At 66.9% G+C, this 111,085-nt stretch carries 105 protein-coding genes and 1 pseudogene (2 of these 106 cut by a window edge); 62 read left to right on the forward strand and 44 right to left on the reverse strand.

What is annotated here, in order from left to right; all coding sequences use genetic code 11:
* From E5P3_RS06405 to E5P3_RS06430, 6 genes are all read left to right on the forward strand, one after another.
* Nucleotides 1-23, forward strand: partial view of an ATP-dependent Clp protease ATP-binding subunit gene (locus tag E5P3_RS06405; RefSeq protein WP_162585214.1) — the final stretch only. Its footprint begins 2,809 nt before the window's first position; only the last 23 of its 2,832 coding nucleotides appear in the window; its start codon lies off the left edge, out of view; it ends in the stop codon at nucleotides 21-23.
* An 84-nt stretch (nucleotides 24-107) separates the two neighbouring features.
* Nucleotides 108-1,781, forward strand: a complete 1,674-nt coding sequence (locus tag E5P3_RS06410) for a sensor histidine kinase (protein WP_162585215.1) — start codon at nucleotides 108-110, stop codon at nucleotides 1,779-1,781.
* A gap of 250 nt (nucleotides 1,782-2,031) precedes the next feature.
* The gene (locus E5P3_RS06415) at nucleotides 2,032-2,694 is read left to right on the forward strand and encodes a GntR family transcriptional regulator (protein ID WP_162573891.1); all 663 of its coding nucleotides are present in this window, start codon (nucleotides 2,032-2,034) and stop codon (nucleotides 2,692-2,694) included.
* A gap of 33 nt (nucleotides 2,695-2,727) precedes the next feature.
* Entirely contained in the window at nucleotides 2,728-4,173 is a 1,446-nt protein-coding gene (locus E5P3_RS06420) for an FAD-dependent oxidoreductase (protein ID WP_162585216.1), read from the forward strand.
* Nucleotides 4,174-4,209: 36 nt separating this feature from the next.
* Nucleotides 4,210-5,184: a tripartite tricarboxylate transporter substrate binding protein gene (locus E5P3_RS06425; RefSeq protein WP_162585217.1), complete on the forward strand. Its 975-nt coding sequence runs from the start codon at nucleotides 4,210-4,212 to the stop codon at nucleotides 5,182-5,184.
* 11 nt (nucleotides 5,185-5,195) lie between these two features.
* Complete coding sequence (locus E5P3_RS06430; protein ID WP_162585218.1) at nucleotides 5,196-6,725, forward strand: UxaA family hydrolase; 1,530 nt, start codon at nucleotides 5,196-5,198, stop codon at nucleotides 6,723-6,725.
* A 51-nt stretch (nucleotides 6,726-6,776) separates the two neighbouring features.
* On the opposite strand, the gene E5P3_RS06435 is transcribed toward E5P3_RS06430, so the two are convergent.
* Genes E5P3_RS06435 through E5P3_RS06460 form a run of 6 tightly spaced genes read right to left on the reverse strand, consistent with a single transcriptional unit; the run spans nucleotide 6,777 to nucleotide 12,734 of the window.
* Nucleotides 6,777-8,054 carry a TRAP transporter large permease gene (locus tag E5P3_RS06435; RefSeq protein ID WP_162585219.1) on the reverse strand — a complete coding sequence of 426 codons (1,278 nt, stop codon included), beginning with the start codon at nucleotides 8,052-8,054 and terminating at the stop codon, nucleotides 6,777-6,779.
* Between the two features lie 19 nt (nucleotides 8,055-8,073).
* On the reverse strand, nucleotides 8,074-8,577 hold the full coding sequence (locus E5P3_RS06440; RefSeq protein ID WP_162585220.1) for a TRAP transporter small permease: 504 nt from the start codon (nucleotides 8,575-8,577) through the stop codon (nucleotides 8,074-8,076).
* Between the two features lie 37 nt (nucleotides 8,578-8,614).
* A complete protein-coding gene (locus E5P3_RS06445) occupies nucleotides 8,615-9,541 on the reverse strand; it encodes an amidohydrolase family protein (RefSeq protein WP_162585221.1) in 927 nt (308 codons plus the stop codon).
* A 7-nt stretch (nucleotides 9,542-9,548) separates the two neighbouring features.
* Nucleotides 9,549-10,550 carry a TRAP transporter substrate-binding protein gene (locus E5P3_RS06450; protein ID WP_174263040.1) on the reverse strand — a complete coding sequence of 334 codons (1,002 nt, stop codon included), beginning with the start codon at nucleotides 10,548-10,550 and terminating at the stop codon, nucleotides 9,549-9,551.
* A 44-nt stretch (nucleotides 10,551-10,594) separates the two neighbouring features.
* Entirely contained in the window at nucleotides 10,595-11,560 is a 966-nt protein-coding gene (locus E5P3_RS06455; protein WP_162585222.1) for a Bug family tripartite tricarboxylate transporter substrate binding protein, read from the reverse strand.
* A 37-nt stretch (nucleotides 11,561-11,597) separates the two neighbouring features.
* Entirely contained in the window at nucleotides 11,598-12,734 is a 1,137-nt protein-coding gene (locus E5P3_RS06460; protein ID WP_162585223.1) for an iron-containing alcohol dehydrogenase, read from the reverse strand.
* 209 nt (nucleotides 12,735-12,943) lie between these two features.
* Here E5P3_RS06460 and E5P3_RS06465 point away from each other — a divergent pair, with 209 nt between their 5' ends.
* From E5P3_RS06465 to E5P3_RS06480, 4 genes are read left to right on the forward strand one after another with little or no spacing between them, the layout of a single operon-like run.
* Entirely contained in the window at nucleotides 12,944-13,723 is a 780-nt protein-coding gene (locus tag E5P3_RS06465; RefSeq protein ID WP_162585224.1) for an enoyl-CoA hydratase-related protein, read from the forward strand.
* A 35-nt stretch (nucleotides 13,724-13,758) separates the two neighbouring features.
* Nucleotides 13,759-14,967 (forward strand): CaiB/BaiF CoA transferase family protein, encoded by a 1,209-nt coding sequence (locus E5P3_RS06470; protein ID WP_162585225.1) that lies wholly within the window; start codon nucleotides 13,759-13,761, stop codon nucleotides 14,965-14,967.
* 27 nt (nucleotides 14,968-14,994) lie between these two features.
* Entirely contained in the window at nucleotides 14,995-15,993 is a 999-nt protein-coding gene (locus tag E5P3_RS06475) for a tripartite tricarboxylate transporter substrate binding protein (protein WP_162585226.1), read from the forward strand.
* Between the two features lie 18 nt (nucleotides 15,994-16,011).
* Nucleotides 16,012-16,929, forward strand: coding sequence for an amidohydrolase family protein (locus E5P3_RS06480; RefSeq protein ID WP_162585227.1), 918 nt, complete (start codon nucleotides 16,012-16,014; stop codon nucleotides 16,927-16,929).
* Here E5P3_RS06480 and E5P3_RS06485 read toward each other — a convergent pair.
* A complete protein-coding gene (locus E5P3_RS06485) occupies nucleotides 16,908-17,837 on the reverse strand; it encodes a transcriptional regulator GcvA (RefSeq protein WP_162585228.1) in 930 nt (309 codons plus the stop codon). The two genes, E5P3_RS06480 and E5P3_RS06485, sit on opposite strands and share 22 nt — an antisense overlap.
* A gap of 174 nt (nucleotides 17,838-18,011) precedes the next feature.
* Here E5P3_RS06485 and E5P3_RS06490 point away from each other — a divergent pair, with 174 nt between their 5' ends.
* Nucleotides 18,012-18,524: a PPC domain-containing DNA-binding protein gene (locus tag E5P3_RS06490; protein ID WP_162585229.1), complete on the forward strand. Its 513-nt coding sequence runs from the start codon at nucleotides 18,012-18,014 to the stop codon at nucleotides 18,522-18,524.
* Between the two features lie 16 nt (nucleotides 18,525-18,540).
* Here the strand turns inward: E5P3_RS06490 and dkgB are convergent, their stop codons facing one another.
* On the reverse strand, nucleotides 18,541-19,353 hold the full coding sequence (dkgB, locus tag E5P3_RS06495) for a 2,5-didehydrogluconate reductase DkgB (protein WP_162585230.1): 813 nt from the start codon (nucleotides 19,351-19,353) through the stop codon (nucleotides 18,541-18,543).
* Nucleotides 19,354-19,379: 26 nt separating this feature from the next.
* Nucleotides 19,380-20,582 (reverse strand): MFS transporter, encoded by a 1,203-nt coding sequence (locus tag E5P3_RS06500; protein ID WP_162585231.1) that lies wholly within the window; start codon nucleotides 20,580-20,582, stop codon nucleotides 19,380-19,382.
* A 101-nt stretch (nucleotides 20,583-20,683) separates the two neighbouring features.
* Here E5P3_RS06500 and E5P3_RS06505 point away from each other — a divergent pair, with 101 nt between their 5' ends.
* Both E5P3_RS06505 and E5P3_RS06510 read left to right on the forward strand, forming a co-directional pair.
* Entirely contained in the window at nucleotides 20,684-21,565 is an 882-nt protein-coding gene (locus E5P3_RS06505) for a LysR substrate-binding domain-containing protein (RefSeq protein WP_162585232.1), read from the forward strand.
* A gap of 210 nt (nucleotides 21,566-21,775) precedes the next feature.
* Entirely contained in the window at nucleotides 21,776-23,935 is a 2,160-nt protein-coding gene (locus tag E5P3_RS06510; RefSeq protein WP_162585233.1) for an adenylate/guanylate cyclase domain-containing protein, read from the forward strand.
* A 19-nt stretch (nucleotides 23,936-23,954) separates the two neighbouring features.
* Here E5P3_RS06510 and E5P3_RS06515 read toward each other — a convergent pair whose 3' ends face one another.
* Nucleotides 23,955-24,629, reverse strand: coding sequence for a glutathione S-transferase family protein (locus tag E5P3_RS06515; protein ID WP_162585234.1), 675 nt, complete (start codon nucleotides 24,627-24,629; stop codon nucleotides 23,955-23,957).
* 78 nt (nucleotides 24,630-24,707) lie between these two features.
* On the reverse strand, nucleotides 24,708-25,820 hold the full coding sequence (locus E5P3_RS06520) for a substrate-binding protein (RefSeq protein ID WP_162585235.1): 1,113 nt from the start codon (nucleotides 25,818-25,820) through the stop codon (nucleotides 24,708-24,710).
* A gap of 163 nt (nucleotides 25,821-25,983) precedes the next feature.
* Here E5P3_RS06520 and E5P3_RS06525 point away from each other — a divergent pair, with 163 nt between their 5' ends.
* Both E5P3_RS06525 and E5P3_RS06530 read left to right on the forward strand, forming a co-directional pair.
* Nucleotides 25,984-27,801 (forward strand): winged helix-turn-helix domain-containing tetratricopeptide repeat protein, encoded by a 1,818-nt coding sequence (locus E5P3_RS06525; protein ID WP_162585236.1) that lies wholly within the window; start codon nucleotides 25,984-25,986, stop codon nucleotides 27,799-27,801.
* A gap of 189 nt (nucleotides 27,802-27,990) precedes the next feature.
* Nucleotides 27,991-28,425 carry a VOC family protein gene (locus E5P3_RS06530; RefSeq protein WP_162585237.1) on the forward strand — a complete coding sequence of 145 codons (435 nt, stop codon included), beginning with the start codon at nucleotides 27,991-27,993 and terminating at the stop codon, nucleotides 28,423-28,425.
* Here E5P3_RS06530 and E5P3_RS06535 read toward each other — a convergent pair.
* Nucleotides 28,394-29,038, reverse strand: coding sequence for a TetR/AcrR family transcriptional regulator (locus tag E5P3_RS06535; protein ID WP_162585238.1), 645 nt, complete (start codon nucleotides 29,036-29,038; stop codon nucleotides 28,394-28,396). The two genes, E5P3_RS06530 and E5P3_RS06535, sit on opposite strands and share 32 nt — an antisense overlap.
* Before the next feature lie 116 nt (nucleotides 29,039-29,154).
* Between E5P3_RS06535 and E5P3_RS06540 the strand changes: the two genes are divergently transcribed.
* Nucleotides 29,155-30,078, forward strand: a complete 924-nt coding sequence (locus E5P3_RS06540) for a ketopantoate reductase family protein (protein WP_162585239.1) — start codon at nucleotides 29,155-29,157, stop codon at nucleotides 30,076-30,078.
* Nucleotides 30,075-31,163: an enolase C-terminal domain-like protein gene (locus E5P3_RS06545; RefSeq protein WP_162585240.1), complete on the forward strand. Its 1,089-nt coding sequence runs from the start codon at nucleotides 30,075-30,077 to the stop codon at nucleotides 31,161-31,163. The genes E5P3_RS06540 and E5P3_RS06545 overlap by 4 nt, the downstream gene beginning before the upstream one ends.
* 195 nt (nucleotides 31,164-31,358) lie before the next feature.
* On the opposite strand, the gene E5P3_RS06550 is transcribed toward E5P3_RS06545, so the two are convergent.
* Nucleotides 31,359-32,114 (reverse strand): DUF2182 domain-containing protein, encoded by a 756-nt coding sequence (locus E5P3_RS06550; RefSeq protein WP_232073003.1) that lies wholly within the window; start codon nucleotides 32,112-32,114, stop codon nucleotides 31,359-31,361.
* Between the two features lie 259 nt (nucleotides 32,115-32,373).
* On the opposite strand from E5P3_RS06550, the gene E5P3_RS06555 reads away from it, so the two are divergent.
* Complete coding sequence (locus E5P3_RS06555) at nucleotides 32,374-32,988, forward strand: DUF1326 domain-containing protein (protein WP_162585241.1); 615 nt, start codon at nucleotides 32,374-32,376, stop codon at nucleotides 32,986-32,988.
* Nucleotides 32,989-33,060: 72 nt separating this feature from the next.
* On the opposite strand, the gene E5P3_RS35725 is transcribed toward E5P3_RS06555, so the two are convergent.
* Nucleotides 33,061-33,294 carry a TyrR/PhhR family helix-turn-helix DNA-binding protein gene (locus tag E5P3_RS35725; protein ID WP_232073004.1) on the reverse strand — a complete coding sequence of 78 codons (234 nt, stop codon included), beginning with the start codon at nucleotides 33,292-33,294 and terminating at the stop codon, nucleotides 33,061-33,063.
* A 10-nt stretch (nucleotides 33,295-33,304) separates the two neighbouring features.
* Nucleotides 33,305-33,631: pseudogene (locus E5P3_RS35730) on the reverse strand (sigma 54-interacting transcriptional regulator); the annotation flags it as partial.
* A 346-nt stretch (nucleotides 33,632-33,977) separates the two neighbouring features.
* Here E5P3_RS35730 and E5P3_RS06565 point away from each other — a divergent pair.
* Nucleotides 33,978-34,880, forward strand: coding sequence for a DMT family transporter (locus E5P3_RS06565; protein ID WP_162585242.1), 903 nt, complete (start codon nucleotides 33,978-33,980; stop codon nucleotides 34,878-34,880).
* Nucleotides 34,881-34,906: 26 nt separating this feature from the next.
* Here the strand turns inward: E5P3_RS06565 and E5P3_RS06570 are convergent, their stop codons facing one another.
* A complete protein-coding gene (locus tag E5P3_RS06570) occupies nucleotides 34,907-36,226 on the reverse strand; it encodes a DUF2254 domain-containing protein (RefSeq protein WP_162589559.1) in 1,320 nt (439 codons plus the stop codon).
* Between the two features lie 389 nt (nucleotides 36,227-36,615).
* Between E5P3_RS06570 and treF the strand changes: the two genes are divergently transcribed.
* From treF to E5P3_RS06585, 3 genes are all read left to right on the forward strand, one after another.
* Nucleotides 36,616-38,298, forward strand: a complete 1,683-nt coding sequence (treF, locus tag E5P3_RS06575; protein WP_162585243.1) for an alpha,alpha-trehalase TreF — start codon at nucleotides 36,616-36,618, stop codon at nucleotides 38,296-38,298.
* A gap of 428 nt (nucleotides 38,299-38,726) precedes the next feature.
* A complete protein-coding gene (locus E5P3_RS06580; protein ID WP_232073005.1) occupies nucleotides 38,727-40,130 on the forward strand; it encodes a trypsin-like peptidase domain-containing protein in 1,404 nt (467 codons plus the stop codon).
* Between the two features lie 26 nt (nucleotides 40,131-40,156).
* A complete protein-coding gene (locus E5P3_RS06585) occupies nucleotides 40,157-40,744 on the forward strand; it encodes an ATP-dependent DNA ligase (protein ID WP_162585245.1) in 588 nt (195 codons plus the stop codon).
* Here E5P3_RS06585 and E5P3_RS06590 read toward each other — a convergent pair.
* Nucleotides 40,735-41,775 carry an NADP-dependent oxidoreductase gene (locus tag E5P3_RS06590; RefSeq protein WP_162585246.1) on the reverse strand — a complete coding sequence of 347 codons (1,041 nt, stop codon included), beginning with the start codon at nucleotides 41,773-41,775 and terminating at the stop codon, nucleotides 40,735-40,737. The genes E5P3_RS06585 and E5P3_RS06590 overlap by 10 nt on opposite strands.
* Nucleotides 41,776-41,908: 133 nt before the next feature.
* Between E5P3_RS06590 and E5P3_RS06595 the strand changes: the two genes are divergently transcribed.
* A complete protein-coding gene (locus E5P3_RS06595) occupies nucleotides 41,909-42,835 on the forward strand; it encodes an AraC family transcriptional regulator (protein ID WP_232073006.1) in 927 nt (308 codons plus the stop codon).
* Nucleotides 42,836-42,892: 57 nt separating this feature from the next.
* On the opposite strand, the gene E5P3_RS06600 is transcribed toward E5P3_RS06595, so the two are convergent.
* Nucleotides 42,893-44,275 carry an MFS transporter gene (locus E5P3_RS06600; RefSeq protein ID WP_162585248.1) on the reverse strand — a complete coding sequence of 461 codons (1,383 nt, stop codon included), beginning with the start codon at nucleotides 44,273-44,275 and terminating at the stop codon, nucleotides 42,893-42,895.
* 101 nt (nucleotides 44,276-44,376) lie between these two features.
* Here E5P3_RS06600 and E5P3_RS06605 point away from each other — a divergent pair, with 101 nt between their 5' ends.
* On the forward strand, nucleotides 44,377-45,303 hold the full coding sequence (locus E5P3_RS06605) for a LysR family transcriptional regulator (protein WP_162585249.1): 927 nt from the start codon (nucleotides 44,377-44,379) through the stop codon (nucleotides 45,301-45,303).
* 33 nt (nucleotides 45,304-45,336) lie between these two features.
* On the opposite strand, the gene E5P3_RS06610 is transcribed toward E5P3_RS06605, so the two are convergent.
* Genes E5P3_RS06610 through E5P3_RS06620 form a run of 3 tightly spaced genes read right to left on the reverse strand, consistent with a single transcriptional unit; the run spans nucleotide 45,337 to nucleotide 46,827 of the window.
* Nucleotides 45,337-46,137: a YoaK family protein gene (locus tag E5P3_RS06610; RefSeq protein WP_162585250.1), complete on the reverse strand. Its 801-nt coding sequence runs from the start codon at nucleotides 46,135-46,137 to the stop codon at nucleotides 45,337-45,339.
* A 56-nt stretch (nucleotides 46,138-46,193) separates the two neighbouring features.
* The gene (locus tag E5P3_RS06615; RefSeq protein ID WP_162585251.1) at nucleotides 46,194-46,349 is read right to left on the reverse strand and encodes a hypothetical protein; all 156 of its coding nucleotides are present in this window, start codon (nucleotides 46,347-46,349) and stop codon (nucleotides 46,194-46,196) included.
* 34 nt (nucleotides 46,350-46,383) lie between these two features.
* Nucleotides 46,384-46,827 (reverse strand): universal stress protein, encoded by a 444-nt coding sequence (locus tag E5P3_RS06620; protein WP_162585252.1) that lies wholly within the window; start codon nucleotides 46,825-46,827, stop codon nucleotides 46,384-46,386.
* Between the two features lie 112 nt (nucleotides 46,828-46,939).
* Here E5P3_RS06620 and E5P3_RS06625 point away from each other — a divergent pair, with 112 nt between their 5' ends.
* The 9 genes from E5P3_RS06625 (at nucleotide 46,940) to E5P3_RS06665 (ending at nucleotide 54,619) form a co-directional block, all read left to right on the forward strand.
* Nucleotides 46,940-49,270, forward strand: coding sequence for a heavy metal translocating P-type ATPase (locus E5P3_RS06625; RefSeq protein ID WP_162585253.1), 2,331 nt, complete (start codon nucleotides 46,940-46,942; stop codon nucleotides 49,268-49,270).
* A complete protein-coding gene (gene ccoS, locus E5P3_RS06630; protein ID WP_162585254.1) occupies nucleotides 49,270-49,407 on the forward strand; it encodes a cbb3-type cytochrome oxidase assembly protein CcoS in 138 nt (45 codons plus the stop codon). The genes E5P3_RS06625 and ccoS overlap by 1 nt, the downstream gene beginning before the upstream one ends.
* 65 nt (nucleotides 49,408-49,472) lie before the next feature.
* Nucleotides 49,473-50,912, forward strand: a complete 1,440-nt coding sequence (gene ccoN, locus E5P3_RS06635) for a cytochrome-c oxidase, cbb3-type subunit I (protein ID WP_162585255.1) — start codon at nucleotides 49,473-49,475, stop codon at nucleotides 50,910-50,912.
* An 11-nt stretch (nucleotides 50,913-50,923) separates the two neighbouring features.
* Nucleotides 50,924-51,550: a cytochrome-c oxidase, cbb3-type subunit II gene (gene ccoO / locus E5P3_RS06640; protein WP_162585256.1), complete on the forward strand. Its 627-nt coding sequence runs from the start codon at nucleotides 50,924-50,926 to the stop codon at nucleotides 51,548-51,550.
* A gap of 10 nt (nucleotides 51,551-51,560) precedes the next feature.
* Nucleotides 51,561-51,698 (forward strand): cbb3-type cytochrome oxidase subunit 3, encoded by a 138-nt coding sequence (locus tag E5P3_RS06645; RefSeq protein ID WP_162585257.1) that lies wholly within the window; start codon nucleotides 51,561-51,563, stop codon nucleotides 51,696-51,698.
* A gap of 9 nt (nucleotides 51,699-51,707) precedes the next feature.
* Nucleotides 51,708-52,622 carry a cytochrome-c oxidase, cbb3-type subunit III gene (gene ccoP / locus E5P3_RS06650; RefSeq protein WP_162585258.1) on the forward strand — a complete coding sequence of 305 codons (915 nt, stop codon included), beginning with the start codon at nucleotides 51,708-51,710 and terminating at the stop codon, nucleotides 52,620-52,622.
* 7 nt (nucleotides 52,623-52,629) lie between these two features.
* A complete protein-coding gene (ccoG, locus tag E5P3_RS06655) occupies nucleotides 52,630-54,075 on the forward strand; it encodes a cytochrome c oxidase accessory protein CcoG (protein ID WP_162585259.1) in 1,446 nt (481 codons plus the stop codon).
* 32 nt (nucleotides 54,076-54,107) lie between these two features.
* Nucleotides 54,108-54,368 carry a FixH family protein gene (locus E5P3_RS06660; RefSeq protein WP_162585260.1) on the forward strand — a complete coding sequence of 87 codons (261 nt, stop codon included), beginning with the start codon at nucleotides 54,108-54,110 and terminating at the stop codon, nucleotides 54,366-54,368.
* 5 nt (nucleotides 54,369-54,373) lie between these two features.
* Complete coding sequence (locus tag E5P3_RS06665) at nucleotides 54,374-54,619, forward strand: hypothetical protein (protein ID WP_162585261.1); 246 nt, start codon at nucleotides 54,374-54,376, stop codon at nucleotides 54,617-54,619.
* Here the strand turns inward: E5P3_RS06665 and fnr are convergent.
* Nucleotides 54,600-55,316: a fumarate/nitrate reduction transcriptional regulator Fnr gene (gene fnr / locus E5P3_RS06670; protein ID WP_162585262.1), complete on the reverse strand. Its 717-nt coding sequence runs from the start codon at nucleotides 55,314-55,316 to the stop codon at nucleotides 54,600-54,602. The two genes, E5P3_RS06665 and fnr, sit on opposite strands and share 20 nt — an antisense overlap.
* A gap of 120 nt (nucleotides 55,317-55,436) precedes the next feature.
* Between fnr and hemN the strand changes: the two genes are divergently transcribed.
* Both hemN and E5P3_RS06680 read left to right on the forward strand, forming a co-directional pair.
* On the forward strand, nucleotides 55,437-56,855 hold the full coding sequence (hemN, locus tag E5P3_RS06675; protein WP_162585263.1) for an oxygen-independent coproporphyrinogen III oxidase: 1,419 nt from the start codon (nucleotides 55,437-55,439) through the stop codon (nucleotides 56,853-56,855).
* 2 nt (nucleotides 56,856-56,857) lie between these two features.
* Nucleotides 56,858-57,571 carry a sulfite exporter TauE/SafE family protein gene (locus E5P3_RS06680; protein WP_162585264.1) on the forward strand — a complete coding sequence of 238 codons (714 nt, stop codon included), beginning with the start codon at nucleotides 56,858-56,860 and terminating at the stop codon, nucleotides 57,569-57,571.
* 29 nt (nucleotides 57,572-57,600) lie between these two features.
* Here E5P3_RS06680 and E5P3_RS06685 read toward each other — a convergent pair whose 3' ends face one another.
* Nucleotides 57,601-60,309, reverse strand: a complete 2,709-nt coding sequence (locus tag E5P3_RS06685; RefSeq protein WP_162585265.1) for a bifunctional acetate--CoA ligase family protein/GNAT family N-acetyltransferase — start codon at nucleotides 60,307-60,309, stop codon at nucleotides 57,601-57,603.
* Between the two features lie 112 nt (nucleotides 60,310-60,421).
* Between E5P3_RS06685 and E5P3_RS06690 the strand changes: the two genes are divergently transcribed.
* Both E5P3_RS06690 and E5P3_RS06695 read left to right on the forward strand, forming a co-directional pair.
* Nucleotides 60,422-61,774 carry an MBL fold metallo-hydrolase RNA specificity domain-containing protein gene (locus E5P3_RS06690; protein ID WP_162585266.1) on the forward strand — a complete coding sequence of 451 codons (1,353 nt, stop codon included), beginning with the start codon at nucleotides 60,422-60,424 and terminating at the stop codon, nucleotides 61,772-61,774.
* Between the two features lie 15 nt (nucleotides 61,775-61,789).
* Nucleotides 61,790-63,295, forward strand: a complete 1,506-nt coding sequence (locus E5P3_RS06695; protein WP_162585267.1) for a thymidine phosphorylase family protein — start codon at nucleotides 61,790-61,792, stop codon at nucleotides 63,293-63,295.
* Nucleotides 63,296-63,347: 52 nt separating this feature from the next.
* Here the strand turns inward: E5P3_RS06695 and E5P3_RS06700 are convergent, their stop codons facing one another.
* Complete coding sequence (locus E5P3_RS06700; RefSeq protein WP_232073007.1) at nucleotides 63,348-64,088, reverse strand: hypothetical protein; 741 nt, start codon at nucleotides 64,086-64,088, stop codon at nucleotides 63,348-63,350.
* Between the two features lie 34 nt (nucleotides 64,089-64,122).
* Between E5P3_RS06700 and E5P3_RS06705 the strand changes: the two genes are divergently transcribed.
* Entirely contained in the window at nucleotides 64,123-65,004 is an 882-nt protein-coding gene (locus tag E5P3_RS06705; RefSeq protein ID WP_232073008.1) for a Crp/Fnr family transcriptional regulator, read from the forward strand.
* On the opposite strand, the gene E5P3_RS06710 is transcribed toward E5P3_RS06705, so the two are convergent.
* The 3 genes from E5P3_RS06710 to E5P3_RS06720 form a co-directional block, all read right to left on the reverse strand.
* Entirely contained in the window at nucleotides 64,998-67,046 is a 2,049-nt protein-coding gene (locus tag E5P3_RS06710) for a PAS domain S-box protein (RefSeq protein ID WP_162585269.1), read from the reverse strand. The two genes, E5P3_RS06705 and E5P3_RS06710, sit on opposite strands and share 7 nt — an antisense overlap.
* Nucleotides 67,043-67,774 carry a winged helix-turn-helix domain-containing protein gene (locus tag E5P3_RS06715; protein ID WP_162585270.1) on the reverse strand — a complete coding sequence of 244 codons (732 nt, stop codon included), beginning with the start codon at nucleotides 67,772-67,774 and terminating at the stop codon, nucleotides 67,043-67,045. The genes E5P3_RS06710 and E5P3_RS06715 overlap by 4 nt, the downstream gene beginning before the upstream one ends.
* A gap of 143 nt (nucleotides 67,775-67,917) precedes the next feature.
* On the reverse strand, nucleotides 67,918-68,292 hold the full coding sequence (locus E5P3_RS06720) for a TraR/DksA family transcriptional regulator (RefSeq protein WP_162585271.1): 375 nt from the start codon (nucleotides 68,290-68,292) through the stop codon (nucleotides 67,918-67,920).
* Between the two features lie 151 nt (nucleotides 68,293-68,443).
* On the opposite strand from E5P3_RS06720, the gene E5P3_RS06725 reads away from it, so the two are divergent.
* Entirely contained in the window at nucleotides 68,444-68,986 is a 543-nt protein-coding gene (locus E5P3_RS06725; RefSeq protein WP_162589561.1) for a YcbK family protein, read from the forward strand.
* Between the two features lie 4 nt (nucleotides 68,987-68,990).
* On the opposite strand, the gene E5P3_RS06730 is transcribed toward E5P3_RS06725, so the two are convergent.
* Both E5P3_RS06730 and E5P3_RS06735 read right to left on the reverse strand, forming a co-directional pair.
* Nucleotides 68,991-70,592: a L,D-transpeptidase family protein gene (locus E5P3_RS06730; RefSeq protein ID WP_162585272.1), complete on the reverse strand. Its 1,602-nt coding sequence runs from the start codon at nucleotides 70,590-70,592 to the stop codon at nucleotides 68,991-68,993.
* A 67-nt stretch (nucleotides 70,593-70,659) separates the two neighbouring features.
* The gene (locus tag E5P3_RS06735) at nucleotides 70,660-70,884 is read right to left on the reverse strand and encodes a DUF883 family protein (RefSeq protein ID WP_162585273.1); all 225 of its coding nucleotides are present in this window, start codon (nucleotides 70,882-70,884) and stop codon (nucleotides 70,660-70,662) included.
* 281 nt (nucleotides 70,885-71,165) lie between these two features.
* Here E5P3_RS06735 and E5P3_RS06740 point away from each other — a divergent pair, with 281 nt between their 5' ends.
* Genes E5P3_RS06740 through E5P3_RS06750 form a run of 3 tightly spaced genes read left to right on the forward strand, consistent with a single transcriptional unit; the run spans nucleotide 71,166 to nucleotide 75,502 of the window.
* Nucleotides 71,166-71,882 carry an ABC transporter ATP-binding protein gene (locus tag E5P3_RS06740; protein ID WP_162585274.1) on the forward strand — a complete coding sequence of 239 codons (717 nt, stop codon included), beginning with the start codon at nucleotides 71,166-71,168 and terminating at the stop codon, nucleotides 71,880-71,882.
* Between the two features lie 7 nt (nucleotides 71,883-71,889).
* Nucleotides 71,890-74,280 (forward strand): ABC transporter permease, encoded by a 2,391-nt coding sequence (locus E5P3_RS06745; protein WP_162585275.1) that lies wholly within the window; start codon nucleotides 71,890-71,892, stop codon nucleotides 74,278-74,280.
* A 7-nt stretch (nucleotides 74,281-74,287) separates the two neighbouring features.
* On the forward strand, nucleotides 74,288-75,502 hold the full coding sequence (locus E5P3_RS06750) for an efflux RND transporter periplasmic adaptor subunit (protein WP_162585276.1): 1,215 nt from the start codon (nucleotides 74,288-74,290) through the stop codon (nucleotides 75,500-75,502).
* A gap of 44 nt (nucleotides 75,503-75,546) precedes the next feature.
* Here the strand turns inward: E5P3_RS06750 and E5P3_RS06755 are convergent, their stop codons facing one another.
* The 5 genes from E5P3_RS06755 to E5P3_RS06775 form a co-directional block, all read right to left on the reverse strand.
* Nucleotides 75,547-76,536, reverse strand: coding sequence for a zinc-dependent alcohol dehydrogenase family protein (locus tag E5P3_RS06755; protein WP_162589562.1), 990 nt, complete (start codon nucleotides 76,534-76,536; stop codon nucleotides 75,547-75,549).
* Nucleotides 76,537-76,570: 34 nt separating this feature from the next.
* The gene (gene phbB, locus E5P3_RS06760) at nucleotides 76,571-77,290 is read right to left on the reverse strand and encodes an acetoacetyl-CoA reductase (protein ID WP_162585277.1); all 720 of its coding nucleotides are present in this window, start codon (nucleotides 77,288-77,290) and stop codon (nucleotides 76,571-76,573) included.
* Between the two features lie 2 nt (nucleotides 77,291-77,292).
* Complete coding sequence (locus E5P3_RS06765; RefSeq protein WP_162585278.1) at nucleotides 77,293-77,946, reverse strand: BON domain-containing protein; 654 nt, start codon at nucleotides 77,944-77,946, stop codon at nucleotides 77,293-77,295.
* 96 nt (nucleotides 77,947-78,042) lie between these two features.
* Nucleotides 78,043-79,764, reverse strand: coding sequence for a PHA/PHB synthase family protein (locus E5P3_RS06770; RefSeq protein WP_162585279.1), 1,722 nt, complete (start codon nucleotides 79,762-79,764; stop codon nucleotides 78,043-78,045).
* 115 nt (nucleotides 79,765-79,879) lie between these two features.
* Complete coding sequence (locus E5P3_RS06775) at nucleotides 79,880-80,578, reverse strand: TetR family transcriptional regulator C-terminal domain-containing protein (RefSeq protein WP_162585280.1); 699 nt, start codon at nucleotides 80,576-80,578, stop codon at nucleotides 79,880-79,882.
* Nucleotides 80,579-80,868: 290 nt separating this feature from the next.
* Between E5P3_RS06775 and E5P3_RS06780 the strand changes: the two genes are divergently transcribed.
* Together E5P3_RS06780 and E5P3_RS06785 are read left to right on the forward strand one after the other, a co-directional pair.
* The gene (locus E5P3_RS06780; RefSeq protein ID WP_162589563.1) at nucleotides 80,869-83,514 is read left to right on the forward strand and encodes a cation-translocating P-type ATPase; all 2,646 of its coding nucleotides are present in this window, start codon (nucleotides 80,869-80,871) and stop codon (nucleotides 83,512-83,514) included.
* Nucleotides 83,515-83,608: 94 nt separating this feature from the next.
* On the forward strand, nucleotides 83,609-85,168 hold the full coding sequence (locus tag E5P3_RS06785; RefSeq protein WP_174263041.1) for a bifunctional aminoglycoside phosphotransferase/ATP-binding protein: 1,560 nt from the start codon (nucleotides 83,609-83,611) through the stop codon (nucleotides 85,166-85,168).
* Between the two features lie 51 nt (nucleotides 85,169-85,219).
* Here E5P3_RS06785 and E5P3_RS06790 read toward each other — a convergent pair whose 3' ends face one another.
* Nucleotides 85,220-85,741, reverse strand: a complete 522-nt coding sequence (locus E5P3_RS06790) for a universal stress protein (protein WP_162585281.1) — start codon at nucleotides 85,739-85,741, stop codon at nucleotides 85,220-85,222.
* Nucleotides 85,742-85,877: 136 nt separating this feature from the next.
* Here E5P3_RS06790 and E5P3_RS06795 point away from each other — a divergent pair, with 136 nt between their 5' ends.
* On the forward strand, nucleotides 85,878-86,300 hold the full coding sequence (locus tag E5P3_RS06795) for a universal stress protein (RefSeq protein ID WP_162585282.1): 423 nt from the start codon (nucleotides 85,878-85,880) through the stop codon (nucleotides 86,298-86,300).
* Nucleotides 86,301-86,323: 23 nt separating this feature from the next.
* Here E5P3_RS06795 and E5P3_RS06800 read toward each other — a convergent pair whose 3' ends face one another.
* The gene (locus E5P3_RS06800) at nucleotides 86,324-86,803 is read right to left on the reverse strand and encodes an NUDIX domain-containing protein (RefSeq protein ID WP_332107372.1); all 480 of its coding nucleotides are present in this window, start codon (nucleotides 86,801-86,803) and stop codon (nucleotides 86,324-86,326) included.
* Between the two features lie 103 nt (nucleotides 86,804-86,906).
* Between E5P3_RS06800 and E5P3_RS06805 the strand changes: the two genes are divergently transcribed.
* Nucleotides 86,907-87,491, forward strand: coding sequence for a hemerythrin domain-containing protein (locus tag E5P3_RS06805; protein WP_162585284.1), 585 nt, complete (start codon nucleotides 86,907-86,909; stop codon nucleotides 87,489-87,491).
* 90 nt (nucleotides 87,492-87,581) lie between these two features.
* Nucleotides 87,582-89,954: a phosphoketolase family protein gene (locus E5P3_RS06810; RefSeq protein WP_162585285.1), complete on the forward strand. Its 2,373-nt coding sequence runs from the start codon at nucleotides 87,582-87,584 to the stop codon at nucleotides 89,952-89,954.
* 21 nt (nucleotides 89,955-89,975) lie between these two features.
* Here E5P3_RS06810 and E5P3_RS06815 read toward each other — a convergent pair whose 3' ends face one another.
* Complete coding sequence (locus tag E5P3_RS06815; protein WP_162585286.1) at nucleotides 89,976-90,689, reverse strand: TetR/AcrR family transcriptional regulator; 714 nt, start codon at nucleotides 90,687-90,689, stop codon at nucleotides 89,976-89,978.
* A gap of 166 nt (nucleotides 90,690-90,855) precedes the next feature.
* On the opposite strand from E5P3_RS06815, the gene E5P3_RS06820 reads away from it, so the two are divergent.
* From E5P3_RS06820 to E5P3_RS06865, 10 genes are all read left to right on the forward strand, one after another.
* Nucleotides 90,856-91,614, forward strand: coding sequence for an enoyl-CoA hydratase/isomerase family protein (locus E5P3_RS06820; RefSeq protein ID WP_162585287.1), 759 nt, complete (start codon nucleotides 90,856-90,858; stop codon nucleotides 91,612-91,614).
* A gap of 2 nt (nucleotides 91,615-91,616) precedes the next feature.
* Entirely contained in the window at nucleotides 91,617-92,846 is a 1,230-nt protein-coding gene (locus E5P3_RS06825; protein ID WP_162585288.1) for a CaiB/BaiF CoA transferase family protein, read from the forward strand.
* Nucleotides 92,847-92,866: 20 nt separating this feature from the next.
* Nucleotides 92,867-94,210 carry a fumarylacetoacetase gene (gene fahA / locus E5P3_RS06830; RefSeq protein WP_162585289.1) on the forward strand — a complete coding sequence of 448 codons (1,344 nt, stop codon included), beginning with the start codon at nucleotides 92,867-92,869 and terminating at the stop codon, nucleotides 94,208-94,210.
* Nucleotides 94,211-94,271: 61 nt separating this feature from the next.
* Nucleotides 94,272-95,270: a tripartite tricarboxylate transporter substrate binding protein gene (locus E5P3_RS06835; protein ID WP_162585290.1), complete on the forward strand. Its 999-nt coding sequence runs from the start codon at nucleotides 94,272-94,274 to the stop codon at nucleotides 95,268-95,270.
* 11 nt (nucleotides 95,271-95,281) lie between these two features.
* Nucleotides 95,282-95,803, forward strand: a complete 522-nt coding sequence (locus tag E5P3_RS06840; protein WP_162585291.1) for a DUF302 domain-containing protein — start codon at nucleotides 95,282-95,284, stop codon at nucleotides 95,801-95,803.
* Nucleotides 95,800-96,783 (forward strand): Bug family tripartite tricarboxylate transporter substrate binding protein, encoded by a 984-nt coding sequence (locus E5P3_RS06845; RefSeq protein ID WP_162585292.1) that lies wholly within the window; start codon nucleotides 95,800-95,802, stop codon nucleotides 96,781-96,783. The genes E5P3_RS06840 and E5P3_RS06845 overlap by 4 nt, the downstream gene beginning before the upstream one ends.
* An 11-nt stretch (nucleotides 96,784-96,794) precedes the next feature.
* Entirely contained in the window at nucleotides 96,795-96,965 is a 171-nt protein-coding gene (locus tag E5P3_RS06850; RefSeq protein ID WP_162585293.1) for a hypothetical protein, read from the forward strand.
* A 190-nt stretch (nucleotides 96,966-97,155) separates the two neighbouring features.
* Entirely contained in the window at nucleotides 97,156-97,491 is a 336-nt protein-coding gene (locus tag E5P3_RS06855) for a YbaN family protein (RefSeq protein WP_232073019.1), read from the forward strand.
* 142 nt (nucleotides 97,492-97,633) lie between these two features.
* Nucleotides 97,634-98,785, forward strand: coding sequence for a hypothetical protein (locus E5P3_RS06860; RefSeq protein WP_162585295.1), 1,152 nt, complete (start codon nucleotides 97,634-97,636; stop codon nucleotides 98,783-98,785).
* Nucleotides 98,786-99,016: 231 nt separating this feature from the next.
* Nucleotides 99,017-99,937, forward strand: coding sequence for a DMT family transporter (locus E5P3_RS06865; RefSeq protein WP_162585296.1), 921 nt, complete (start codon nucleotides 99,017-99,019; stop codon nucleotides 99,935-99,937).
* A 6-nt stretch (nucleotides 99,938-99,943) separates the two neighbouring features.
* Here E5P3_RS06865 and E5P3_RS06870 read toward each other — a convergent pair whose 3' ends face one another.
* The 5 genes from E5P3_RS06870 to E5P3_RS06890 all read right to left on the reverse strand — a co-directional run bounded on the left by E5P3_RS06870 (nucleotide 99,944) and on the right by E5P3_RS06890 (nucleotide 105,500).
* On the reverse strand, nucleotides 99,944-100,846 hold the full coding sequence (locus E5P3_RS06870; protein WP_162585297.1) for a tryptophan 2,3-dioxygenase: 903 nt from the start codon (nucleotides 100,844-100,846) through the stop codon (nucleotides 99,944-99,946).
* 38 nt (nucleotides 100,847-100,884) lie between these two features.
* Nucleotides 100,885-101,928 (reverse strand): glutathione S-transferase family protein, encoded by a 1,044-nt coding sequence (locus E5P3_RS06875; protein WP_232073020.1) that lies wholly within the window; start codon nucleotides 101,926-101,928, stop codon nucleotides 100,885-100,887.
* Entirely contained in the window at nucleotides 101,928-103,361 is a 1,434-nt protein-coding gene (locus E5P3_RS06880; protein WP_232073022.1) for an amidase, read from the reverse strand. Before E5P3_RS06880 ends, E5P3_RS06875 begins: the two co-directional genes overlap by 1 nt.
* Entirely contained in the window at nucleotides 103,358-104,470 is a 1,113-nt protein-coding gene (locus tag E5P3_RS06885) for an iron-containing alcohol dehydrogenase (RefSeq protein WP_162585298.1), read from the reverse strand. The genes E5P3_RS06880 and E5P3_RS06885 overlap by 4 nt, the downstream gene beginning before the upstream one ends.
* Before the next feature lie 118 nt (nucleotides 104,471-104,588).
* Entirely contained in the window at nucleotides 104,589-105,500 is a 912-nt protein-coding gene (locus E5P3_RS06890; protein ID WP_162585299.1) for a LysR substrate-binding domain-containing protein, read from the reverse strand.
* 192 nt (nucleotides 105,501-105,692) lie between these two features.
* On the opposite strand from E5P3_RS06890, the gene E5P3_RS06895 reads away from it, so the two are divergent.
* From E5P3_RS06895 to wrbA, 3 genes are read left to right on the forward strand one after another with little or no spacing between them, the layout of a single operon-like run.
* Nucleotides 105,693-106,370 (forward strand): nitroreductase, encoded by a 678-nt coding sequence (locus E5P3_RS06895; protein WP_162585300.1) that lies wholly within the window; start codon nucleotides 105,693-105,695, stop codon nucleotides 106,368-106,370.
* 48 nt (nucleotides 106,371-106,418) lie between these two features.
* Nucleotides 106,419-107,369 (forward strand): ring-cleaving dioxygenase, encoded by a 951-nt coding sequence (locus E5P3_RS06900; protein WP_162585301.1) that lies wholly within the window; start codon nucleotides 106,419-106,421, stop codon nucleotides 107,367-107,369.
* A gap of 5 nt (nucleotides 107,370-107,374) precedes the next feature.
* On the forward strand, nucleotides 107,375-108,004 hold the full coding sequence (gene wrbA / locus E5P3_RS06905; protein WP_162589567.1) for an NAD(P)H:quinone oxidoreductase: 630 nt from the start codon (nucleotides 107,375-107,377) through the stop codon (nucleotides 108,002-108,004).
* Between the two features lie 70 nt (nucleotides 108,005-108,074).
* Here wrbA and E5P3_RS06910 read toward each other — a convergent pair whose 3' ends face one another.
* Nucleotides 108,075-108,680, reverse strand: coding sequence for a glutathione S-transferase family protein (locus E5P3_RS06910; protein ID WP_162585302.1), 606 nt, complete (start codon nucleotides 108,678-108,680; stop codon nucleotides 108,075-108,077).
* A 117-nt stretch (nucleotides 108,681-108,797) separates the two neighbouring features.
* Nucleotides 108,798-109,724, reverse strand: coding sequence for a LysR family transcriptional regulator (locus E5P3_RS06915; protein ID WP_162585303.1), 927 nt, complete (start codon nucleotides 109,722-109,724; stop codon nucleotides 108,798-108,800).
* A gap of 128 nt (nucleotides 109,725-109,852) precedes the next feature.
* Here E5P3_RS06915 and E5P3_RS06920 point away from each other — a divergent pair, with 128 nt between their 5' ends.
* Nucleotides 109,853-110,842, forward strand: coding sequence for a Bug family tripartite tricarboxylate transporter substrate binding protein (locus tag E5P3_RS06920; RefSeq protein WP_174263043.1), 990 nt, complete (start codon nucleotides 109,853-109,855; stop codon nucleotides 110,840-110,842).
* 11 nt (nucleotides 110,843-110,853) lie between these two features.
* A protein-coding gene (locus E5P3_RS06925; RefSeq protein ID WP_162585304.1) for an amidase family protein crosses the window boundary here: on the forward strand, nucleotides 110,854-111,085 show its 5' portion. 1,304 nt of this gene lie beyond the right edge of the window; the window shows 232 of its 1,536 coding nt (coding positions 1-232); it begins with the start codon at nucleotides 110,854-110,856; its stop codon lies beyond the right edge, outside the window.

Below are 111,085 nucleotides of genomic sequence, written 5' to 3' on the forward strand. Positions count from 1 at the left end.
AGGCCGCCACGGTGACGGCCTGAACGCCGCGCGACGGCGGCCATTCGAACGCGTGTTCCAGCGCATGCTGCTCAGGACTATGCTCCAGCATGAACAGGCTGTTCCGAATGCTGAGGCCCCGCCTGGCGGCACGCCTGGACCGCGAGGCGACGGAGCGCGAGCAGGCGCTGCGGGACTCCACCAACGAGGCCGCGGGCTTGCGGCGCCTGCACGAGTTCTCGACACGGCTGCTCACCCTCAGGGGCTTGCAGCCGCTGCTCGAGGATGTGCTCGAAGCGATGATCGGGCTGCACGGGGCCGACTTCGGCCTCGTGCATCTGGTCGAACGCGAGAGAGGCGACCTGGTGGCGCAGCGCGGGCTGTCCGAGGAGTTTGTCGCCTATTTTGCCCGGACCCACGACGACGGCATGGCCTGCAGCCGGGCGTTGCACAGTGGTAAGCGGGCCGTCATCGAGGACGTGATGACCGATCCGGGCTACGCGCCGCACCGCGCGATCGTCGCGGCCAGCGGCTTTCGGGCAGTGCAGTCCACTCCGCTCATCAGCCACACGGGCGAGCTGCTCGGGATCATCTCCACGTACTTCCGAAAGCCCCACACGTTCTCGCAAGGCGTGCTGCGATTCACCGACCTGTACGCGCGCTATGCGGCCGACGTCATCGAGCGCACCCGGGCCGAGGAGGCGCTGCGCGCCAGCGAAGAGCGCTTTCGCCGCTATTTCGACCTGGGCCTGATCGGCATGGCGCTCACCGCGCCGGATGCGGGCTGTATCGAAGTCAACGACGAGCTGTGCCGCATCGTCGGCTATTCGCGCGACGAACTCATGCGCATCCGCTGGCCCGACATCACGCATCCAGACGACCTGACCGCCGACCAGGTGCAGTTCGAGCAGGTGGTGGCCGGCGAGCAGGACGGCTATGTGCTCGACAAGCGCTTCATCCACAAGGACGGTCGCGCGATCTACTGCACGATGGCCGTCAAATGCCTGCGCGCGAGCGACGGCTCGGTGGATTGCTTCGTCGCGCTGGTGCAGGACATCAGCGAGCGCCACGAGGCGGGCGACGCGCTGCGGCGTACCCGCGACGAGCTCGCGCATGTGGCGCGCGTGGTGGGCATGGGCGAATTGGCGGCATCGATCGCGCACGCAATGAACCAGCCGCTGGCGGCGATGGCGACCAACGGCCATGCCGCCGTCCGCTGGCTGGCAATGCGACCGCCGAACCTCGAGGAGGCGGTTGCCGCCATCGAACGCATCGTCGCCGAGGCGCGCCGCGCCGGCCAGGCCATCGCCAGCATCCGCGACTTCGTGCGGCGAGGCGAGACCCAGCGCTCGCTGGTCGATCTCCACGGGTTACTGCGCGAGGTGGCTGACATGGTGGAGAGCGAAGCGCGCGCGCGCGGCGTCAAGCTGGACCTCGAGCCCCAGGAGCGGGTGCTGGGGCCGGTGATCGGCGACCGGGTTCAGCTGCAGCAGGTGATGCTCAACCTGGTGATGAACGGCATCGAGGCAATGGCGACGACCCCCGCGTCGCTGCGCTGCCTGAGCATGCAGGTCAGCCAGGACGGGCCCCAGATGCAGCGCGTGCGCGTGCGGGATGCAGGCGTCGGGCTGAACCCGCAGGAGCGCGATCGCATCTTCGACGCCTTCTACAGCAGCAAACCGACCGGGATGGGCATGGGGCTTGCCATCAGCCGCTCGATCGTCGAGGCCCATGAAGGCCGGCTATGGTGCTCGCCCAACGAAGAGGGCGGCGAGACCTTCAGTTTCACGCTGCCCGTCTGACCGGCCTGCACTGTTGGCTGCTCGGGTCCGGTGCAATCCCGGCCCGTGATCAGCTGCAAAGGGACGCGTCAGCTGCAATCCGGGCCCATACAACGCGTGCCGCGCGCGTGCCGCCCGCCTGCCTGGGGGCGTCGACCGGTCTCATGCGCCACCAGGGGTATTTACCTAGTTGAAAGCACTGGCGCGCTGCCGCGTGCAGCCTCTATGATGCGTACACCGTGTATACACAGAGTCCACACCGAGTCGACACATGCTGAATCTCAAGAACGAAGACTTAGCGACCCATGCCTACCAAAAGGTGCGCGAGGCGATCCTCCAAGGAGAGTTCGCACCGGGGGCCCCTCTGTTCGAGGTGCATCTGGCATCCCGGATGGGCATGAGCCGCACACCGGTGCGCGAGGCGCTGAAAGTGCTGGCGCGGGATGGCTTCGTGCAGCCAGTGCCTGCGCGCGGTTACATCGTTCCCCACCGCTCGATGGATGATCTTCGCGACCTGTTCGATCTGCGCGAGTCCCTGGAAGGCACTGCGGCGCGCTGCGCTGCGCAGCGCGCAACCGAGGCGGAGCTCGCCGAACTCGAGTCCTTGTGCGTGCGCTATGAAAACGAGCAGGACTGGCATCGTTGGGTGCAGATCGGAACGGACTTTCACAATCTCCTGGTTGCCGCCGCCCGCAACCAGCGCCTGGCCAACATCCTCGATTCGCTCAACGGGCAAATCGTCCACTCCCGCCGCTCGGTCCTGCGCGCCGACGCGCAACGGCGCGACGCCGCGATTCGGGAACACCGCGCCATCCTCGACGCCGTGAAGGCGCGCAACGCCGCTGACGCCGAAGCGCGCGCTCGCGAACACGTGCGGCTTTCTTACGAGGCCACCCTTTTTTCATACCAGAGCCGAACTGCAGCCATCGGCTGAGCGAGTCCGGACCAACCCAGGAGCAAACTACCCATGCAAGCCACTTCCATCAACTCCCAGGAGCACTTCCTGGTCGAGCCGCCCCGCAACACGCCAATCGTCCGCGAGGTCGATGTGTTGGTGTGCGGCGGCGGCGTCTCCGGCATCGGTGCGGCGCTCGGCGCCGCCCGCGCCGGCGCCAAGACCATGGTGATCGAGAAGAACGCGTTCCTGGGCGGGGCCGCCACCGCGGTCCTCATGAACACCTGGAACGTGCCGGTTTCGCGGATGACCGGCGTGGCCCGCGAAATCGCGCTGACGCTGGCCGAGCGCGGCGAAGGCAACATCACGGGGCCGACCTTTCCCTTCGACCCCGAGGGCTTCAAGCAGGCGGCTGTCGACCTGCTGCAGCAGGCCAACGTCGAAGTGCTGAACTACACCTGGATCGAGGACGCGATCATGGAAGGCTCACGCATCAAGGGCGTGATCATCCAGAACAAGTCCGGGCGCCAGGCGATTCTGGCGAAAGCCGTTGTCGACGCCACGGGTGATGCCGACGTCGCCGCAGCAGCCGGCGCCGAGTACGTCAAGGGGCGCGAGACGGACAACAAGATGCGCCCGATGAGCGTGCTTTTCAGGCTCGGAGGTGTCGACCTGGGCAAAGTGATCGACTACTGCCGCAGTCAACCGAAAGAGTACTTCACAGCCGACCCCAACTTTCACATCATCCAGCCCGAAAAAGGGCTCGTTCGGCTGTCCGGCTTCTTCCATATCGCCGACAAGGCCCGCGCTGCTGGCGAACTCCCGGAAGAGATCCACTACCTTCGGTTCGAGGGCATCGACGTCGCGCACGGCATCGTTACCGTGAACAACTCGCGCGTCTACGGCGTCGACGGCACCAACGCCTGGGACATCTCGCGCGCCGACACCCAGGCCCGGCTCCAGAACCGCCAGCTGAAGACCGTCATCCGCAAATACATCCCCGGGTTCGAGAATGCCTACGTCATCGACTCCTCGCCAACGGTCGGCGTGCGCGAAACACGCCGGGTGCGCGGCCCCTACGTGCTGCCGCAGGAAGATCTGGTCGCACAACGCACATTCGACGACAGCGTGATCCGCGTCTGGCGACACATGGCAGCAGGGCGCGACTGGCACAAGGCCGAGGGGGGCGAGGGCGCACCGAATGACGCCGTCTACCGCACCGTGACCACCGACCTGACGTGGTTCGAGATCCCTTGGCGCGTGTTCACGCCGAACAAGGTCGACGGCATGACCGTGAGCGGCCGTGTGCTGTCCGTCACGCACGAAGCGGACATGTGGACCCGTGGCCAGTACTGCTGCCTGGTGACCGGCCAGATTGCCGGGGTCGGCGCAGCGCTGGCGGCCGAGCAGGGCCTCACGCCCGCGGCGCTCGACGTGCGCCAGTTGCAGAGCGTCCTGGGGCAGCAAGGCATCGACGTGGGCTCGGCCGCCGAGAAGCTCGTGCCACAGGCTGCCTAGGCCTCCGGTCAAAACCCTCTACTCAAGGACTCCAACATGAAAGCTCTTTCATTCTTGGCCGCCGCAGCAGCAACACTGTGGCTGGGCGCCAGCGCCCCGGCGCTTGCAGAGCCGGCTTATCCTGCCAAGCCGGTCACCATCATCGCCGCGTTCCCGCCGGGCGGCACCGCCGACTTGCTCTCTCGCGTGCTGGCCGTGAAGCTCGGCGAAGCCTGGAAGCAGACCGTCGTCGTCGAGAACCGGGCGGGCGCGAGCGGCATCATCGGATCGCAGTACGTCGCCCGGCAACCGGCGGATGGCTACACGCTGATGGTGGTCCCCATCACGCACGTCACCAACTCGAGCCTGTTCGCCAAGGTGCCGTTCGACCCGATCGAAGACTTCACGCCGATCTCCATGCTCGCTTCGTCGCCCCTGATGATCGTCAGCAACAACAGCTTTCCGGCTAAGAAGATCAGCGACCTGGTGGCGCTGGCGAAAGCCAAGCCCGGCTCCCTGAACTGCGGCTCGGCGGGCAGCGGCACCTCCCAGCACCTGGCCTGCGAATTGTTCAAGAGCACGGCCAAGGTGGACATCAAGCATGTTCCCTACAAGGGCAATGCAATGGCCATGACCGACGTGATGGGCGGCCAGATCGAGCTGTTGTTCGACCAGATGGCTACCGCTGTGCCGCATGTGAAGGCGGGCCGGGTCCGCGCCTTGGCAGTCACCAGTGCCAAGCGTTCGCCCGCCATGCCCGACGTGCCTACGGTCTCCGAATCAGGTCTCCCGGGCTTCGAAACCAACGCATGGTTCGGGATCGTCGGGCCGCGTGACATGCCCAAGGACGTGGTCGATAGCATCAACGCGTCGTTGCGCAACGTGCTGGCGCGCGCGGAGGTGAAGAAACAGCTCGGCGACCAGGGACTCGAACTGACGCCCAGCTCGCCCGAGGAATTCCGCAGCACGTTGAAGTCCGAGATGGCCAAGTGGGCTTCCGTGATCAAGGAAGCCGGCGTCAAGCTCGAGTGAGGGATTCTTTCATGGTCACTGGTGAATCCCTGGCTCTCAGGCTGGATCCGAACGACAACGTGGCGATCGCCCGGCACGCGCTTTCGCGCGGCAGTGTCCTGTCGGAGTATGCAGGCGTAGTCGTCGGTGCCGACATACCGGCGGCACACAAGGTAGCGATAGCTGATATCGAGCAGTCCGAAGCGGTCCGGCGATATGGGCAGATCATCGGCTTTGCCACCCGACCGATTCGACGGGGCGAACACGTGCACACGCACAACCTGGCAATGGGCGCGTTCCAACGCGACCACGCCTACGGGGCCGACGCCCGGAAACCCGAGGGCGCCGCGGAGGCCGCAACGTTCCTGGGCTTCCTGCGGCCGGACGGCCGGGTAGGGACGCGCAACTACATCGGCGTGGTGAGCACTGTCAATTGCTCGTCTTCCGTCACCAAGCTCGTCGTTGAGCATTTTTCCAAGGCAGGCATGCTCGATGCCTATCCCAACGTGGACGGGGTCGTGCCCGTCACGCACAGCTTCGGTTGCTGCATCGACCATAACGGGGACGGTGTGAATCAGTTGCGCCGAACGCTGGGCGGCTACGTGAAACATGCGAATTTTGCAGGCGTCGTGGTCATCGGGTTGGGCTGCGAAGCCAATCAGATGGGAGCCATGTTCGTGGCGCAAGATATCGAACCCGGCCGCACGACCGTCCCGTTGGTCATACAGGACCTGGGCGGCACACGCAAGACTGCTGACGCGGCGATTGCAGCCATAGAAAAGATGCTTCCCGAGGCCAACCAATGCAGCAGGGTGCCAGTGTCCGCCGCGCACCTGACGGTCGCGCTGCAGTGCGGTGGATCCGACGGCTACTCCGGCATCACTGCGAATCCCGCGCTCGGCGTTGCGGTCGATCTGCTGGTCGCCCAGGGTGGCACGGCGATCCTGAGCGAGACCCCGGAGATCTATGGCGCTGAGCACTTGCTTACGCGTCGCGCGGTCTCGCCCGAGGTCGGACAAGGCATCGTCGACCTGATCAAGTGGTGGGAAGATTACGCCGACCGAGAGAAGGGCAGCATCGACAACAACCCGACGCCCGGCAACAAGGCGGGCGGACTGACGACCATCCTCGAGAAGTCGCTGGGCGCCGTCGCAAAGAGCGGCTCGTCGGCCCTGATGGCGGTCTATCGGTACGCGGAACCGATCACCGCCCGCGGGCTGGTGTTCATGGATGCGCCCGGCTATGACCCGATGGGCGCTACTGGCCAGATCGCCAGTGGAGCGAACCTGGTTGCTTTCACGACCGGCCGCGGTTCCTGCTTTGGTTCGAAGCCCGCGCCCTCCATCAAGCTCGCCACCAATTCAACGATGTATGCCCGCATGCGCGACGACATGGACATCAACTGCGGCGACATCATGGACGGTGACGCCACTCTCGAGCAAAAGGGAAGGGAAATCTTCGAGAAGATGCTGGCCGTCGCGTCCGGCGAAAAGTCGAAGAGCGAGCAGCTGGGCGTGGGCAACGAGGAAACCGTTCCCTGGATGATCGGCGCTCAGATGTGAACATCATGGCGGACAGCACACCGTGTGCTTGGGGGGTCGGGTTGCCGGTTCTCAGCGCAGCCAGCCGGCAGGCACCATGATCAGCTGCGGAAACAGCACAAACAGGAACATCAGTGCCGTGAGCGACAGCAGGAAGGGCCAGACGCCCTGGATCACGCTGTCGAGGCTGACGCGCGCCGTGCCGGCCACGACGTTGAGCACAGTGCCCACCGGCGGCGTGAGCAGGCCGATGGCGTTGTTCATGATGAACATCACGCCGAAGTACACCGGGTCGATGCCGGCCTTGGTGATGACCGGCATCAGGATGGGCGTCATGATCAGGACCGTGGGCATCAGGTCGAGCGCGGTGCCGACGATGATCACCAGGATCATGATCACGAACATCAGGAGAATCCTGTTGTCAATGAAAGGCTCCAGCAACGCGGCCACCTGCGCGGGGATGTTGGCAATGGTGATGAGCCAGGCCGACACCAGCGCGCAGGCCACCAGGAACAGTACCGTGCTCGAGGTCTTGGTGGCGCTCAGCACCAGCTCGGGCAGGCGGCTGAAGCTGAGCTCGCCGTAGACGAAGCGGCCGACCACGAAGGCGTAGACAACGGCCACCACCGCAGCCTCCGTTGGCGTGAAAACTCCGAACTTCATGCCGCCGATGATCGCGAAGGGCAGCACCAGCGCCCAGACGCCATCGAGCAGGCAGCGGCCCAGTTCGCCCAGGTCGAAGCTTCGTACTTCGACCTTCTTTTCCTTCTTCGCGCACAGCCACCAGGTGGCCGTGAGCGTCAGCGCCATCATGATCCCGGGGAACAGGCCGGCCAGGAACAGCTTGGTGATCGACACCTGCGCGACCACGCCGAACACCACGATCGCGATCGATGGGGGGATCACCGGCGCGATGATGCCGCCCGCGGCGATCAGCCCGGCCGCGCGCGGCACGTTGTAGCCCGCATTGCGCATCATCGGGATCAGCAGCGCCGCGACCGCCGCGGTGTCGGCCACGGCAGAGCCCGAGATGCTCGCGACCACGGTGGCCGCGATGATGGCCACGTAGCCCAGCCCGCCGCGCACGTGCCCGACCATCGCATCGGCCACCTTCACGATGCGCGAGGAGAGGCCGCCCGCATTCATCAGCTCGCCGGCGAGCATGAAGAAGGGCACCGCCATCAGGGGATAGTTGTTGACGCCTTCGAGCATGTTCTGCGCGAGGATCTGGGTGTCGAAGCTGCCCAGGTGCATCATGAGGGCGACACCGCAGACCAGGAGTGCGAAGGCGATGGGCATGCCGAAGGCCATGGCCCCCAGCAGCGAGGTGATGAAGACGAAGATGGTCATGCGGGGCTTTCGGTTGCCGTCATTCGCCGGCGCTGCCGGTGTCGTTCACGAGTTCTTCGCGCGGCATGCGTCCGCTCAGCAGGCGCCACAGCGAGTTCAGGAGGATCAGCGCCATGCCGGCGCTGCTCACCAGCAGGCAGGCGTACACCGCGCCCAGCGGCACGCCGGTGACGGGGGCGCGATCGTCCATGCCGATCACCACCAGTTTCCAGGCGCCGTGGGTCAGCAGCAGGCAGCAGGCGAGGGCGCCGAGGTCGGCGATGCCGCGGCAGATGCGCTGGCCGGTCTCGCCGAGCCGCGCGACGATGGTGGACATGCCCAGGTGCGCGTTGTCCTTCATCACGAGCAGCGCGCCGACGAGCGTGAGCCACATGAAGACGAAGCGCGAAGCTTCCTCCGAAAAGACGATGCCGGAGTTGAAGGCGTAGCGCAGCACCACGTTGCCGAACACGAGCGCGACCATGGCGGCCATCATCGCGATCATCAGCACATTGGCGCCGCGCTCGAAGAGGCGGGAAAACATGTCTGTCTCCAGTTGTTGTGGGCCTGCCCGGCGCCGCTCAGCGGCCGGTGGCGTCGATGCGGTAGAAGCTCAGCGCATTGCCGCGCCAGATGGCGTCGCGGGCCTCGGCGTCCAGGCCGGCCAGCGCCTCGCTCACCGTGCGCGCCAGTTCGGACATCGGCGCGCGCAGGCCCGACACCGGCAGGTTGCTCGCGAACATGCAGCGTTGCCAGCCGAAGATCGCGACCGTCTCGCGGATCACGCGCACGGTGCTCGATGCATCCCAGGCCGCATCGGGCAGGCCGAACTCCGACAGCTTGACGTGCACGTTCGGCAGCGCGGCCAGTGCCGTCATGCCGCGGCGCCAGTGCGCGAGGCCCGTTTCGCTGCGGTCCCAGGGCAGGCCGGCATGCTCGAGCACCACGCGCAGCGCGGGAACGCGGGCGATAGCGTCGGCCGCTTCCTCCAGGTGCCAGAACGGCACGCGCAGGTCCCACGCCAGGTCGTGCGCGGCGAGCAGCGCGAGCCCGGCATGCCAGCGCGCGTCCTGCAGTGCACCGGGCTGCCCGCGCACGCTGCCGGTCGCGCTCGGCGACGTGAGCGGCTTGCAACGCACGCCGCGCACCAGCGGCCACTCGAGGTGCTGGCGGAGCTGCGCGTCGGCATCAGGCGCCAACAGGTCGACGTGCACCACGAGCGCGTTCGGGAAGCCGTGCTTCGCATGCATCGCGTGCAGCCAGCGCGTCTCTGCCACCGATTCGGCGCGGTGGCGCTCGGCCTCCACGTGAACCGTGGCGACAATGTCGAGGCCTCCGGTGCGCGCGCGGTAGGCCTCGGCGCCGAAGTCTGCCTGCAGTGCGCTGTAGTCGCCGAGGAAGAAGGCCCCGGCGTCGTAGCCTTCCTGCAGCCAGGGGTAGCGGCCCTCGGCCAGCTGCCAGAGATGGTGGTGCGCGTCGACGATGGCCGACGGAAGCGTGCCGTCCATGCGCGCCTCAGGGTTGCGCGTCCATAGCTTTCAATACCGCATCGCCGTTCTTCTCGACGTACAGCTTGCGGGTCTCGTCGCGCACCAGCTTGCGGATGCTGGCGGTGTCCGGATTCTCGTTGATCTGCATGCCCTTCGCGCGCAACTGGGCGATGGCGTCCTTCTCGCCGTCGGCGTTGAGCTTGCGCTGGAAGCTGGCGGCCGTGGCGGCTTCTTCCATGACCACCTTCTGGAACTCGGGCTTGAGCGATTCGAACCGTGCCTTGTTCATGATCACGACCAGCGGCGTGTAGGCATGTCGCGTGAGCGAGAGGTACTTCTGCACCTCGTACATCTTGGAAGACAGCATGAGCGTCGGCGGGTTCTCCTGGCCGTCGACCGCCCCCGATTCGAGCGCGCCGAAGACTTCGGCGAAGGGCATCGGCTGCGGATTCGCGCCCAGCAGCTGGAAGGCCTTGAGGTGCGAGGGGTTCGGCGTGGTGCGGATCTTCAGGCCCTTGATGTCGTCGGCGGCGTTGATCGGACGCTTGTTGTTGCCCAGGCTGCGAAAGCCGATCTCCCAGAAGGCCAGGCCCTTGAGCTGGTGCGTGGAGAGCTCGTCGAGCAGCGACCGGCCCACGGCGCCATCGAGCGCGCGGTAGGCCTGCTGCGCATCGGCGAACTGGTAGGGCAGGTCGAGGGCATTGAGCTTGGGCGCGAGGCCGGTAACGAAGGGATTGCCGGTGGCGCCGATGTCGATCGTGCCACTGCGCACCCCGGTCACGAGCGTCACGTCGTTGCCGAGCTGGCTGTTGGCGAAGACCTGGATCTCCACGCCGCCCTGGGTCCGCTCCTTCACGCGCCTGGCGAACTCCAGCGCGGCCTTGTGCTGCGAGTCGCTCTCCGGCACGGTGTGGCTGAAGCGCAGCTTGGCGGGTGCCTGCGCCGCGGCCGTGCCGGCGCCGAAGGCGAGCAATGCAGCGAGCATGCTGCCCGCCATGCGCTTGAGTGAGGGATTGAACTTCTGCATGGTGTGTCTCCTGTTGCATGTATCGATGGATGCGCGCGTTGCGCTCAGACGGTGACCTTGGCTTCCTTGACCACCCTGGCCCACTTCTCTTTCTCGACGCCGATGAACTCGACGAACTTCGCCGCCGATCCGCCGCCGTCTTCCGCGCCGTAGCTCGCGAGCTTCTCGACGACGTCGGGCATCGCGAGCACCTTGTTGAAGTCTTCGTTCATGCGCTGCACCGTGGCCGGCGGCATGCGCGCGGGGCCGACCAGCCCGTACCAGGTGCTGGCGTCGAACCCGGGGTAGCCGAGCTCGGCAACGGTCGGCACCTGCGGATGCGCCTTCGACCGTTGCGGCCGGGTCTGTGCGATCGCGACCAGCTTGCCGCTCGCCACGTGCGGCGTGGCCGAAGTCATGGTTTCGAAGCTGTAGTTGATCTGGCCGCCGATCAGGTCGGTCAGCATCGGCGCCGAGCCGCGGTAGGGCACGTGCAACGCATCGACGCCGGCGCGCAGCTTGAAGAGTTCGATCGCGAGGTGCTGGGACGCACCGGCACCCGAGGAGCCGAAGGTCACGGTGCCTGGTTTCGTCCGGCACAGCGCCACGATGTCCTTGACGCTGCGCGCCGGCTGCTCCGGGTTGCAGATCAGCAGGTTGGGCGTGACGCCCACCAGCATGATCGGTGTGAAGTCGCGCTCCACCACGTAGCTCAGGGTGGGGTAGAGCGCCGGTGCAATGGCATGGTTGCTGATGTTGGTCATGAGCAGCGAAGTGCCGTCGGCCGGCTGCCTGGCCACGTACTCCGCGGCGATCACGCCGCCGGCGCCTGCCTTGTTCTCGACCGTCACCGGTGTGCTCCACATGGCCGACAGCCTCTGCGCCATCACGCGCGCCATTACGTCGGTGCCGCCGCCGGGCGGAAAGCCCACGACGATACGCACGGGTCCGCTCGGAAGGGGAGACTGGGCGCCCACGAGCGGCGCGCCGGTGGCGGCGAGGGCCGAGGCGATGAAGTGGCGTCTTTGCATGTCGTCTTGTCTCCGATGGTGTTGTGGGAAGGCCGCGCTACATGGACGCGGTCAACATGGCCTCGTAGTCGGCCGGGCTCGCCTCGCGCGGGTTGGTCTTGTGGCAGTGGTCCTTGAGCGCGCCATCGATAACGCGCGGGAAGATCTCCGGCGACACCTCGATCGCGGCCAACCCGGCCGGCAGCCCGAGCCGCCGGTTCATCTCGGTGACGGCGGGCGCAACCTCGTCGGCGTGCGCCAGGCCCATGGCCTGCGCCATGCGCGCCAGGCGCTCGTCCTTCTGCATCGACGGCGCCGCGGCGTTGAAGCGGATCACGGCCGGCAGCAGGATCGCGTTGAGCGTGCCGTGGTGCAGGCGCGGGCTCAGGCCGCCCAGCGAATGGCTCAGGCTGTGCACGCAGCCCAGGCCCTTCTGGAAGGCGAGTGCGCCCTGCATCGACGCGCTCATCATGTTGAGCCGCGCCTCGCGGTCGCCGGGCGATGCGGTTGCGGTCTCGATGTGCTTCCAGGCGCGGCGCAGGCCGTCGAGCGCGATGCCGTCGGCCGGCGGGTTGAAGGCCGGTGCCATGAAGGTTTCCATGCAGTGGGCGATGGCGTCCATGCCGGTGGCGGCCGTCAGGAAAGGCGGCAGGCCGAGCGTGAGCTCGGGGTCGCAGAGGGCGACGCGCGGTACCAGAAAGGGCGAGAGCACGCCGACCTTGCGGCCGTCGTCCAGGATCAGCACCGCGCCGCGGCCGACCTCGCTGCCGGTGCCGGCCGTCGTGGGCACGGCGATCACCGGCGCCGTGGCCGCCGTGATGCGCGCCACGCCGCCTTCGATGGCGGCGAAGGACTTGAGCGGCCCTTCGTGCGTCGCGCAGACGGCCACGCCCTTGGCCAGGTCGATCGGCGAGCCGCCGCCGACGGCGATGATGCCGTCGCATCTGCTCTCGGTGTAGAGCGCGACGGCCTCGCGCATCGCACGCTCGGTCGGGTTCGAGGGCGTGCCGTCGAACACGACGAAGCGGGTGGCGCCCAGGTGGGCGGTCACCCGGTCGAGCACGCCCGCGGCGCGCACGCCGGCATCGGTGACGACCAGCGGGCGGCGAATGCCGATGCGTTCGCATTCCTGCGCGAGCAGCTGGACCGCGCCGAAGTCGATCTGGATCTGGGTGATGTAGTTGACGAGGGCCATGTGTCTCCGAGGTCCTGTTTGCTGTGTGGGCCGCGAGTCTAAGAACGGTAGCCGGGCGCCACAACGTTGATTTACTTGAAGCCCGGCCGAGAAAATTTCACAGGCGCAGCCACGACTTTTTCTTGAAGAAGAGCCCAGTTTTTTTCGTTTGGCCCAGGCCGAGCCGCTGCCTAGACTGCGGCCCTCACACCAAAGAGACGACCCACACCATGACCTCGCACATCCTCGTCGAGCGCGAAGCACGCATCGCAACAATCACCCTCGACAACCCCGACCGCATGAACGCGATGGACCTCGGCATGTGGCAGGGCCTTTCCGACGCATTCGCCGCGCTGTCGACCGACGACGAACTGCGCTGCATCGTGCTGCGCGGCGCCGGCGGCAAGGCGTTCTCGGCTGGCGCCGACATCGAAGAATTCACAAGACTGCGCGCCGGCTCGAAGCAGGCGGGCGCGTACGCCAAGGTCACGCACGGCGCGATGCAGGCCATCGCGAACAGCAGGCACCCGACGTTGGCCGTGATCGAGGGCGCGTGCGTGGGCGGCGGGCTGGAGATCGCATCGGTCTGCGACATGCGCATCTGCGGCACCTCGAGCCGCTTCGGCGTGCCGGTCAACAAGCTGGGCCTCGTGATGTCCTATGGCGAGCTCGGCGGCCTGGTCGATCTGGTCGGCAGCGCCACCGCGCTGGAGATCGTTCTCGAAGGCCGCGTCTTCGATGCGAAGGAGGCCCTCGCCAAGCGCCTGGTGAACCGCGTGGTCGACGACGCCGAGGTACTTGCCGAGGGCGACGCGACCGCGCGCCGCATCGCCAACGGCGCGCCGCTGGTGGCGCGCTGGCACAAGAAGTTCGTGCGGCGGCTGGCGCAGCCGGCACCGCTCACGCCCGAGGAAGCCGACGAGGCCTATGCCTGCTTCGACACCGAGGACTACCGCATCGGCTTCCAGGCCTTCCTCGCCAAGACCAGGCCGGTCTTCACGGGCCGCTGAGCCAAACCGAACCCAGAACACCACGGAGCTCCCGCGTGACCCTTCCTCTTTCCCGCATCAAGGTCCTCGACGTCAGCCAGATCATGGCCGGCCCCTTCTGCTGCATGTTGCTCGGTGACATGGGGGCGGACGTCATCAAGGTCGAGACGCCCGGCGTCGGCGACCAGACCCGCAAGTCCATGGGCTTCCGTCTCAAGGGCGCCGACAGCGGCGGCTTCCTGGCCCTCAACCGCAACAAGCGCAGTGTCGAGATCGACCTCAAGAACCCGGCCGGGCTCGAAGCCTTCTACGCATTGGTGAAGGACGCCGACGTGCTGGTCGAGAACAACCGCCCTGGCGTCGCCGCGCGGCTGAAGATCGACTACGCCTCGCTGCGCGAGATCAACCCGCGCCTGGTCTACGCCAGCATCTCGGGCTTCGGCCAGACCGGTCCCTGGGCCAAGCGGCCGGGCCTCGACCTGATCGCGCAGGCCATGACCGGCGTGATGAGCGTGATGGGCCATCCGGGCCAGGAGCCGGTCAAGTCCAGCGTGCCGCTGGCCGACCTCGGGGCCGGGCTCTTCGCGGCCTACGGCATCCTGAGCGCGGTGATCGGCCGCGGGCTCACCGGCGAGGGTCAGTTCGTCGACGCCTCGCTGTTCGAGACCGCGCTGGGCCTGTCGGTCTGGGAGTCGGCCGAGTACTGGGGCACGGGCGAGCTGCCGGTGCCGATCGGCAGCGCCAACCGCATGAGCGCGCCCTACCAGGCGGTGCGCGCTTCGGACCGCCATTTCGTCATCGGCGCGGCCAACCCCAAGCTGTGGACGGCGCTGTGCGGCGTGATCGACCGCGGGGACCTCGTGCAGGACCCACGCTTCACCGACAACGTGCTGCGCATCCGCAATCGCGAAGTGCTGATCGCCGAGCTCGAGCGCGAGTTCGCGCGCCGCACAGCCGGCGAGTGGGTCGATGCGCTGCTCGCCGCCGGCGTGCCCGCCGCCCCGATCTACAACTACGCCGAAGCGCTGGAGAGCGAGCAGGCGGTAGCGCGCAACATGGTGCTGAAGATCCAGCACCCGGTGGAAGGCGAGACCCGCGCGCTCGGCTTTCCTGTCAAGCTCAGCGGCACACCGCAGCAGGTGCGGCATCCGGCGCCGCTGCTGGGCCAGCACACCGACGAGATCCTGGGCGAGATCGGGATGACGGCCTCGCGCATCGACGCGCTGCGCCGGTCCGGCGCCTTCGGAGCGGCCCGCAACGCATAACGACATCACAGACGGAGACACAAAGACATGACCCTCCCATCGATCGACACCGCGCGCCGCCAGTGGCTGCGCACCTGGCCCGCCGCCATGCTGCTCGGCAGCACCTTCGCCGTGACCGCCTCGGCGCAGGGCGGCGCCTATCCCGCCAAGCCCATCGAGCTGGTCGTTCCCTGGCAGGCCGGCGGCGGGGCCGACGTGGTCGGCCGCGCCTTCGGCGCTGCCGTCGCCAGGCACCTGCCGCAACCCATCGTCGTGATCAACCGGCCCGGCGCCAGCGGCGTGCTGGGCCTGGGCGAAGTGGTGAACGCGAAGCCGGACGGTTACCGGATCGTGCTGTCGTCGACCGAGCTGACCTTCCTGAACCACCTGGGCCTTGCCAAGTTCTCGTACAAGGATCTGCGGCCGATCGCGCGGCTCAACGCCGATCCCGCCGCGGTGGTGGTGCGCGCCGACGCGCCGTATGCCACGCTCGAGCAGTTTCTCGATGCTGCGCGCAAGCCTGACGCGAACGTCCGCGTCGGCAACGCCGGCCACGGCTCGACCTGGCACATGGCGGCCGCCGCGCTGGCGGAGAAGACCGGTGCCCAGTTCAACCACATTCCCTATGCCGGCGGTGCGCCGGCCGTTCTGGCGCTCTTGGGCGGCCACATCGATGCGGTGACCGTGAGCACGGCCGAAGTCTCGACCTACATCGCCGCCGGCAAGCTCAAGGCGCTGGCCGTGATGGCGGACCAGCGCGTGGCGGACGGCTTCGAGAACGTGCCCACGCTGAAGGAGCGCAAGATCGACCTGTCGATCGGCATCTGGCGCGGGCTCTCCGCGCCGCGCAACACGCCCGACGACGTGATGGCGGTGCTGAAGGCCGCGACCGCCAAGGCGGTGAAGGAGCCGGTGTGGCTCGACGCGCTGCAGAAGCTGCATTTCAGCACCGACACCTATGCCGACGATGCGACGCTCGAAGCGGTGATGACGCGCGAGAGTGCGTTCTTCAAGAACCTCGCCGGCAAGCTCAAGCTCTCGAACTGAGCGCGCGAGAATTACGCCATGGATCCCGATCTGGTCGAACCCTTTGTCGACGCGCACCAGCACTTCTGGGACCTCGACGCAAACCCCTACCCCTGGTTGCAGGGCGAGACGGTGGCGGCCTTTCGCTACGGGGACTATTCCGCACTGCGGCGCAACTACCTGCTCGAGGACCTGGCGCGCGACACACGCGGCCGTGCGCCTGCGGCCACGGTGCACGTTGAGGCCGAATGGGATCGCGCCGATCCGGTGGCCGAGACGCGCTGGCTCACGCAGCTTGCGCAGGCGTACGGGCGGCCTTCGGCGGTCGTCGCGCATGCGGCGCTCGACCACGGCGACGTGGCTGGGGTGCTCGCCGCGCAGGCCGCGTTCCCGCTGGTGCGCGGCATCCGGCACAAGCCCGTCACCGCCGCATCGCCGGCCGAGGCGAAGCGGGGTCTGGCCGGTTCGATGGACGACGCGCGCTGGCGCGGCGGGTATGCGCTGCTGGCGACCCACGGCCTCTCGTTCGACCTGCAGGCACCGTGGTGGAACCTGGACCAGGCGGCCGAGCTCGCGCGCGATTTCCCGCACACGATGCTGATCCTCAACCACACCGGCCTGCCCGCGGACCGCAGCGAGGCCGGCATGCGCGGCTGGCGCGCGGCGCTGGAAGCGCTGGCCGCGCAGCCGAACACCGCGATCAAGATCTCGGGCCTCGGGCGCCGCGAAGTGCCGTGGACGCAGGCCGACAACGTGCCGGTGATGCGCGAAGCCATTGCGATCTTCGGGCCGTCGCGCTGCATGTTCGCCAGCAACTTTCCGGTCGACAGCCTGGTGGCGGACTACGCCACGATCCTGGCGGGGTTCGAGGCCGCCATCGCGCCGCGCCCTGCGGCCGTGCGCCGCGCGCTATGGCACGACAACGCGGTGCGCTATTACCGGCTCGACGGCGCTTGACGGTCGCGCGCGAGTTCCTCGCGCACCCAGCCGAGAAATGCGCGGATGCGCGGATCGTTGACCCGGTCTTCCGGAAAGACAATGTAGTAGGCGAACTCGACCTGCATGCTGCCTTCGAAGGGGCGCACAAGCCGGCCGTAGGCCAGATCGTCGGCCACCCAATGCTTCTTCGCAAGCGCCACGCCGAGGCCGTCGATCGCCGCGCCGATCACCAGGTGGCTGGGCCAGAACGAAGGACCGCGGGTTGCATCGACGTCCGCCACGCCGGCCTGCTCGAGCCACATCGACCAGTTGGGGTTGCTGACGTCGTCGTAGGTGCTTTCGTCGTGCAGCAACGTGTGGAAGCGCAGGTCGGAGGGCGTCTTCAGCGGGTGCGCCTCGTCCAGCACGAGCGCAGGGCTGCATACAGGAAACACCTCCACAGGCAGGCACAGCTCGGAGTAGAGGCCCGGGTAGGTGCCGCGGCCATAGCGCACGGCCATGTCGAAGTCCTGACGCGTGAAGTCGACCATGTCCTTTTCGGTGGAGATCTTGAGGTCGATGTCCGGGTGCGCCTGCATGAAGCGGCGCATGCGCGGCGTGAGCCACTTCACTGCGAAGGTCGGCGGCAGGTTGATCTTCAGCGAGGGCACGCCCAGCGTCTTGTGGAGCTGGTGCGTGGCGAAGACGAGTTGCTTGAACGCTTCCTGCACGCCGGGCAGGTAGGCCTTGCCCGCGGCTGTGAGCGACAGCGATTTCGAATCGCGCATGAAGAGCGCGACGCCGAGGTTCTCTTCCAGCGTCTTGACCTGGTGGCTGACGGCGGAGGGGGTGACGAACAGCTCGTCGGCCGCGCGCGTAAAGCTCAAGTGCCGCGCGGCGACTTCGAAGGCACGCAGCGCATTCAGTGGCGGGATGGGTCGTGACACGTAGGGCTCCTTGTACGCGTCGAGTGTGCGTGCAAACGCTTCAACTTTTTCTCCGCATTCGCCCTTAAAAAACTCGTTTGCCGGAGCTGGGTCGCGTTCCTAGACTGGCCCCCGCCGATGCAGGTCCGCATCGTGCGCCGTGTGATCTTTCAGAACCAGGAATCGAGACAACGCATGTTCAAGAAACGCCTTCTATTGCTGCCGGCCCTGCTGGCGACCCTTGCCTTCGGCGCGTCGGCGCAGGACCTCACGGGCAAGTACACGCGCACGCCCACGGGCTACCTGATGGTGCTGCGCAATGGCGACGACGTCATCGCCCATCTCGAGCGGCTCGCGGCGGTCGAGCAGATCCCGAGCGCGAGCATCGTCGGCATCGGCTTCATGCGGGAAGCCAAGTTCGGCTTCTACGACTTCTCGAGGAAGGTCTTCGATCCCAAGACTTTCAAGGACGTGGAGCTGGCCAACCTGACGGGCAGCATCGCTTGGAAGGAGGGCAAACCTTCGATCCATGCGCACGGCATCGTGACCGACGGCACCTTCATCGGCGCCGGTGGCCACCTGCTGGGGCTCACGGTGGGCACGGGTTCCTGCGAGATCACGGTGATGCTGCATCCACACCGGCTGGAGCGCTTCGTCGATCCGGCCATCGGTGCCAACGTGCTGGGCCTGCACCCCGGCGCGAAGTAGGGGCCGGTAGGCTTTCTCAGTCCCAGGCCGGTGCCAGGCCTTCGGGGCTGGTGAGCCGCTCGCCGCGGTCCAGCGCGGCGATGCGCGCCATGTCCGAACCGTCGAGCACCAGCCGATGCGCCTCGAGATTGCTCGCAAGATTGGCACGCTTCGTCGACGAAGGGATGACCGCGTAGCCCAGCTGCATCGCCCAGGCCAGAACCACCTGCGCCGGCGTCGCCTTGCGCGCGGCCGCGATCTCCTCGATCACCGGATCGGCCAGCACCTTGCCGTAGGCCAGCGTCATGTAGGACGTGATGGCGATGCCTTGGCTTCTTGCGAAATCAGCCACCTTGCGGTTCTGCAGATACGGATGCAGCTCGACCTGGTTGGTCGCGATCGCCTCTGCGCCGACGGCGGCGATGGTCTCCTTCATCAGCGCGACGGTGAAGTTCGACACGCCGATCTGCCGGGCCAGGCCTTGCGCCTTCGCTTCGGCGAGCGCGCCCATGAACTCGTCCACGGGCACCGCGTTGCCGGGCGGGGGCCAATGGATCAACGCGAGATCGACGCGGTCGGTGCGCAGCTTTCGCAGGCTCTCCTTCAGGCTGGCGACGAGCTTGTCGCGTGCGCAGTTCTCGGTCCAGATCTTGGTGGTGATGAAAATCGCATCGCGCGGCGTGATGCTTTCGGCGATGGCCTGGCCGACCTCGGCCTCGTTGCCGTAGATCTGGGCGGTGTCGACGAGCCGGTAGCCCAGCTCGAGGGCGGTCTTGACGGAGTCGATGACGGTCTGCCCCTGGAGGCGGAAGGTGCCGAGGCCGAAGCGTGGAATGGCGTGTGTGTTCATTGGGAAGTTCTCTGCGGGTGAGTTGTTCAGTGGCCGACGGGAGCCGGGCCGCCGGAGCGCACGGCGATGCCGCTGCGGCGGTCGAGAACACCGCTCCAGTGCGTGAGCGCCAGCGAGACCAGCACCACGAGCGCGCCGATCCACGGCGTGTGCATCAGGCCCAGGTGGGTGACGATCAGGCCGCCGGCCCAGGCGGCGCCGGCGATGCCGAGGTTGAAGGCGGCGATGTTCAGGCCCGAGGCCACATCCACCGCCTGTGGCGTGAAGCGCTCGGCCTGCTTCACCACATAGACCTGCAGGCCCGGTACGTTGCCGAAGGCAACGGCGCCCCACGCGAGCACGGTAGCGAGCGCGAACCACCTGTGCGGCGCCGCGAAATTGAAGACCAGCAGCACGGCGGCCAGCAGGGCGAAGATGATGCGCAGCGCCGGGATCGGGCCCCGGCGGTCGGCCAGCTTGCCGCCCCAGATGTTGCCGGCCGCGACGGAGAGGCCGTAGACCAGCATGACCCAGCCCACAGCGCCGGCGCTGAAGCCGGACACCTCGGTGAGGATCGGCGCGAGGAAGGTGAACGGGATGAAAGAGCCGCCGTAGCCGATCGCCGTCTTGGCGTAGACCAGCAGCAGCCGCGGCTCGGCAAGGACCTTCGCCTGCTGCGCAAGCGAGGCGGGCGGCGTGTGGCGGATACCGGCGGGCACGAAGAGCCAGCTGCCGACGAAGGCGACCACGCCCAGCGCCGACACGGCGAGGAAAGTTTCGCGCCAGCCGAAGTGCTGGCCGATGAAAGTGCCGAGCGGCACGCCCGTCACCAGCGCGACCGTGAGGCCGGTGAACATGACGGCGATGGCACTCGCTGCCTTCTCCTTCGGCACCAGGCCGGTGGCGATGGTCGAGCCGATCGAGAAGAACACGCCATGCGCGAGCCCGGTGAGCACACGCGCGGCGACCAGCGTTTCATAGCTGGGCGCCTGCCAGGCCAGCAGGTTGCCGGCGGTGAAGAGCGCCATGAGGCCGAGCAGCAGCGCCTTGCGCGGCACCTTGCCGGTGAGGGCGGTGAGCACCGGCGCGCCGACGGCGACGCCGAGCGCGTAGAGGCTGACCAGCAGGCCGGCGGAAGGCAGGCCGATGCCGAGGTCGGCCGCGACCGTGGGGAGCAGGCCGACGATCACGAATTCGGTCGTGCCGATAGCAAAGGCGCTGAGCGTCAGCGCGAGGAGGGCAATGGGCATGAGAGCTTTCCTGTTGAGGTCGGGGTCGAGTGTGGGTCAGACCTCCTTGCAGAAAAAGCGCCTATTCATCACTACACTATTGACTCGAAATCAAGAATCCGATGAAGACCACGCTCGAGGAATTGCAGGCTTTTGCCGCGGTCGTCCATGCCGGCTCCATCACGGCCGCGGCCGAGCAGCTGGAGCAGACGGTATCGGGCGTGAGCCGTGCGCTCGGCCGGCTCGAGACGAAGCTTGAAACGACGCTGCTGCGCCGCACGACACGCCGCATCGAGCTCACGGAAGAGGGCGCCGCATTCCTTGCACATGCCCAAGCGATCCTGGCGTCGATCGACAGCGCCGAGGAGCAGATGGCCGCGCGGCGCCAGCATCCCGCGGGTCAGTTGCGGGTGAACGCCGCGACACCGTTCATGCTGCACGTGATCGTTCCGCTGGTGCCCGAGTTTCACCGCTCCTATCCGCACATCGCGCTGGAGCTGGACACGGACGAGCTCAATATCGACCTGCTGGAGCGCCGCACCGACATCGCGATCCGCATCGGCGAGCTGCGCGACTCCAGCCTCCACGCGCGGCCGCTCGCCACCAGCCGCATTCGCGTGCTGGCAAGCCCCGCCTATCTCGCGACGCAGGGCCGCCCGAAGAACGTGGCGGCGCTGGCGAAGCACACGCTGCTGGGCTTTACGCAGCCGGATTCGCTCAACCGTTGGCCGCTGCGCGGCACGCACGGCGACGAATGGCAGATCACGCCGAGCATCAGAGCGTCCAGCGGCGAGACGCTCAGGCAATTGGCACTCGAAGGCGCAGGCATTGTTTGCCTCTCCGACTTCATGACCGCCGGCGACCGAAAGCGCGGTGACCTGGTGCAATTGCTCGTGAACGACACCGCCGACGTGCGCCAGGGGATCAATGCGGTGTACTACCGGAATACGAAGCTGGCGGCGCGAATCGCGTGCTTTCTAGACTTTCTGGCTGCGCGGGTATGACAGACCCGCGCCATTTCGGATCGCGGCGGTTGACAGCAAGGTTGTTGCTGCGCTCCAGCCCTGCCGGATGCACGCTCGACGCTTGGTGTTCCCCAGATCCGGACGTCGAATCGCTCGCAACGGCCATGCGCCGCTGAACTGGCAGGCTCCTGTGCGAAGATGTGGCCTGACGCGGCTACCGCGCGGTGGTCTCGATCGAGGGACCCTTGCATGCCAACTCCCGCACCCGGCCCATCCTCCCCCGCGATCCGCGCGCTGCTGTTGTGCGACCTGGTCGCCAGCACGTACCTCGTCGAGCGCCTGGGCGACGCCGCCGCGGCCGAGTTGATGGCACGCCACGACCGCATCGCGCGCGACCTGCTCGCTGTGCACGGCGGCCGCGAGATCGACAAGAGCGACGGGTTCCTGCTGCTGTTCGAGCGGCCGGTCGAGGCGGTGCGCTTCGCGCTTGCCTACCAGGCGCAACTGCTCGAACTCGGCGCCCAGTCGAAGGCTTCCCTCGCCTCGCGCGTGGGCATTCATCTCGGCGAGGTGGTGCTGCGCGAGAACGCGGCCGCCGACATCGCGCGAGGCGCCAAGGCATTGGAGGTCGAGGGCCTGGCCAAGGCCATCGCCGCGCGCGTCATGTCGCTTGCCGGCCAGGGGCGCATCCTGATGACACGCACGGCCTACGACTTCGCGCGCCGGGGTGCGGTGGGCCATGCCGACGAGGCTGCACTGCGCTGGGTCGTGCATGGGCCGTACCGGATGGCCGGCGTTGACGATCCGGTGGAGGTCTGCGAAGTGGCCGTCGCCGGCGCTGGCGCGCTGACGCCGCCTCCAAGCGCGGAAAAGGCACAGCGCGTGGCCCAGGCCGCCGCATCGTCGACCTCCGCCGCGCCGGCCGCCGGACCGCTGCTCGCCGTGCTGGCATTCGACAACCTGTCCAACGACCCCGAGATGCAGTTCTTCTCCGACGGCGTCAGCGAGGAAATCATTCAGCGCGTATCGCGTGGCAGCCAGCTCAAGGTGATCGGACGCACCTCGAGCTTCCAGTTCCGCGGCGATCGCAAGGCGGAGGCGGCGAACGCCTTGCATTGCACCCACGTGCTCGACGGATCGATCCGCCGCGCAGCGGCCCGCGTGCGGGTCAGTGCCCATCTGATGGAGGCCGCCTCGCAGACCACGCTGTGGTCGGAACGCTTCGAGCGCGGGGTGGAGGACATCTTCGCCGTGCAGGACGAGATCTCCGAGAACATCGCCCGCGCGCTCGATCAGGCCTTCGCCAGCGCGCCGGCCCCCACGGTGGAGCCGGCGGTGTATGACCTCTACCTCCGATCGAGGCCCAAGGGATACGCGCCCGACGAACTGCGCACCCACGTTGGCGTGCTGGAACTGGTGACCTCGCGCGCACCGCAGTTCGCCGCGGCATGGGGGCGGCTGGCCTATCTGCGTGCCTTCTTGCGCTTCTACCAGCCGTTCGCCGAACGCGCAGCCAGCGCGGCTCAGGTGGACCGCGAAGCCGAGCGTGCGCTATCGCTCGATGCACAGAACCTCGACGCGATGGCAGGGCAGTACTTCGTGATCGCGCCGTTCGGGCGCTTCGTCGAGGCCGATGCCGCGCTCGTTCGTCTGCGCCGCGCACCCGGCACCGGCGACGGGCAGCGCTACATCGGCTGGGGCCTGCGCCACTTCGGCTGGATGCGCGAGGCGCTGACGGCCACCGAGCAGGCCTACCAGCTCGATGTGCTGGACCCGATGTCGGCCAACCTCCTCGCCCTCGCGCGCATGGCGGCAGGCCATATAGCCGACGCCATTCCCTTGTTCGAGGAACTGGTGGAGCGCATGCCCACGATGAGCTTTCCTGTGTCCAGCCTGCTGCGTGCCCATGCATTCCAGCAGGACTGGGCCGCGGTGGATCGCCTGCTCGCGCTGGCCGAGCAACGCCAGTTGCGCGAGTTCCAGGACGGGCTTCCCTTCATCCGCGCCAAGCGCGACCCCTCGCCCACGCACATCGGCGCGTGGCGCGACGAGCTCGAAGCGCATGTTCGCAGGACGGGCTGGGTCGACGTGTCACGCCTCGTGTACGCGGCCCACCTGGGCCTGGTGGACGAGGCTTACGCCGCCGCCGACGCCGCACGCCTGGGGCCGGCCGGCCATGCCGACGACATCATGGGACCCGACGGCTACCGCACCGCGCTGCTGTTCCAGGCCAGCATGCCCGAGCTGCGCAACGACCGGCGTTTCGCGCCTTTGTGCGCGCGGCTCGGACTCGTCGAATTCTGGCTGGCCAGCGGGAAGTGGCCCGACTGCGCGAGCGAAGTGCCCTACGACTTCCAGCGCGCATGCGAGCAGGCACGGGCCGTGCCGAAAGAAGACTTCGGCGTCTGAGCGTCCGCCCCCCGGCGCTTCACACGGTCACGAACGACTCGCCCTTGTGCGCGGCGGTGACCCCGTCGAGCGTGGCGTTCACCGACTTCCAGCTCTTCAGCGCCTTGATTCGCGCCAGCCAGCCCTGCACGTACGGATAAGCCGCGAAATCGCAACCGATCACTTCGCCCAAGGTGAGCAGTCCGGCGCCGAAATGGTCCGCGATGCTGATCGCATCCCCGCACACGTAGTTGTGCCCGGGGCCGAGGATGTGGTCGTTGAGGACTTGCAGCCACACCTTCGAGCGTTCCTGGCCCCACTGCACGGTGCCGGCCTGCGCCTCGTCGCTGCGCCGCTTGTGGTGCGGCAGCAGCTGGGCGAACACCAGGCCGAAGCAGTAGTCTCGGCTCAGTTGGGTGTTGAACCAGTCCATGCGCTCGTTGACGCGCGCCCGCTGCTGCAGGCCCTTGGGGTACAGCGGCGAGTCGATCTTGTCGGCCAGGTATTTCAGGATAGCCGAGCTCTCGGTGAGGCGGAAATCGCCGTCCTCCAGCATCGGCACCAGCGCATTCGGGTTGAGCGCACGATAGGCCGGCTGCATGTGCTCGCCCTTGAAGATGTCGACCAGCTTCAGGTCGAGCTCGATACCGCTCTCCGCAGCGAAGAGCAGCACGGGCCTGCTCGCGGTGGAAGCGGGGTGGTAGTACAGCTTCATCTCAGGTCTCCTGGCTAAATCGGCAACCTCCGTGCTGCGCACTGCGGTGCGAGCCCCTTCGGAGCGGCCGGGCGTGGCTCATTGCACGCTCTGCACGCGCTCGTTGGGATCGATCACGCCGAGGTTCTCGATGACCTTCATCTGCCCTGCCTGCACCTGGCCGACGTACATGGTAAGCCGCAGGTGGTGCTGGCCAGGCACCATTTCGGCGGGCCCACCCGGTCCTTCGGCGATGCGCGCGTGGTCGAGCGCGCGGATCACCGCCGCCTGATCAAGCGTGCCGGCCTCCCGCACGGCCGCCTCCCAGAGCTTCAGCCCGCGATACAGCCCCGTGCTGGCGCTGCCGGCTGTGAACTTGGCGCTGCCCGGAAATCGTTCGTCGTAGCGGCGCAGCAGCGCCGTGCTGAACGGGTCGCTGACGGCCTGGTAGTAGTCGAGGCAGCTGTAGAGGCCCTCGACATGCTCGGCCGGCAGCAGGCTCGCAAAGTTTTCCTCGAAGTAGGGGCAGACGATGCGGCCGCCGCGCTTCGTGAAGCCGGCCTCATACAGCTGGCGCAGGAACGGCGCCACGCCGGGCGGCACCGTGGTGTTGAAGACTACCTGCGCGCCGCTGGACATGATCTTGTCGACCGTGCCGCGGTAGTCCGCGTGATCAATGGGGAAATACTCCTCGCCGACGATCGAGCCGCCGTTCGCGGTGACCGCGGCACGCACGCGCTTGTTCATTACGTGCGGCCAGATGTAGTCGGCCGACGGGAGGTAGAACTCGCGAGCATCGGTGTGCTTCATCAGCCAGGGGATCAGCGAATCGACCTGTTGCGCCGGCACGGGGCCGGTGCAGAAGATGAGCGGGTCGCTCTCCTCACCCTCGTACTGCTCCGGGTAGATGTAGAGTTTCTTGCCCTGCACGACGGCCGGGCCCTTGATCGCCTGCCGGGTGGAGCTGTAGATGCCGCCGAAGATCACGTCCACGCGATCGCCCTGAACCAGCTTGGCGGCCTTGGCCGCGGCCACCTTGTCGTCGGTGGCGCTGTCTTCGGTGATCAGCTCGATGCGCCGCCCGAGCAGGCCGCCGCCGGCGTTGATCTCGTCGACCACCAGGCGGGCGAGGTTGGCGTTGGCAATGCCGAGGAAGGACAGTGGGCCGGTCTGGTCGGTGACGAGGCCGATCTTGATGGATGCTTGGCTCACGATGGGATCTCCTTGCGAATGGTGGATAAGTGCGGCCCTTTCGCGGGGTGCAGGCACTGTGCGCGCCGGGGGACGCCCACGTCTTTAAGCGATGTGAAACGTTGCTAAAGCCCGCCCCGTGGCCCGACAATCGGGGCCGACAAGCAACAGAGGCGCCCAGGTCTTGGTCTTCAAAGCGAAGGGGTTCGAAGTGCGGCCGGCGGAGCGCCGCTTGCTGGTCCACGGCCAGCCGGTCTCGCTCGGCGGACGCGCGTTCGACTTGCTGCTGGCGCTGATCGAGTTGCGCGAGCGCGTGGTCGCCAAGGACGAACTGCTGGCGCGGGTCTGGCCTGGCACGGTGGTCGAGGAGAACAATCTCACCGTGCAGATCTCGTCGCTGCGCAAGGTTCTCGGGCCGGACGCCATCGCCACCGTGGCGGGGCGCGGCTACCAATTCACGCTGTCCTTGCTGGACGACGACGCTCCCGTCTCACCGGCCGAGTCGTCGTTTCCGCGCGACCGTCCCGTGATCGCCGTGCTCGCCTTCGACAACCTGTCGAACGAGCCCGAGATGCAGTTCTTCTCCGACGGCGTCAGCGAGGAGATCATCCAGCGCCTCGCGCGTGGCACCCAGCTGCGGGTGATCAGTCGGACCACGAGCTTCCAGTTCCGTGGCGAACGAAAGGCCGAGGCGGCGCAACGCCTGAACTGCGCCTACGTGCTCGACGGCTCGATCCGCCGCGCGGCTGGCCAGGTTCGCATCAGCGCCCACCTGACGGAGGCCGCGTCCGGCACGACGCTGTGGTCCGACCACTATGACCGTGCGCTGGAAGGCATCTTCGAGGTCCAGGACGACATCGCCGAAAGCATCGCGCGCGCGCTCGACCACGGTTTCTTCGGTGTTGCGACGCGCGCAGTCGATCCTGCGGTCTATGACTTGTACCTGCGATCCAGCCCCAAGTCCTATGCCCCGGAAGAGCTGCGCACCAGCGTCGGCGTGCTCGAGGTGGTGACGCAGCGCGCACCGCATTTCGCCGAGGCCTGGGGGAGGCTCGCCTACGTGCGCAGCTTCCTTCACATGTACCTGCCATTTGCCGAGCGTGCAGCCAGCGCCGGGCACGTGGTTCGCGAAGCCTCGCACGCGCTGGCGCTCGACGCGCAGAACAACGACGCCCTCGTCGCGCGATGCTTCGTGATGCCGCCCTTCGGCCGGTTCGTCGAAGCCGAGGACTTCCTCGAGCGTCTGCGCCAGGCGCCCGGCTCGGGCGCCGGCCGGCGCTACATCAGCTGGCTGCTGCGCCTGACCGGCCGCCTGCGTGCGAGCCTCGGCGAAGCCGAACGCATCTACCGCCTGGACATGCTCGATCCGATGTCGGCCAACCTGGTGGCGTTGGCCCGCATGGCCACGGGACAGGTCGCCGAGGCGGTGCCCGTGTACGAGGACCTCGTGGCGCGCATCCCCGACATGAGCTTTCCGATCTCGAGCTTGCTGCGGGCCCATGCCTTCCTGCAGGATTGGACGGCGGTCGATCGCCTGCTCACGCTCGCGGCCACGCGCCCGCTGCGCGAGTTCCAGGACACCATCCCTTTCGTCCGCGCCAAGCGCGACCCGACGCCTGAGCACATCGGCGCCTGGCGCAGCGAGTTCGAGGCGCACGTGATGATCACCGGCGGTGTGGACGTGGCCCGCCTGGTCTATGCCGCGCACCTGGGCCTGGTCGACGAGGCCTTCCGTGCTGCCGATGGTGCCCGCCTGGGGCCTGCAGGGGCCAGCACCGACATCATGGGCCCCGACGGCTACCGCACCGCGCTGCTGTTCCAGGCCAGCATGCCCGAGCTGCGCAACGACCCACGCTTCCCGCGGCTGTGCGCGCGGCTGGGGCTGGTGGAGTTTTGGCTCGCCAGCGGCCAGTGGCCCGATTGCGCGGACGAGGTGCCCTACGATTTCCGGCAAGAGTGTGAATCGGCCAAGGGTGTGCCCAGGGAGATCTTCGGGTTTTGAAGGCGCAACATGGTTCAAGTACCCGCGTCATTTCATGCGGGTGGTCGAGTCGGGCATCCTCAGAATCCGGGCCAACAGCAGCCAGTCGACAAGGGCACCGGTACGCTGGTTGCTCGGTAAGAGCATCCGCCCGGCTGGAGGCCAATTCCCCCCGAATATGCGACATCGTTGAAAGAGGGACCGAAGGACATGACAGTCAAGCGAATGGACAACGTCCTGATAGTTGTCGACGATCTCGAAGCAGTGAAAGCGTTCTTCATCGAGTTGGGCCTCGAGCTTGAGGGCCAAACCACGGTTGAAGGGCCTTCTGTCGGGAGCCTCATAGGGCTTGGAGACGTCCGAGCCACCCTCGCGATGCTGCGGACTCCCGATGGGCAGGGAATTGAACTGGACAAGTTCCACACGCCAGATGCAGTCAGGTTTGGACCCGTGAAAGCGCCGGTGAACGCTTTGGGTCTTCGTCGCATCATGTTTGCCGTCGATGACATCGACGCTGTCGTTGCGCGGATGCAGGCCCATGGCGCAGAACTCATTGGCCAGATGCAGTACGAGAAAGCGTACCGGCTCGCCTACATGCGTGGGCCTGAGGGCATCATCGTCGGGCTTGCCGAGCAGCTCGGCTAGGGGTGGGCGGCTCGCTCGCTCCGGCACTCGGACTATCCAGCGCCCCGATGGCCACGCGGACCGCCGTTTCGAGAGTCTTCCGGCCGGGCCGCGTCTTGGCCAGGACATTGAGCCCTTGCACGGTGCAGACGAGAAAGGCCGCGGCCTCTTGGGACGGAACGCCCGGCGGCAGCTCGCCCTCGCGCCGGGCGCGCTCGATCGCGCCCGCGAAAGCTGCTTCGAGCCGAGCCAGGTGCAGCCGGAAGGCCTGCGCGATCTCGGCGTCCGTCATGGCGAACTCGACGACCGAGTTGGTGACGAGGCAGCCCCACTTGCGCTTGCCCTCGACCATCGCGCCGACGAGGCTCTTGAAGTAGTCGAGGATGCCTGCAAGACCCGACGGGTTGCCGTTCAAACGCTCGATCGCCTGCTGCGACACCTCGCCCATATAGCGTTGCAGGGCCTGGACGAAGAGTCCGCGCTTGTCACCGAAGGCCGCGTACAGGCTGCCGGAGTTCAGCCCCGTGACGCGGCAGATCTCCTGCATGCCGACGGCGTCGTAGCCTCGCTCCCAGAACACGTCGACGGCCTTGTCCAGTACCTCGCCGGTGTCGAAACTTCTTGTACGTCCCATTGCAAAATTGTAGATTAATCAATCAAAAAAAAGTGGATCGTTGTTCTCGCCCGGCATGAACACGCCTTCTTAGTGTGACTAGAATTGTAGAACGATCATTCAACAAAAGGACCGACATGAAAGTTGCGATCATGGGAACCGGCGGCGTCGGCGGCTACTTCGGCAGCAAGCTGGCCCTGGGCGGCTGCGATGTCAGCTTCATTGCGCGCGGGGCCCATCTGGCGGCCATCAAGGCTGGCGGCCTGCGGGTCAGGAGCGCGCTCGGCGATCTGCAGGTGCCGTCCCCCAAGGCGACTGATTCCCCGGCCGAAGTCGGCCCTGTCGATGTCGTCCTGTTCGGTGTCAAGCTGTGGGACACCCAGTCTGTCGCCGAGGCCATCCGCCCGCTGGTCGGCCCGCAGACCGTGGTCATCTCGCTCCAGAACGGTGTCGTCAAGGACGAACTGCTCTGCGCCGCGCTCGGGCAGCACGCGGTCGCCGGCGGCGTTTGCTACATCGCCGCCACCATCATCGAGCCGGGCGTGATCGGCCATGCCGGGACCATGCAGAAGCTCGTGTTCGGCGCGTACGAGGAGCGGCAGACCGAATGCATCCGGCGCTTTCACGAAGCCTGCGTGCGCGCCGGCATCGACGCCGAGGTCAGCGAAGACATCGCCCGCGTCATCTGGGAGAAGTTCGTCTTCCTGGTTGGCCTGTCGGCGACCACGGCCGCGACCCGCAGCCCCATCGGCAAGGTGCGCGCGCATCCTGCATCGCGCCGATTGCTGGAGGCGGTCATGCAGGAGGCGGTGGATGTCGGCCGTGCCCAGGGCGTGGCGCTGGCAGCGGATTTCGCGCAGGATCGCCTGCGCTTCTGCGACCAGCTGCCGGCGGACATGACAGCATCCATGTTGCGCGACCTCGAGCGCGGCAATCGGCTGGAGGTCGAGTGGCTGAGCGGCGACGTCAGCCGTCGAGGCCTCGAGCTCGGCCTGCCCACGCCGTTCAACACGGCGGTGTTCGACATCCTCGCGTTGCACGCCGAGGGGGCTTCCCGATGAGCCTCACCCTGCGCTCGCTCACTGCCACCGCCGTCGTTGTCCCCATGGCCCGGCCGCTGTGGACCAGCGTGCAGGCCATGCGAGAGGCGCCGCTGCTGCTGGTCGATCTGCACACCGAGGAAGGTGTCGTCGGCCATGCCTACCTGTTCTGCTACCTGCGTGCTGCGGCGGGCGCCATCGCCGCTTTCGTCGAGGACCTGGGCACGCGGCTGCGCGGCCGGCCGGTGGTGCCTGCCTCGCTGCGCAAGGCCGTCGCCGACTATTCGCGCCTGATCGGCCAGCGCGGCGTGGTCTCCATGGCCGGCGCAGCGCTCGACATGGCGGCATGGGATGCGCTCGCCAAAGCGGCCGATCTGCCGCTGGTGCGCCTCCTCGGCGCCGAGCCCCGGCCGCTGCGTGCCTACAACAGCAACGGCCTGGGGCTGGTGGAGCCGCAGGCGGCGGCCGACGAGGCGCAAGAATTGCTGGCCGGCGGCTTCGAGGGCGTCAAGATGCGCCTCGGCCGACCGAGCGCCGAGGCAGACCTCGCCGCTGTGCGTGCGGTGCGCAAGGCGTTGCCGGACGAGGTGGCGCTGATGGTGGACTTCAACCAGGCCCTCTCGCCCCGCGAGGCGCAGAGCCGCGGCGCGATGCTGGACGGCGAAGGCGTCTTCTGGATCGAGGAACCCCTGCGCCATGACGATTACGTCGGGTACGCGCGTCTGCGGCAAACGGTGTCGACGCCACTGCAATTCGGTGAGAACTTCGCCGGACCCAAGGCCATGGCCGCAGCCTTGGCTGCCGGTTGCGTGGACTACGTGATGCCCGATGCCGAGCGTATCGGCGGGGTCTCCGGCTGGATGGATGCCGCCGCGCTGGCCGCTGCGCACGAGATCGAGATGTCCTCGCACCTCTTCCCCGAGGTGACGGCCCACCTGCTGGCCGCCACCCCCACCGCGCACTGGCTCGAGTACGTCGACTGGGCGGAGCCGCTGCTCCAGGCGCCGCTGCGGATCCGAGATGGCCTCGCGGTGCCCAGCGAGGCCGCGGGCTCGGGCCTGGCATGGGACAGCGACGCCGTGGAGCGTTTTCGAATCGACGCCTGAAGGCGGAGCGCCGCTGCCGGGTTCCTGTTGGCGCCCTGGCTGTTCCAGCGCCACATCCCGCAGTTGGTCGTGCAGCAACAACGACCGCCAGGTCAGCCGCAGCGAGGTCATCTCCAACTACAAGAGGAGCGCTGGGCACGGGACGCCCCTGAGGAGTGCCTGCCTCCAACGCGACGAGATTCCGTGGCGGGCCGATCAGCTCACCAGCGAGTACAGGCGCAGCACGCCGGCAGCGATCAGTCCCAAGCCCAGAAGCGCCGCCAGACGCTGCCCCTGCGGCATCAGCTTCTCGATCGCCACCGCGATCGACAGCGCAGCTACCCAGGCAAGGTTCATGACCCCGCCAACGAACAGCAGCGCCATCAATGCCCAGCAGCAACCCAGGCAGAACAGACCGTGGCGCAGCCCCATCACGAAGGCGCCGGATGCACCGTCACGCCATTCCCCAATCAGGAAGCCCATTGGCGTGCGGCAATTTGCAAGGCAGATGCGTTTGAGCGGCGAGAACTGGTAGGCGCCGGCCACGAGCAGCAGCACGCCCGTGAGCGCGGCCGACGTGCTGACGATCATCGAGTCGACCCAGCCCGCGGCCTGCAGCAACCATTGCAGCCCTGTGGCCACCATGCTGAAAGCGAACCACACCAGCAGATAGGCGCTCACAAAACTACGCGAGCGCTCAATGTCGCTGTTGCGGCGGCACAGCGCGACGAAGGCCTGCACCATCGGCAGCGCCGACGGCAGCATCATCGCCGCCATCATCACGGCCCACATGCACCAGACGGCAAGCAGGTTGTCCCAGTGCCAGGCCGATGACATCGGCATCGTCAACCGTGCCACCGGGTGACCCATGTCGAAGGCGATCCAGGCCAGAAAGCCCCAGCCAACGAGGCTGAGCATCAGCAACCATGCCGCCGTTCTCGACGACATTGGTGTCGGTGCCTTCTGCGCCAATCGATCTGGCGATCTTGCGGTCATTGATGAAGGCTCGTTGTCGCATCTGTAATCCGTTCCACGATCTGCTGCTCGGCGCTTCCTGTCAACCGGGATCGCCAGAGCTGCAAGCGGACATGCATGCGCTGCGAGGTGCCTGGGCTTGCGCTTGACGCGCAACGGGGGTACGGTGGAGCGACGCAGGCGCCATGAGGGGGCGTCATTCTGCCCACCCTGACCGATGCGCGACCCGCACACCGGTCACCACCAAGGAGCGGCAATGGCAAGCTGGAAAATCAGTGGCGAGTACATGGAAACCTGCAATTGCACTTTCCTGTGCCCATGCATAACCGCCAACCTCGCGGCGAAGCCGACCGAAGGCGACTGCCAAGCGGCGATCACGATGCGCATCGACCAAGGCGCGAAGGACGGCGTCCAGCTCGATGGCGTGTCGTTCATCGTCATGTTGCATTCCCCGGGCGTGATGGGTGCAGGCAACATAACGGTGGGGCTGATCATCGACGACAGTGCATCGGATGCGCAGGTCGAAGCCATCAGCGCCATCGCCACTGGGGCGGCCGGTGGGCCGATGGCAGCGCTGGCGCCGCTGGTGGGGAAGGTCGCCGGGGTCGAGCGTCGTCAGATCCAGTTCGACATCGATGGCATGAAGCGCGTCGTGCGCGCTGGTGACCTCGTCGACCAGGCCTGCGAAGGCGTGCCCAGCGTATCGGTACCGGGGCAGGCCCTCGGCGTGGACAACACGGCGCACCCCGTGAACAGCCGGCTCAACCTGGCCAAGGCGACGCGCAGCGTGTTCAACGTCTTCGGCATGAAGTGGAATGATTCCAGTGGTACCCGCAACGGCCACTTTGCCCCGTTTGCGTGGGCCGGCTAGTGGTCGGGTCTTTGGCCTGCGGTGTCGGCGCCTTGGGTCCGGCGGGGTCTGCGGGTCGAACCGGGCGTTGCTTCAGACAGTGCTGCGCGGCACCCTGAGCTTGCGCACCACGCTCGACTGGCTGATGCCCAGCGCCTTCGCCACGCCGCGGGTGCTGCCATGCGCGCGCATCGCCTCCTCGAGCAGGCCGGATTCGAAACGTTCGACCCGCTCCCGCAGCGATCCGCGGCTGGACAAGGTTCCAGCGTCGGCGGGCAGCACGCCTTCCAGATCCGGCAGCCCGATCAGCGGCTGCGGGCTTGTCACGATCAGGCGCCTGCAGCACGGTGAGCAACTTGACCTGAAGGTCCGGCGCCATCTCGCCGATCTCGTCGAGGAACAGCGTTCCGGCCGCGGCCAGCTCGATCAGCCCGTGCTTGCCCTGGCGCTGCGCCCCGGTGAACGCGCCCGGCTCGTAGCCGAACCGCTCCGTCTCCAGCAGCTCGCGCGGCAACGCCCCGCAATTGATCTTGATGAACGGGCCTTCCGAGCGCGGGCTTTCGCTGTGGATCAGGCGCGTCACGACCTCCTTGCCGACGCCGGATTCTCCCGTCAGCAGCACCGTGGAATTCACCTTGGCCACCCGCACGGCCAGCTCCGCCGCCGTACACCCGGCTGCGCGATGCCGTCATTGCGCACCTGACGATGGCGGTAGGGCTCGGCCCGCTGCTGTCCAACGTGGCTGCTTCGGCCACATAGCAGGCGCAGGTGCAGCCGCGCGGGCTGCTTCGGCATGCCTCGCGTGTCAATCGCAGTTCGAGAGGGCCCCCCTCGGCCGTCAATGAATGCGGCCATCCCGCGTCGTGCTGTCGTGTGATCTGCGCCGCAGGAGAGGCGGGCCGCCGAATGCGACGCCTCGCGGGTCCAGGCGGTTATCCTCGCGTCTACCGCCCTGCGCAGACACCGTCAGCTCTGCAACGGCGCACCAGCCGGAAGCGAAGGTCTGAGCAATGAGCAGTAAAAATGCAAAAGTTCGCGGCACGGTCGAGATGACCGCTGCGATGTTGATCTCCGGGACCATCGGCTGGTTCGTCGTGCGCTCTGGGCAGCCTGTCATCGATCTGCTGTTCTGGCGCTGCGTTTTCGGGGCCGCGACGCTGGTGGTGGTCTGTGCCTTCACTGGGGCGTTGGCCCTCAGGCCCACCCTCAAGAGCCTCGGCTGGGCAGCCCTGGGCGGTGCTGCAATCATCCTCAACTGGCTGCTGATCTTCGAGGCCTTCTCACGGGCGTCGATCTCGGTGGCGATTGCCGTCTACAACACACAGCCGTTCATGCTGGTCGCCCTGGGAGCGGTCTTCTTCTCCGAGCGCATCACTGCAACCAAGCTCCTGTGGCTCGGCATCGCTTTCGCCGGCGTCCTGCTCATCGTGCAGGCGAGGCCGTCGACTGCGGTCTATGCAGGTTCCGACGCCGACTACATTTCCGGGGTCCTTATGGCGCTCGGCGCTGCGTTCCTCTACGCCCTCTCGGCGATCGTGACGAAGAAGCTCGGCAATATGCCGCCGCACCTCATTGCATTGATCCATGTGTGTGTTGGCATGGTCATGATCGCGCCCTTCGCGAACCTGGCGAACCTTCCGACCGCCCCCCCTGCATGGGCCGATTTCGTGGTGATGGGCGTGGTGTACACCGGCTTGGTCTTCGTCCTTCTGTATGGCGCAATCCAGAAGCTACCGACGCACTCGGTGGGCGCCCTGTCCTTTCTTTATCCCATCTTCGCCATGGCGGTGGATTTCCTGGCTTTCGATCACAAGCTCAAGCCGCTGCAATTCGTTGGCTCGGCAGCGATCCTGGTCGCCGCGGCTGGCATGAACCTTGGATGGAGCTTTCCCAAGAGGTCGGTCACCGGCTGAGCGCCTTATGCCCCGATGCGCAGGCACTAGGTGTCACGTGCCCCGATGGCATCCAGCACGCCGTGGGCCATCGTGCGTCGAAACCTTGCATGACGACGGCCGATGTCGGCCAGATCCGATTCGTTGCCGATGCTTCGCCGCGCGTCTGCCCAGACAAGATCAGCGTGGCGCAACAAGACCTCGCGGCGCTCTACGTTGGTCTCGCAAGCGACCACGGCGGTGAGCACATCGAGCAAGCGGATCAGCACTGCGGGGCTGCCAGCGGCATTCTGGCGGATCATGTGGAACATGACGTTGACAAGCGCGCTGTAGGTCAGGGTGGGCACTACGAGCGCGACCGCATCTTCACGGATGATCACGCCGCTCGGCAACCGTGATCCCACAAGTTCGCAGAGCGCTGCACCGAGCCGATCGAGCACGCTCATCGCGGTGTGCGGATCGTTGATGCTGGCAGACAGCGCCCGCACCGCCACTTCCACCAACTGGCGCACTGCATACTCGGCGTCGCCCGCACTGCCGCGCGACGTGCCCAGAGCGGTGGCGTTGCGCACCGCCTCCTCGGCCTTGGGGACCGACACTGAAATCACGGCGATCGGTGCTCCTGGAAAGACATAGTCGCCCTTGCGGACAAGGAGTCGGATCGCGGTTCGGTGGTGCGACGCCCAGTCCGCAAGACCTGCTTCGTCGAGCTGCTGGAGGTATCCGCGTCGCTTATCGACGATGTTCGTGGCATGCGCCCAGAAGCTGGCCGCAGGCGAGGCGGGCTGCGCCGCGCCTGCGACCGTGGCCTTCAAGGCAGCCTGGATGTCGTCGCTCACCAGTTCGATCACCGTGTCGACGTTGATCCGCTTCGCCATGTGGCCGACGAAGTAGACCAGCGTCGCGACGCAGACGAATGCCAGCAGGATTCCCACCGTTAGCGCCAGATGGGGTGTGAAGGGGCCCTCGTCCTGCGTCCTGACGCTGCGAAGGACCATCAAGGCATAGGAAAAGGTCCCGAGGTATGCACCCAGCGTGAACTGGACGCCGCGGTCCCGCGTGAAGTTGCGCAAGAGACGCGGCCCCATCTGTCCGGCCGCGAGAGAGAGCGCGGCAATCGTGATGGAGAACACGGTACCCGCGACGGCGATTGTCGACGAGGCGATGGCACCCAGCAGCGTGCGCGCCCCCGTTCCGCCGCCGTCGTACAGCCAGCTGCTCTCGGTCAGCCGTGCGGAGAGGTGGCCGCCGCGATCGAGGCCGAGCAAGCCGAATGCGAGCAGGATGCCAGCGAGCACCATCGCACCGGGAACCAGCCAGAAGGATTCGCCGGCCAGGTTGATGAACTTGCGGATTCTGGCGTTCATGGGCACGTGGTCGAGGGGGATGGCCGGGCGTATAGGGTTTTCGCCATGGTGCGGCCCCGGCGAGGACTCATTGAAATCACTCTGAGGGACGCCGAGCGCAAAGCGTGTAGGCGAACTTCCAGCCTGTGCATGTGTCCTCATTCACTTGCCGGGGCCTGCCGAAGCCTTGGCTGCTGCGCGGCGACGACCAGGATGCGGCGCATCTGGAACTTGTGCTGTGCGCTCGGTCAAACATGTTCGTGACGTTTGACCACCCTCCCATCGCAGCGGAGCAGATCGATCACTGCCTCCTTCTTTCCCTGACAACCCAGGAGATTCTCGATGAACCGAATCTTTCCGCATGCGCTCTGGTGGGTGGTCACCGGTGCCTCGCGGGACATCGCCAAGCAATGAGAGCCGACACGGGCAGGGCAGCGCCTGCCGGCGCGCAGCGTTCGAAGCAGGCCTCCGAAGCACCGGCGCCCGACTTCCTGACACCGGCGGATCGCTACCAGGAGCTGTTCATTGCCGTGCAACGCGAGCGCGTATTCTCCGACAGCAAGACCTTCGTGGACTGCGCGCCGCTGGCTGAGCCGTCCGCGATCCTGGACGCCTATCGCTCGCGCAGTCATGAGCCGGGCTTCGATCTCCCGCAGTTCGTGCATGCTCATTTCAGGGCAGTCCGGCCGGCTCCCAGCGAGTACGAGTCGCAGCGGTGGCAACCCATCGGCGCGCATATCGAAGCGCTGTGGCCGGTTCTCACCCGGCATCCCAAAGCCCATCCGCCGCATGCATCGCTGCTGCAGCTGCCGCATCCCTATGTGGTGCCCGGAGGCCGGTTCGGCGAGCTCTACTACTGGGACTCGTACTTCACGATGCTGGGCCTGGCCTCTGCCGGCCACACCCGGCTGCTGCAGGACATGGTGGAAAACTTCGCCTACCTGATCGACACCTTCGGGCATGTGCCGAATGGCACGCGCACCTATTACCTGAGCCGCTCGCAACCACCGGTGTTCTCGCTCATGGTCGACCTCGCCGAACGGCATGGCGCCATCGAGGCGCTCGATTTCCTGCCGCAGCTTCGACAGGAGCACGCCTACTGGATGAGCGGCAGCGAGGGCCTGGCGGCCGGCGCGGCCTGCCGGCGGGTGGTTCGCCTGGATGCCGGTGTGCTGCTCAACCGCTACTGGGACGACCGTGACGCACCGCGCGAGGAGTCGTGGCTGGAAGACGTGACGACCGTCGAGGGCTGCAGCCGCGAGCCGGCCGAGGTGTACCGGGATCTGCGTGCGGCGTGCGAATCCGGCTGGGACTTCAGCAGTCGCTGGCTGCGCGAGGCGCCGCCGCGCAAGGCCGCGCCCCGGCCTGTCCAGGCCCGCGCCGCCACTGCCCCGTCGCTGGCGAGCATCTGCACCACCGACATCGTGCCGGTGGATCTCAACGCCTTTCTCTACGCGCTGGAAGGCAGGATCGCAGCACTGGCGAAGCGGGACGGCGACGACCATGTCGCGCGCGAGTTTGCGCAGCGGGCCAGCGCGCGCAAGGCGGCGATCGTCGAATTGTGCTGGGATGCCGCGCAAGGAGCGTTCTTCGACTATGACTGGCGTGGCCGGGGGCGGCGAAGCTGCCTGACCGCGGCCTGCGTCGTGCCGCTGTTCGTCGGCATGGCCGACCCTCTGCATGCGCAGGCGCTGGCTGCCACCGTCACGGCGCGGCTGCTGGCGCCCGGTGGCATCTCGACGACCGAATGCACGAGCGATCAGCAGTGGGACCGGCCGAACGGCTGGGCGCCGCTTCAGTGGATGGGCAGCCAGGGGTTTGCCGACTACGGCTGCCACTGGATCTCGAACACCATCGCCAGGCGCTGGCTTGCTACCGTGGCGGCGGTCTACGAACGCGATGGAAAGTTGGTCGAAAAGTATGCGCTGCGGCACGTCGAGCACGAGAACTCCGCCGGCGGCGGTGGTGGCGAGTACCCGCTGCAGGACGGCTTCGGCTGGACCAACGGAGTCAGCTGCGCCTTGCTGGCGGCGCAGCCGCAGCACACCGCCAATGCGTCCGTTGCGCACGATCCCATCCGCCGGCACCGCTGAGACGTCCCCGGCTCGAAGATGTCCGCATCAGCGCCGCTCTTCGCGCAGAGTTGGTACCGCGCCAGGTCAAGCACGGTGGGTGGATCGGATGCCTGGCTCCCGTCGTGCGTTCGGCACGCTCATTTGGCGAGTCCGCGACGCAGGCCATCGGGCGCCCAATTTGAAACAGCCCATGAACTTCGCGGCATGGAAGCGAATCAATCGAGGACAAACGCTGGAAGACCCGATCCATGCTTCGCCCCACAGCCCATCTTTTCGTCCTGGGACTGGCACTCCTTCTCGGCGCTTGTGCAGTGAGCCCTGGGCAAGCGCCTGCGGCAGGCGTTGGCACCGAGGCCCGTGCACGGCACGCGCCTGCCTTCTCGTCGCTCGTGGCCAGCCGCCGGGCAGCGGTCGTCAGCATCACGACCCTGCGCGTCGGTCGCGACTTGCACCAGGAGGACCTCGAACTGGAGTTCGCGCCCGAGAACGACTTCGCCGATCGACTGGCCTGGCCGCTTCCGGCGAGTGTGCGACTCAGCCAGATCCGAGATCTCGCCTCGGGCGTGATCCTTGCGAGCGACGGGCTGATCCTCACCAGCGCGCACGTGGTCGCGGATATCGATGAAGCCCAGGTCCGCCTGGACGACGGCCGCCGATTCAAGGCACGCGTGGTCGGCGTCGACAGGCGCACCGATGTGGCCTTGTTGAAGATCGAGGCGAACGATCTGCCGGTCGCTGTCATCGGCGATTCTTCTCGACTCGCTCCGGGCGACTGGGTTGCCGCGATCAGCGCGCCGTTCGGCTTTCACGGTAGCGTCACCAGCGGCGTGATCAGTGCAACGCACCGGTTCATCGGTGGTGCCGGGGCGGTTCCCTTCATCCAGACGGACGTCGCCATCAATCCCGGCAGCTCGGGGAGTCCCCTGTTCAACAGCCGCGGCGAAGTCGTGGCGATCAATTCCATGATCTACAGCGGAAGCGGCGGCTACATGGGTCTCTCCTTCTCCGTACCGATCAATCTCGCGATGAAGATCGCCACCCAGCTGCGCGCACACGGCACGGTTCCACGCGCTCACCTGGGTGCCGAAGTGCAGGAAGTGACGATGGCCCTGGCCCGATCCTTCGGCATACCTCAGGCAACCGGTGCTCTTGTGGTTCGGGTGGACGCCGGCAGTCCCGCCCAAGCGGCCGGCTTGGCGCAGGGCGATGTCATCGCCAGGTTCGACGGCGTTCCCATTTCGCACTCCACCGAGCTGCTGCAGCACCTCGCCGACAGCACGCCTGGGACCCGCAGCCGGATGGATGTGTGGCGGCGGGGCGCGATGTTCACCGTCTGGGCGACGCTCTCGGAACAGCCGCGTTCCAGGATCGCCTCGTTGACCCGTGCGGCGGCTGAATGGAACGACGGGCTCGGACTGAAGCTCGGCGAGTTGTCGCCCGCATGGCGCCTGCGCTTGCGTGTCGATGGCGGTCTGCTCGTTCGCGACGCCGCAGGGTTGGCGCGCAGCGAGGGCATCCGCTCCGGCGACCTCATCATCGCCGTGAACGACATGCGGCTCGGGAACGTCGACGATTTCCGGCGTAGCCTGTCGCGCATACCAGCAGGTCGAACGGTCGCATTGCTGGTCATGCGCGACCGGCGCCTGGCCTACGTGCCGGTCCGGATCCCCACGCAGGGAGCCGGTTCACCAAGCGGCCTGTACTCCGCCGCCCCGGCAACCCAGGCTGCACAACCGACGCAGCCGCCGGGCTCGGCGCCGCTCACCCAGGTCGTCGGTCGAAGCGATGAGCCATCTCACGCGACGGACGCGTTGCTTCAGCGCATCGAGATCGCGCGCGGGGAGCCATAGTGGTCCGCCTCGCAGACTTCAAGCCCATGCTGCTGTCAGAGCGGCAGTTCGACCTGGAGGAACCCGGCTGGATCTATGAGCTGGAATACGACGGCGTACGCGTCACGGCAGAATTCGGGGCGCACGCCGTGCAGTTGCGCACGCGCAATGGCGCCGACGCGACCAAGTGGTTTCCAGAGATCACGGACCGCCTGGCCGAAGTGGCAGGCGGTCCGTTCGTCGTCGATGGAGAGGTCTGCGTGCTGGACGATCTCGGCCGCAGCGACCCCCGGGCACTTCAGCAGCGCGCCCAGCATCGGCGCTGGTACGAAAGGGCGAAGCCGGTTGTCTATTGTGTCTTCGACCTCCTCGTCGACCGAGGCGCAGATATCACGACCCAGCCGCTGTTGCTGCGCAAGGCCGCTTTGAATCGCTTGTTTACCGAGCCTTCCCGGGGCATCGTCGTGGTGGAGTACTTCGAGGAGGGCGCGAAGCGGTTGCTGAAGGGGACTGCCAGGCTGCTGGGGATGAAGGGCCTGGTCGCGAAACGCCGCTCGAGCATCTATCTGCCGGGCGTACGTTCGAGCGAGTGGATCAAGGTGAAGTTGCCTCCGGGGAAGTCGAATCACGGCTGACCGCAGTCAACGCGCACCACGACCTTGCCCGTGTGATGGCCCTGCAGCAGGGCCGCCAGCGCTTGCGGGGCCCGCTCGAGCCCGTCCACCACATGCTCGCGCAGCACGATGCGGCCGTCGGCCAGCCATGCCTTCATCTCGGTCTGGAACGCCTGGAAGCGCTCGCCGTAGTGGTCAAGAATGATGAAGCCCTGCATATGAACCCGCTTCTGCAGCACCGTCGAGAGCAGTTGAGGCAGCCGGTCCGGACCCGGCGGCGGCGCGGCGTCGTTGTAGTGCGCGATGAAGCCGCATACTGGCACCCGCGCACCGAGGTTCAGCAGCGGTAGCACGGCCTCGAGGACCTTGCCCCCCACGTTCTCGAAGTAGACATCGATGCCCTGCGGGCAGGCCCGCGCCAGGCGCGCCTCGAAGTCGTCGACGGTACGGTCGATGCATGCGTCGAACCCGAGTTCCTCGACGGCCTGGCGGCACTTGTCCGCACCACCCGCGACCCCAACTGCCCGGGCGCCCTGGATCCTTGCAATCTGCCCCACCACGGCGCCGACCGCACCCGTCGCCGCGGCGACAACCACCGTTTCCCCCGGCCGGGGGCGGCCGATGTCGATCAGACCCACATGCGCGGTGAAGCCAGGCATGCCCAGTCCGCCCAAAGCCAGCGAAGGCGTGCCCAGGTCGCCGAGCGGCATTAGATCGCTTCCGTCGGACGAGGCATAGTCCTGCCAGCCTGCGTGAGCGAGGACGAGCTGTCCCGCGCTGAAGGCGGGGTGCCGCGACTCGACGACGCGGCTGACCGTGCCGCCGACCATGGTGGCGCCCAGAGCCACCGGCGGCGCATACCCTGGCCCGACTTCGTCCATGAGGTTTCGCATGTAGGGATCGAGCGACAAGTACAGCGTGCGCAGCAGCACCTCGCCCTCGCGAGGCGAGGGGATGGGCTCCGTCGACATGCGGAAGTTGCCTTGCGTCGGCAGCCCATTCGGTCGCGAGGCAAGGACGATGCGGCGGTTCATGCGAACTGGTTGTGTCATGGCGTGGTGAATCCCGGATTGGCGTGAGGTCACCAGCTTAGGAATACGATCCCGACGCATCCATACCGAACTAGCCGGAATGCTTGACGATTTGTCCGAAGAACGAGGCGAGCGCCACCCAGGCGCAGAGTTGATGAGCCCGCTGCTGCAAACCTTGCGGCTGCACGGCGTGAATTACCAGCGCTGCTTGCTGCGCTCGCCGTGGAGCGTGGCGTTCGGGCCCCAAGGCTTGCCGCGTTTCCACTACGTCAGCGGCGGCAACATTCGGCTGTGGACGGCATCCATGGGTTCGGTCTCTCTCGCCAAAGGGGACGCCGTGCTGCTGCCTCGTGGCGGCTTCCATATCGTGGCGAGCGCGGCGGATTTCCCCCCGGCGGAGATCGAGCGCCTGCGAGCGACCGTGCTCGCCGACGACATGCAGTTGGTGAACGGCATGGAAGGCAATCCGCATGCCGAGCCCACCGACGCGATGTTCTGCGGCACGTTCCGCTTCGAGATGGACCCGCTGCATCCACTGCTGCAACTGATGCCGGAAGTACTGGTCCTCAGCGATCTGGCCCGGCAGGAACCGAATGTGCCGGACCTGCTGCAGGCCATGCAGCGCGAGGTGCAGCGCGCCGCGGCGGGCTCGGAGGCCATCCAGGCACGCTTGGCTGATGCCCTCGCGGCCTTGATGGTGCGCGCGTGGGTGCTCTCGGCGCCGGCGGATACGAGAGGCCTGGTATCGGCGCTGCGCTGCCCCCGCGTCGGGAAGGTGCTCGCCGCCATCCATCGCGACCCTGGTGCCAGGTGGACTGTTCCCCAACTGGCATCGGTGATGGGCGCTTCTCGCTCCACCTTCACCGAGGCGTTCACTCGTACGGTGGGCGAGAGTCCCGCCAGATACGTGGCCCAAGTGCGGATGGCACAGGCCAGCCGATGGATTGGCGAACAAGGCGTGCGCGTCTCGTCGGCCGCCTACCGGCTGGGCTACGAGTCCGAAGCGGCATTCAGCCGCGCCTTCAAGCGAGTCATGGGAAAGGCCCCGGGGCGGGCGCGGCAGCTGAAGCCCCTCGAGTAGTTCGCAGCGCCAATGAGGCATTGCCTGCCAACCCGCCGGCAACCTGCTGCCGCATCACTAGTGTCGGGAGTGGGAAGTCCGCAAGCACAATCGTTCGACGCTCGCGAGGTTGTCATCGGTGCGCTGCGTCGTCCCGACAAGCAGTTGCCTCGGCGCCAGGCTCCATCCCGGATTCGACGCGTGGCGATCGCCCGGGCCAGCGTCGCCACCACCAATCGGCATCGCAGTCACGATCAACGCGATCAGTCCGAAGACGACGCCGCAGGCGCAAACACCAAGCCAGCCTCCAAGAACCCACGCCGGGCCCGACAAGCTCGCGCCAGCGGCAGCACCCACGAAGAAGATCCCCGTGAAGAGGCCATTGAGCCTTCCGCGCGCCTCGGGCTGCAACATGTTGACAGCGCGCCGCCCCAGTGCCTGCTCCGCGATCACACCCATGTCGAGCAACACGCTCGCGACGCCGAGCAAGAGCAGCATCGCGCGCGCATGATGAGCTTGTGTGCCATCCGCGAACGCCGCCAGCGCCAGCGCGCCCACGATGACGGCTTGTGCGAGGAAAGTGGCCGGCCGGGTCCAGCCGCGGTCGCCGGCACGGCCAGCGAGCGGCGCCACGATCACGCCGCCTGCGCCGGACAGCGCGAACACTGCAACGCCCGTGTTGCCAAGATGGAATGGCGCCTGGCCGAGCCGCAGCACGATGCTCGTCCAGAACATGCTGAACGCGGCCATGCACAGCGCCTGCGAAACGGCGCGGCGACGCACGACCGGCTCCTGGCGCAGGAGTGCCCACATGGAGATGATCAGTCTCGGATATGGCAGCTTGCCGGCCGGCGCAAGCGCGGGAAGGCTGCGCCAAAGCACCAGCGCGAGCACGCCGACGGCAGCTGCCAGGCCGCCATAGAACCAGCGCCAGCCCAGCGCCTGCGCCGTGAGGCTTGCCATCGGACGCGACAACAAGATGCCGAGCATGAGCCCGCTCATGAGCTTGCCGACCACTTCGCCGCGCTGGCGCTGCGGGCTCAATGCTGCGGCCATCGGCACGAGCATCTGCACCGCACTCGCGGACACGCCCGAGGCGAAACACGCAGCAAGAAAAAGCGGCACGCTGCTCGTCGTGCCCAGTGCGCCCAGTGCGCCCAGTGCGAGCACGTCGAGTGTGAGCATGCCCAGGATCAACGAACGACTCTCCGCCACGTCAGTGAGCGGCACCAGGAAGAAGAGCCCGCCGGCATAGCCCAGCAACGTCAGCGTGGTCATCAGGCCCGAAGTGCCCGGTCGCAGGTGCATGGACTGACTCAATGCCGGCAACAGGGCCTGGGAGGCAAACAGGCCCAGCACGACGATGCCGACGGCGACCGAGAAAAGCAGCGTGCGGCTGGCGTGCCCGCCACTGGAAGGCGGGCCTTCGCGGCGGCGTATGGATGGAGAAGTGAATGGCATCGGCGTTCCTTTCGGCGTCGCCTGGATGCTGACCTTGATGCCACCGATGAAAAAGACATGGCGCCAAACACATTGTTTGCCTCCATGCTCCAATCCCGCCCATGAAGCACCTCCCCGACATCGCCGTCTTCGTCCGCGTGGCCGAGTGCGGCAGCTTCACGGCCGCAGCCGAAGTCCTGGAGTTGTCGCGGCCCGCGGTGAGTCAGGCCATCAGTCGGCTCGAGCGGCACCTGGGCGCGCGGCTCCTGAACCGGACCACGCGCAAGCTGAGCCTGACAGAGGCCGGCACGCACTTGCAGCGGGCCTCGCGTGCCGGCATCGACCTGATCGCCGAAGCAACGCTGCGGATCTCGGCTTCGCAGGCCAGGCCGAGCGGCAGGCTGCGCATCACGGCACCGGTTGCGTTGGGGGTGTTGCATGTGGCGCCGCTGCTGGCGGATTTCGGCCGTCTCTACCCCGATGTCGAGGTCGCGCTGCGCATGAACGACAGCATCCAGGACATCGTGGATCAAGGCTTCGACATGGCGATCCGGGTCTCGAACCCGGCAGACTCTGGGCTGGTGTCCCGCCAGTTGGCGCCCATCCGCCACTACGCCTTTGCCGCGCCCGAATACCTTGCCAGGTACGGATCGCCCACGACGCCCCAGGACCTGGCCGAGCACCGTTGCCTGGTCCACAGCGACGTCAAGCCGTCACGCGAGTGGCGCTTCGTGTCCGAGAGCGGCGAGGTAGAGACGGTGGTGGTGCGCAGAGCCGTGCAGGCGGACAACAGCCTTGCATTGCGCGAAGCGGTGCTGGCGGGCGCCGGCATCAGCGTGGGGCCCGACTACCTGATCGCCGCAGATATCCGAGCCGGGCGGCTCGTGCGTCTCTTTCCTGGCCGAGGGCTGCACAAGTTCGGGGTCTACGCGCAATACCCTGCGCGCCGACATGTGGCGTCCAGTGTCAGGGCGTTCATCGAGTTTCTTGCGCGGGAGCTCCATGACGGGCGGCGCTGGCAAGGTGTCGAGGGCAGCGAAGGAGCTTGATCTCGTGGCGATGGTCGCAATGCCCCATTGGCCTCAGCGGCGGCCCTCGGGCGGCCGCAACGTGCGCGCCATGCGGCCGAGCGTCGCGCGCAGGTAGACGGACTGCCGCAGGTCCCGCAGCAGGGGCGGCATCGAGACCGCAAAGAGCAGCGCCGACAGCGGCACGACCCAGATGAACCCGACGTACTTGAAGCCTGCGGCACCCACCAACCCGCCCAGCAGGAACATCGTCAGGAGCATTCCGAACAGGCGCAGCTTCGCGCGGTTGGCGCGCACGTGGGCGCGCGGCGGCGTACCTGCCTGGTTCCAGTAGACGAGCTTGCCCAGCTCGATGCCGAGATCGGTGATCACGCCGGTCATGTGCGTGGTCCGGATCTGCGAGGACGACACTTTGCTGACCAGCGCGTTCTGCAGTCCCATCAGGAAAGCCAGCAACAACACGGTGAACGGCACCGCGAATGGCGTCGGACGGTTCAAGGTCGTGGCGCCGACCAGGCCGAACAGCAACAGCAGCATCGCTTCCAGCAACAGGGGCAACGAGAAGCCGCTGCGCAGCTGATGCTGGCGCGCCAGGTTCACCATCACTGCCGTGCACGCTGCGCCGCAGACGAAGGCCGTCAGTGCGCCCGTCGCGCCGAGCACGAGCGCCATGTTGCCGAGCACGATGTTGTCCGCAAGCATCGAGACAAAGCCCGTCATGTGCGAGGTGTACATGTGGACCACCAGGAAGCCGCCGGCGTTGACAGCGCCCGCGACAAAGGCGAGCAACAGCCCGAGCAGCCGGTTGATGGACGGCGTACGGTGCCGGCCGGTGAGAAAGCGCAGGCGCCGCATGGTTCACCCGACCGGCGGGGGACCGATCAAGGTCGCGACGCCGTGCGGACGACCCTTCAACTGGCGGTTGCCGGCAGGCAGAAGAAGCAGGCGCTCGGGGCCGCGGGCTGCGGCTCTTCCGCGAGACCTGCGGCCACCAGCGCGCCGGTCGCTGCAACAGTCGCAAGAACGAAGACCATTGCCTTGAGCATTCGGCTCTGAATAGATGTCATGGGGATCAACTCCTGGAGGGATGCGTACGATGGCCTAGCGAAGCACCAACACCGGCAGTTCCGAATGTGTCAACACGTGCTGCGTCTCGCTCCCGAGCAGCAGGCGCTTGATGCCCTTGCGGCCGTGCGACGCCATGACGATCAAGTCGCTCTTGTGCTTCTTGGCAGCGGCGATCACGGCGTCCCCCACCAGGTCCGAGTTGACGGTTGCCGTCTTGCTCCTGACGCCCGCGGCCTGTGCCAGCGCGGTGGCCTCGTCCAGCCTGCCCTGCGCAGCTTCGGCCCATTGCCGCTCGATGCGCGCGACCTCGTCGTGCGAAAAGACCATCGCGCCGTCGAAATAGTTCTTGGGGTAGCGGGGCACGACGGTGACTGCCACCAGGTCGGCATCGTTCTGGGCCGCAAGCTCGACGGCGCTTTTCACGGCCTTCTTCGAGAGCGCGGAGCCGTCTGTGGCGACGAGGATGCGTTTGAACATGGTCTTTCTCGATTCACAAGGATGGATGGATGCTGCAAGCGTACGAAACGAGTCCGAAGGGGGTTTGATCCAGATCAAGGCTGGGATGCATGCGCCCCCATAGCCTTGCGCGATGCAAGCCGCAGTTGTGTCCCGCCCATCCGCCCGCGAGGAACCCGTATCCGCCGATGGCGCCGCACAGGCGAATTGGTCGCTGCTGGACGACCCGGCCGAGTGGTCGGCGTTCGGGCGTTCGCTCGAGGGCGAGCCTGCCACCGGCCTCTGGGAGTCGCAGGTGGTGGTCGAAGGCATGCATTGCGCAGCCTGCGCCTTCACGGTCGAGGCGGCGCTCGCCTTGGTGCAGGGCGTCGAGAAAGCTGAAGTGAATGCCGCAACCCGGCGCGCCCGTGTCGTGTGGTCGGCCGCGGCTGTGAAGCCCTCGCGCTGGTTTGCAGCGTCCGCGGCCGCCGGCTACCGGCTCGTGCCGGCCGGTGACATGTTCGTGCGCGAACGCCGTTCGCGCGAGGCGCGGCTCGCGCTCTGGCGCTGGCTGGTCGCCGGCTTCTGCATGATGCAGGTGATGATGTACGCCTATCCCGCGTACATCGCGCAGCCCGGAGACATGACCCCCGATGCCGCGCAGCTGCTGCGCTGGGCCTCGTGGGTGCTCACGCTGCCGGTGATCATGTTCTCGTGCGGCCCGTTCTTTCGCAGCGCACTTCTCGATCTGCGCGGTCGCCGCATCGGCATGGACCTGCCGGTCGCGCTCGGGATTGCGATCACCTTCGTCGTCAGCACCGCAGCCACCTTCGATGACACCGGCCCGTTGGGGGGCGAGGTCTACTTCGACTCGCTCACGATGTTCGTGTTCTTCCTGCTCACCGGCCGCTGGCTCGAGTCACGGCTGCGCGAGCGCACGGCCGGCGCGCTGGAGGCGCTGATGAACCGACTGCCGGACAGCGTCGAGCGACTCGGCGCCGACGGAATGTTCACGCGCGTGGCGGTGCGGCGCCTCGCGCTCGGGGACATCGTGCGCGTGCTGCCGGGCGAGGCCTTTCCGGCTGACGGCGTCATCACCGCCGGCGATACCACTGCGGACGAGGCCTTGTTGACCGGCGAATCGCGTCCCGTGCCGCGCCCCTGCGGCGCGCGCGTATTGGCCGGCAGCCACAACCTGGCCTCGACGGTGCAGATGCAGGTCGAGGCGCTGGGGCCGGGCACGCGCTTCGCGCAGATCGTTGCGTTGATGGAGAGCGCCTCGGTGCAGAAGCCCCGTCTCGCGCGGCTGGCCGACCGGGCAGCGCGGCCCTTCATGCTGGCGGTCCTGGCCGCAGCCTCGTTGGCCGCAGCGTTCTGGTGGCCGATCGACCCCGGCAAGGCGCTGATGGTCGCCGTCTCGGTGCTGATCGTGACCTGCCCCTGTGCGCTGTCCCTGGCGACGCCCGCCGCCATGCTCGCAAGCGCAGGCCGGCTGGCGCGCCGCGGCGTGATGGTGCGCAACCTGCAAGCCCTGGAGGCGCTCGCTGCAGTAGATACCGTGCTCTTCGACAAGACCGGCACGCTCACGCGAGATGTTCCCCGTCTCGAACGGGTCTATTGCAGGAAAGGCATGCGCCCGGGCGACGCCGTCGAACTGGGGGCCGCGCTCGCGGCGCAGTCGCTGCATCCGGCCGCCCGGGCACTTGCGAACGCCTGGGCCGCGCAGTTTCGGTCACCGCCTGCCTGGGAGCTCCTTCAGTTGACAGAGCATGCGGGGCTTGGCCTCGAAGGGCGGGTGCGCCGCAAGGAAGGCAGCGGCGAGGCCACGCGTCGCGTGCGCATGGGCTCGGCAGCGTTCTGCGGCGTAGCGGCACTGCAGGTGGAAACCGCGCAGGTCCATCTGAGCGACGGGCAAGGCTGGATCGCCAGCTTCGTCCTGGTCGAGGACCTGCGTCCCGACGCCGCTGCCGCCGTCGCCGCGCTCGAGGCGCAGGGTCTCTCGGTCCATCTTCTCTCGGGCGACCGGGAGGCCGTGGCGCGCGAGCTCGCCGGCCGCGCGGGCATCCGGCACGCGCGAGGTGACTGCACGCCGGAGCAGAAGTTGGACTTCCTGCAGCAGCTCCAGGCCCAGGGCCGACATGTCGCGATGGTGGGCGACGGGCTCAACGACGGTCCGGTGCTCGCGCATGCACACGCCTCCTTCGCGTTCGGCAACGCAGTGCCGTTGGCGCAGGCGAGGGCGGACTTCGTCGTGCTGGGCGGCTCGCTCGACGCCATTGCGCAATCGATCGCCCAGGCGCGCCGCACCTTGCGCATCGTGCGGCAGAACCTGGGGTGGGCTGCGGGCTACAACGCGTTGTGCGTGCCGCTGGCTGTCGCGGGCTGGCTGCCGGCCTGGCTCGCTGGCTTGGGCATGGCGGCGAGCTCGCTGCTCGTGGTGCTCAACGCCGCGCGCCTGGCGCGCCCTGCCGAGGCCGTGCGCTGATGGACATCCTCTTTCTCCTGATTCCTTTTTCCGTCGTGCTCGTCCTGGTGATTCTGGGCGGGCTCTGGTGGGCCATCGAGCGTGGTCAATTCGACGACGTCGAGGGCGAGGGCGAGCGGATTCTGCGCAACGATTGATTTGCATCAAACAGCGGTACAGCGCTCGCCGGGACACTCGCTGCAGTTCACGAGAAGGCCAGAAGATGCAAGTATCCAATCCTCCCGCAGCGGTCTACAGCGACACCGTCGTGCGGCAGTTCGCCCTGATGTCGGTCGTGTGGGGCGTGGTCGGCATGCTCGTCGGCGTGATCATCGCGTCGCAGCTGGCATGGCCCGAGCTCAACTTCGGCATTTCGTGGCTCAGCTACGGCCGCTTGCGGCCGCTGCACACCAATGCGGTGATCTTCGCCTTCGGCGGCTGCGCGCTGATGGCGACCAGCTTCCACGTGGTGCAGCGCACGTGCCAGGTTCGCCTCTTCGCGCCGGCGCTGGCCTCGTTCGTCTTCTGGGGCTGGCAGGCCGTGATCGTCGCCGCCGCCGTCAGCCTGCCCATGGGCTACACGAGCGGCAAGGAATACGCGGAGCTCGAATGGCCGATCGACATCCTGATCGCACTGGTCTGGGTGGCCTATGCCGTCGTGTTCTTCGGAACGATCGGCATCCGCAAGGTGCGCCACATCTACGTGGCCAACTGGTTCTACGGCTCCTTCATCATCGCCGTTGCGCTGCTGCACATCGTCAACAGCGCCGCGATCCCTGCCGGCTGGATGAAGAGCTACTCGGCCTATGCCGGCGTGCAGGACGCGATGGTGCAGTGGTGGTACGGCCACAACGCCGTCGGCTTCTTCCTCACGGCCGGCTTCCTCGGGATGATGTATTACTACATCCCCAAGCAGGCCGGCCGGCCGGTGTATTCGTACCGGCTCTCGATCGTGCACTTCTGGGCGCTGATCTTCACCTACATGTGGGCGGGGCCGCACCACCTGCACTACACCGCGTTGCCGGACTGGACCCAGTCGATCGGCATGGTGTTCTCGCTGATCCTGCTGGCACCGAGCTGGGGTGGAATGATCAACGGCGTCATGACCCTTTCGGGCGCCTGGCACAAGCTGCGCACCGATCCGATCCTGCGCTTCCTGATCGTGGCGCTGTCGTTCTACGGCATGGCGACCTTCGAGGGGCCGATGATGTCGATCAAGACGGTCAACGCGCTCTCCCATTACACCGACTGGACCGTGGGCCACGTGCATGCCGGCGCGCTCGGCTGGGTGGGGCTGATCTCGATGGGTTCGCTCTACTACCTGATCCCGCGGATGTACAGCCGCACCGAGATGCACAGCGTCAAGGCCATCGAGCTGCACTTCTGGATGTCCACGATCGGCATCGTGCTCTACATCGCCGCCATGTGGATCGCCGGCGTCATGCAGGGCCTGATGTGGCGTTCCGTCAATACGGACGGCACGCTCACCTACACCTTCGTCGAGGGCGTGAAGGCCACCTTTCCCTACTACGTGGTGCGCCTGATTGGCGGCCTGCTCTACCTGGGCGGCATGCTGGTCATGGCATGGAACGTCTGGATGACCGTCATCGCAGGGCGCTCGGCACCCGCATCGATTCCGCTGCCGGCAGCCGCCCACGCGTGAGGAAGAAGAACATGAACTCGAACGAACCCAAGTCCGGCTTCTCGCACGAGAAGATCGAGACCAACAACTTCCTGATGATCGTGCTGATCCTGCTGGTCGTCGCCGTCGGCGGCCTGGTGGAGATCGTGCCGCTCTTCTTCCAGAAGTCGACGACCGAAGCGGTGACGGGCATGCAGCCGCCGACTTCGTTGCAGGTGCTGGGCCGCGACGTCTATGTGCGCGAGGGCTGCTACAACTGCCACTCGCAGATGATCCGGCCGTTCCGCGCCGAGACGCTGCGCTACGGCCACTACTCCGTGGCCGGCGAGTTCGTCTACGACCACCCGTTCCAGTGGGGCAGCAAGCGCACCGGCCCCGACCTGCAGCGCGTCGGCGGGAAGTACAGCGACGAGTGGCACCGCATCCACCTGGTCAACCCGCGCGACGTGGTGCCCGAATCGAACATGCCGGCCTACGCCTGGCTCGAGAAGGCGCCGCTGGATGGTGCCGAGGCGGCCACGCACATGCGGGCCCTGCGCCGCGTCGGCGTGCCCTTCACCGACGAGCAGCTCGCCAAGGCGGCGGCCGATGTGAAGGGCAAGACCGAGATGGACGCGCTGGTCGCCTATCTCCAGTCGCTCGGCCTCGCGCTCAAGTAAGGAGCAGGCAATGGACATCACCGTCTTGCGAATCGCGGCCACGCTGGCCTCCTTCGCCACCTTCATCGGCATCCTCGTGTGGGCCTTCTCGCGCCGCAGGGCGGAGGCTTTCGAGGATGCAGCCCAATTGCCGTTCGAACAGGACTGAGAGAACCCCATGAGCGATTTTTTCAGTGACTTCTGGTCGACCTACGTGGCCGTGGCCACGCTCGGCAGCATTGCGCTGTGCGCACTGCTGCTGTGGCTGGTGGCCAGGACGAAAGTCCCGGGCGGGCCCGATCAAACGACCGGCCATGTGTGGGACGAGGACCTGCGCGAGGCCAACAATCCGATGCCGCGCTGGTGGATCGGCCTTTTCGTGATCACCATCATCTTCGGCCTGGTCTACCTGGTTGCCTATCCGGGCCTGGGCAGCTACAGGGGCGAACTCGCCTGGAGTACCGAGAACGAGTATGCGAAGGACCTTGCCAAGGCCAAGCGCGAGCTCGAGCCCGTCTACGCCGCCTACGCGGCCATGCCGGTCGAGCGCGTGGCGGGCGAGCCGGCCGCGCTGGCGATCGGCGAGCGCCTGTTCCTGAACAACTGCGCGCAGTGCCACGGCTCGGATGCGCGCGGCAGCAAGGGCTTCCCCAACCTGGCCGACGGTGACTGGCTGCACGGCGGCACGCCCGACAAGATCAAGGCGTCGATCACCCAGGGGCGCACCGGCGTCATGCCACCGATGGCCGAGGCGGTCGGCACCCCGGAGGACGTCAAGAACGTCGCCAACTACGTGCTGAGCCTTTCCGGCAGCCCGCATGATTCGGTCCGCGCCGGGCTGGGCAAGAGCAAGTTCAGCGCCTGCGCGGCCTGTCACGGCGTCGCGGGAGCGGGCAACCCGGCGATAGGCGCCCCCAATCTTGCCGACCGGATCTGGCTGCATGGATACGGCCAGGAAGCCATCATCTCGATCATCAACACCGGCAAGACCAACCAGATGCCGGCGCAGCAGGGGCGCCTGACAGAGGCGCAGATCCATGTGCTGGCCTCCTACGTCTGGGGCCTGTCGAACAAGCCGGTCGTGGCTCCCTAGGCCGGTCATGAAGGATGCCGCTTCCGCTTCCGCATCGGCCAGGCCCGCGCGGCGGGTGATTCCGATCGCCACCGCCGAGAAGGATGGTGGACTCTTCGTCGCGCACCAGAAGGTGTACCCCCGTACGGTGAGCGGCATCTTCGCGCGCTGGCGCTGGGCGATGGTGTTCCTCACGCAGCTCGTCTTCTATGGCCTGCCCTGGATCGAGTGGGGGCAGCGCCAGGCAGTGCTGTTCGACCTGGGCGCGCGACGCTTCTACATCCTCGGGCTGGTGCTGTACCCGCAGGACCTCATCTACCTGACCGGGTTGCTGGTGATCTCGGCGCTCTCGCTCTTCCTCTTTACCGCGGTGGCGGGGCGGCTGTGGTGCGGCTACGCCTGCCCGCAAACGGTCTACTCCGAGATCTTCATGTGGGTCGAGCAGAAGATCGAAGGCAACCGCATCGCCCGCATGCGCCTGGATGAGGGCGACTTCTCGCTCGAGAAGCTGGTCAAGAAGTGGTTCAAGCACATCGTGTGGCTCGGCATTGCGCTGTGGACCGGCTTCACCTTCGTCGGGTACTTCACGCCGATCCGGGAGCTGGGCCTGGAATTCCTGCAGACCCGCATGAGCTCGTGGGAAGTGTTCTGGGTCTTCTTCTACGGCTTTGCGACCTACGGCAACGCGGGCTTCATGCGCGAGCAGGTCTGCATGTACATGTGTCCCTACGCACGCTTCCAGAGCGCCATGTTCGACCGGGATACGCTCATCGTGAGCTACGACAACGAGAGGGGCGAGCCACGCGGCGTGCATGCCAAGGGCAGCAACGCGCGCGCACAGGGCCTTGGCGACTGCATCGACTGTTCATTGTGCGTGCAGGTCTGTCCGACCGGGATCGACATCCGCAAGGGGCTGCAGTACGAGTGCATCGGCTGCGGGCTGTGCGTGGATGCCTGCAACACCGTGATGGACAAGATGAAGACACCACGCGGGTTGATCCGCTATGCGACCCAGAACGGCATGGCCGGCCATTGGACGCCCAGGCAGGTGCTGCGCCGCGTGCTGCGCCCGCGGGTGCTGATCTACACCGGCCTGCTTGCCGCACTGACGATCGGTCTGCTGGCGAGCCTGGTGGCCCGCACGCCGCTGAAGGTCGATGTGGTGCGGGACCGGGCATCGCTCGCGCGCATCGCCGAGGGCGGCCAGCTCGAGAACGTCTACCGCCTGCAGATCATGAACGCGACCGAGCAGCCGCAGCGCTACCGCATCGAAGCCAGGGGCCTCGAAGGTCTCAGCGTATCGCCGGCCGAGCCGCTCGAGGTCGGTCCTGCGCAGTCGCGCTGGGTCGCGGTACGCCTGCAGGTTCCGTACGGCAGCGCCGCCGCAGGGTCCCACGTCGTCCATCTCGACGTGCGCTCCGTCGAGGGCAGCGCGCAGGTGTCGGAGAAGGCCACCTTCATGGTGCCCCGTTGAGTTCCAAAGGAGACGAGATGGACGATTGCGCGATGACTGCTCCGAAGAGCGAACCCTGGTGGCAGTTCCCGCTGCTGTGGATGGTGATAGCCGGGCCCGCCGTGGTCATCGTCGCCAGCTTCGTGACGCTCTGGCTCGCGCTGCGCACGCCCGATCCGGTGGTGGCGCCGGACTACTACCGCCGGGGTGCCGAGATCAACAAGGAGCTCGCCGCCAAGAACCTGATGCCTGCGCTGGCAGGGCGCAACCATGCGGCCACGCCGGACGCGGATCTGCCCGCACCGAGGCGTTGAAGATCATGAAGTCCCACGACTGGATGTCGATCCTCTGGCCGGCCTTCCTGCTGGCGAGCGTTGCCGAACTGCTGGTTTTCGCGCTGGTCGACCCCAGCGACCTCCATTGGGGCGGCGAGGATATCGGCTTGTCCCGGCAGGCTGTCTATGCGGCCGGCTTCTTCATCTTCTGGGTGCTGGCGACCGGCTCGAGCGCGCTCACGCTGCTGCTCACCAAGCGCGCGGACGAGCTCAACCGCCCGGCGGATTGACGATGCGCTGCAGTGCATCGGCGTCGACGATGCGCAGCTTGCGCTTCTCCACCTCGACGATGCCGTCTTCCATGAACTTCGACAGCGTCCGGCTCACCGTCTCGAGCGTGAGCCCGATGTAGCTGCCGATCTCCTCGCGCGTCATGCGAAGTACGAACTCGGACCGGGAGAATCCGCGCGCGTGCAGCCGCTGGACAAGGTTCAGGAGAAAGACCGCGAGGCGTTCCTCGGCCCGCATGCTGCCCAGGAGCAGCATCACGCCGTGCTCGCGCACGATCTCGCGGCTCATGATCTGGTGCACGTGGCGCTGCAGGGAGGGAACCTCGCGCGAGAGCTGCTCGATGCGATGGAAGGGCATCACGCAGACTTCGGCATCCTCGAGCGCGATCGCGTCGCAGGTGTGCTGGTTGTTGACGATGCCGTCCAGCCCGATGATCTCGCCGGCCATCTGGAAGCCGGTGACCTGGTCGCGGCCATCCTCGGTCGCCACGCGGGTCTTGAAGACGCCGGTGCGAATCGCGTAGAGCGAGGTGAAGGGCTCGCCGTTGCGAAAAAGTGCCTCGCGGCGCCGGACCTTGCGCCGCGTGGCCACGATCTCGTCGATGCGCTTCAGTTCGCTCGGCTCCAGGCCCGCAGGCATGCAGAGCTCGCGCAGGTTGCAGCTCGAGCAGGCGACCTTGATGTGTTCGGCTTTCATTGATGGCGTCGGGGTTCGCAGCGATTCTCAGGCGCCGCGCACAGCCGAGGCTTGATGCACATCAAGGATGACGGGGCGGCCTGCCTGCATAGTGGGCCGGTGCCTCCCATATCTACCGCAATGAACTCATCCCTTGCCGCCGCGCCTGCCGGTTCATCGCTCGTCCTGCCGTCGGCGGGTCTGCTGCGGCGTTTCGACGTGCCAGGGCCGCGCTATACGTCCTATCCCACGGCGGACCGTTTCGTCGAGGCGTTCACGGCCGACGACTACGCCCAGACGCTGCGGCAGCGCAGCGAGCTCGGCGCGCATGGCCGGCCGCTTTCTGTGTACGTGCACATTCCGTTCTGTGAATCGCTTTGCTACTACTGTGCCTGCAACAAGATCGTCACCCGGCACAAGAGCCGCGGGCGCGAGTACCTCGGCTATCTGGCGCGCGAGGTGGCGCTGCAGGCCGCGCAGCTCGGCCGCGGCGCGGTTGTCACCCAGCTGCACCTGGGGGGCGGCACGCCGACCTTCCTGCACGACGGGGGTTTGCGCGAGCTGCTGTCCATGCTCGGGGACGCGTTCACGTTGCCGCCGGAGCGCGAGCAGTCGATCGAGATCGATCCACGCACGGTCGATGGCCATCGACTCGCGAGCCTGGCCGAGATGGGTTTCGATCGCCTGAGTTTCGGCGTTCAGGACTTCGACCCCGACGTGCAGAAGGCCGTGCACCGCATCCAGCCGGCAGGGCAGGTGTTCGACCTGGTGGCGAGCGCACGCGGACTCGGCTTCGGGTCGATCAACATCGACCTCATCTACGGGCTGCCGCGCCAGAGCACCGGATCCTTCGACCGCACGCTGGCGCAGGTCTGCGAGCTGCGGCCCGACCGCATCGCCCTCTACGCCTATGCACATCTGCCGGCGCGCTTCAAGCCGCAGCGACGCATCGCCGCCGACGAACTCCCCGACGCCAGGACCAAGGTGGAGATGCTGTCGCGTTCGATCGCCACGCTCACCGCGGCCGGTTACGTCTACATCGGCATGGACCACTTCGCCTTGCCCGAAGACCCGCTCGCAATCGCCAAGCGGCAGGGACGCCTGCACCGGAACTTCCAGGGCTACAGCACCCAGCCCGAGTGTGATCTCGTGGCGCTGGGCGTGTCGGCCATCGGCCGGGTCGGCGCCACCTACAGCCAGAACGCCAAGACGCTGGAGGAGTACTACGACCTCCTGGACCAGGGTCGCCTGCCGGTCGTGCGCGGCCTGGCGCTCACGCGCGACGACGTCCTGAGGCGCGCGGTGATCATGGCGCTGATGTGCCAGGGGCATGTGGACTATGAATCGATCGGACTGGCCCACCTGGTCGACTTCAAGCGCTATTTCGCCAGCGAGCTCGTGGCGCTCGCGCCGCTCGCGGCGCAGGGCCTCGTGCACCTGCGCGACCATGAGATCGAGGTCACGCCGATGGGCTGGTTCTTCGTGCGCGCCGTCGCGATGGTCTTCGATCGCTATCTGCAGGCCGACCGCAACCGAACGCGCTTCTCGCGCATTGTCTGACCATGCAGGCTGCGCTGGCCAGCACCGCGCTCCTGATGGGATTGGTCGGCGGGCCGCATTGCGTCGCCATGTGCAGTGCCGCATGCTCCGGCGTGATCCGGATCGTGCGCGCGCCTGCGCAGGGGGGCGCGGCGACGCTCGCGGGGAGGCCACCGGCTGTCTCCGCGTCCGTCGCTTTTCATGCGGGCCGGATCGCAGGCTATGCGGCCGGTGGCGCGCTGGCTGCGGCGGCGATGCAGAGCCTGGCATTTGCGAGCGAACAGGTCGCCGCGCTGCGTCCTGCATGGGTGCTGCTGCACGTGCTCGTGCTGGCCTGGGGGTTGGCGCTCGCAGCGCTCGGGCGGCAGCCGGTCTGGGCGCACCGCATCGGGCGCGCGCTTGCGGCACGGCTGCGGTCGGTCACCGGTTCATTGACGGGGGTGCTCGCGACGGGGGCGCTCTGGGTCTGCATGCCATGCGGCCTGCTGTACTCGGCACTGATGCTTGCGGGCCTGGCCAACGGGCCGGCGCAGGGCGCGCTCACGATGGCGCTCTTCGCCGTCGGGAGCAGCGTGTCCCTGGTGCTGGCGCCTTGGCTGTGGCAGCGCCTGCAGTCAGGCGCCGGCATGGCGCGCAAGGAATGGGGAACGCGGTTGGCCGGTGGCCTGCTGGCAGCGGTGGCGACTCAGGCGCTGTGGATCGACCTGCGTCACCAGATCGACATCTGGTGCCGCTGACGGGAGAGGGCGCTCATCGGCATGTGCATTCAAGCGCGGGCGGGTGCGCCTGCGTCGGACCCGGGATTGTCGGCAAGGCCGTTCAAGGTCTTGACCATGCGCCGCACGCCCGAGCCGGGCGGTTCCGCCGGATCGGCTTCGAAGCCCATGTCGCGACACAGATTCAGCATCCGGCTGTTCTCGCGCAGCACGAGGCCCGCGAGACGGCCCGTCCCGCAACGCCTGGCATGCTCGATCAACTGCTGGAACAACAGCCTGCCGAGCCCCGCGCCCTTGAGGTCGGAGCGCACGATGATGGCGAACTCGGCCTCCACGCGGTCGGGGTCGCTCACGGTGCGGGCCACGCCCAGCGTCTCGCGCACGCCCTGCGCATCGACGGCTTCGGCAATGAACGCCATCTCCCGGTCGTAGTCGATCTGGGTGAGCCGCGCGAGTTCGCTGCGCGGCAGCTCGCGCCGCGTCTGGAAGATGCGCATGCGGATGTCCTCCGGGTCGAGCCGTTCCAGGAAGCGCCGGTGCTGCGCCTCGTCCTCGGGACGGATCGGCCGTATCGTGATCTCACGGCCGTTCCAGGTCAGCGTGCGAGCCCATTGCGAAGGATACGGAAGGATCGCGAAGCGCTCGGCCCCCGCGACCGGCTGTCTCGCGACGCGGATGCGCGCATCCAGGGCGATGGCGCCCGCCTCTTCGACGTAGAGCGGATTGATATCGAGCTCCGCCAGCTGCGGCAGGTCGGCGAGCATCTGCGACACCGCGATCAGCACGTCGTACAGGGCATCCATCCGGGCTGGAGGATGGTCGCGGTAGCCGGCGAGCAGGCGCGAGACACGCGTGCGCGAGACCAGTTCGCGCGCGAGGCTGCGGTTGAGCGGGGGAAGGGCCACGGCGCTGTCCGCAGTCACCTCCACCGCAGTGCCGCCCTGGCCGCAGAGGATCACCGGGCCGAAGACGCTGTCGATGCTGGCGCCGACGATGACTTCCTGGGCATGCGGCCGACGCACCATCGGCTGCACCGTGAAGCCGTCGATGTGCGCATCGGGCCTCGCGGTGCGCACGGCCCGAAGCATCTCGCTGACGGCATGGTCCAGGGACGCCTGGTCGCGCAGGTCCAGCCGCACGCCGCCGACGTCGGACTTGTGGGTGATGTCGCGCGAGACGATCTTGAGCGCCACCGGATAGCCCACTTCGCGCGCCGCCGCGAATATGGCATCGGCCGAGGCGGCGACCGCCAGCGTGGGCACCACCGGTACGCCGAAGGCCTTCAGGACGGCCTTGGCCTCCTGCTCGCTCAGCCATTCGCGGCCCTCTGCAAGGACCGCGTCGAGCTGTCGCTGCGCCGCGGCGAGATCGGGTGCCGCGTTCTCGCTTGCACTCGGCGCCTCCATCAGGATCTCCTGGTTGCGCCGGTAGGTCTGCAGCATCGCGAAGGCCCGGACGGCTTCCTCGGGCGTCGGATAGTCGGGCACGCCCGCCTGCTCGAACAGCTGGCGCGCCTGGGCGACAGCGGCGTCGCCGAGCCAGGCGCTCATCACGCGCTGCCCGGTCTCGCGCACCAGCGGCAGGCAGGCGCGGGCGATGTCGTCGCTGCGCACGATTGCCGTCGGGGCATGGACGAACAGCACGGCCCCGGCTGATTTGTCGGCGAGCAGGGCCGATAGCGTCGCGGTGTAGCGTTCGATCGGCGCGTCGCCGATGATGTCGATCGGATTGGCGTGCGACCAGTTGGATGGCAGCGCTTCGTTCAACCGTTCCATCAGGGCGCTGCCGGGCTGCGCAAGCGTGATGCCGGCCTGCGCGGCTGCGTCGGCGGCCATCACGCCGGCACCGCCGCCGTTGGTCATGATGGTGAGCGAATCGCTGCGGTTGCCCCGGAAGCGCGCCAGGGTCCCGGCCGCCGTGAACAGCTCCTGCATCGTGTCGACTCGGAGCATGCCGGCGCGGCGGATGGCCGCGTCGTAGACGACGTCCGAGCCGGCCAGCGCACCGGTGTGGGAGGCGGCGGCGTGCACGCCGTTGCCCGCGCGTCCGGCCTTCACGATGATCACCGGCTTGTTGCGCGCTGCCGCGCGTGCGGCCGACATGAACTTGCGCGGCGACTCGATCGATTCGACATAGAGCAGGATGGATCGCGTGCGGGCGTCGTTCGCCAGGTAGTCGAGCAGATCGCCAAAATCGACATCGCAGTGTTCGCCCAGCGAGACGAGATGCGACAGGCCGATTCCGCGGCTCTTGGCCCAGTCGAGCATCGCGGTGACCAGCGCGCCGGATTGCGACACGAAGGCCACCTCGCCTGGCAGCGCATCGGTGTGGGCGAAACCGGCATTCAGGCCAATGTGGGGGCTCAGCAGGCCGATGCAGTTGGGGCCCAGCAGGCGCATCAGGTACGGCCTGGCCGCGTCGAGCGCCGCCTGCTTCTGCGTGGCGCTCAGCCCTGCAGTCACGATGATGACCGCGCGGGTGCCGAGCGCGCCGAGTTCGGCCACCAACTGCGGCACGGTGTGGGGGGGCGTGCACAGCAGGGCCAGGTCCGGGGCGCCGGGCAGATGGGCCGCCTTGGCGAACACGGGCACGCCGTCGAGCGCCCTGTGTTTGGGGTTGACGGCGTAGATGGGGCCCGAGAAGCGGCCGGCGCGCAGATTGCGCCAGACCACGGCACCGACGCTGCCCACACGGTTGGAAGCGCCGAAGACGGCAACCGAAGCGGGCGACAAGAGCTGGTCGAGATGACGGATTGTCAAGCTGGGCTCCAAGAGAAAGGGGCATCATGCGCAGCTTGATGTTGCGGGCCCTTGACGAACATCAAGTTGCAGCCGCAGCGCGATGCGAAGCTCTCGGCACCAAGGAGAAACCATGCGCATCCAATTCCTCGGCGGCGTCGGCACCGTCACCGGATCCAAGTACCTGCTGGAGCACAACGGCCGTCGGCTGCTGGTCGACTGTGGCCTGTTCCAGGGCCTGAAGCAACTGCGGCTGCGCAATTGGGAGCCTTTGCCGATCAAGGCCTCCGAGTTCGATGCGGTGCTGCTCACGCATGCGCACATGGACCACAGCGGGTTCGTGCCGCGGCTCGTGAAGCTCGGCTTCAAGGGCCCTGTGTACTGCAGTGGGGCGACGCGCGACCTTTGCGAGCTGCTGCTGCCGGATTCAGGCCGGCTGCAGGAAGAGGAAGCCGATTTCGCGAACCGGCACGGCCATTCGAAGCACAAGCCGGCCCTGCCGCTCTACACGCAAGAGGAGGCCGCTGCGGCCCTGACGCACTTCGAGACCATCCCCTTCGACAAGGAGCAGTCACCATGGCCAGGCTGGTCGTGGCGTCTGAAGCGCGCCGGCCACATCCTGGGGGCGGCCAGCGTTCACATCAGCTGGACGGGGGGCAGCATCCTGTTTTCGGGCGACCTTGGCCGCAGCGACGACCTGGTCATGCGTCCACCCGATTCTCCCGAGCAGGCGGACTATCTGGTCGTGGAGTCCACCTATGGTGACCGCCGGCATCGCGACGTCGACACGCTCACGGCGCTGGCCGACGTGCTCAATCGCACCGCGGCGCGCGGCGGCGTGGTCGTCATCCCTTCCTTCGCCGTCGGGCGCGCGCAGACCCTCCTGCATTGCATCCACCTGCTCAAGAAGGCGCGCCGCATTCCCGACATGCCGGTGTACCTGAACAGCCCCATGGCGGCAGATGCCACGCGCATTTTTCGGCATCACCTCGACGAGCACCGGCTGAGCGCCGAGCAGTGCGCGGCCATGAGCAAGGAGGTCACGATCGTCAACACGGTGGAGGAATCGAAGCGGCTCAACACGCTGACCTTTCCTTCGATCATCGTTTCTGCGAGCGGCATGGCGACCGGCGGGCGGGTCCTGCATCACCTGAAGACGTATGCACCCGACGCGAGGAACACGATGCTGTTTGCCGGCTTCCAGGCTGCCGGCACGCGTGGAGCCGCGCTGGTGGGCGGCGCGGAGGCGGTCAAGATCCATGGTGCCTATGTGCCGGTGCGTGCCGAAGTGGCGAATCTCGACACCTTGTCGGCCCATGCGGACCGCGAACAGCTGCTGGCATGGCTCGGTGGACTGCGTGCGCCGAAGCGGGTGTTCGTGACGCATGGCGAGCCGGTGGCCGCCGATGCGCTGCGGCTGGCGATCGAGGAGCGTCACGGCTGGCCGGTCACCGTGCCGGAATACCTCGAATCCCGCAAGCTCTGAAGAACGAACCACCCCATGCCCTTCGACCGCCTGCGGGCACGCCGTGCCCGCATCGACACCTACCAGCAGCCCGTGGTGTACATGCGCGGCGACTGCCCTGTCTGCCGGGCGGAAGGCTTCGAAGCGCAGGCGCAGGTCGAGGTGATCGCCAACGGACGCCATCTGCTCGCGATCCTGCATCACGTCAGCAGCGACTGGCTTCGGGACGACGAGATCGCGTTGTCGGAAGTCGCCTGGACCTTGCTGGGCTCGGCAGAGGGCGATGAAGTGGAGGTGCGCCATCCGCCGGTGCTCGCGTCGCTGGCGCATCTTCGCGCCAAGGCTCACGGCACGAGGTTTGGCTATTCCGCCCTGCGCGAGCTCATGGAAGACGTGGCCCGTGGCCGGCTTTCCGACATCCACCTGGCGTCCCTGGTAACGACCTGTGCTGGCGGCGGACTGGATTTCGACGAGACGGTGGCGTTGACCCAAGCCATGGTCGATGTGGGCGAGCGCATCGACTGGGGCGCTTCGCCGGTGATGGACAAGCACTGCATCGGCGGCCTCCCGGGCAATCGGACCACGCTGCTGGTGGTGCCGATCGTCACGGCGTGCGGCGTGCTGATGCCCAAGACCTCCTCGCGCGCCATCACCTCGGCGGCCGGTACGGCCGATGCGATGGAGACGCTCGCGCCAGTCGAACTCGACATGGCGGCGCTGCGCCGCGTCGTCGAAAGCGAGGGCGGCTGCATCGCCTGGGGTGGCGCCACGCGCATCAGTCCCGCCGACGACATGTTGATTCGGGTGGAGCGCCCGCTGAACCTCGACAGCGAAGGCCTGCTGGTGGCATCCATCCTTTCCAAGAAGGCTGCAGCGGGCTCGCAGCGCGTGCTGATCGATCTGCCGGTCGGCCCGCTGACCAAGGTTCGAAGCACCGCCGCCGCCGAGCTCCTGTCGCGCAGCCTGGTGTCCGTGGGCGCCGCATTGGGCCTGCAGGTGCGCACGGTCTTCACCGACGGCACCCAACCTGTGGGTCGCGGCATCGGGCCTGCCTTGGAAGCCATGGACGTGATGGCAGTGCTGGAACGCAGCGCGGACGCGCCGCAGGACCTGCGGGAGCGTGCCCTGCTGCTCGCCGGCCTGCTGCTGGAAATGGCCGGAAAATCTGCTCCCGGCGGCGGGCAGGGGCTGGCGCGCGAGGTGCTGGACGACGGGCGCGCGCTGGCCAAGTTCCTCGCGATCTGCGAAGCGCAAGGCGGCCTGCGCGTGCCACCGAGGGCGGCTCACACGGAGGACGTGATCGCGCATGCGAGCGGCACGGTCCTGGCGATCGACACGCGCCTCGTCTCACGCGCGGCCAAACTGGCGGGCGCTCCTCGCGATCCGGCCGCCGGAGCAAGAATGCATGTTCGTGCACGGGACCGTGTCGAGTTGGGTCAACCTCTTTTCACCTTGCATGCCAGCAGCCCGGGTGCGCTCCGCTACGCCTTGCGCTTCCTGCGCTCGCAGCTGCCTGCCGTTCACATCGAGGCGCTGTCATGAGCGCGGGCAGCGGCGGGCGCCCGCATGCTGTCGGCCGTGCGCCGACATTCCATCAGCTGTCCACAATGGTATCGAGCAGCACCGCCTGCATCACGAGGCGGTGATTCGCCGAAAGCCCGGCCTGGTCCAGCTGCCCGCTCGGCGTCGTGAGCGACCAGTGCGCGGCGTTCGTGGCATCGACTACGAAAGGCGCATCGTTCGACGCCGCCTGAAACGGGCTTCCCATCTGCACCTCGAAGCCTATCTCCCGGGCGGCAGACAGGAAAGCGCGGCCCCGCAAGGTCCACGGATCACCAAGGAAGAGAATGGATGCCCGGGACGTTGCCGGTACTCGCTGCTCACACAGCGCCATGAGATCCGCCAGCGCGCGCGCGGGGTGGTCGTCCGTGCCCAGTCCCTGGTAGACGGGCACCCCGGCTTCCCTTTCAATCCTGAGGGCGGCTTCCGAAGGCATCGTTCCGCAGTCGATCGCGTCGTACAGGCGGCCCAGCATCCGTGCCAGCGTGCGAAGGTCGTGGTCGGAGGACGCCGATCCCGCAGGCTCCGTGAACATGACCTCGGCGACGCGCGCCCCGAGCTCCAATGCAGCGCGATGGACGGCCGACTCTTCTACTCCGGATGACGTGCCGATCAACAGGGCGATGTTCTTCCCGCGCAGGGGCGCATCCATCGTTCCTGCTCTCGCCGCGTTTCTCAGGCGTTCGGCGGCGGCAAGGACCGAGCGGATACCGTCGGCGCCGAGCGGCGCGCCTGGCGCCAAGCGGTGGGGAGGGATGCGAAGGCAGGGTTTCACAACCGTGAAGGTATTGCCTGCAGCGATTCAGACCTTGATCGCCGTCAACGATCAGGCGTTCCATGAGCCTGGCTACCAAGGAGACACAAAGCATTCACCCACTGTTACCGAGACAGCCGTCATGTTGGCGTCGCTGTTGCACGGCCTTTCTAAGCTTCAGCCATCGACCAGCAAGGAGCAAGAAGTGACTGAAACGACGAGCGTTCCCAAGTGCACCCGCACCCCCGCCCAACGCATCGCAGACATGCTGCAATTGGTGCAGGACACCCTTCCGGTCCAGCGTCGCATCGTGCGCGCGGGGGACACGATCTTTCAGGCGGGCCAAGGCTTCGGGTGCCTTTACATCGTGAACTCAGGCTTCTTCAAGATGGTCAACTTGTCGAGCGAAGGGCGCGAGCAGGTGGTCGGTCTTCATTTCAAGGGCGACTGGCTCGGGCTCGACGGCATCGCCACGTCACGGTACGGCTGCGACGCGGTCGCGATGGACACCGGCGAGGTCTGGTCGGTTCGCTATGACGCCTTGCTCCAGGCAGCGGTCCGCACGCCTGCGCTGCTGACTGCGCTGCATGAGGCCATGAGCCGCGAGCTCACACGCGATCACGATTCGATGCTGTCGCTTTGCACCCTGCCCGCCGACGCGCGGGTGGCCGGCTTCCTGCGCTACTGGGCCGACGCGCTCGCACAGCGCGGCCTGCGCACCGACCAGATCACGCTGCGCATGACGCGCGCCGAGATCGGCAATTACCTCGGCATGACGCTGGAGACCGTGAGCCGCGCGCTCTCGCGGCTTGCGCGTGGCGACGTGATCCGTTTCACCGAGAAGGGCCGGCGCGATATCCACATCCCGCAGGTGGAGGCGCTGACGAGCTTCATGCAGGGCCTCGCCGCACCGATGGGCGCCGCCGCTCTTCACTGAGCTGCGTTGAGGGCCCTCGCGATGGCATGTTCGAGGTCGCTGCGCGTGTAGGGTTTGCGAAGCAGCTCCCAGCCCTGGGGCTCATCGAGCAGTTGGCCGGAATAGCCCGACATCAGCAGCACCGGCAGGCCGGGCAGCCGTGTACGCACCACCTCGGCCAGTTCGGTACCGCGCATGCCGGGGCCGAGCAGGATGTCGGTAAGCAGCAGCCCGATGCCCGGGTCCGATGCGAGCACGGTCAACGCTTCTTCGGCGTTCGCGCAGGCGAGGACCTCGCAAGCCATCGAAGCAAGGAACTTCTCTACCACGCTACGGACCTCGGAGTCGTCCTCGACCAGCAGGACACGCAGGTTCGCGGGCACGCTGCCCGACGCTGCAGCATCGACATCCTCGTCGGCAGAACCATCCTCGTCCACGCGCGGGAGGTAGATCGCGACCGTGGTGCCGGCGCCTGGCGCGCTGCTGAGACCGACGGCGCCGTGCGATTGCTTGGCGAATCCGTAGACGGTCGAAAGGCCAAGGCCGGTACCGCGGCCGCTTTCCTTGGTGGTGAAGAAGGGTTCGAAGGCGCGCTCCTTGACCGCTTCGGGCATGCCCGAGCCTGTGTCCGCGATAGAGATTGCCACGTAGCCGGCCTCGTTGGCCGGTCCGCGCTCGGCATCGAGACTGGCCGGCAGCGAGGGAACGGCGCGGCAGACAAAGGCCAGTGTGCCGCCTTGCGGCATCGCGTCGCGCGCGTTGATGGCCACGTTCAACAGCGCGGATTCGAGCTGCCCCGGGTCCGCCAGGCACAGCGCTTCTTCGGCATCGAGCGTAATGACGATGCGTTGATCCAGCGTGCGGCGCAGCATGTCGGTCAGGGAATGCAGCAGCGCGGCGGCGTCGACCACCGTGGGTTGAAGCACCTGGCGACGCGAGAACGCGAGCAGCTTGCCCGTCAGCTCGGCGCCTCGGCGTGTGGCACGCGAGGCGGCACCGACGAGTTGCTGGATGAGGGGATCGCCGGCGCACGCAGGAGCGTCCTCCAGCACCTGCAGATTGCCCGAGATGATGGTCAGCAGGTTGTTGAAGTCGTGCGCGACGCCCCCGGTCAGCTGGCCGACGGTTTCCAGCCGCTGCGCGTGGTTGAGCGCCTCTTCGCTCTGTGCGCGCTGCAGGACGGTCCCCAGCAGGCTCGAGAGCGAATCGAGAAATCGAAGCTCGTCCTCACCGAAGCGTCTGGGCGTGCTCGAATGCACTGTCAGGACACCGATGGTGCGGCCGCGATCCAGCAGCGGGACGGCGAGTTCGCTCAGCAAGCCGTGCTCGATGGCACTCGAAGCAGGCTGGAAGCGCTGCCCGGGCGTTTGATCGTCCACCAGCACGGCCTTTCCGTCGGCCACGACGCTGCCGGCAGGCGAGTCGGGCGAATTGGGAACTCGATCGCCGACGGCGAGATGCTGCAAGGCGCCGGTGACGGCGGCGACCCGGAACTCGAGGCCGTTCTGCTCCAGCAGGAGGATCTCGGCGGTCTCGACCTGGAGTGCTTCGGCGGCAATCGCCGGCACGCGCTCCAGAAGTTCCTGCGGGTCGCGCGCGTCGACCGCGAAGCGGCCGAACTGGGCAAGATGCTCGGCATACCGGGCTCTTTGCAAGGCCTGCTTGACGCGGGGATAGGCACCCACGCTGCGAATCGCGGCCACGACATAGGGCAGGCCGTGGTCCTGCAAGGGACTCAAGGCGATCTCGACCATCACCGTGCTGCCGTCTCGCCGTTTGGCGACCAGGTCCATCTGCATGCCCATCGGGCGCGTGCGCGGATGGGCTGCGTAGGCATTGCGATAGGCTGCATGGCGCGGCCGGATCGCGTCGGGCACCAGTTCGTCGACGGAAAGCCCGACGATTTCGTCCGCCGAATAGCCCAGCAAATCGAGCGCCGCCGGGTTGGCGAGTCCGATCATGCCCTGGAGATCGACCAGCAGAAGCGCGTCTGGATAGGCAGCGAAGAGCGAGCGGAATACCGCCCCATCGTCGATTCCGGGAACGAGGGATTTCTGCTTCATCCACCCGCCTCGACCCTGGGGACCAGGATGTAGCCCGCGCCGCGCACCGACTTGATGATCTGCGGGTTGTTCGGGTCGGCTTCCAGCTTCTTGCGCAGCCTCCCGATCTGGACGTCGATGGTGCGGTCGAAGGGGCCGCCGTCGCGGCCGCGGGTGTGTTCGAGAAGAAAGTCCCGCGACAGCACGCGGCCCGGGTGCGTCACCAGCGTGTTCAGCAGGTCGAACTCGCCTGTGGTCAGGGACACCTCGTTGCGGCCCGGATCCAACAGGCGCCGTGCCGCGGTGTCGAGCTCCCACTGCGCAAAGCGCAGCAGCGTCACGGCGTCGGTGTTTGCCTTGCCCGGCCCGGATTCGGCAGGCGCAAGCCGACGCAGCACGGCCTTGATGCGCGCGAGCAGTTCGCGCAGATCGAAGGGCTTGGTCACGTAGTCGTCGGCGCCGACCTCCAGGCCGACCACCTTGTCGACGGAATCGCCCCGGCCGGTGACGATCACCAGTCCGCAGCGCCAATGCTCCCGCAACTGGCGGGCGATGGCGAAGCCGTCCTCGCCCGGCAGGCCCAGGTCCAGCAGCACGAGGGCGGGCGCATCGCGTGCCATCAGTTCCATGAGCGCCGCGCCGGAATGCAGCTGGCTGACGCGGAAGCCGTGGCCTGCAAGGTAGTTGGCGAGCAGCACCGTGATGTCTGCTTCGTCGTCGAGAACCGCGAGATGGATGGAAGTGGTCACCCAGGGATGTTAGTCGGGTGGCTGCGGGCCATCAATGGGGGCCATTTGGGCCGGCGGCGGCGGCATGGACCCGCCCGCCATCGGGCCCGGGGCCCGATGGCGCCGTCTGCGCGCCTGCTCCGAGGCACTTGTGTCGGAAGGTATCAGGGGCGCAGCTTGTTCTCGGCCGCGGTCTGGCATGCCGCGCAACGCACTGCGATGGGTTGCGCCAACAGGCGCTCCCGCGGGATGGGATCCCCGCAGTCCATGCAGACGCCATAGCGGCCGGCGGCCATGCGTTGCTCCGCCTGCTCGATGTCGAGCAGCCTGGCCCGATCAATCTCGATCTCGGCGAAGCGCACGTCGCCCAGCCGCTCGGCCTCGGCTTCGTCGGCGTGGTTCTGGACCTCGTGATCCTGAGGTTGAAGCGTGGCTTCGACATCGGAGGAAGTGCCGCGGATTTCATCGACAGCGCTACGCTTCATGGCCTGGAGTCGATCAGCCAGCAGGTGGCGGTCGGCGTCGGTCAGATGTTTCATGGGGAACTCACAGGAAGATGGGAGGAAAGGCAATCGTCGCTGCCGGACGGCCGGCTCGCCTTGACATCCGTCAACTGTTCGCCCTCGATCAAACATAATGTCTGCCCGGTCGCCGGACTTCGGCGGCTTCCCGCATGACTCCTGCTTTTCGATGGAACTTGTGAACAGCCTTTCCCGACGCCGTTTCACCTGCGCGCTGGCAGCCTCCGCGTTCGCCGTGGGACCGGTCCAGGCGAAGGCCGCACCTGCAGCCCCGCGCGCCCTGCGCTTCGACAACCTGCACACGGGCGAGAAGCTCGCGGTCGAGTATTTTCAGGGCCAGCGCTACGACCCGGGCGCGCTCGCAGCCATCAACCATGCGCTGCGAGACTTCCGCACGGGCGATGTCGGCGAGATCGCCCCTGAACTGCTGGATCTGCTGCATGCGCTGGTGACGCTCACCGGGAGCGAACGTGCCGTGCAGGTCATCTCGGGCTACCGTTCGCCGGCCACGAACGCGGCGCTGGTCGAACGCAGCAGCGGCGTGGCCACCGGCAGCCTGCACATGCGGGGCCAGGCCATCGACATCCGGCTTGCCGACGTAGCGCTGCCGGCGCTGCGCAAGGCGGCGCTGGGCATGCGCGCCGGCGGCGTGGGCTACTACCCGGCCTCGAACTTCGTGCACGTGGACTGCGGCCGCGTGCGCGCCTGGTAGCCCTCTAGCGGCGGCCGTCGTATCGGCTTGCGAGCGCCCGCACCAGCCGGGCATCGTGGCCGTAGATGTCTGGCGCAAAGCGCAGCGCTCGATCCGAGGGCGTCACCATGGCTGTCATGTAGAACAGGATCACCGGCAGCGGCCGTGTGAGATCCACGCGTTGGGAAGAAGGCCCCGCCAAGGCCGCATCGATGCGCTCCGGGGTCCACTCCGGCTGCTCCCGAAGCACCCAGCGCGCGAGCGCCACCGGTTTCTCGACGCGCACGCAGCCGTGGCTGAAATCGCGTCGCGCGCGGCCGAACAATTGCGTCGCTGGCGTGTCATGCAGATACACGTTTTCGTCGTTCGGGAAGATGAACTTGACGCGTCCCAGGGCGTTCGCCGGGCCCGGCCGCTGGCGCAGCCGCAACACCCCCTGGCGCAGCAGGGCCAGGTTCTGGGGGGTGCTCGCCTCCACCGGCTGGACGTTGTCACCGGCACCACGCACGATCTCCATGTCGTGGCGCTGAAGATAGGCCGGGTCGCGCGCGATGGCCGGCAAGATCTCGTTGCGCACGATGGATGGCGGCACGTTCCAGTACGGCCGGAAGATGATGTAACGCATCCTTTCCGAGAGCACCGGGGTCCTGGTGTTCAGCGCGCGGCCCACCACGACGTTCATGTCGACCAGGGAGTCTGCGGGTGCAGCAGGATCCCAGGCCCAAAGACGGAACATCGCGATGTTGATGCCGATGAGGGGTTGATCATCAAGCTCGGGCAGCCAGCGCAGGCGCTCCAGCGCGAGTTCGAGTTGAAGGACTCGTTGGCTGAGCGGCACGTTCAAGGCAGCCAGGGTCGCGCTTCCGAGTGCGCCGTCGGCCTCCAGGCCATGGCGTTCCTGGAAGCGCCTGACCCCATCGGCCAGCGCGGCGTCGTAGCGGTCGACGGGAGGCGGCGCCTCGGCCGGCAGGTCGCCCAGGGCTACAAGCAGCCGATGCAGCGCGCCGGCCCCGGCATAGAGGTCTCCTGCCTTCAGCGACTTGGCGGGCGCGATGGGCGGCAGCAAGCGCAGCGAGGGGTCCGCAGCCAGCGTTCGATAGCGCTGCAAGGCCTCCCGCAGCCTTCCGTACTGGCCCAGGCCAGGGCGCAGGGCCGCCACGGCCTGCGGCAGGCGCCCCTCGTCTGCAGCCGCGTGCAGCAAGGCTGCGACATCCGCCGTCTTGCGCTGCGCTTCGACGCGAAAGCCGAGCGAACGCGGATCCACACGGCCGCTGTGCAAGTCGTGGAGAAATCGTTGCAACGCAGTATCCAGTGCGCGGTCGAAGTCCAGCGCGGAAGCCGCCGCCGACCCTGGCGCGCGGGCGAGGTCCGCGGCCTGGAGGGCAAGCTCACGGGCCTGGTAGTCTTGTGCCACCAGGCCATCGGCCGGGGCGTCTGCCAGCACCTGCAGGGCGTCGCGCGCGCTTGCATTGGGCCGCCCGGCGGCGTCCAGCCAGACAGAGTCGGCCCCTGCGGTTGAAGCGAGGAGCAGCAGCATCAAGCTCACGACCGCCGCCGGCAGCCTGAGCAGCCTGCCTTCAATCTCGCGTGAGACCGCCATCGCGAAGAGGTGAAACCGGCGGGGCATCATCGGTCGTTGCAGTTCTCCAGCGAAGACATCTCTTCTTCCGCTCAGGGGCTGTCCGAATCAGGGGTCAGCGCCTCGAGACGAGCAGCCCGATGATCAAGCCGGCAGCCGCGGCGAACCCGATCACACCGTAGGGATGTCGGTGCACGGCTTTGTCGGCCCGGCACACGGCGTTGCGCGCCTTGTGCTCTGTCATGTTCTGCAGATCGTGCAGCTGCTCGGGAAGCGCTTGGAGCGTCTCGACCAGCTTGTCGCCGATCTTGCCGGCTGAAACGGAAATTGTGTCGTTCATACGGGAGCCTTCCTTCACATGCTTTGAACAGGGGAGATAGATGCAGCCATGCTAGACGCGGCCGCCGGCAAGCGATTGACGTACATCAACGGATGAGGATCCACTTCGGCGAAGAGGGGCGAGCCGTGCGTCCGCAATTCCGCTTCGGCCGGGCGGCGATGTTCCGCATCGGCGCGCACAGCACAAGGAGGCGCCACGGCCGCCGCGCAGGTCTCCTGCAGCGCGCCCAAGGATTGACAGGCATCAAGTCGTACCGGCCGACCGCGTTGCAGGATCGGCACATGAGCGCAGATCCACTGACTGTCTTCCATGCCCGCGGCCTGGGCAAGACGTACCGTGCCGGAGACGTGGCCGTCGTGGCCCTGCGGGATGTCGATCTCGACATCGTCGCCGGCGAGTTCATGGTGCTGCTGGGGCCGTCGGGCAGTGGGAAGTCCACGCTGCTCAACATCCTCGGAGGGCTCGAGGTGGCGAGCACCGGCAGCCTGACCTACCTGGACCACGACCTGGTTGCGGCGAACGACGACCAGCTCACCCGCTACCGGCGCGATCATGTGGGATTCGTGTTCCAGTTCTACAACCTCATCCCCAGCCTGACCGCCTACGAGAACGTCGCGCTGGTCACGGACATCGCCGCGAACCCGATGCCGATCGACGATGCACTGGAGCGGGTGGCGCTGTCCGCGCGGCGCGATCACTTTCCCTCGCAGCTCTCGGGCGGCGAGCAGCAGCGCGTGGCCATCGCGCGTGCCATCGTCAAGCGGCCCGAGGTGTTGCTGTGCGACGAACCCACCGGTGCGCTCGACTACGCCACGGGCAAGCTGGTGCTCGACGTGATCGCCAGGATCAACCGGGAACTCGGCACCACGGTGCTGGTGATCACGCACAACGCCGCGATCGCGGGCATGGCCGACCGCGTGGCGTACCTGGCCGATGGCCGGCTCCAGAAGATCGAGCGCAATGCGCGGCGCATGGCTTCGACAGAGCTGTCCTGGTAGCTGCACGATGAAAGCGCTCGACCGCAAGCTGCTTCGCGATCTGCGGGCGATGTGGAGCCAGGCGCTGACCATCGCGCTGGTAGTGGCCAGCGGTGCGGGCGGCTTCCTCACGAGCCTGTCTGCGGTGGATTCGCTGGCCGCGGCGCGCGACACCTTCTATGCCGAGGGGCGCTTCGCCGACATCTTCGCGACCGTCAAGCGGGCACCTGTCGCCTTGGTCGAGCAGTTGCGCGACATTCCCGGCGTGGCCGACGTGCAAACGACGATCGAGCAGGTGGTCCGCATCCAGCTCGACGGCAGCAGCGATCCGGTGCTGGGGCAGTTGATCGGCGTCGACCGCCTGCAGCCGCCGCGTTTGAACCAGGTGAGCGTCGCGGCCGGTGCCGGCTTGTTCGACGCCGGCGACGGCGCCGGAGCCAGCCGGGATACGGTCGACGCGCTGGTCTCCAGGGGCTTCGCCGGTGCACGCGGGCTCAAGCCCGGCGACACGGTCGGCGCCCTGATCAACGGTCGTCATCGGCGCTTGCGAATCGTGGGCATCGCCCTGTCGCCCGAGTTCGTCTTCGCCGGTCTCTGGGGCATGCCGGACCAGCGTGGCTTCGGAGTCTTCTGGGTCGACCAGGCGGTGCTCGCCGCTGCCTACGACATGGAGGGCGCCTTCAACACCCTGGCCGTGCGCCTGGCACCTGCCGCGGCGCGGCGGGTTTCCGACGCGGAAGTCATCGACGCACTCGCGCAGCCGCTGGCCCGCTATGGTGGCGCGACGCCCCGTGCAAGGGTGGACCAGACCTCGCACGCGATGCTGGAGAACGAGATCAAGGAGCAGCGCGTCATCGGCACCGTGCTGCCGTCGATCTTTCTCGGCGTGGCCGCCTTCCTGCTGAACGTGGTCGTTTCGCGGCTGGTCGCCACGCAGCGCGAGCAGATTGCCGCGCTGAAGGCGCTGGGCTATGCCAATGGGACCATCGCTGCCCACTACCTGAAGCTGGTGCTGGTGATCGTCTCGGCCGGACTGGCGCTCGGCGTTGCTCTGGGCGACTGGCTCGGTGCCCAGCTGGTCGGTCTCTATGCCGAGCTGTTCCATTTCGCGCGCTTCGAGCACAGGATGGACAGCGGCCTCGCACTGCTCGCCGGCGGCATCACGCTGGCCACCGCGGTCGCAGGAACGCTGTCGGCCATCCTGGCGACAGTGCGGCTGTCTCCTGCCGAGGCGATGCGTCCCTCGGCCCCGGGGCGCTACCGGCGCACGCTTGCCGAGCGGCTGGGCGTCGCCGGCCTGAGCCCGGCCCTGCGGATGATCCTGCGGAACATGGAGCGGCGTCCGCTGCGGAGCAGCCTGTCGATCGGCGGAGTCGCGGCGGCAGTGGCCATCGTGGTGATGGGCAACTTCTTCCGCGACGCGATCGAGGTCGTCGTCGACACCACGTTCGTGCTGTCCATGCGCAGCGACGTCTCGGTGTGGTTGACCGAACCGGCCGACAACGGCATTGCGCTGCAGCTGGCGCGCCTGCCCGGCGTGCTGGCGCTGGAATCGTTGCGGGATGTGCCGGTCACGCTGGTCAACGGTCACCTGCGCCAGCGTGTCATGGTGCGGGGCGAGCCGGAACGAAGCGAGCTGTTTCGCATCGTCGATGTCGACGGCCGGCAGGCGATGCCGCATGGCGATGGCCTGCTGCTCACCGATCGGCTGGCCGACAAGCTGGACCTTCGGGTCGGCGATCGCGTCAGGGTGGAAGTGCAGGAGGGCCGCATGCTCACCTTCACGTTGCCGGTGGACGGCACGGTGCGCGAGATGATGGGACTGAACGCCTACATGAATCGTGCTGCGTTGAACCGCGCTCTGCGCGAGGGTGACGTCGCCACCGGCTTCGTGCTGGCGCTCGAGCGCGGCAGCGAGACGCGATTCCTGCAGGCCACGCAAGGCCTTCCCCGCGCCGCCGGCGCCTTCAGCAAGGCGGCCATGCTGCGCAACATGCAGGAACTGACTGCGCGCAACATTCTGATCATGAGCACGGTGCTCACGCTGTTCGCCTGCGTCATCGCCGTCGGCGTGGTCTACAACAACGCGCGCATCGCGTTGGCCGAGCGAGCCTGGGAACTGGCCAGCTTGCGCGTGCTGGGCTTCACGCGCGCCGAGGTGTCCGGCTTGCTGCTGGGCGAGATGGCGATCGGCATTGCCGTCGCACTGCCGCTGGGCATGCTGGCGGGCTATGCCCTCGTGCATGGTGTGACCGGACTGCTGAAGTCCGACCAGTTCTTCTTTCCGGTGGCGATCCGTCCGCGCACCTATGCACTCGCGGCGCTGGCTGTGCTGGCTGCTGCTGCTGCGAGCGCACTGGTGGTGCGGCGTCGCATTGATCGGCTCGACATGGTGTCGGCGCTGAAAACGAGGGAATGAAGAAGCCATGAATCGCAAGACCCAACTGATCTCCGCAGCGGGCGGCCTGGCGCTGGTGGCATTGCTCGCCTGGGCCTTCGCGCCCCGGCCCTTGGCTGTCGAGGTGGCGCGGGCGACGAGCGGGCCCTACGAACAGGCCATTCCCGAGGATGGCAAGACACGGCTTCGCGACCGCTACGTCGTCACGGCACCGCTGGCTGGCCGGCTGGCGCGCATCACGCTGCGCGAAGGTGACGCGATCGAGGCCGGCGCGATCGTGGCGACACTGACGCCCGTGTTCTCTCCGATGCTGGACGAGCGCACTCAGCGTGAGCAAGCATCCCGCGCCGAAGCTGCGCAAGCCGCGGTGCGGCGGGCCGCGGCCGCGCTGGAGCGGGCCCGGCTAGCGCTTGAGCAGGCGCGCGTCGATCTTCGGCGCAACGAACAGCTGGCAGGGCAGAACTTCTTATCGCCCGCCAAGCTCGACGCCGACAGGTTGGCCCTGCAGGCGGCGCAAAAGGATGTCGAGGCCGCCTTGGAGTCTCGCCATGTCGCCGAGCACGAGGCGGAGGTCGCCCGCGCCGCCCTGTTGGCGGTGCGCGCACCGGCGGGCGCGGCGAATGCCTTTCCTGTGCGCGCACCCGTGGCCGGGCGCGTGCTGCGCGTGACGCAAGGCAGCGAAGCCACGGTGGCACTGGGCGCGCCGTTGCTGGAGATCGGCGACACCACGCAACTCGAGATCGTGGCCGAGCTGCTGACCACGGACGCGCTGCAGGCGCTGCCGGGCTCGCTGGTGCGGATCGAGCGCTGGGGTGGCCTCGGCACCTTGGAGGGCCGCGTGCGGCTGGTCGAGCCTGCCGCCTTTACCAAGGTGTCCGCGCTCGGTGTCGAGGAGCAGCGGGTCAATGTCCTGATCGAACTCACGAGCCCGCCTGCTTCCTGGCAAGCGCTGGGTGACGGCTACCGCGTCGGTGTGCGCATCGTCACGCAAGCCCAGGCTTCGGTGCTGCGCGTGCCGGTGAGTGCGGTATTTCCGCATGCCGACGGCGGCATGGCGGTGTTCGTGCTCGAAGGCGGGCGTGCACGGCTGACGCCGGTGGAGCTGGGCGGGCGCAACGGCAGCCAGGCGTGGATACGCAGCGGCATCGCCGAAGGCGCAACGGTGGTCGTCTATCCTGCAGCGGCGTTGCGCGATGGCGCCCGGGCGAAGGCACGCCATGTGCCGGTGCAGGCAGCGTCGTGAGACCAGGCGCCGGAGATCCGTCTGCCCTCAGCTTGCACTGTGTGCTAGGGCAGCAGCACCGCGGCACCCTGAAGCCGGCCGGCGCGAAGGTCTGCGAGCGCTTCGTTGGCCTGCGCCAGGCCATAGGTGGTGATGTGGATCTGCGGCGGGTGCGCTTGTACCTGATCGAGGAACTCGCGGGCGTCGAGGCGCGTGAGATTGGCCACGGAGACCAGCTGCCGTTCTTCCCAGAGCAGTCGGTAGGCAAAGGAGGGAATGTCGCTCATGTGGATGCCACCGCAGACGACCCGGCCGCCCTTGCGCACCGCGCTCAGCGCGATCGGGACCAGTTCGCCGGCCGGCGCGAAGATGATCGCCGCATCCAGCGGGACGGCGGGCATCTCGTCCGACCCCCCGGCCCAGGTGGCTCCCAACGATCGCGCAAAGGCCTGGCCCGCGGTATCGCCCGACCGGGTGAAGGCATGGACCTGCCGGCCCTGGCCGACGGCGACCTGCGTGATCAGGTGGGCGGCCGCGCCGAACCCGTAGAGGCCCAGGCGCCGTGCGCCTTCACCGGCGGCTTTCAGGCTGCGCCAGCCGATCAGGCCGGCGCACATGAGAGGTGCGATCCGGGCCGGCTCCTGCGTCAACATGTCCAGCGGCAAACAGAAATCGGCCTCGGCGATGACATGGCTCGCGAAGCCGCCGTCGCGGTGGTAGCCGGTGAAGCGCGGCGCATCGCACAGGTTCTCATGGCCGGTCGCGCAGAAGGTGCAGTGGCCGCAGCTGTGGCCCAGCCAGGGCACGCCGACGCGGTCGCCGATGCGGTGCGTGACGACGCCCGGACCGAGGGCTTCGACCTCGCCGACGATCTCATGCCCTGGGACGATCGGCATCACGGGCAGCGGCAGGTCGCCATCGACCACGTGCAGGTCGGTGCGGCAGACCGCGCAGGCGAGCACGCGCAGGCGCAGCTCGCCGGCGGCCGGCTCCGACAGGGGGCGCTGCTCCATCTGCAACGCCTGGCCCGCGGCGCGGAGCACCATCGCCCGCATTGCAGCTAGGCCTCGTGTCAAGCGCATGACATGCTCAGGGCATGTACTTGCCGCCGTTGATGGACAGCGTGATGCCACTGATGAAGCCGGCCTCGTCGGCAGCGAGAAAGACGACGCCGCGCGCGATCTCCGCCGGTGTCGCCAGCCGTCCCATCGGGACGGTCTTCAGGATCTGCGCGAGCGCGTCGGGCGGCACCGCGCCGACCATGGCGGTATCGGTGTAGCCCGGCGCCACGACGTTGGCCGTGATGTTGCGAGACGCGCCTTCGAGCGCGAGCGACTTCGTGAAGCCGACGAGGCCCGCCTTGGTTGCTGCATAGTTGGTCTGCCCCACCTGGCCCGACAGTCCATTGACCGAGCTCATGTTGACGATGCGGCCGAAGCGGCGTTCCCGCATGCCCTCGATCACCGCTCGGCACATGTTGAAGCAACCGCCCAGGTTGACGTCGAGCACCTCGCGCCACTGCTCGAGCGTCATCTTGTGCAGCATCGCGTCGCGCGTGATGCCGGCATTGTTGACCAGCACCTCGATCGGTCCCAGGGCGGCCTCCACGCGGGCCACGCCCGCCTGGCACGCGGCCGGATCGGCCACGTTCCACGCGAATGCGGGTATGCCGGTTCGCGCGGTGAACGCCTCCGCTGCCTGGGTGTTGGAGCCGTAGTTGGAGGCGACGCGGTAGCCTGCGGCCGAAAGAGCTTCGGCCACGGCAGCTCCGATGCCGGCGGTTGCGCCGGTGACCAGTGCGACTCGCATCGTCAGGCTTCGACGAGCAGGTTGTTGATCACGTTCGCGACGCCCGGCGCCGACCATGCGGCCCCCTGGGCAGCCTTGCGTTCAGCCCAGGAGTGGACCTTGCCGCTGAGCGTGACATGGGCACCGCTCACCTCGACCTTGATTCGCTCGGCTTCGCGACCGGCTTGGCGCTCGAGTGCTTCCTGGATCTTCTTCTCGACGTCGGCCGCCGTGAACTTCGGCTTCACGACGACCCGGTTCGTGACGCCGGTGACGCCGAGCAGGTCGCGCACGGCACCTTCAGCCGCCCTGCGCTGGTAGTCCCACTCGACTTCTCCATTCAGGGTGACCCAGCCGTTCTCCACCATCGGATGGATCTTGTCCTCGGGCACGAGCACGTTCCACTCGATGGCACGTTCCACCGCCATGGCGATGTCGGCGTCGGTTCGCGTGTAGTCGGAGCTGAGCTTGACCGGCATTTCGATCGCCAGCGCCTTCACGCCCTGTACGCGCTGCGCAGCGCGCTCGATGGCGTATTTCTCGGCGTGGCTGGAGGGATGGCCGGTCAATGTGACCACGCCGTCCTTGACGATCACGCCGACGTCGGTGGCGGTGATCGCCGGGTCCCAGTTCAGTTCGGCGACGATATCGCTTCTGAGTTGTGCATCGGATCTCATGGGGATTCCTTTCGTTGGTGTGGATGGGTGCCTGCCACTTTAGGAAGCGCATGGAGGTTGACCGTTGCGCTGGATCAAGGGATCGGCACGGCGCGGTCAACGTGCCATGACATAGGTGCCCGGTGCATCGCAAACCGGGGCGTAGCCGAGCTGTGCGTGGCCCATGCGCGGCGGCTTGCGCCGCGGCCCCGAGCGAGCCGCGAGCCATGCTTGCAGTGCGGGCCACCAGGAGCCTCCGACCTGCTCGGCGCGAGCGGTGTACTCGTCCGGCGATACGTACGGCGCATTCCTGGCGCGGTGGAGGACCCGATAGTGGCGGTGCGCGTGGCCGGGCTCGCTCAGGATCCCGGCGTTGTGGCCGCCGTCGGTAAGAACGAAGCTGATCTCGGTATCGCACAGCAGGTTCAGCTTGTACACGGAGCGCCATGGCGCGACATGGTCGGTTCGCGTGCCGACAGCGAAGATCGGTGCCTCGATGTCGCCCAGCGAGACCGGGCGTCCGTTCACCAGGTATTGGCCACGCGCAAGCGCGTTGTCGCGGAACAGGCTGCGCAGGTAGTCGGCGTGCATCCGGTAGGGCATGCGCGTGCCGTCGGCGTTCCAGGCCATGAGGTCGGTCGTCGGCGCGCGTTCGCCGAGGAGGTAGTTCTGCACCATGGGCGACCAGATGAGGTCGACGGCGCGCAACAGGTGGAACGCGCCGGCCATCTGGCTCGAATCCAGATAGCCCTGGCGCGCCATCAGGTCTTCCATGAAGCTGAGCTGGCTCTCGTCGATGAAGAGGCCGAGTTCTCCCGGCTCCGTGAAATCCGTCTGCGCGGCCAGCAGCGTCACCGTCGCGAGGCGATCGTCGCGGTCGCGCGCCATGGCTGCGGCGCCGATGGCCAGCAGCGTGCCTCCCAGGCAGTAGCCCACTGCATGCACGCGCTGCCGGGGCACGATGGTGTTGATCGCATCGAGGCTGGCCATGAGGCCTTGCGCCAGGTAGTCGCCGATGCCGAGGTCCCGATCATTCGCATCGGGGTTTCTCCACGAGATCGCGAACACGGTGTGGCCCTGGCCGACCAGATAGCGGATCAGGGAGTTGTGCGGGGAGAGATCGAGGATGTAGTACTTCATGATCCACGCACTCATGATCAGCACCGGCTCTGGATGGACCGTGGCCGTCGTGGGCGCGTACTGGATCAGCTCCATCAGGTGGTTGCGCAAGACGACCTTGCCGGGGGTAATCGCCACGTCGCGCCCAGGTACGAAGTTCTCGGCACCCTTTGGCGGCAGGCGCTTGAGGCTGCGCTGCAGATCTTCTGCAAAATTGCGGGCGCCTTGCAGCAGATTCAGTCCGCCTGTCGCGGCGGTTCTTTGCAGCACCAGCGGGTGGGTGGCGGGCCAGTTTGCCGGCGAGCAGATCTCGTGCAACTGCCTTGCCGCAAACGCGACGACCTGTTCGTGGTGGCGCTCGACGCCGGGCACCCCTTCGGTCAGCTGCCGCAACCACTGGCCGCTTTCGCGGAACGCCTGCCGATACAGGGTGAAGGGCCATGCATCCCATGAAGGGTCTGAAAGGCGGCGGTCGTCTTCGTGCGAGTCCGGCGTCGGCGGTCCATGGGCGGGCAATGCCTGGAGAGCCTGGTCGGTGGCCTCTACCGCCCGCATCAGCGGGCCGCTCATGAGCACTTGTGCACTGCGTGCCGGCTGCGCCGCGAGGTGGATGGCCCAGTCCGACCAGGCCAGCATCAGCGCTGCAGGTGAAAGCCCTTTCGTCAGTTGGGCCAGTCCGGCGTGCAGCGTCCGGTCCAGTGCTTCGACTCTGTCGTCCATCTAGATCCTCGATGTGATGCCAATGGTGTCGAAGTCTGGACGCGCGGGCGAGCCAGGCGCTTGATCGACGTCAAGGTGCCGCAACATCGATCGCCGCGATGCTGCGGCATGTCAACTAGCGAACGCCGGCGGTCTTCAGCAGCAGTTCCGTGACCTGTGCGATCAGCCGGCGCTGGTCGTCGCTCTCCGGCACGCTCCCCTTGTACGTCACCTGCGCCGCATGGTCGGCGTAGAACTGGGTCACGGCACAGAGATGGAGCAGGAACACCATGGGGTCGGCCTGGTCCATGAGGTCGTTGTTGATCCAGTCCTGGATCATCATTGCGGCCTGGTGAGTGCGCTGCCTGCTCGAGTCCGTCATCGTCCTGAGCACCGGCGCACCGCGCAACACCTCGGCGGCCAGGATCCGCGCGCGCAGCGGATGCTCGAAGGAGAACAGCATCTTGCGGTGGATCAGCTCTACCAGCACCCTGCGCGGCGCGCAGGCCCCGCGGCTGAAATCGCAGCTACCGATCAGGTCATCGACGATGTCTTTCAGGACTTGCCGGTAGAGGCCTTCCTTGCTTTCGATGTAGTAGTACAGCTGCGCCTTCGATAACCCCGCCTTGTCGGCGATTGCCTGAGCCGAGGCGCGGGCCGGACCTTCACTTGCGAACTCCCGGATCGCGGCATGGTAGATCGCATCCAGCACTTGCGCGTGCTTGCGCTTGCCAGGTGCCGAGGGCGCTGCGATCTGGACTGGAGCACGCTCAGCCGCAACTTCCGTTCCGGCAGGTACGGCGCTGAGAAATGCGACATCTTCGGCTTCACTCATCGGGGGGCCTCCGTTGCTGGCGAGATGAACGGTTGTACCTCCGCAGGCCCGGCCGGGACTTGCGCTGTGTCAAGCGCGGTGTGGACGCCTTCGACCGGACGGCCTTGTGTTGACGCGTATCAAGCCCGATGGGCATCCAGGCGCTGAAACTGACAGCGAACACCTTCCGGCCCTACCGAAGACTTGGTCATGTGCAAATGCATTCCTGTTCCCGCCGATGGCAGCACGACCTCGCCAGGCCGTGCATCGGGGCTCGTCGCCGAGATATGAGAGATCTACCGGCCGGTGCCATGAGGCCTGATCAAGACCTTGCGATCGACAACGCGCACCTGCATTCAGCGGAGGCCCTTGCCGCGCACCTGGAGGTGAACCCGCAGATTGGCTTGACGGGTGAACAGGCGAAGCTGCGGCGGGACGTTCACGGCGAGAATCGGCTGCCCGAGGTCGCTCGGCGCGGCGTGATCCGGCGCGTCGGCGATCAGTTCCGTGATTTCATGGTGTTGGTCCTGATCTCGGCTGCGCTGCTGTCCGGCTTCATCGGAGATCTTGCGGACACGGTGGCGATCGCGGCCATCGTGCTGCTCAATGCCGCGATCGGGCTTACGCAGGAGTGGCGCGCAGAGCGTGCGCTCGACGCATTGAAGCGCCTGGCCGCCGCGCACACCACCGTGCGGCGCGAAGGTCTCGCGCTCACCATCGACACCGCGCACCTCGTTCCTGGCGACGTGGTGCTGCTCGAGGCGGGCAACCTTGTCCCTGCCGATCTGCGCCTGCACAAGGTGGCTCAACTGCGCGTGGACGAGTCGACGCTGACGGGAGAGTCCGTCACGGTGGAGAAGCACACCGCGCACCTCTGCGAAGGTGAACATCCGCTTGGCGATCGGCTGAATATGGCCTACAAGGGCACGTTGGTGACGCATGGCCGCGCCGAAGGGCTGGTGGTCGCCACCGGTCAGCAGACGGAACTGGGCCGCATTGCCGGTCTGTTGCGGGACACCGGCCTGCGAAGCACGCCACTCCAACTGCGCCTTGCTGACTTCGGCAGGCGGCTCTCACTCGTGGTCTTGTTCATCTGCGCGCTGGTTTTCACCATTGGGGTGGTGCGGGGCGAGCCGGTGCTGCTGATGGCGCTCACGGCCGTCAGCCTGGCAGTGGCCGCGATTCCGGAGGCGCTGCCCGCGGTCGTGACGGTCCTCCTGGCGCTCGGCGCCCGTCGCATGGTGAAGGTGAACGCCCTTGTTCGTCGGCTGCCGTCGGTCGAGACGCTGGGATCGGTCAGTGTGATCTGCTCCGACAAGACCGGCACGCTGACCCAGAACCGAATGCGAGTGCAGGCCGTCGAGTATCCCGGCGGCGGGACACCGCAACCGTTGTGGGCCGCTGCGCTGCTGTGCAACGACGCGAGTCTGGACGCCAACGGCACGTGGGTGGGCGACCCTACCGAGACGGCGCTCGTCGATGCGGCGATGAAAAGCGGCATGGACCCTCAGGCAATCCGCGCGGCGCATGTGCGGCTTCATGAATGGCCTTTCGACTCCGAGCGAAAGCGCATGAGCACGTTGCATCGGGAGGGCGGCGACTGGGTCGTGCTCACCAAAGGTGCTCCCGAAGCGCTGGTGCCGCGCTGCACGCGCGCGGGCCGCGGGCAGCAGGAGGCAGCGCTCGATATCGCACAAGCCTTGAGCGTGGCGGCAGCGATGGCCGAGCAAGGCTTGCGTGTCCTCGCCGTGGCAAGGCGCTCGTTCGCGGAGGACCCCGCCGGATATCCTGCGCAAGCCGTCGAGGCCGACCTGGTCCTGCTCGGTCTCGTGGGTCTGGCAGACCCGCCGCGTCCCGAGGTCAAGGCAGCCGTCTCGGATTGCCGTAGCGCGGGCATCACGCCGGTGATGATCACCGGCGATCATCCGGCGACTGCGCTGGCCATTGCGCGCGAACTCGGCATTGCGGACGCCCACTCGCCGGTACTGACCGGCGTGCAGCTCGCCGTGCTGGACGAGGCCGCGCTGCGGCGCCTCGCAGGCGACGTGCATGTGTACGCACGGGTCGATCCGGCCCAGAAGATACGCATCGTGCAGGCGCTTCAGGCGCAAGGCCAGTTCGTTGCAATGACGGGCGATGGCGTCAACGATGCGCCGGCGCTCAAGCAGGCTGACATCGGCGTCGCCATGGGGCTGGGCGGTACGGACGTCGCGCGCGAGGCGGCGAGTCTGGTGCTCCTTGACGACAACTTCGCCAGTATCGTGGCTGCGGTCCGCGAGGGAAGGCGCATCTTCGACAACGTCCGCAAGTTCGTCCGCTACGCGATCACCGGGAACTCCGCGGAGATCTGGACCCTGCTTCTCGCGCCGCTCATGGGCTTGCCGATTCCACTGTTGCCGCTGCACATCCTCTGGATCAATCTGGTCACCGATGGATTGCCCGGGCTGGCGTTTGCCGCAGAACCCGCCGAACGAGGCGTGATGCGACGGCCACCGCGCCCGCCCGGCGAGAGCCTGTTCGCGGGAGGAATGTGGCAGCACACGCTGTGGGTCGGGCTCTTGATCGCGGCCCTGTGCCTTGGCGTCCAGGCCTGGGCCTTGAAGACAGGCATGCATTGGCAAACGATGGTGTTCACGGTGCTCACGCTGTCGCAGATGGGATACGTGCTGGCCATCCGCTCGGAGAGCGACTCGCTCTTCACGCAAGGATTGCGCAGCAACTGGCCGATGGCCGGTGCGGTGTTCTCGACCTTCGTGCTCCAGCTCGCGGTGGTCTATGTTCCGCCTTTGCAGAAGGTGTTTCGCACCGAAGCGCTGGCGATGGGCGAACTGGGGATATGTCTGGCATCCGCAGTCGTGGTATTCGCCATCGTCGAGACGGAGAAATGGTTGCGCCGGTCGATACGGTGCCTCCGGGCGGCAGAAGCGCCGAGCCCGCGCCGGGAACCGGCTGCCTAGCGGGCGGTGCGTTCCATTGATGCGCATCAAGTCGGCACGCCTCCTTGCAGACGCTGCGCCGGGAACAGGCGGAAATCGGATGCACACTATTGGAATGAATGCGCCAGAATCAACTGCCGTCGCGACGCACCGCTCGCTGGTGATGGCCTTGCTCGAGCGCCTGCAGTCCGACACCGGGGAGGCGGTCTCGCTGATGGAGACCCACATCTCCTGGGTGCTCCTGACCTCGCGGCTGGCCTACAAGCTGAAAAAGCCTGTCTCCCTGGGTTTCGTCGATTTCAGCACGCTCCCGGCACGCAAGCACTTCTGCGAAGAGGAGGTGCGCCTCAACCGGCGGCTGGCGCCTTCGCTCTACATCGGCGTGGTGGCCGTGTGCGGCACGACCCGGGCTCCGCGTATAGGAGAAGGCGACCCGATCGACTTCGCCGTCTGCATGCGGCGATTCCCCGAGGATGCATTGCTGCAACGCCTGCTGGAGGCTGGACGGCTGGAGGACGGCCATCTTGAACAGTTCGGGCAGCGGTTGGCTGCTTTCCACGCCCAGGCGCAGGTCGCCGCGCCGGCCTCCGAGTTCGGTGCTCCGGACCAGGTGGGTCGTCCAGCAGTCGATGCATTGGCACGTCTGCGCGCCGATGCCGGCGCGCAGGGCACGCGAGCCCTGCAGGCTTGGGTTTTCGAGCAAAGGAAGGCGTTGCGCACGGCCTGGTTCGCGAGGCAGCGCGGCGGTGCGGTCCGCGAATGCCATGGCGACCTTCACCTGGCCAATGTGGTGCTGATCGATGACCATCTGACCGCCTTCGACTGCATCGAGTTCGATCCTGCTCTGCGCTGGATCGACGTGATGAGCGACGTCGCCTTTCTCACGATGGACCTGAAGGCGCATGGCCGCAGGGATCTCGCATTCCGCTTTCTCGACGCGTACCTGCAGCACAGCGGCGACTACGCCGGGGTGCCGGTGTTGCGTTTCTACGAGGTGTACAGGGCACTGGTGCGCGCATTGGTCGGGCGCCTGCGTGCGCGTGCCGGGGTCGAGGTTGTGCAGTGCATCGAGCCGGACTATCTTGCCTGCGCAACACGACTTGCGAGGACGTCGAACACCGCACCGCGCCTGATGCTCACGCACGGGCTGTCCGGCTCGGGCAAGTCGACCATGGCTGCGGCGCTGCTGGCGGCTGCGGGCGCGATCCGCATCCGATCGGATGTCGAGCGCAAACGCCTCTTCGGATTGGGGGCGCACCAACGGTCACTCGACCATCATGCGGAGATCTACACGCAGGATGCGACGCAGCGCACTTTCGCCCGCCTGGCCGAGTGCGCGCGCACAGCGCTGCAGGCCGGCTACCCGGTGATCGTCGACGCCGCCTTCCTGCGCCGCGACGAGCGGCTGGCGTTCCGGGCCCTGGCGGCGGAGCTGCGTGTGCCCTTCTCGATCCTTCGTTGCCGCGCCGGCAAAGCGGAGCTGCGCAGGCGGATCGTGGCGCGTGATACCCAGGGGCGCGATGCCTCCGAGGCGACCTTGGACGTACTGGAGCGGCAGCTTGCGACCCAGGAGCCCCTGGATCCGGGCGAATGCGCCCTCACGCTCGACGTTTCCACGGACGCGCCGGTGGATATGGCTGCACTGAGCGCGCGCTGGCTTGCGCTTTCCCCCTGATCCAGCCCTCGGCGCGACTCCGTGGCCCGCCCTTCGAAGGCATGCAGCCGATCACTCGAAGGCCAGGGCGCCGGTCGGCAAGCTGACCGTCTTCGTCGCCTGAACCGGTTCGGCCGTGGATTCGACCTGCGGGGCGCGGACCAGCAGCACCGGCACGGATGCATAGCGCAGGATGTGCTCCGCACTGCTGCCCATGACGACACGACCGACACCGCGACGACCGTGAGTGCCCAGGACGATCAGGTCCGCGGGCCACTTGGCGGCTTCGGCGTTCACCAGTTCGTGGACCGCGCCCGAAAAGCTGTCGGACAACACCGCGTCGGCTTCGATGCCGGCCGCCCGGGCGCTGGCCGTCGCCTCGTCGAGGAGGCGCTTGCCGTTTTCACGAAGCACGTTCAGCCAGTCGCCGGCATATCCCGAGTAGGCGTCCATCGCGAGGGCGAAGGAGAGCTCGTCGATCACATGGAACAGCCGCAGCCGTCCTTGCGTGAGTTTGGCGACGCGAATGGCTTCTTCGAGCCCGTGCCTCGATGTCGGGCTGCCGTCGATGGGAACAAGAATCCGCTGATACATGACGCGCTCCTTCAGTCCAGGTTGAGGCGGTCAGTATCGGAATGACAGTGCGCTGAACTATTGATTTGGCGCAAGGGAGATCGATGAGCGCGCGACGATCATCGGGGCACCCAAGACTTTCGACCGAAGGAGCATCATGAAAATTCTTCTCGCAGTGGATGGCAGCGACTACACGAAGCGCATGCTTTCCTACCTGGCAACGCACAAGGACGTGCTGGGAGCGGGTCACGCCTACACGGTCTTCTATGCAGTTCTCCCGGTACCGCATCGGGCTGCCGCTTTCGCAGGGCCCGGGCTCGTTCATGGCTACTACGAAGACGACGCGCGCGTGGTGCTCGAGCCGGTTCGCGCGTTTCTTTCGGAGCATGGCATCGAGGCGGCGTTCGTTCACAAAGTGGGCCATCCGGCCGACGAGATCGCTTCGTACGCAGAAGCAGGCAAGTTCGACCTGCTGGTGATGGGATCGCACGGTGCCGGCGCGTTGAAGAGCCTCGTGCTCGGCTCCGTCGCCACGAAGGTATTGGCCCGATGCACGGTACCGGTCCTGCTGGTGCGCTGAGGTGCTGACGCGGCCCGTCGTGCTCACACGCTGAGCGCTTCGAGCCGGTCGATGAAGACGACCAGCCCGGCAAGGATGCTCTTGCGTGCTGCAGCCGTGGTGAACCAGGCAGCCCGGTCTGCTTCTGCGTAGGTGTTGACCTTGCCCGATCGCGGCGGCCATTCCAGTTCGAAGGTGTTCGACACCAGCGCCCCAGGATCGCAGTCGCCCTCGAAGGCCCAGGCCGACACGCGCTTGCCGCTGCGCAGGCGAGCCTCTCCCAGGCTCAGATGGCGTGTTCCCGGCGCAAAGCCGGTTTCCTCGGTGAACTCTCGCTTGGCGGCATCGAGGGCATTCTCGACGTCACTGTCGTACTCGCCCTTCGGAAACGACCATGCTCCCTCGTCGCGCCGCGCCCAGAAGGGGCCGCCGGGGTGCACCAACAGCACCTCGAGCACGCCTTCATGGCGGCGGTACATGAGCAATCCAGCGCTTCGCTTTGCCATCTGCGCGCATTGGATCATGCGCAGGGGCCGTTGTGCAGGCCGAAGTGACGTTCGTTTGATCTGCAGCAAGGCCGCCTCGCGACCGCCATGGGAGGCTAGGGCCTTCCAACTGGAAATTCGTATGGTCCACACCACCACCAAAATCATCCGTGAAGAGCACGCAGCGCTATCGGCGATGCTGCGCTCCATCCTGCTGCTCCTGGCGCAGCATCGCCGGCAAGGTACGCTGCCCGATTTCGGTGCGCTGCGGGCGATGCTGTTCTACGTCGATGAGTTTCCCGAGAAGCGGCACCATCGCAAGGAGACGGAGCTGCTGTTCCCGAAGCTGCGTGCGCGCACGCCGCTTTCGCGCGAACTGCTCGATCGCCTGGACGATGACCACGCGCGTGGCGAGCGAAAGATCCGCGAGGTCGAACACGCCTTGCTCGGGTTCGAGATGATCGGCGAGCCACGCCGGCACGCCTTCGAGCAGGCGGCGGAGCGCTATGTCGACTTCTATCTTGCCCACATGGCGATGGAAGAAAGGGAGATCCTGCCGTTGGCCGAACGGGTGCTCACCGACGACGATTGGGCCGACCTGGACGAGGCCTTCCGCGCCAACCGGGATCCGTTGACCGGCTGCGAACCCGAAGCGGACTACCGTGCACTTTTCACGCGCATTGTCAATGCAGTGCCCGCACCAATTGGGTTGGGCGCGGCCAGTTGACGTCGTACCTGGAGCGCCGCGCCTTGATCTTCCGCAAGCCTGCGCAATGGCCTGGGCATGAGTATCAGGCGAGCAACGCACGAGGTACGCATGAGAACTCACACGACCGGCCGGCCTGCGGCCGATGAACTTTCCCGCCTGGATGCGTGGTGGCGGGCCGCCAACTATCTTTCCGTAGGCCAGATCTACTTGGTGGACAACCCGCTGTTGCGTGTGCCGCTCGCACTGGAGCACATCAAGCCACGCCTGCTCGGCCACTGGGGCACGACGCCGGGATTGAACTTCATCTACGCACACATGAATCGCGCGATCAGGGCGCGCGACCTGGATGCGATCTTCGTTGCGGGTCCCGGTCATGGCGGCCCGGGCGTCGTGGCCAATGCGTGGCTGGAAGGTACCTATAGCGAGGTCTATCCGAATGTGGGGCAGAACGCCCAGGGAATGCAACGGCTTTTCAAGCAGTTCTCCTTTCCCGGTGGCATCTCCAGTCATGTCGGGGCCGGGACGCCAGGCTCGATCCACGAGGGTGGCGAACTCGGCTACTCCCTGCTGCACGCCTATGGTGCCGTCTTCGACAACCCGGACCTGCTGGCCTGCTGCGTGGTGGGTGATGGCGAAGCGGAGACCGGCGCGCTGGCAGCCAGTTGGCATTCGAACAAGTTCCTGAATCCGGCACACGACGGCGCCGTCTTGCCGATCCTGCATCTCAACGGCTACAAGATCGCCGGCCCGACGGTCCTTGCACGCATCGGCGACGAGGAGTTGACCCAGCTGATGCGCGGCTACGGCTACGAGCCTCATTTTGTTTCGGGGGACGAGCCGGATGCGATGCACCGGACGATGGCCACCGCACTCGACACGGCGCTCGATGTGATCAACGCCATACAGGTGGAAGCCCGCGAGGATGGCTTCAGCCGACGCCGGCACTGGCCGATGATCGTCCTGCGCTCCCCCAAAGGCTGGACAGGTCCCAAGACCGTGGATGGAGTGCCGATCGAGGGGACGCAACGCGCGCACCAGGTGCCTTTGAACGGGTTCGTCGAGAACCCTTCCCATGTCGGACTGCTCGAGGACTGGATGCGCAGCTACCGCCCGGAGGAGCTCTTCGACGAAGACGGTGCATTGCGTGCGGACATTGCCGATCTCGCTCCCCGCGGGGCGCGTCGCATGAGCGCCAATCCGCACGCCAACGGCGGTCTGCTTCTCAAGGATCTCCGGATGCCGGAATTCTGCGATTACGCGGTGGCCGTCCCCGCGCCGGGAGCGGTGAAGGCGGAAGCCACGCGGGTTGCCGGCGAGTTCTTGCGCGATGTCATGCGGCTCAATGCCGCAGACTGCAATTTTCGAATGATGGCACCCGACGAAACCACCTCGAACCGCCTGGGCGCGGTCTTCGAGGTCAGCAAACGGACCTCGACGGCCGAGATTCTCCCGGGCGACGACCACGTCGCGCCGGACGGGCGCGTGATGGAAGTGCTCAGCGAACAGCTGTGCCAAGGGTGGCTGGAAGGCTATCTGCTTTCCGGGCGGCACGGCCTGTTCTCGTGCTATGAAGCCTTCATTCACATCATCGACTCGATGTTCAACCAGCATGCGAAATGGCTGAAGGTATCCAGCGGCATTCCGTGGCGCAGGCCGATCGCATCATTGAACTATCTGCTGACCAGCCACGTCTGGCGACAGGACCACAATGGCTTCAGCCATCAGGATCCGGGCTTCATCGATCACGTGGCCAGCAAGAAGGCCGAAGTGGTGCGCATCTACCTGCCGCCCGATGCCAACACGCTGCTCTCGGTGACCGATCACTGCTTGCGAAGCCGCGGCTATGTCAACGTGATCGTGGCCGGCAAGCAACCGGAGTTCCAGTGGCTGGACATGGAATCTGCCGTGCGGCACTGCAGCGTCGGGATGGGGATCTGGACCTGGGCCAGCAACGACGAAGGCCAGGCACCCGACGTGGTCATGGCCTGTGCCGGCGACGTGGCGACGCTGGAGACGCTCGCTGCGGTCGATCTGCTTCGGCGCGAGTTGCCCGACCTGAAGGTGCGCGTGGTCAATGTGGTCGACCTGATGAGCCTGCAGTCTCCGTCGGAACACCCGCATGGGCTTGCGGACGCGGAGTTCGATTCGATCTTCACCGAGGACAAGCCGGTGATCTTCGCCTTCCACGGCTACCCGTGGCTGATTCATCGGCTCACGTACAGGCGCACCAACCACGCCAACTTCCACGTGCACGGCTACCGGGAGGAAGGCACGACCACGACCCCGTTCGACATGACCGTGCTGAACCGGCTCGACCGCTTCCACCTCGCTGCGGATGCCATCGACCGCGTGCCGCGTGTCCGCGATGCCGCAGGTCACGTCAAGCAGCACTTGCGCGATCGTCTGCTGTCGCACCGGGCATGGATCACTTCCCGCGGAGAAGACATGCCGGAGATCTTGAACTGGCGCTGGGCGAGCTGATCCGGGCCTTGTTCCTGGCGGCTACATCTGGCCACGCTTGAAGTTCTCGGGCCCCGCGACGACAGCAGCCAGAAACAGATCGATCGAGAACTCGATCATGCGCTGCGTGTCGAGGTTGCTGTCGGTGCGTGGAATGCGTCCACCCAGGATGAGCGCCGCGACGCCGTGCTCCATCGACCAGGCCGCATGCGAAAGGTAGTGGAGCTGCTCCTTGTCCCAGCCGCTCTCGAGCGCCAGCTCGAACACCGAGTCCGAGAAGTACGAGTATGAGATGTTGCTCGTCGCTTCGACATCGCCGCGCACGAATTCCTGCAGCAGCCGGGGGCCGGTCATCAGGTCGAACAGCCCGGCGTGCATCTGGGCATAGCGCACGTAGCTCAGCATCATCTCGCGAGCCTTCGGCAGGGCAGGCAGGTGCCGCGCGAAGATCTCCTTGCGCTGCTCCGCAAGCTGCTTGAATCCGCTGACGGCGATGGCTGCCAGCAACTCCTCCTTGCCCTTGAAGTGGCGCGACGGAGCCGCTTCGGAAACACCCAGCCGGCGTGCCAGGGCGCGCAAGCTCAGCTCGCTCGCCCCGTTTTCCTCGAACATCCTGCGGCCTTCCTCCACCAACGCATTGCGCAACCCGCCTCGCTCGTAGGCCGGCTCGCGCAGCTGCGGCGGCAATGCTCGCGGCCTCTTGGCAGCGGTTCGCGCAGCGCTGCGGTTTGGTGTCTGTGACGCCTTGCTGGTCATCGCTGGAGGGCTCCTTGCAACTCGGCCGATCTTACAAGCGCGAGTCGCGGGAATCGGATCTCACGTTATCGGGTTAACACTGATAACTAGAGCTGTTAACACCGTTATCATTGGCCGCAAGGGTGCGATGGCCATCCCGGCGATGTCACCTCGAAGGAGAAGATCAATGAGCTCGATTTCGTACGAAAAGGACGGTGCCGTCGGCATCGTCAGCATGGCCAAGCCACCGCACAACCTGATCGACAACACGATGCTCCAGGAGCTTGCGTCCACCTACGCGAGGGCAGTCGAGGAGGGGTGCCGCTCGATCCTGTTGCGAAGCTCGATGCGTCACTTCTGCGCCGGCGCCGACCTCAACGTCCTCGCGTCGGAGCGATGGGATCAGAAGGCGCTTGCGAGACTCTGGGCGTCGCTGGAAGACGTGCCGATCCCGACGGTCGCGGCTGTTCACGGCGCGGCACTGGGCGGCGGCTTCGAGCTGGCGTTGATGTGCGACATGATCATCGCGGCAGACACCGCTTCCTTCGGCATGGCAGAGGCCTCGCTGGGGCTGCTGCCGCTCCTCGGAGGCGTCCAGCGCGTCGTGCAGCGCGCAGGCCTGGCGCGTGGCAAGGAAATGGCCATGTTCGGCCGCCGTCACGATCCTCGGGCGCTGGAGCGCTGGGGCGTGGTCAACCTGGTCGCAGCAGAAGCCGAGCTCTCCGGCGTCTCGATCTCGTGGGCCCGGCAACTCGCGGCCGGGGCGACGGTGGCGCTGCGTGGCATCAAGACCGTCGCGAACCTCTCGGCCCGCAGCGGCATCTCGGCCGCCGACGCGCGACAGGAAGAGGTCAACGCGTCGATGTGGAACAGCGCCGATCAGGCACGCGGCCTCGCAGCCTTTGCGGCCACCGGCCCGGGCTCCGCCGTCTTCGAAGGAGATTGAACATGAGCGCGCCACTGGAAGGTCTGAGGGTCGTCGATTTCACCCGCGTGCTGTCCGGTCCGGGCTGCACCAAGGCGCTGCGTGACCTGGGTGCCGACGTCACCAAGATCGAGCCGCCTGCAGGCGATGTGGGCCGGGCGGGCGTACCGCATATCGGCGCCATGTCGACCTACTACGCCCAGCAGAACGCCGGCAAGCGCAACATCAGCCTCGACCTGAACTGGCCCGAGGCGCGAGACATCGTGGCGAAGCTCTGTGCCGATGCCGACGTGATCGTCGAGAACTTCCGTCCCGGAACGCTCGCGCGTTTCGGCTTCGGCTACGACGATGTGGCGAAGTTCAATCCGAAGATCGTTTACGTGTCGATCAGCGGCTACGGTCAAACGGGGCCATGGCGCAATCGACCCGCTTTCGCGCCGACGGTTCATGCCGAGACCGGCCTGACGGACATCCTTCAGAAGCACTACGAGGGCGCGATGGTCGAGATGCGCAACGACGCATGCAGCCATGCCGACGTCTATACGGGGCTCCATGGGGTCATCGCGGTGCTGGCCGCATTGCAGCATCGGTCACGCACCGGAGAGGGTCAATACGTCGACGTCTCGATGGCAGCGACGATGCTTTCGGCCAATGAACGCGCCGGCGCGCAGTTGTCAGGGCTTGATGTGAACGACGAGCCGTACGCCCTGAGCGCCAACGAGTCGCCGATCTTCGAACTGCCGGATGGACGGCGCCTCACGATCGCGACGAGTCCGGTGTTCTCGCCGATGTTCATTCGGTACTGCTCGATGATGCGCCGCACGGATCTGCTCAAGGATCCGCGTTTTGCCACGGCAACCCTTCGAAAGCTCAATCTTTCGAGCTTGCTGGCCGAGGTCAAGGCCTGGATCCTGACCTTCACCGACCTGGACCAGCTCCAGGCGCAAGTCAGCGAAGCGGGCCTGGCGATCGGCGTCGTGCGCAGCACGCAGGATCTCGCGGATTCCGAGTGGGCGAAGGATTGGGGCGCGGTCGTCGAAGTCGAAGACCGTGAAGGCGGAACCGTGCGCATGCCCGGGCCTCCGTGGCGCTTCGGCCGCTCCCGGCTGCCGGCGCCGGGCTTGCCCTACTTCCAGGGGGAAAGCAACGCGGAAGTGCTTGGCGAGCTGGGGATTCCGGCCAAGCAAATCGAAGCACTGCGCAAGCAAGGGGTTCTGCGAAGCCGTCGCAGCCCGGCTGGTGCGTTCGACTGAACAGCGTCGAGGCGAATCCCATGCGCACGATCGATCGAACCCACGATGCCGCGGCGAGCAGTTGGCTGGGGAGCGCGAACACGCCAGGCACCGACTTTCCGATCCAGAATTTGCCGTTTGCCGTGTTCCGAAGGGCAGGGAGCCGCGAAATGCCACGCGGCGGCGTTGCCATCGGCGACGAGGTCCTGGACCTGGCTGCCTTGAGCAGGACCCAGTGCCTCGAAGGCTTGGCGCTGCGAGCCGCGCAGTCCTGCGCCGCACCGGTGCTCAACGACTTCCTCGCCATGGGGCCCGTGGCATGGCGCACATTGCGGGGCGCGCTCTTCGACCTCCTGCACACGGGCGAGGTCGCCACTGCGCCGTCGCACGTCGAGACGGTCCGAGGCTGCCTGGTTCCGCAATCCGAGGTGGAGCACGCGCTTCCCGTCCGGATCGGCGACTACACGGACTTCTACACGTCGATCCACCACGCACGAACGATCAGCCGTCTGTTGGACCCGAAGGGCGAGGTACCCCGGAACTTCCAATGGGTGCCCACTGCGTACCACGGGCGGGTGTCTTCCATCGGGGTCGCGGGGCAGAAGTTCCGGCGGCCGCATGGCCAGGCGCTGCGGGACGGAAGCACCACGCCCGAATACGGACCTTCCAGGCGCCTCGACTACGAACTCGAGCTCGGCATCTATGTCGGCGCGGGCAATGCGCTGGGCGAGCGCATTGCGCTTTCGCGCGCCGAGGACCACGTCTTCGGCATTTCGCTGCTCAACGACTGGTCAGCGCGGGATATCCAGGCCTGGGAGATGGCGCCTCTCGGACCGTTCCATGCAAAGAACTTCACCACCACGGTCTCGCCCTGGATCATCACGATGGACGCACTAGCCCCCTACAGGATGCCGTGGACCCGGCCCGCGGCCGATCCGCAGCCATTGCCCTACCTGGAGAGCGCCTCTCACCGCGCAGGAGGAGCCATCGACATCCGGCTCCAAGTGTCCATCGAGACCCATCGCATGCGCGAAGCCGGCCTTGCAGCCGAGGCGTTGTCACGCACCAGCTTCTCTCATCACTATTGGTCCATCGCGCAGATGGTCACTCACCACGCCGCCGGCGGCTGCAATCTGCAGCCGGGCGACCTGCTGGGCAGCGGCACGATCTCCGGACCGGAGCCTGCCGAAGCGGGCGCACTGATGGAGCTCGCGCTTGCCGGCAAGAAACCGGTGCAACTCGGCAACGGCGAGCGTCGAAGCTTCCTGGAGGATGGGGACGCGATCATCTTCCACGGGTGGTGCGAGCGTGAAGGATTCAATCGCATCGGCTTCGGCTTCAACCATGGGCTGGTGCTTGCGGCACTGTCGCAGTCCGAGGAATAGTTTCGCTTCTGCCAATCGGCATTCCGGTCTTTCGTCAACGACAACCACATCGGAGCTCATCATGAAGACTAGCAATCAAGCGACCGGCCGCCTTGTCGGCTGGATCGTCGCAATGGCAGCGCTGCAGCCCTTCGGCGCCGCCGTAGCGCAGGCGCCTTCCTCGAAGCCCGTGGTGCTGCGCGTCGCCTATCCCGCAGGTGGCCCTGCCGACGTCGCGGCGCGCAAGATCCAGGTGCCGCTGCAGTCGACACTCGGGCAGACGGTCATCGTCGAGAACCTGCCCGGCGCAGGCGGATCGATCGCCGCGGCCAACGTGCTGAACGCTCCGCCGGACGGCCAGACGCTGCTGGTGACGACCGGCAACGACATGATCCTCTCGCCCCTCGCGATGTCGCAGGTGAAGTACAAGCCCGAGAACTACCGGCTGTTGGCGACCATCCTGCCGACCGACTTCACGCTGGTGACGAGTGCCGAGCACGCCTTCGCCAATGTCGACGAGCTCATCGAGCATTCGAAGAAGGCGGGCGGCAAGGAGATGACGGTCGGCAGCTGGGGCTACGGCTCGGCGCCCTACCTGGTGGCGGCGGACTTCGCCGCTGCCACGGGCGCGCGGCTGATGGATGTGCCCTACAAGGGGGCGGCGCCTGTCGTCCAGGCGCTGCTCAGCCGCGAGATCGACATGGCTTTCGTGCCGCTGGCGCCCAACGTGCTGGAGTTGGTGCGCACGGGCAAGATCAAGGCGATCGGCGTCGCGAACACGAAGCGCAACCCCTTCCTGGCCCAGGTGCCCACGCTGAGCGAGGGCAAGTACCTCAAGAACTTTGTCTATAGCGCGTGGGCAGCTGTCTTCATCCCGGCCTCCGCGCCCGAATCCACGGCCGCCAGGCTCGGCAAGGACTTGGCAGAGATCGTGAAGGGCGACGAGTTCCAGCGCTTTCTTCGCGACTCGGCCGCGTTGCCTGTCGAACCCATGACGCTCGCACAGGCCGATGCCTTCTATCGGCAGGAGATCGAGAAGTTCCGCCGCATCGCCAAGCTCGTCAAGCTCGAACCACAGTAGCAGGAGTTTCCATGATCAACGCCCCCCGAACACCGGATGTCTCGGTGACGACCTCCGTCCTTCCCGTGGACCACGTGAAGATCACCACGCCGAAGCCCTATGCCGAAGTCAAGGCGGCGCTCGAATCCAGGCTCGGCCGGCTCGATGATTCCATTCGGAATCTGTTGAAGAAGAACGAGATCGAAGCCGTCCGCGCCGCCCTGCAGAAGGCGGCGGGTGAAGATGGACTGGCCATCCACTATGTCGGCCCGCATGGAGACTGGCTGGCGCTGAAGGGTGAGCGCAGGAATGCGACCGCGTACCTGATCGGCAACGTGCTGTACGCCGTGCAGATGACGAGCATCGATCTTGCGGCCGGTCTCTATGCGCCGCTGCGGGTCGTCCTCTATGAAAACGCGGAGGGCGGCTCGACCTTCGAGTACGACAAGCCGTCGACGCAATTCAGCCAGTTCCGGCAACCGGAGATCGACCGCGTGGCGGCGATCCTCGACGAGCGGCTTCATTCGGTCCTGATCAAGGTGGGTACGCCATGACAAGCGGCTGCCTCAAGCGCCTGGCCTGGATCGGCCTCGCGAGCGTGCTCGCGCTCGCCTCGTCGCTCTCGTTCGCAGAGAGTTATCCCTCGCGGCCCGTCAAGATCGTCGTGCCGTACACCGCAGGCGGCCCCGTGGATCAGCTGGCGCGGGGGCTCGCGGAGCGGCTCGGCAAATCGTCGGGACAGCCGTTCGTTGTCGAGAACAAGCCGGGCGGCAATACCATCGTGGCCGCCTCGATGGTCGCCAAGGCGCCGGCGGACGGCTACACGCTGTTCATGGCCTCGTCCGCCAGCCTGGCCGTGAATCCCCTGGTCTACCGCAAGCTCGCCTACGACCCCGATCGCGACTTCGCAGCCGTTTCCCTGGTCGCCACGGCACCGCTGGTGATGGTGGTCGGAAACTCCACGCCGGCCACCCGCCTGAAGGAGCTGATCCCCTACATCCGCAGCCGCGAAGGCAACTTTGCCTATGCCTCGAACGGCAACGGCAATCCGCTGCACCTGGCCTGTGCGCTCTTCGGATCGATGGCCAACGTGGACATGCTGCACGTGCCCTACAACGGCACCGCGCCGGCCGTTGCGAGCGTGCTTGCCGGCGACACGCAGATGACCTGCGACATCGTGCTGAGCTCGATGCCCCAGATCAAGGCGGGCAAGCTCCGCGCGATCGGCATCGTGGGCCCTCGGCGCGTCGAAGCGCTTCCCGATGTGCCGACGCTGGCGGAAGAAGGGCTGCTCGGCGTCGATGCTGCCGTCTGGTTCGCGTTGGTGGCGCCGGCGGCCACGCCGCCCGAGGTCGTGGCCAAACTGAACAAGGAAGTGGTCAAGGCCATCGACGATCCGGCCATGAAGGCGCGCTTCAGCGCCATGGCGATGGAGCTCGGCAGCAGCTCGCCGCAGGGCGTCGTCGACCTGACGAACCGCGAACGCAGCAAGTGGGCGGCTGTCGTGCGCAAGTACGACATCAAGGTCGAATGAGGCTCGGGCCAATGAACCCCACCGCATGCAAGATGCAAGCGCAGGACGAGTGCGTGATCGTCGGCGGATGCAACGGGCTGCACTGGATTCCGGTGGCGCAACAGGCCGACTACTATCGGGCGCAGAAACTCATGGCAATGCTCGGCCTCGTCTGCATGCCGGTGCTTCTGTTTCTCTTGTAATCACAAGAAGCTCGAACTGGAGAAAGAGCTGGCGGTTCGGATGAGCAGGACCTGTGCAATCGATGAATCGCGATCGAGCTTCGGGCCATGAGCGCAATACGCCTACCATCGACGCATGTCGCCTCGAACAAGAATCCGGCCAAGTTCCCGACCCGTGCCGCGGGCTCGAGTTGCCCAATTGCTCTGGCGTTTGCTGGCGATCCTGTTCATGGCCTTGGGCGTGCTGGGAGTCGTTCTTCCGGTTGTCCCGACAGTGCCCTTTCTGCTGGCGGCCGCGTGGGCCGGCGGCCGTGGCTGGCCGGCCCTGGAGCAGTGGCTCCTCGGTCATCCCCGCTACGGTGAATCCATCCGGCAATGGCGCAATGGCGGCGTGGTCTCGCGCCGCGGCAAGTGGGCCGCGACGCTGATGATGGCCTGCAGCGCCATCTTGTTGCAATTTGTGGAAGGACCCTGGGCGCTCAAGGTCGGCGTGCCGGTTCTCATGGGCATGGTGACCCTCTGGCTGTGGAGCCGGCCCGAAAAATAACGCGTGGCGGACCATCGGAGGCCATCGAGGAGGTTCTGTCGCGGTGGGCCGAATTCAACCGGGATCGCCCCTGGTCTTCAGGAAGGCGGAGTATTGGAATTGTGCAAAGCGCCTTTCGGCGCTCGATGCGGTACAAAGCCTCATGACCGTCCCACTCGCGGCTTCCCTGCTCGATCTCGTGCTCGGCTTGCAACTCGGGCCTTCCGACAAGGCGGCTGCGAATCGCTGCTCGATCGAGGGCGCCACCTGGGCATCCAGGCAGGAGGGCGTGATCGACGTCCGGATCCGCGAACTCGAGGCGGCAGCGCTTCGGCTTGCCTCGGGCGCGATCGTTCTGGAGATCGGCCGCATTGCGGTGCACGAACTGGCGGGCGAGGTGCGCATCGAGTCCGGCGTACCGCGGCTGTCTGCCCTCGGGGCGGCACAGGCCGAGTTCTCCGGGGTGAAGCTGCACGGCCCCTTGCGCATGTCGCCGCAGCTCCAGGAAGTACGTGACGCCTTGCTGGGCCCGGGCAGGGCGGCCTCGTCATCGACCGACGGCACGGCGCGCCAAGCCGCAGCCGAGGCCTGGTGCCTCGGTCCGCTCGGCGAGGCCGACGGCACCATCCGCGGGGAGATCACCGACGCGCACTTGCTGTTCGACGCCGACGTGACGGTGCCGATACGGCACGGGCAGATCGACTTCAACGACGCGACCGTCGAGCACGTGGGGCCGGACTCGCGCATGGGCGTGAGCCGACTCGGCTTTTATGTCGATGCGCCGAACGGGCGCAGTTATCTGTACCAGTTCGCGTCGGCACCGCTCGCGGGCGTGGAATTCGAGCGGCGCGGCGCCTTGCTGAGCCCGTGGGTCTCCGAGCGCGGCAAGCTGCGGCTGCAGGCTTTCGCCGAGTCGATGCTGCGCCAGGGGCGCGGCGGCCACGGCCAGGGACTGACGGAGCAGGCCCGCCTGCTGCTGGGCCGCACCGCGCTGTCGGGCGAAGTGCAACTCGGCGATGGGCGCCTTGCCGTGCCGGGCCTGCAAGCGCGCATGGAGGGACGCAGCGAAGGGCGCAACGCGGTCGGCCTGCGTTCCGAGGCCGTGGGCCGCGGCTTGACCGTCGAGATGGCTTCATTGTCGGCCCGCGACGCAGCGGCGAAGTGGAAGGGCGCGCAACTGGCGTGCGACGAGATCACGGCGCGGGTCAGGCTCCAGCTTTTTGCCGAAGGCCGGGAAATGCGTTTCGTCCTCGAACTCGAGAACGGCAAGATGGCAGGGCCACGTCTTGATCTTCGTCGACCCGAAAGCGCGTAACAGGAAACGCGAACTTTCTACGGACTTGCCTTGTAGGAAGCATCCTACTAATCTTCGTTTCGGTTTCTCCCGGGTGGGCATCAAGGACCAACCCCTTCAGGCCCGCCTCGTGCGGGCCTTTTTTCGAGGTTGTTGGCCATGCCGGCTGCGCGGCAAGCGCGAACGCGGAAGCTTGGCATGATCAGGGGCGGCGTGGTCCTCGCGCATGCCTCGATACGTCCCAGCCTTCTCATGACCCCACAGCTCCTGTCCTCCCCGTCCTCCGCCCGCGTCAATGGTCGCGCCATCGCCATGATGATCGGTGCCATGGGCTGCTTCGTGCTCAACGACGCGCTGGTCAAGCACGTCAGCCAATTCATGCCCTCGGCGCAGCTGATCTTCGTGCGCGGAGTGATGGCCTCGGGGCTGGTGCTGCTGGTTGCCCACCGCCTGCGCGCGCTGCGCCACGCGGGCGCGGTGCTGAATCCCCGGGTGGCGCTTCGCGGTGCTGTCGATGCCTGCGCGACCATGATGTACCTGCTGTCGCTGTTCCGGTTGCCGATCGGCAACGCCACGGCCATCAATCTCGCCGCGCCGCTCTTCATGACCGTGTTCGCGGTGTTCTTCCTGGGCGAGCGCGCCGGCGTGGCGCGCTGGTCCGCCGTGGTGCTGGGCTTCGTGGGCGTGCTCTGCGTGGTGCAGCCCAGCGGAGAAGGCTTCAACGCATGGGCACTGCTGTGCCTGGCCGGCACGCTGTTCCACGCCATGCGCGACCTGATGACGCGGCGTATCGATCCGGCCATCCCGTCGGTCATCATCACCCTTGCCACGGCGCTGGCCGTCACCGTGCTGGCCGGCTGTCTCACCCTGCTGAGCGGCTGGCAGGCATTCGCGCTGCGCGACCTGGCCTTGCTGGGCGTCGCGGCGGCCTTCCTGGCATCCGGCTATTTTCTGCTGGTGCAATGCATGCGCACCGGCGAGGTGTCGCTCACGGCGCCCTTCCGCTACATGGCGGTTCTCTTCGCCATGCTGCTGGGCTACGCCATATGGGACGAGATTCCCAATGGATGGGCCTGGCTGGGCATCGCGCTGCTCGTCGGATCGGGCCTCTACATGCTGCACAGCGAGCGGGGCCGGACCCGCGCGGCGGCGCTGGACGCGCAGCCGGAATGAATCGCGTCATCGCTTGGCCATGTGCGGGCACACGGCCGGCGAACGAAGCTGCGGATCGCCGATGAAGGTGCGAGCCGACCATAGCTCGGGGAACGGGATCTCGTCCATCGTGGGCGCCAGCCATGCGATGCCTTCGGTGCCGAAGTACGCAGGCCTGGCGCCGAAGGTCCGGCGCGTTGCCATCAGGTGGCGATACTTCCAGTGCGTAAAGCCCTCCGCGATGTCGGCAAGTGTCTCGCCGAGCTGCTGCAGTTCGGTGTGAGTGTCCGGGTCCGCATAGATGTTGCGCCAGACCTGCTCGACCTCCTTGCTGGGGCTGTAGCGAGCGCTCAGGTCACGCTCCAGCCAGGCACGCGGCACATCCATGCCGATGCGTGCGAAGCAGGCCAGCACGTCGTCGTAGAGGCTCGGTTCGGCCAGCGCCTTGGTGAGCTGTGCCAGGCGCTGAGGCTGGGGAGCGAAGTGCTGCAGATGTTCCGCCTGCTTGATGCCCAGCAGATAGGCCATGTGCCGATAGGTCCATCCCTGCAGCGCCGTGTCCTTGCCGTGCGTCGCGGCCGCGCGCGAGAGAATGGCCAGCAGGTCGTTGGGCGTCATCCACGCAATGGAACGCCAGATCGCGTCCAGGGGTTCCTGATGGGCAACCACCCGCAGCAAGGTTCGGTGCGCCTGGGCGAGGTTGTCGGCGCGCAGGCAGGTCTGCGCCGTCTGGATCTCCTTGATGATGAGCATCCAGTAGAGCTCGGACACCTGCACGTGAACGATCCACGCGTGCTCGCCCGGATGATCGCTGACCGTGCGCTGCAGCGAGTGAAGCACGTCGGTCTGGATCCACGCGCTGTAGGGCGTCTGGCCGGCCGCGGTGGGCAGCGCGTCGGGCCTCTCGACGTTCTGGGGGCTATTGCTCATTTCATGCTCCTGGTTGTATTCACGTGGTGCAGAGGACTTCAGGCCGCGGCCGTGGCGGCACAGTGCGCGACGCCATCCATGTACGCAGAGTGCGGCATCGATCGGACGGATGCCTGGATCACCTCCTTGCAGAGGGAAGGCCGCTTGGCGAGCGTCTCGAAATAGCGCTCGACATGGGGAAGGCCTGCCCACATCGAGGACAGTCCCAGATAGTTCAGGCGGACAAGATTGACGCCCCACAGCACGTCGGCGAGCGAGAAGGCGTTGCCGAACAGGCAGGAGAACGACTTCGCCTCGAGGTCTCGCTCCAGGCCCTTCAGGAGATCGCCCGCCGTCTGGCGAGCCGCACGTTGAAAGGCGGGGTCGCGGCACACCTTCTTGCCGCCGCTCTCCTTCGCGATCTTGGCGCGGCAGGCGGCAACCAGTTCGGCGTCGTCGGCGTGGGTGGCAATCAAGCGCTCCAGCACCATGATCTTGTAGTCATAGACCGTCTCCATGGACGACTTGAGCGGATCAGGCCGCCGGTCGGCGTCGGGATGAAAGCCGTAGAGCAGCGCCCCATTCGGAATCCTGTCGACGATGCCGACCTGGCGCATCACCTCTGTGCGTGCCTCGGGATCGTCCGGCACGAGCTGGACCGGCGCGCTCGAGACCGCGTCGAGGTAGCAGCAGATCTGCCGCGAATCCACCACCACGCGACCTGCCTGGTAGTCCACCAGCAACGGCACCACGCACGGGTCGAAGCCTTCCGTTTCGACCGAGGTGCGGCCGCTGTAGCCGCTCACGAAATCCAGATCCAGCCCGCGCGCTGCGAGCAGCCGCAGGCGGATGTAGGCCGGGCTGTAGTGCTCTGCCGGCACCAGGCCGTCCGGTCCCATCGAACTGAGGATGAGCATGTCGTTGGAACGATAGGGCAGTGCCTTCTCGTGCATCACCGTGCGCACCTTCTGCGAGCAGAGGGAGCTCGCGGCGTGGAACAGTTCGAAGCGCGGATTCGCGCTGTCACCCACGACCGTGGTGCGGCCTGGGTCCTGGATGGCGGCGCGGGCGGAAGCGGCCATCGTCATCAACGGGGGCGTCATCACATCTCTCCTTCTCTGTGTGGCGGGCAGGTCGACAATTCACGTTCGGTCTGGCATGGCAGGCAGGCAGACCGATGTGTTGGATGCAGCAACCGTTCCATCCGCCGTGCGATCCGCAGCAGTGCGGCGTCCTCGCCGGGGCGGCCCACGACCTGCAGCCCGACCGGGAGCGCGCCGGTACGCCGGCGCAGCGGGATCGAAACGGCGGGGCAGCCTGCAAGGTTGAAGGGCGCCGTGTAGGTCATCAGGGCTTCGCGCACGCTGCCGGTCCAGCCGCCGATCGCCAGCCTTGTCTCGCCGACGAGCGGTGCGGTGCATGGCGTGGCGGGCAGCACGAGGAAGCGGTGCCTGGCCATGAGACGCTCGAGGCCCGAGGCGAACGTTCGCCGCGCCTGTTGCGCCAACGCGTAATCTTCCACTCGCGTCGCCCTGGCATGAGTGAGCCGCTCGACCGTTTCCGCGCCGTAGTGCGCGGCAATCCAATCCGGGTCTCTTCTCGCGAAGTGGACGAAACCGCCTTCGGCCAGCACGATGCGCGCGAAGGCGTCGAAGCTGCCGCCGAAGAGATCCCCCGCGTTCAACTCCTCCAAAGGGAGGGCCGAAGCCAGCGCATCGGCCGCGACGGCGAATGCGCATGCGACGTCCGAGGCCGGGGGCAGCGAAGCGATGCCGCAGATGACGCCGATCCGTGCATCATCGAATTCATCCGCTGCGTCGCTGCCGCCGACGATGCCCAGCGCATCGGCAAGAACGCTCACGTCGCCGACGCTCGCCCCCAGAAGGCCGGGATGATCGAGGCTGGCCGCCAGTGGAAACACGCCCTGCGTCGGCAGCGCACCATGGGTCGGCTTGAATCCGGTCACGCCGCAGAGCGCGGCGGGAATGCGCACCGAGCCGCCGGTGTCCGTGCCAAGCCCGGCAGCCATCACGCCGTCGGCGATGGCCACGGCCGCGCCGCCGCTCGAGCCGCCCGGAATGCGGCGCGCGTCCAGCGGGTGGAGGGTATCGCCGAACGCAGCGCTCGCCGTAGTGACACCCCAGGCGAATTCGTGCGTGGTCGTCTTGCCGACCACGATCGCGCCCTGTTCCACGAGCGTGCGCACGACGGCGGCGTCGGCGGAAGGGATGTTGCCGATGAAGGCGGGCGATCCGTAGCGCGTCTCGATCCCTTGGGTGTCGATCAGGTCCTTGACGCCGATGGGCAGGCCTTCGAGCGGGCGCTGCGTGCCTTCGGCGTAGCGGCGATCGCTTGCGAGCGCCGCCGCCATCGCCTGCTCGCGCGGAATGGTGGCAAAGGCATTCAGCCTGCGCTGCGTGTCGTCGGCCCGCCGCAGCGTGTCCCGCACGAGCTCGCTTGCGCTCATCCGGCCAGCGGCGAGATCGTCCAGCGATTGCCGCAGCGGTGGCGCGGCGCGCGGCGCGTGCAGGCTCACCACAGGCTCTCCAGCAGCGCATCGAGGCGCGCGGGTGCGTCGTCGCCGAGATCCGCGACCTCTTGGGGATAGTTGGCCTTGAGCAGCGCGGCCACCTCCGGCAGCTTTGCATGGTCGAGGTCGAAGTCCGACACGCGGCTCGGCAGACCGAGCGCCGCGACGACGGCGGCGATGCGCCCGGCCAGCCGCGCCGCCGCTCCGGGCCCACCGGGAGACAGGGCTTCGAGCTTGTCGCCGTAGAAGTCTGCGCATGCCTGGATGACGGGGGCGAGCGTGATGCATGAAGTTGCGCTGTGCGGCAGACCGAAGCTGCCGCCCAGGATGTGGCCGATGCGGTGGCTCAGTCCGTAGATCACCGAGGCCGGAGAGAAATAGCACTGCCAGGCGCCGAGCTGGAGTTGCAGCAGGTCGTCCCCGGTCACGAGCCCCGCCTCCATGGCCGCGCGGGTCTCGAGCTTGGCGGGCCACTTCTCGAGCACCCGGAGGAAGCGATCCACGCCGCTGGCGGCCATGATCGCGTGCGGATGGCTGCGCATCACCTTGCGCATTCCCTCGACGGCATGGTCGATGCCCTTGATGGCGGACGACAGCAGCAACGCCCGCGGTGTGCCGCGTACCAGCAGCGGATCGATGAGCACGACCTTCGGCGTGGTCTCGCGCACCGCGTAGCTACGCTTGAACTTCTGCGGCCTGTCGGTCTCGGTGATACCGAAGTAGTGCGAGAACTCCGAGCCCGAGAGGGTCGTCGGCAGCGCGACGATCGGCAGATGCCTGCCGGTCCGGCCGTGATGCAGGTGGGAGACCGCCTTGGCGGCGTCGAGCACCGAGCCGCCGCCGAGTCCCACGATGGCGCCTGCATTCGAGCGCAGGCAGGCCTCGAGCGCTGCGTGCACCGCCACGTCGGGAACGTGTGCGGGGAGGTCGACGAAGTAGCCGGCAGTGTCTTTCAGGTGCGGCTCGACATGGTCGCGAGCCAGCGCTTCGAGCGGTTCGACCGTGAAGACGATCGGCCGCTCGATGCCGTAGTCCCCGATGCGCGGGAGCGCAGCGGCCAGCGTGTTCTCGCCCCAGAACACCGCGTCTTGCGGCAGGCAGTTCAGATGGTTCATGTCGGCAGTCCTGATCCGATGGAGTCGGTGGACCGCGACGATAAGGCCGATGCGACCTTGCTGGAGCCACCCAGGCAAGGACTCTGCGTCCAAGCTTCTGGACGATCGCCGCGCTGCCTCAGTGGCCTGCGAAGCTGGTGACCTTCGGTATCTCGACCGCCAGGAAGTCCACCAGCGATCGCACCGCAGGCAGCAGTCCGGTGCGATAGGGAATGAGTGCGGCAATGCGTGCGTCGGCCGCGATCCAGCCGGACAGGATCTGCCTAAGCGATCCGGCCTCGAGCTCACTGCGGCAGATATAGCCCGGCAATGCCGCGATGCCGAGGCCGGCGCAGGCGGCTTCCTTGAGGGACACCATGCTGTTGCTCTGGAAGCGCGGGGCCATGGCAACCACGAATTCCTTGCCGCCGGGGCCTTTCAATTGCCACTGCACCGGGCCGTTCCGCACGATGGAGATGCTCGCGTGGTGCAGAAGGTCTTCCGGGCTTTGCGGCTCCTTCATCTTCGCAAGATAGGCCGGGCTGGCGAACAGGTACCACGGCACGCTCGCGATGGCGCGCTGCACGAGTGTCGAGTTCTGCAGCGGCGTCGTATGCCCGCGAATGGCGAGGTCGAAGCCCTCGCCCACGATGTCGACCAGCCTGTCGGTTGCGATCTCGACGATCTGGACCTTGGGGTGTCGGTTGAGGAAGACCGGCAGGAGGTCCCGCAACGCAAACTGCGCGATCTCGACCGCGGTCGTGATGCGGATGACCCCGCTGGGTTCGCCGAGGCGCTGTCGAATGGCCTCTTCGGCGATCTCGGAACTGCGCAGCATCGCCACGGCGTACTGGTAGAACTCCTTGCCGACGTCGGTCGTTCCGAACTGGCGCGAGGTCCGGTTGAGCAGCCGCACGCCCAGCGATGCCTCGAGTTCCTGCACGCGATGGCTCAGTGTCGATTTGGGCAGGCGCAGCGCCTGGCCGGCCGAGGTAAAGCCGCCGCGGTCGACGACCTGCACGAAGTAGTAGACGTCCTTGAGATCGAGCATCGGTGTGGCGTGTCGGGGGGAATCGCGGCGAGCATAACGCCGCGGCGCCACGAATCACCCATCGTCCAGGAATCCGCAACCTTGCGTGCAAGCCGCGCCGGCTTCTCAAGCGTCCTCGCGGTTCATACGATTTGGTCGCCTGGTCGAAGCAGCCGCTCACGACCGCCACCACCCACGGATGGAGACACTTCAATGAACTCGCTCATCGACGAACTCATTTGCGAGCGCCGCACCAAGCGCGGCTTCCTCGATCGCCCCGTACCTCTCGAGACAGTGAGGGACATCCTCTCGGTCGCCAAGTACGCCCCAAGTTCGAGCAATACGCAACCGTGGCGCTGCTACGTGGTCACGGGCGAGGCACGCGAACGCGTGACCCGGGCCGCCGTCGAGGCGTTCCGCGCCGGGCCCGAGAAGCTCGCCCCCGAGTACCCCTTCTTCCCGCAGCCGCTGCACGATCCCTACTCGTCGCGCTTCAACACCTTCCGCGGCCAACTCGGCGACGCGCAGGGCGTGCACCGCAGCGACAAGGCCGGCCGCATGCGGGACGTGGAGCGGCAGTTTCTCTTCTTCGACGCGCCGGTCGGGATCATCTTCACGATGGACCGGCGCCTGGAGTGGGCCAGCTTCATCTGCTACGGCTGCTTCCTGCAGAACATCATGCTCGCAGCCAAGGGGCGGGACCTGGACACCTGTCCGCAGCAGATCTGGTCGCTGCAGTACCCCGTGCTTCGCGCCGAGCTCGGAATTCCCGAGGGCGAGATGGTCGTCGCGGGAATGTCGCTCGGCTATGCGGACAACAGCATGCCGGAGAACCGCATGGCCCTGCACAAGCTGGAGGTCGAGGAGTTCGCCACCTTCATCGCCGCCTGAATGGCGCTCAGCGCTTCACCCCACCCAACCACTCAACAAGGAACCCGGATGTCGATCATCAAAGGCTTTCATCACCTGACCGCCTGCGTCAGCGGTGCCCAGGAGGACGTGGATTTCTACGTCAAGCTGCTCGGCCAGAGCCTGGTCAAGAAGACCGTGCTGCTGGACGGGGAAGACCCGATCTACCACCTCTACTACGGCAATGCGAAGGGCGATGCCGGAACGCTCGTCACGTCCTTCCCCTTCAGGCAGAAGGGCGTGAAGGGACGGCGCGGCTCCGGCCAGATCCGGGTCATCAACTACTCCGTGCCCAGGGGGGCGCTGGATTTCTGGCGCGAGCGCTTCGCGGCCCATGGGGTCGCCTTCGACAAGGACGTGGTCGAGCGCTTCGGCGAGCAGCGCCAGCGCTTCCATCACCCCTGCGGCATCGAGTTCGACCTGGTCGCTTCCGACCGCGACCAGCGTTTGCCGTGCCTGGCCGATGACATTCCCGAGGCCTTCGCCATCCGTGGTGTGCACAGCATCACGCTGTCGCTGCGCGAGGTTGCCGAGTCGATCACCTTCATGCAGGAGGCCATCGACTTCCGCTATGCGGGGGAGTCGGGTCCGTACCACCGTTTCGAGACCCACAGCGGCGCCCCCGGCACCATCGTCGAGTTCCTTCACGAGCCCGACCGCCTGCAGGGATCGTCGATCTACGGCGAAGGCACCATCCACCATGTCGCCTTTGCGGTCGACAGCCAGGAGCAGCAGATGCAGATCAAGGACAAGTTGATGGGCATGGGCTACATCGACACCTCCGAGTCGGTCAACCGCAACTACTTCCGCTCGATGTATTTCAAGATGCCCGGGGGCGTGATCTTCGAGGCGGCCACCACCGACATCGGGTTTGCCATCGACGAGGAGCCGGGTCATTTCGGCGAGGAGTTCCAATTGCCGCCGTGGCTGCGGGACCGCAAGCAGGAACTGCTCGGCCGCCTGGAGCCCATCTCGGCATGAACGCGATCTTCAAACCCAAGGTCCTGGTCGCCTTCTACTCGCGCAACAGCTCGACGGAGCTGCTGGCCAAGGCGATTGCCGAAGGCGCGGCAGGCGAGGGCGCCGACGTGCGGCTGCGCCGGGCGCGCGAGCTGGTCAGTCCCGCTGTCATGCAGCAGTCGCCCGGGTGGGTCGAGCGAGCGGAAAAGATGAACGCACGCTACGAGGCTCCCACGGAGGCAGATGCCGAATGGGCCGATGCGATCGTCCTGGGTACGCCGACGCGCTTCGGTTCCATCTCCTCGGAGCTCAAGGCCTACATCGACGGGCTCGGGGGTCTGTGGTTCCAGGGCAAGCTCAACGGCAAGGTGGGCTCGGCCTTCGGCGCGACCTCGTCGCTGCACGGCGGCAACGAGTCGACGCTGTTGTCGATGTACACGCCGATGGCGCACCTGGGCCTGATCATTGTTCCGCTCGGCTACGCCGACGCCGCGATGTTCAAGGCCGGTACGCCCTATGGTGCAACGCATGTCTCGAAGCTCGACACCGTCGAGCCCGATGCCGAGCACCTCGACGTGGCGCGCTTCCAGGGGCGGCGCGTGGCCACGGTCGCAAGGGCGCTGCGGGGCGGGTCGAACGTCGACGCTGCCGCCTGAGAAGCGCGGCTCATTGGAGTACCTTCGCCTTCGGCTGCGGTGCTATTCGCCTTCCGGGCGGCCGTGCGGCTCATTCGCCGTTCAGCAGCGCAACCCAGCCGGGCTGCTCGCTCACGCGGCTCGTCCACGCCTGGATGGCCGGGTACCGGGCCATGTCGTAGCCGCCTTGCCCGGCCAGCGACACATAGCATGAGACCGCCAGGTCGGCGAGCGTGTACCGCTCGCCGACCAGCCAGGTGTGCTCGCCGAGCCATTGCTCGAGTTTCCCGAGTGCAGCGTTGCCGTCTTTCTGGAAGCGGGCGATGTCTTCCGCCTTGTCGGCAGCCACCCCCCTCAGGTGAAAGACGCGCGGTGTCGCGATCGGCTTCTGAAGATCCGCCTGCTCGAAGAACAGCCAGCTCAGCACTTCCGCGCGCAGGAACGGGTCCTCAGGGATGAATCGGGTGCCCTCCGCCAGGTAGAGCAGGATGGCTGCCGATTCGACCAGGGTCCGGCCGTCCTCGAGCTCGAGCGCCGGAACGCGCGCAAAGCGGCTCTTCTGCTGGAACGCGGCGTCCGCGGCTTCCCCTTTGGCGAGATCGAGCGTGACCCGCTCGAACGGGATACCGAGCTGGTTCAGCAGGATGCGGACTTTCCAGCAATTGCCGGAAAAACGGCTGTCATAGAGGCGCAGCATGTGTGGACTCGCAGGATGCAGGGTACGAAGGGAGAGGCCCGATGCGGATGATCCCGTTCCCGCCCGCTGCTGGCAAGCCTTGTGCGTTCTGCCGGGCGGCCATCAGCAGAACGCCCCTCATCGCCTCTTCGCGGGCGGACTCATCACTGCTGGAGGCATCAAGCCCGCGACGACCTGCCGGAGCCAAGCGTTGCCCGCGTCCCTGTGAAAGCGCGCGTGCCAGTGCTGCTTGACCGTGTAGCGCGGCAGCTCGCAGGGAACGGACAGCTGGCGGATGGGCTCCCGCGCCAGCATCACGCGCGCATAGTGGCGCGGCACGGTGGCCACCAGGTCCGTCTCTCCGACGATCTGCGCGACGGCAAGAAAGCTCGGCACCCGCAAGGCGATGCTGCGCTGGACGCCGGCCGCGACGAGCGCTTTTTCCACCATCGCGGCGTGGCCGGTGCCCGGGGTACTCACTTCGACGTGGCGCTCGGCGCCGTAGGCCTGCTTGCCCAGCCGCTTGCCGATGCGTGGATGGGAGACGCTCGCGATGCACAGGAAGTCCTGCTCGAAGAGCGACTGCTGGTAGAAGCCGGCGTCGAGCTGCGGCATGTAGCCCACGGCGAGGTCAACCGCGCCATCTTCAAGGCGCCTGGGTGTGTCGGCGGAAATCTTCTCGGCCTCGATGTCGATGCCGGGCGCGAGGGACTGCAGGTGGTTCAACAGCCGGGGGAGCAGGGAGATCTCGCCCAGGTCCGTCATGCACAGCCGGAACGAGCGTCGGGCACTGGCCGGGTCGAAGACAGGTGCGCCGGTCCTCGCGTTCTCGAGGCTCTCGCGCACCTGGCGCAGCACAGGGTGCAGCGCGTCCGCCCGTGGTGTCGGCCGCATGCCGCGTGACGTGCGGGTGAAGAGCGGATCGCCGTAGTAGCTTCGCAGGCGCCCGAGTGCCGTGCTGGCCGCACCCTGGCTGATGCCGAGCTTTTCTGCGGCGCGCGAAACGTTCAGGGCCTTGTAGATCTCGTCGAAGACCGAGATCCATTCCAGATCGAGCGACGCCATCGGGTTGACTCCTCTGATATCGAAAATGACGATGCACAGTATCCACATACACGGTTGATCCGGATAGCAGGCCGGCTCAAGAATGCGTGCATCCCACCTACCGAGGAGCCGATGTGATTTCAGGATTCATGCGCAAAGTCCTTGGTACCCGCGGCATGGCCGCATTGCTTCTTGCGGCGCAGGCGTGCTTGCACGCGCCGGCCCAGGCACAGCCGGCCTTCCCGTCCAAGTCGGTGACGATCATCACCACGTTCTCCGCCGGTAGCGGGCCGGACGCGATGATGCGTGCTGTCGGCGAGAAGCTCGCTGTCCAGTGGAAGACGCCCGTCGTCATCGACAACCGGCCCGGCGGTGCAGGCTTCATCGCCATCAATGCCGCGCGTGCCGCAGCGCCGGACGGCCATACGCTGCTGATGCACGAAGGCGATGCGATCAGTGCCTTGCCGCATCTCTTCAAGAGCCGCAGGTTCCGCGTGTTCGATGCCTTCGAGCCGGTCGGCGTGCTCTACGACACGCCCTTCTTCGTGGTGGTCTCGTCGAGCTCGCCGTGGAAGAACGTCGGCGACCTGCTGGCCGCGGCCAAGGCGAAGCCGGGCGCACTGAGCTACGGCACCTGGGGCGTCGGCAGCACGGCGCACCTGCAATCCGCATTGTTCGAGAGCAAGGCGGACGTGCGGATGCTGCACGTGCCCTACAAGGAGATGGGCCAGCTCTACACCGGGGTGAGCACGAGCGAGACCGACTGGGCGCTGGGCGCCATGGCGTCGACGCAGTTCGCCTATCAGGCCGGCCGGGTGAAGTACCTGGCGGTCACGCGCGCGCGACGCCTGCCGGACCTGCCGGATGTTCCGACACTGGCCGAGGCCGGAGGACCTGCGAACTTCGAGGCGAGCGGCTTCGTCGCCCTGCTGGCGCCCAAGGGAACCCCGGAGTCCATCTGCGACAGGATCAACAAAGACCTGCTCGCCGCAGTCGGCAGTCCCGAGGTGCAGGCCCGCTTCAAGACCTTCAACTTCGAAGCCGCGCCGTGGTCACCGGCACAGACGCGTCGCGCGATCGAGGCGCGCACTGCGACTTATGAGCAGGTCATCACGAGCAACAACATCAGGCTGGACTGAGCGGGGCACGCATGAGCGGAACCAGCAATCCCAGTGCACGCGCAACGGCGGCGGGCGCACTGCCCAGCGAGCTATGGCGGTGGGGAGCCGCGGACATTGCTGCCCGGATCCGCGAGGGCGCCATTTCCAGCGTGGAAGTGATGCAGGCCTTCCACGAACGCATCGATGCCGTGAATCCCAGGCTCAACGCCATCGTCCACGCGGACCGCGAGCGCGCCTTCCAGATGGCGCGCGAGGCCGATG

The sequence above is a fragment of the Variovorax sp. RA8 genome (assembly GCF_901827175.1).
Taxonomy (GTDB): Bacteria; Pseudomonadota; Gammaproteobacteria; order Burkholderiales; family Burkholderiaceae_C; genus Variovorax.

What these genes read in the sequence shown, in the direction of transcription:
- E5P3_RS06410 (WP_162585215.1), top strand. Translation starts at nt 108, where the DNA reads ATGCTGAGGCCCCGCCTGGCGGCACGCCTGGACCGCGAGGCGACGGAG.
- E5P3_RS06415 (WP_162573891.1), top strand. Translation starts at nt 2,032, where the DNA reads ATGCTGAATCTCAAGAACGAAGACTTAGCGACCCATGCCTACCAAAAG.
- E5P3_RS06420 (WP_162585216.1), top strand. Translation starts at nt 2,728, where the DNA reads ATGCAAGCCACTTCCATCAACTCCCAGGAGCACTTCCTGGTCGAGCCG.
- E5P3_RS06425 (WP_162585217.1), top strand. Translation starts at nt 4,210, where the DNA reads ATGAAAGCTCTTTCATTCTTGGCCGCCGCAGCAGCAACACTGTGGCTG.
- E5P3_RS06430 (WP_162585218.1), top strand. Translation starts at nt 5,196, where the DNA reads ATGGTCACTGGTGAATCCCTGGCTCTCAGGCTGGATCCGAACGACAAC.
- E5P3_RS06435 (WP_162585219.1), bottom strand. Translation starts at nt 8,054, where the DNA reads ATGACCATCTTCGTCTTCATCACCTCGCTGCTGGGGGCCATGGCCTTC.
- E5P3_RS06440 (WP_162585220.1), bottom strand. Translation starts at nt 8,577, where the DNA reads ATGTTTTCCCGCCTCTTCGAGCGCGGCGCCAATGTGCTGATGATCGCG.
- E5P3_RS06445 (WP_162585221.1), bottom strand. Translation starts at nt 9,541, where the DNA reads ATGGACGGCACGCTTCCGTCGGCCATCGTCGACGCGCACCACCATCTC.
- E5P3_RS06450 (WP_174263040.1), bottom strand. Translation starts at nt 10,550, where the DNA reads ATGCAGAAGTTCAATCCCTCACTCAAGCGCATGGCGGGCAGCATGCTC.
- E5P3_RS06455 (WP_162585222.1), bottom strand. Translation starts at nt 11,560, where the DNA reads ATGCAAAGACGCCACTTCATCGCCTCGGCCCTCGCCGCCACCGGCGCG.
- E5P3_RS06460 (WP_162585223.1), bottom strand. Translation starts at nt 12,734, where the DNA reads ATGGCCCTCGTCAACTACATCACCCAGATCCAGATCGACTTCGGCGCG.
- E5P3_RS06465 (WP_162585224.1), top strand. Translation starts at nt 12,944, where the DNA reads ATGACCTCGCACATCCTCGTCGAGCGCGAAGCACGCATCGCAACAATC.
- E5P3_RS06475 (WP_162585226.1), top strand. Translation starts at nt 14,995, where the DNA reads ATGACCCTCCCATCGATCGACACCGCGCGCCGCCAGTGGCTGCGCACC.
- E5P3_RS06480 (WP_162585227.1), top strand. Translation starts at nt 16,012, where the DNA reads ATGGATCCCGATCTGGTCGAACCCTTTGTCGACGCGCACCAGCACTTC.
- E5P3_RS06490 (WP_162585229.1), top strand. Translation starts at nt 18,012, where the DNA reads ATGTTCAAGAAACGCCTTCTATTGCTGCCGGCCCTGCTGGCGACCCTT.
- dkgB (WP_162585230.1), bottom strand. Translation starts at nt 19,353, where the DNA reads ATGAACACACACGCCATTCCACGCTTCGGCCTCGGCACCTTCCGCCTC.
- E5P3_RS06500 (WP_162585231.1), bottom strand. Translation starts at nt 20,582, where the DNA reads ATGCCCATTGCCCTCCTCGCGCTGACGCTCAGCGCCTTTGCTATCGGC.
- E5P3_RS06505 (WP_162585232.1), top strand. Translation starts at nt 20,684, where the DNA reads ATGAAGACCACGCTCGAGGAATTGCAGGCTTTTGCCGCGGTCGTCCAT.
- E5P3_RS06510 (WP_162585233.1), top strand. Translation starts at nt 21,776, where the DNA reads ATGCCAACTCCCGCACCCGGCCCATCCTCCCCCGCGATCCGCGCGCTG.
- E5P3_RS06515 (WP_162585234.1), bottom strand. Translation starts at nt 24,629, where the DNA reads ATGAAGCTGTACTACCACCCCGCTTCCACCGCGAGCAGGCCCGTGCTG.
- E5P3_RS06530 (WP_162585237.1), top strand. Translation starts at nt 27,991, where the DNA reads ATGACAGTCAAGCGAATGGACAACGTCCTGATAGTTGTCGACGATCTC.
- E5P3_RS06535 (WP_162585238.1), bottom strand. Translation starts at nt 29,038, where the DNA reads ATGGGACGTACAAGAAGTTTCGACACCGGCGAGGTACTGGACAAGGCC.
- E5P3_RS06540 (WP_162585239.1), top strand. Translation starts at nt 29,155, where the DNA reads ATGAAAGTTGCGATCATGGGAACCGGCGGCGTCGGCGGCTACTTCGGC.
- E5P3_RS06545 (WP_162585240.1), top strand. Translation starts at nt 30,075, where the DNA reads ATGAGCCTCACCCTGCGCTCGCTCACTGCCACCGCCGTCGTTGTCCCC.
- E5P3_RS06555 (WP_162585241.1), top strand. Translation starts at nt 32,374, where the DNA reads ATGGCAAGCTGGAAAATCAGTGGCGAGTACATGGAAACCTGCAATTGC.
- E5P3_RS06565 (WP_162585242.1), top strand. Translation starts at nt 33,978, where the DNA reads ATGAGCAGTAAAAATGCAAAAGTTCGCGGCACGGTCGAGATGACCGCT.
- E5P3_RS06570 (WP_162589559.1), bottom strand. Translation starts at nt 36,226, where the DNA reads ATGAACGCCAGAATCCGCAAGTTCATCAACCTGGCCGGCGAATCCTTC.
- treF (WP_162585243.1), top strand. Translation starts at nt 36,616, where the DNA reads ATGAGAGCCGACACGGGCAGGGCAGCGCCTGCCGGCGCGCAGCGTTCG.
- E5P3_RS06585 (WP_162585245.1), top strand. Translation starts at nt 40,157, where the DNA reads ATGCTGCTGTCAGAGCGGCAGTTCGACCTGGAGGAACCCGGCTGGATC.
- E5P3_RS06590 (WP_162585246.1), bottom strand. Translation starts at nt 41,775, where the DNA reads ATGACACAACCAGTTCGCATGAACCGCCGCATCGTCCTTGCCTCGCGA.
- E5P3_RS06595 (WP_232073006.1), top strand. Translation starts at nt 41,909, where the DNA reads ATGAGCCCGCTGCTGCAAACCTTGCGGCTGCACGGCGTGAATTACCAG.
- E5P3_RS06600 (WP_162585248.1), bottom strand. Translation starts at nt 44,275, where the DNA reads ATGCCATTCACTTCTCCATCCATACGCCGCCGCGAAGGCCCGCCTTCC.
- E5P3_RS06605 (WP_162585249.1), top strand. Translation starts at nt 44,377, where the DNA reads ATGAAGCACCTCCCCGACATCGCCGTCTTCGTCCGCGTGGCCGAGTGC.
- E5P3_RS06610 (WP_162585250.1), bottom strand. Translation starts at nt 46,137, where the DNA reads ATGCGGCGCCTGCGCTTTCTCACCGGCCGGCACCGTACGCCGTCCATC.
- E5P3_RS06615 (WP_162585251.1), bottom strand. Translation starts at nt 46,349, where the DNA reads ATGACATCTATTCAGAGCCGAATGCTCAAGGCAATGGTCTTCGTTCTT.
- E5P3_RS06620 (WP_162585252.1), bottom strand. Translation starts at nt 46,827, where the DNA reads ATGTTCAAACGCATCCTCGTCGCCACAGACGGCTCCGCGCTCTCGAAG.
- E5P3_RS06625 (WP_162585253.1), top strand. Translation starts at nt 46,940, where the DNA reads ATGCAAGCCGCAGTTGTGTCCCGCCCATCCGCCCGCGAGGAACCCGTA.
- ccoS (WP_162585254.1), top strand. Translation starts at nt 49,270, where the DNA reads ATGGACATCCTCTTTCTCCTGATTCCTTTTTCCGTCGTGCTCGTCCTG.
- ccoN (WP_162585255.1), top strand. Translation starts at nt 49,473, where the DNA reads ATGCAAGTATCCAATCCTCCCGCAGCGGTCTACAGCGACACCGTCGTG.
- ccoO (WP_162585256.1), top strand. Translation starts at nt 50,924, where the DNA reads ATGAACTCGAACGAACCCAAGTCCGGCTTCTCGCACGAGAAGATCGAG.
- E5P3_RS06645 (WP_162585257.1), top strand. Translation starts at nt 51,561, where the DNA reads ATGGACATCACCGTCTTGCGAATCGCGGCCACGCTGGCCTCCTTCGCC.
- ccoP (WP_162585258.1), top strand. Translation starts at nt 51,708, where the DNA reads ATGAGCGATTTTTTCAGTGACTTCTGGTCGACCTACGTGGCCGTGGCC.
- ccoG (WP_162585259.1), top strand. Translation starts at nt 52,630, where the DNA reads ATGAAGGATGCCGCTTCCGCTTCCGCATCGGCCAGGCCCGCGCGGCGG.
- E5P3_RS06660 (WP_162585260.1), top strand. Translation starts at nt 54,108, where the DNA reads ATGACTGCTCCGAAGAGCGAACCCTGGTGGCAGTTCCCGCTGCTGTGG.
- E5P3_RS06665 (WP_162585261.1), top strand. Translation starts at nt 54,374, where the DNA reads ATGAAGTCCCACGACTGGATGTCGATCCTCTGGCCGGCCTTCCTGCTG.
- fnr (WP_162585262.1), bottom strand. Translation starts at nt 55,316, where the DNA reads ATGAAAGCCGAACACATCAAGGTCGCCTGCTCGAGCTGCAACCTGCGC.
- hemN (WP_162585263.1), top strand. Translation starts at nt 55,437, where the DNA reads ATGAACTCATCCCTTGCCGCCGCGCCTGCCGGTTCATCGCTCGTCCTG.
- E5P3_RS06680 (WP_162585264.1), top strand. Translation starts at nt 56,858, where the DNA reads ATGCAGGCTGCGCTGGCCAGCACCGCGCTCCTGATGGGATTGGTCGGC.
- E5P3_RS06690 (WP_162585266.1), top strand. Translation starts at nt 60,422, where the DNA reads ATGCGCATCCAATTCCTCGGCGGCGTCGGCACCGTCACCGGATCCAAG.
- E5P3_RS06695 (WP_162585267.1), top strand. Translation starts at nt 61,790, where the DNA reads ATGCCCTTCGACCGCCTGCGGGCACGCCGTGCCCGCATCGACACCTAC.
- E5P3_RS06710 (WP_162585269.1), bottom strand. Translation starts at nt 67,046, where the DNA reads ATGAAGCAGAAATCCCTCGTTCCCGGAATCGACGATGGGGCGGTATTC.
- E5P3_RS06720 (WP_162585271.1), bottom strand. Translation starts at nt 68,292, where the DNA reads ATGAAACATCTGACCGACGCCGACCGCCACCTGCTGGCTGATCGACTC.
- E5P3_RS06725 (WP_162589561.1), top strand. Translation starts at nt 68,444, where the DNA reads ATGGAACTTGTGAACAGCCTTTCCCGACGCCGTTTCACCTGCGCGCTG.
- E5P3_RS06730 (WP_162585272.1), bottom strand. Translation starts at nt 70,592, where the DNA reads ATGCCCCGCCGGTTTCACCTCTTCGCGATGGCGGTCTCACGCGAGATT.
- E5P3_RS06735 (WP_162585273.1), bottom strand. Translation starts at nt 70,884, where the DNA reads ATGAACGACACAATTTCCGTTTCAGCCGGCAAGATCGGCGACAAGCTG.
- E5P3_RS06740 (WP_162585274.1), top strand. Translation starts at nt 71,166, where the DNA reads ATGAGCGCAGATCCACTGACTGTCTTCCATGCCCGCGGCCTGGGCAAG.
- E5P3_RS06745 (WP_162585275.1), top strand. Translation starts at nt 71,890, where the DNA reads ATGAAAGCGCTCGACCGCAAGCTGCTTCGCGATCTGCGGGCGATGTGG.
- E5P3_RS06750 (WP_162585276.1), top strand. Translation starts at nt 74,288, where the DNA reads ATGAATCGCAAGACCCAACTGATCTCCGCAGCGGGCGGCCTGGCGCTG.
- E5P3_RS06755 (WP_162589562.1), bottom strand. Translation starts at nt 76,536, where the DNA reads ATGCGGGCGATGGTGCTCCGCGCCGCGGGCCAGGCGTTGCAGATGGAG.
- phbB (WP_162585277.1), bottom strand. Translation starts at nt 77,290, where the DNA reads ATGCGAGTCGCACTGGTCACCGGCGCAACCGCCGGCATCGGAGCTGCC.
- E5P3_RS06765 (WP_162585278.1), bottom strand. Translation starts at nt 77,946, where the DNA reads ATGAGATCCGATGCACAACTCAGAAGCGATATCGTCGCCGAACTGAAC.
- E5P3_RS06770 (WP_162585279.1), bottom strand. Translation starts at nt 79,764, where the DNA reads ATGGACGACAGAGTCGAAGCACTGGACCGGACGCTGCACGCCGGACTG.
- E5P3_RS06775 (WP_162585280.1), bottom strand. Translation starts at nt 80,578, where the DNA reads ATGAGTGAAGCCGAAGATGTCGCATTTCTCAGCGCCGTACCTGCCGGA.
- E5P3_RS06780 (WP_162589563.1), top strand. Translation starts at nt 80,869, where the DNA reads ATGAGGCCTGATCAAGACCTTGCGATCGACAACGCGCACCTGCATTCA.
- E5P3_RS06785 (WP_174263041.1), top strand. Translation starts at nt 83,609, where the DNA reads ATGAATGCGCCAGAATCAACTGCCGTCGCGACGCACCGCTCGCTGGTG.
- E5P3_RS06790 (WP_162585281.1), bottom strand. Translation starts at nt 85,741, where the DNA reads ATGTATCAGCGGATTCTTGTTCCCATCGACGGCAGCCCGACATCGAGG.
- E5P3_RS06795 (WP_162585282.1), top strand. Translation starts at nt 85,878, where the DNA reads ATGAAAATTCTTCTCGCAGTGGATGGCAGCGACTACACGAAGCGCATG.
- E5P3_RS06800 (WP_332107372.1), bottom strand. Translation starts at nt 86,803, where the DNA reads ATGATCCAATGCGCGCAGATGGCAAAGCGAAGCGCTGGATTGCTCATG.
- E5P3_RS06805 (WP_162585284.1), top strand. Translation starts at nt 86,907, where the DNA reads ATGGTCCACACCACCACCAAAATCATCCGTGAAGAGCACGCAGCGCTA.
- E5P3_RS06810 (WP_162585285.1), top strand. Translation starts at nt 87,582, where the DNA reads ATGAGAACTCACACGACCGGCCGGCCTGCGGCCGATGAACTTTCCCGC.
- E5P3_RS06815 (WP_162585286.1), bottom strand. Translation starts at nt 90,689, where the DNA reads ATGACCAGCAAGGCGTCACAGACACCAAACCGCAGCGCTGCGCGAACC.
- E5P3_RS06820 (WP_162585287.1), top strand. Translation starts at nt 90,856, where the DNA reads ATGAGCTCGATTTCGTACGAAAAGGACGGTGCCGTCGGCATCGTCAGC.
- E5P3_RS06825 (WP_162585288.1), top strand. Translation starts at nt 91,617, where the DNA reads ATGAGCGCGCCACTGGAAGGTCTGAGGGTCGTCGATTTCACCCGCGTG.
- fahA (WP_162585289.1), top strand. Translation starts at nt 92,867, where the DNA reads ATGCGCACGATCGATCGAACCCACGATGCCGCGGCGAGCAGTTGGCTG.
- E5P3_RS06835 (WP_162585290.1), top strand. Translation starts at nt 94,272, where the DNA reads ATGAAGACTAGCAATCAAGCGACCGGCCGCCTTGTCGGCTGGATCGTC.
- E5P3_RS06840 (WP_162585291.1), top strand. Translation starts at nt 95,282, where the DNA reads ATGATCAACGCCCCCCGAACACCGGATGTCTCGGTGACGACCTCCGTC.
- E5P3_RS06845 (WP_162585292.1), top strand. Translation starts at nt 95,800, where the DNA reads ATGACAAGCGGCTGCCTCAAGCGCCTGGCCTGGATCGGCCTCGCGAGC.
- E5P3_RS06850 (WP_162585293.1), top strand. Translation starts at nt 96,795, where the DNA reads ATGAACCCCACCGCATGCAAGATGCAAGCGCAGGACGAGTGCGTGATC.
- E5P3_RS06860 (WP_162585295.1), top strand. Translation starts at nt 97,634, where the DNA reads ATGACCGTCCCACTCGCGGCTTCCCTGCTCGATCTCGTGCTCGGCTTG.
- E5P3_RS06865 (WP_162585296.1), top strand. Translation starts at nt 99,017, where the DNA reads ATGACCCCACAGCTCCTGTCCTCCCCGTCCTCCGCCCGCGTCAATGGT.
- E5P3_RS06870 (WP_162585297.1), bottom strand. Translation starts at nt 100,846, where the DNA reads ATGAGCAATAGCCCCCAGAACGTCGAGAGGCCCGACGCGCTGCCCACC.
- E5P3_RS06875 (WP_232073020.1), bottom strand. Translation starts at nt 101,928, where the DNA reads ATGACGCCCCCGTTGATGACGATGGCCGCTTCCGCCCGCGCCGCCATC.
- E5P3_RS06885 (WP_162585298.1), bottom strand. Translation starts at nt 104,470, where the DNA reads ATGAACCATCTGAACTGCCTGCCGCAAGACGCGGTGTTCTGGGGCGAG.
- E5P3_RS06890 (WP_162585299.1), bottom strand. Translation starts at nt 105,500, where the DNA reads ATGCTCGATCTCAAGGACGTCTACTACTTCGTGCAGGTCGTCGACCGC.
- E5P3_RS06895 (WP_162585300.1), top strand. Translation starts at nt 105,693, where the DNA reads ATGAACTCGCTCATCGACGAACTCATTTGCGAGCGCCGCACCAAGCGC.
- E5P3_RS06900 (WP_162585301.1), top strand. Translation starts at nt 106,419, where the DNA reads ATGTCGATCATCAAAGGCTTTCATCACCTGACCGCCTGCGTCAGCGGT.
- E5P3_RS06910 (WP_162585302.1), bottom strand. Translation starts at nt 108,680, where the DNA reads ATGCTGCGCCTCTATGACAGCCGTTTTTCCGGCAATTGCTGGAAAGTC.
- E5P3_RS06915 (WP_162585303.1), bottom strand. Translation starts at nt 109,724, where the DNA reads ATGGCGTCGCTCGATCTGGAATGGATCTCGGTCTTCGACGAGATCTAC.
- E5P3_RS06920 (WP_174263043.1), top strand. Translation starts at nt 109,853, where the DNA reads ATGCGCAAAGTCCTTGGTACCCGCGGCATGGCCGCATTGCTTCTTGCG.